The sequence below is a fragment of the Bacteroidales bacterium genome, from assembly GCA_029210725.1.
Classification (GTDB): Bacteria; Bacteroidota; Bacteroidia; order Bacteroidales.
Genome location: JARGFM010000003.1, coordinates 57,672 through 173,014, shown reverse-complemented (window position 1 = coordinate 173,014; position 115,343 = coordinate 57,672). Strand labels below are relative to the sequence as shown.

At 49.5% G+C, this 115,343-nt stretch carries 99 protein-coding genes, 1 tRNA gene and 1 pseudogene (2 of these 101 cut by a window edge); 47 read left to right on the top strand and 54 right to left on the bottom strand.

The genetic code is table 11. The features are described 5' to 3' along the window. The 9 genes from P1P86_02975 to P1P86_02935 all read right to left on the bottom strand — a co-directional run. Positions 1-439: the 5' end (the start) of a dihydroorotate dehydrogenase-like protein gene (locus P1P86_02975; GenBank protein MDF1574139.1), read on the bottom strand. Its footprint begins 539 nt before the window's first position; only the first 439 of its 978 coding nucleotides appear in the window; the start codon lies at positions 437-439; its stop codon lies beyond the left edge, outside the window. An 11-nt stretch (positions 440-450) separates the two neighbouring features. Then, positions 451-1,119: a YggS family pyridoxal phosphate-dependent enzyme gene (locus P1P86_02970; protein ID MDF1574138.1), complete on the bottom strand. Its 669-nt coding sequence runs from the start codon at positions 1,117-1,119 to the stop codon at positions 451-453. Positions 1,120-1,130: 11 nt separating this feature from the next. Then, positions 1,131-2,378 carry a DUF1015 family protein gene (locus P1P86_02965; GenBank protein ID MDF1574137.1) on the bottom strand — a complete coding sequence of 416 codons (1,248 nt, stop codon included), beginning with the start codon at positions 2,376-2,378 and terminating at the stop codon, positions 1,131-1,133. 3 nt (positions 2,379-2,381) lie between these two features. Continuing rightward, positions 2,382-3,302: a 3-phosphoglycerate dehydrogenase gene (locus P1P86_02960; GenBank protein MDF1574136.1), complete on the bottom strand. Its 921-nt coding sequence runs from the start codon at positions 3,300-3,302 to the stop codon at positions 2,382-2,384. 18 nt (positions 3,303-3,320) lie between these two features. After that, positions 3,321-4,391 carry a 3-phosphoserine/phosphohydroxythreonine transaminase gene (gene serC, locus P1P86_02955; GenBank protein ID MDF1574135.1) on the bottom strand — a complete coding sequence of 357 codons (1,071 nt, stop codon included), beginning with the start codon at positions 4,389-4,391 and terminating at the stop codon, positions 3,321-3,323. A gap of 152 nt (positions 4,392-4,543) precedes the next feature. After that, on the bottom strand, positions 4,544-5,260 hold the full coding sequence (locus P1P86_02950; protein MDF1574134.1) for a 2-phosphosulfolactate phosphatase: 717 nt from the start codon (positions 5,258-5,260) through the stop codon (positions 4,544-4,546). Between the two features lie 10 nt (positions 5,261-5,270). After that, complete coding sequence (gene gcvT, locus P1P86_02945) at positions 5,271-6,365, bottom strand: glycine cleavage system aminomethyltransferase GcvT (GenBank protein ID MDF1574133.1); 1,095 nt, start codon at positions 6,363-6,365, stop codon at positions 5,271-5,273. A gap of 52 nt (positions 6,366-6,417) precedes the next feature. Beyond that, complete coding sequence (locus P1P86_02940; GenBank protein ID MDF1574132.1) at positions 6,418-8,469, bottom strand: OmpA family protein; 2,052 nt, start codon at positions 8,467-8,469, stop codon at positions 6,418-6,420. A 28-nt stretch (positions 8,470-8,497) separates the two neighbouring features. After that, complete coding sequence (locus P1P86_02935) at positions 8,498-9,541, bottom strand: tetratricopeptide repeat protein (GenBank protein MDF1574131.1); 1,044 nt, start codon at positions 9,539-9,541, stop codon at positions 8,498-8,500. Positions 9,542-9,637: 96 nt separating this feature from the next. On the opposite strand from P1P86_02935, the gene P1P86_02930 reads away from it, so the two are divergent. The 5 genes from P1P86_02930 (at position 9,638) to P1P86_02910 (ending at position 14,556) form a co-directional block, all read left to right on the top strand. Then, complete coding sequence (locus P1P86_02930; protein MDF1574130.1) at positions 9,638-9,994, top strand: Hpt domain-containing protein; 357 nt, start codon at positions 9,638-9,640, stop codon at positions 9,992-9,994. Beyond that, positions 9,981-10,322 (top strand): STAS domain-containing protein, encoded by a 342-nt coding sequence (locus P1P86_02925; GenBank protein MDF1574129.1) that lies wholly within the window; start codon positions 9,981-9,983, stop codon positions 10,320-10,322. Before P1P86_02930 ends, P1P86_02925 begins: the two co-directional genes overlap by 14 nt. 38 nt (positions 10,323-10,360) lie before the next feature. Continuing rightward, complete coding sequence (locus P1P86_02920; protein ID MDF1574128.1) at positions 10,361-10,834, top strand: OB-fold nucleic acid binding domain-containing protein; 474 nt, start codon at positions 10,361-10,363, stop codon at positions 10,832-10,834. Positions 10,835-10,839: 5 nt separating this feature from the next. Then, positions 10,840-11,406, top strand: coding sequence for a PepSY-associated TM helix domain-containing protein (locus P1P86_02915; GenBank protein ID MDF1574127.1), 567 nt, complete (start codon positions 10,840-10,842; stop codon positions 11,404-11,406). A 63-nt stretch (positions 11,407-11,469) separates the two neighbouring features. Beyond that, positions 11,470-14,556, top strand: a complete 3,087-nt coding sequence (locus tag P1P86_02910; GenBank protein MDF1574126.1) for an ATP-binding cassette domain-containing protein — start codon at positions 11,470-11,472, stop codon at positions 14,554-14,556. A gap of 72 nt (positions 14,557-14,628) precedes the next feature. Here the strand turns inward: P1P86_02910 and P1P86_02905 are convergent, their stop codons facing one another. From P1P86_02905 to rpsA, 8 genes are all read right to left on the bottom strand, one after another. Further along, positions 14,629-15,009: a DUF1987 domain-containing protein gene (locus P1P86_02905; GenBank protein ID MDF1574125.1), complete on the bottom strand. Its 381-nt coding sequence runs from the start codon at positions 15,007-15,009 to the stop codon at positions 14,629-14,631. 26 nt (positions 15,010-15,035) lie between these two features. Then, positions 15,036-15,587 carry a SiaB family protein kinase gene (locus tag P1P86_02900; GenBank protein MDF1574124.1) on the bottom strand — a complete coding sequence of 184 codons (552 nt, stop codon included), beginning with the start codon at positions 15,585-15,587 and terminating at the stop codon, positions 15,036-15,038. 119 nt (positions 15,588-15,706) lie between these two features. Next, positions 15,707-16,885 (bottom strand): THUMP domain-containing protein, encoded by a 1,179-nt coding sequence (locus tag P1P86_02895; protein ID MDF1574123.1) that lies wholly within the window; start codon positions 16,883-16,885, stop codon positions 15,707-15,709. A 15-nt stretch (positions 16,886-16,900) separates the two neighbouring features. Beyond that, positions 16,901-18,496, bottom strand: a complete 1,596-nt coding sequence (locus P1P86_02890) for a S41 family peptidase (GenBank protein ID MDF1574122.1) — start codon at positions 18,494-18,496, stop codon at positions 16,901-16,903. A gap of 71 nt (positions 18,497-18,567) precedes the next feature. Further along, the gene (gene guaA, locus P1P86_02885; GenBank protein ID MDF1574121.1) at positions 18,568-20,097 is read right to left on the bottom strand and encodes a glutamine-hydrolyzing GMP synthase; all 1,530 of its coding nucleotides are present in this window, start codon (positions 20,095-20,097) and stop codon (positions 18,568-18,570) included. A 42-nt stretch (positions 20,098-20,139) separates the two neighbouring features. Continuing rightward, positions 20,140-21,069, bottom strand: coding sequence for a ribonuclease Z (locus tag P1P86_02880; GenBank protein ID MDF1574120.1), 930 nt, complete (start codon positions 21,067-21,069; stop codon positions 20,140-20,142). Between the two features lie 11 nt (positions 21,070-21,080). Beyond that, positions 21,081-21,428 carry an STAS domain-containing protein gene (locus tag P1P86_02875; protein MDF1574119.1) on the bottom strand — a complete coding sequence of 116 codons (348 nt, stop codon included), beginning with the start codon at positions 21,426-21,428 and terminating at the stop codon, positions 21,081-21,083. Between the two features lie 33 nt (positions 21,429-21,461). Next, the gene (gene rpsA, locus P1P86_02870) at positions 21,462-23,312 is read right to left on the bottom strand and encodes a 30S ribosomal protein S1 (GenBank protein ID MDF1574118.1); all 1,851 of its coding nucleotides are present in this window, start codon (positions 23,310-23,312) and stop codon (positions 21,462-21,464) included. Positions 23,313-23,783: 471 nt separating this feature from the next. Between rpsA and P1P86_02865 the strand changes: the two genes are divergently transcribed. Genes P1P86_02865 through P1P86_02835 form a run of 7 tightly spaced genes read left to right on the top strand, consistent with a single transcriptional unit; the run spans position 23,784 to position 30,554 of the window. Beyond that, positions 23,784-25,112 (top strand): UDP-glucose/GDP-mannose dehydrogenase family protein, encoded by a 1,329-nt coding sequence (locus P1P86_02865; GenBank protein ID MDF1574117.1) that lies wholly within the window; start codon positions 23,784-23,786, stop codon positions 25,110-25,112. A 5-nt stretch (positions 25,113-25,117) separates the two neighbouring features. Beyond that, complete coding sequence (locus P1P86_02860; GenBank protein ID MDF1574116.1) at positions 25,118-26,065, top strand: SDR family oxidoreductase; 948 nt, start codon at positions 25,118-25,120, stop codon at positions 26,063-26,065. Beyond that, complete coding sequence (gene rfbA, locus P1P86_02855) at positions 26,062-26,949, top strand: glucose-1-phosphate thymidylyltransferase RfbA (protein MDF1574115.1); 888 nt, start codon at positions 26,062-26,064, stop codon at positions 26,947-26,949. Before P1P86_02860 ends, rfbA begins: the two co-directional genes overlap by 4 nt. A gap of 4 nt (positions 26,950-26,953) precedes the next feature. Further along, the gene (gene rfbC / locus P1P86_02850; protein MDF1574114.1) at positions 26,954-27,490 is read left to right on the top strand and encodes a dTDP-4-dehydrorhamnose 3,5-epimerase; all 537 of its coding nucleotides are present in this window, start codon (positions 26,954-26,956) and stop codon (positions 27,488-27,490) included. A gap of 10 nt (positions 27,491-27,500) precedes the next feature. Further along, positions 27,501-28,367 (top strand): dTDP-4-dehydrorhamnose reductase, encoded by an 867-nt coding sequence (rfbD, locus tag P1P86_02845; protein ID MDF1574113.1) that lies wholly within the window; start codon positions 27,501-27,503, stop codon positions 28,365-28,367. A gap of 14 nt (positions 28,368-28,381) precedes the next feature. Then, a complete protein-coding gene (locus P1P86_02840; GenBank protein MDF1574112.1) occupies positions 28,382-30,127 on the top strand; it encodes a phospho-sugar mutase in 1,746 nt (581 codons plus the stop codon). Between the two features lie 10 nt (positions 30,128-30,137). Further along, positions 30,138-30,554 carry a secondary thiamine-phosphate synthase enzyme YjbQ gene (locus P1P86_02835; protein MDF1574111.1) on the top strand — a complete coding sequence of 139 codons (417 nt, stop codon included), beginning with the start codon at positions 30,138-30,140 and terminating at the stop codon, positions 30,552-30,554. On the opposite strand, the gene P1P86_02830 is transcribed toward P1P86_02835, so the two are convergent. Next, on the bottom strand, positions 30,541-31,956 hold the full coding sequence (locus tag P1P86_02830) for an AAA family ATPase (GenBank protein MDF1574110.1): 1,416 nt from the start codon (positions 31,954-31,956) through the stop codon (positions 30,541-30,543). The genes P1P86_02835 and P1P86_02830 overlap by 14 nt on opposite strands. Before the next feature lie 81 nt (positions 31,957-32,037). On the opposite strand from P1P86_02830, the gene P1P86_02825 reads away from it, so the two are divergent. The 16 genes from P1P86_02825 (at position 32,038) to P1P86_02750 (ending at position 45,881) form a co-directional block, all read left to right on the top strand. Next, on the top strand, positions 32,038-32,673 hold the full coding sequence (locus P1P86_02825; GenBank protein ID MDF1574109.1) for a hypothetical protein: 636 nt from the start codon (positions 32,038-32,040) through the stop codon (positions 32,671-32,673). Positions 32,674-32,687: 14 nt separating this feature from the next. Further along, entirely contained in the window at positions 32,688-33,521 is an 834-nt protein-coding gene (locus P1P86_02820) for a DUF3822 family protein (GenBank protein ID MDF1574108.1), read from the top strand. Then, complete coding sequence (locus P1P86_02815; protein MDF1574107.1) at positions 33,512-34,042, top strand: RsmD family RNA methyltransferase; 531 nt, start codon at positions 33,512-33,514, stop codon at positions 34,040-34,042. Before P1P86_02820 ends, P1P86_02815 begins: the two co-directional genes overlap by 10 nt. Before the next feature lie 129 nt (positions 34,043-34,171). Next, a complete protein-coding gene (locus P1P86_02810) occupies positions 34,172-34,945 on the top strand; it encodes a hypothetical protein (GenBank protein ID MDF1574106.1) in 774 nt (257 codons plus the stop codon). A 9-nt stretch (positions 34,946-34,954) separates the two neighbouring features. Further along, positions 34,955-35,326, top strand: a complete 372-nt coding sequence (locus P1P86_02805; GenBank protein ID MDF1574105.1) for a DUF1987 domain-containing protein — start codon at positions 34,955-34,957, stop codon at positions 35,324-35,326. Positions 35,327-35,387: 61 nt separating this feature from the next. Continuing rightward, on the top strand, positions 35,388-36,791 hold the full coding sequence (locus P1P86_02800; GenBank protein ID MDF1574104.1) for a Gfo/Idh/MocA family oxidoreductase: 1,404 nt from the start codon (positions 35,388-35,390) through the stop codon (positions 36,789-36,791). Between the two features lie 73 nt (positions 36,792-36,864). Further along, on the top strand, positions 36,865-37,821 hold the full coding sequence (locus tag P1P86_02795) for a sugar phosphate isomerase/epimerase (GenBank protein ID MDF1574103.1): 957 nt from the start codon (positions 36,865-36,867) through the stop codon (positions 37,819-37,821). Positions 37,822-37,835: 14 nt separating this feature from the next. Then, positions 37,836-38,513: a flavin reductase gene (locus P1P86_02790; protein ID MDF1574102.1), complete on the top strand. Its 678-nt coding sequence runs from the start codon at positions 37,836-37,838 to the stop codon at positions 38,511-38,513. A 12-nt stretch (positions 38,514-38,525) separates the two neighbouring features. After that, positions 38,526-39,104, top strand: coding sequence for a ferritin family protein (locus tag P1P86_02785; protein MDF1574101.1), 579 nt, complete (start codon positions 38,526-38,528; stop codon positions 39,102-39,104). Positions 39,105-39,179: 75 nt separating this feature from the next. Next, complete coding sequence (locus P1P86_02780; protein ID MDF1574100.1) at positions 39,180-39,470, top strand: hypothetical protein; 291 nt, start codon at positions 39,180-39,182, stop codon at positions 39,468-39,470. A 25-nt stretch (positions 39,471-39,495) separates the two neighbouring features. Then, the gene (locus P1P86_02775; protein ID MDF1574099.1) at positions 39,496-39,756 is read left to right on the top strand and encodes a hypothetical protein; all 261 of its coding nucleotides are present in this window, start codon (positions 39,496-39,498) and stop codon (positions 39,754-39,756) included. Between the two features lie 101 nt (positions 39,757-39,857). After that, on the top strand, positions 39,858-41,798 hold the full coding sequence (locus tag P1P86_02770) for a DUF4914 family protein (protein MDF1574098.1): 1,941 nt from the start codon (positions 39,858-39,860) through the stop codon (positions 41,796-41,798). A 62-nt stretch (positions 41,799-41,860) separates the two neighbouring features. Then, positions 41,861-43,177 carry a gluconate:H+ symporter gene (locus tag P1P86_02765; protein MDF1574097.1) on the top strand — a complete coding sequence of 439 codons (1,317 nt, stop codon included), beginning with the start codon at positions 41,861-41,863 and terminating at the stop codon, positions 43,175-43,177. 17 nt (positions 43,178-43,194) lie between these two features. Beyond that, positions 43,195-43,656 carry a RidA family protein gene (locus tag P1P86_02760; protein MDF1574096.1) on the top strand — a complete coding sequence of 154 codons (462 nt, stop codon included), beginning with the start codon at positions 43,195-43,197 and terminating at the stop codon, positions 43,654-43,656. A 19-nt stretch (positions 43,657-43,675) separates the two neighbouring features. Continuing rightward, positions 43,676-44,779 (top strand): D-TA family PLP-dependent enzyme, encoded by a 1,104-nt coding sequence (locus P1P86_02755; protein MDF1574095.1) that lies wholly within the window; start codon positions 43,676-43,678, stop codon positions 44,777-44,779. A gap of 1 nt (position 44,780) precedes the next feature. Next, positions 44,781-45,881: a membrane dipeptidase gene (locus tag P1P86_02750; protein ID MDF1574094.1), complete on the top strand. Its 1,101-nt coding sequence runs from the start codon at positions 44,781-44,783 to the stop codon at positions 45,879-45,881. Here P1P86_02750 and P1P86_02745 read toward each other — a convergent pair. Next, positions 45,862-47,157, bottom strand: a complete 1,296-nt coding sequence (locus tag P1P86_02745; GenBank protein ID MDF1574093.1) for a PQQ-binding-like beta-propeller repeat protein — start codon at positions 47,155-47,157, stop codon at positions 45,862-45,864. The genes P1P86_02750 and P1P86_02745 overlap by 20 nt on opposite strands. Positions 47,158-47,331: 174 nt before the next feature. On the opposite strand from P1P86_02745, the gene P1P86_02740 reads away from it, so the two are divergent. Then, the gene (locus P1P86_02740) at positions 47,332-50,184 is read left to right on the top strand and encodes a PKD domain-containing protein (protein ID MDF1574092.1); all 2,853 of its coding nucleotides are present in this window, start codon (positions 47,332-47,334) and stop codon (positions 50,182-50,184) included. Between the two features lie 66 nt (positions 50,185-50,250). Beyond that, positions 50,251-51,285 carry an aspartate--ammonia ligase gene (gene asnA / locus P1P86_02735; protein MDF1574091.1) on the top strand — a complete coding sequence of 345 codons (1,035 nt, stop codon included), beginning with the start codon at positions 50,251-50,253 and terminating at the stop codon, positions 51,283-51,285. A gap of 5 nt (positions 51,286-51,290) precedes the next feature. Here the strand turns inward: asnA and P1P86_02730 are convergent, their stop codons facing one another. Together P1P86_02730 and P1P86_02725 are read right to left on the bottom strand one after the other, a co-directional pair. Beyond that, positions 51,291-52,445 (bottom strand): aldo/keto reductase, encoded by a 1,155-nt coding sequence (locus P1P86_02730; GenBank protein MDF1574090.1) that lies wholly within the window; start codon positions 52,443-52,445, stop codon positions 51,291-51,293. Between the two features lie 5 nt (positions 52,446-52,450). After that, positions 52,451-53,941: a hypothetical protein gene (locus P1P86_02725; protein MDF1574089.1), complete on the bottom strand. Its 1,491-nt coding sequence runs from the start codon at positions 53,939-53,941 to the stop codon at positions 52,451-52,453. A gap of 222 nt (positions 53,942-54,163) precedes the next feature. Here P1P86_02725 and P1P86_02720 point away from each other — a divergent pair, with 222 nt between their 5' ends. The 4 genes from P1P86_02720 to P1P86_02705 all read left to right on the top strand — a co-directional run bounded on the left by P1P86_02720 (position 54,164) and on the right by P1P86_02705 (position 61,842). Further along, a complete protein-coding gene (locus P1P86_02720; protein ID MDF1574088.1) occupies positions 54,164-55,669 on the top strand; it encodes a NapC/NirT family cytochrome c in 1,506 nt (501 codons plus the stop codon). 148 nt (positions 55,670-55,817) lie between these two features. Then, on the top strand, positions 55,818-58,442 hold the full coding sequence (gene clpB, locus P1P86_02715) for an ATP-dependent chaperone ClpB (protein ID MDF1574087.1): 2,625 nt from the start codon (positions 55,818-55,820) through the stop codon (positions 58,440-58,442). A gap of 66 nt (positions 58,443-58,508) precedes the next feature. Then, positions 58,509-59,423: a sugar phosphate isomerase/epimerase gene (locus P1P86_02710; GenBank protein ID MDF1574086.1), complete on the top strand. Its 915-nt coding sequence runs from the start codon at positions 58,509-58,511 to the stop codon at positions 59,421-59,423. 247 nt (positions 59,424-59,670) lie between these two features. After that, positions 59,671-61,842 (top strand): DUF5916 domain-containing protein, encoded by a 2,172-nt coding sequence (locus P1P86_02705; protein MDF1574085.1) that lies wholly within the window; start codon positions 59,671-59,673, stop codon positions 61,840-61,842. A gap of 52 nt (positions 61,843-61,894) precedes the next feature. Here P1P86_02705 and P1P86_02700 read toward each other — a convergent pair whose 3' ends face one another. The 4 genes and pseudogenes from P1P86_02700 to P1P86_02685 form a co-directional block, all read right to left on the bottom strand. Then, on the bottom strand, positions 61,895-63,397 hold the full coding sequence (locus tag P1P86_02700; protein MDF1574084.1) for a Gfo/Idh/MocA family oxidoreductase: 1,503 nt from the start codon (positions 63,395-63,397) through the stop codon (positions 61,895-61,897). 32 nt (positions 63,398-63,429) lie between these two features. Then, positions 63,430-64,137, bottom strand: a complete 708-nt coding sequence (locus P1P86_02695; protein MDF1574083.1) for a DUF1080 domain-containing protein — start codon at positions 64,135-64,137, stop codon at positions 63,430-63,432. 112 nt (positions 64,138-64,249) lie between these two features. Continuing rightward, positions 64,250-65,299 (bottom strand): annotated as a pseudogene (locus P1P86_02690) (TerC/Alx family metal homeostasis membrane protein). Positions 65,300-65,321: 22 nt separating this feature from the next. Beyond that, entirely contained in the window at positions 65,322-65,891 is a 570-nt protein-coding gene (locus P1P86_02685; protein MDF1574082.1) for a DUF502 domain-containing protein, read from the bottom strand. A 240-nt stretch (positions 65,892-66,131) separates the two neighbouring features. Between P1P86_02685 and P1P86_02680 the strand changes: the two genes are divergently transcribed. The 5 genes from P1P86_02680 to P1P86_02660 all read left to right on the top strand — a co-directional run bounded on the left by P1P86_02680 (position 66,132) and on the right by P1P86_02660 (position 71,888). Beyond that, positions 66,132-67,652: a bifunctional GNAT family N-acetyltransferase/carbon-nitrogen hydrolase family protein gene (locus tag P1P86_02680; GenBank protein ID MDF1574081.1), complete on the top strand. Its 1,521-nt coding sequence runs from the start codon at positions 66,132-66,134 to the stop codon at positions 67,650-67,652. 18 nt (positions 67,653-67,670) lie between these two features. Beyond that, positions 67,671-69,077: an arginine decarboxylase gene (locus P1P86_02675; protein ID MDF1574080.1), complete on the top strand. Its 1,407-nt coding sequence runs from the start codon at positions 67,671-67,673 to the stop codon at positions 69,075-69,077. Further along, positions 69,070-69,924 carry an agmatinase gene (speB, locus tag P1P86_02670; protein ID MDF1574079.1) on the top strand — a complete coding sequence of 285 codons (855 nt, stop codon included), beginning with the start codon at positions 69,070-69,072 and terminating at the stop codon, positions 69,922-69,924. The genes P1P86_02675 and speB overlap by 8 nt, the downstream gene beginning before the upstream one ends. Positions 69,925-69,935: 11 nt before the next feature. Then, positions 69,936-70,916, top strand: coding sequence for a deoxyhypusine synthase family protein (locus tag P1P86_02665; protein MDF1574078.1), 981 nt, complete (start codon positions 69,936-69,938; stop codon positions 70,914-70,916). Between the two features lie 69 nt (positions 70,917-70,985). Continuing rightward, positions 70,986-71,888 carry a sulfurtransferase gene (locus P1P86_02660; GenBank protein ID MDF1574077.1) on the top strand — a complete coding sequence of 301 codons (903 nt, stop codon included), beginning with the start codon at positions 70,986-70,988 and terminating at the stop codon, positions 71,886-71,888. 84 nt (positions 71,889-71,972) lie between these two features. On the opposite strand, the gene P1P86_02655 is transcribed toward P1P86_02660, so the two are convergent. Both P1P86_02655 and P1P86_02650 read right to left on the bottom strand, forming a co-directional pair. Further along, entirely contained in the window at positions 71,973-73,316 is a 1,344-nt protein-coding gene (locus P1P86_02655) for a M56 family metallopeptidase (protein ID MDF1574076.1), read from the bottom strand. A 68-nt stretch (positions 73,317-73,384) separates the two neighbouring features. Further along, positions 73,385-73,744, bottom strand: a complete 360-nt coding sequence (locus P1P86_02650; protein MDF1574075.1) for a BlaI/MecI/CopY family transcriptional regulator — start codon at positions 73,742-73,744, stop codon at positions 73,385-73,387. A gap of 341 nt (positions 73,745-74,085) precedes the next feature. Between P1P86_02650 and P1P86_02645 the strand changes: the two genes are divergently transcribed. Beyond that, positions 74,086-74,274 carry a hypothetical protein gene (locus P1P86_02645; protein ID MDF1574074.1) on the top strand — a complete coding sequence of 63 codons (189 nt, stop codon included), beginning with the start codon at positions 74,086-74,088 and terminating at the stop codon, positions 74,272-74,274. A 322-nt stretch (positions 74,275-74,596) separates the two neighbouring features. Here the strand turns inward: P1P86_02645 and P1P86_02640 are convergent. The 15 genes from P1P86_02640 to P1P86_02570 all read right to left on the bottom strand — a co-directional run bounded on the left by P1P86_02640 (position 74,597) and on the right by P1P86_02570 (position 92,894). Continuing rightward, a tRNA-Asp gene (locus P1P86_02640) sits at positions 74,597-74,670 on the bottom strand. Between the two features lie 124 nt (positions 74,671-74,794). Next, positions 74,795-75,583 carry an alpha/beta hydrolase gene (locus tag P1P86_02635; protein MDF1574073.1) on the bottom strand — a complete coding sequence of 263 codons (789 nt, stop codon included), beginning with the start codon at positions 75,581-75,583 and terminating at the stop codon, positions 74,795-74,797. A gap of 16 nt (positions 75,584-75,599) precedes the next feature. Beyond that, entirely contained in the window at positions 75,600-76,991 is a 1,392-nt protein-coding gene (locus P1P86_02630; protein MDF1574072.1) for a hypothetical protein, read from the bottom strand. A gap of 212 nt (positions 76,992-77,203) precedes the next feature. Continuing rightward, a complete protein-coding gene (locus P1P86_02625) occupies positions 77,204-77,413 on the bottom strand; it encodes a hypothetical protein (protein ID MDF1574071.1) in 210 nt (69 codons plus the stop codon). A gap of 16 nt (positions 77,414-77,429) precedes the next feature. Then, a complete protein-coding gene (locus P1P86_02620; protein MDF1574070.1) occupies positions 77,430-78,203 on the bottom strand; it encodes a hypothetical protein in 774 nt (257 codons plus the stop codon). Between the two features lie 116 nt (positions 78,204-78,319). Continuing rightward, positions 78,320-79,726, bottom strand: coding sequence for a sulfatase (locus tag P1P86_02615; GenBank protein MDF1574069.1), 1,407 nt, complete (start codon positions 79,724-79,726; stop codon positions 78,320-78,322). Positions 79,727-79,736: 10 nt separating this feature from the next. Beyond that, positions 79,737-82,448: a glycoside hydrolase family 78 protein gene (locus tag P1P86_02610; GenBank protein ID MDF1574068.1), complete on the bottom strand. Its 2,712-nt coding sequence runs from the start codon at positions 82,446-82,448 to the stop codon at positions 79,737-79,739. A 192-nt stretch (positions 82,449-82,640) separates the two neighbouring features. Next, the gene (locus P1P86_02605; GenBank protein MDF1574067.1) at positions 82,641-84,077 is read right to left on the bottom strand and encodes a glycoside hydrolase family 140 protein; all 1,437 of its coding nucleotides are present in this window, start codon (positions 84,075-84,077) and stop codon (positions 82,641-82,643) included. Between the two features lie 76 nt (positions 84,078-84,153). Continuing rightward, positions 84,154-85,665, bottom strand: a complete 1,512-nt coding sequence (locus tag P1P86_02600) for an ADP-ribosylglycohydrolase family protein (protein MDF1574066.1) — start codon at positions 85,663-85,665, stop codon at positions 84,154-84,156. Between the two features lie 92 nt (positions 85,666-85,757). Next, positions 85,758-86,690: a ribokinase gene (rbsK, locus tag P1P86_02595; protein MDF1574065.1), complete on the bottom strand. Its 933-nt coding sequence runs from the start codon at positions 86,688-86,690 to the stop codon at positions 85,758-85,760. Beyond that, positions 86,687-87,688, bottom strand: coding sequence for a GRP family sugar transporter (locus tag P1P86_02590; protein ID MDF1574064.1), 1,002 nt, complete (start codon positions 87,686-87,688; stop codon positions 86,687-86,689). The genes rbsK and P1P86_02590 overlap by 4 nt, the downstream gene beginning before the upstream one ends. A 41-nt stretch (positions 87,689-87,729) precedes the next feature. Next, on the bottom strand, positions 87,730-89,463 hold the full coding sequence (locus P1P86_02585) for an acetylxylan esterase (protein MDF1574063.1): 1,734 nt from the start codon (positions 89,461-89,463) through the stop codon (positions 87,730-87,732). 28 nt (positions 89,464-89,491) lie between these two features. After that, a complete protein-coding gene (locus P1P86_02580) occupies positions 89,492-91,084 on the bottom strand; it encodes a sulfatase (GenBank protein ID MDF1574062.1) in 1,593 nt (530 codons plus the stop codon). Positions 91,085-91,117: 33 nt separating this feature from the next. Beyond that, positions 91,118-91,855 (bottom strand): deoxyribose-phosphate aldolase, encoded by a 738-nt coding sequence (gene deoC, locus P1P86_02575; protein MDF1574061.1) that lies wholly within the window; start codon positions 91,853-91,855, stop codon positions 91,118-91,120. Continuing rightward, entirely contained in the window at positions 91,842-92,894 is a 1,053-nt protein-coding gene (locus P1P86_02570; protein ID MDF1574060.1) for a Gfo/Idh/MocA family oxidoreductase, read from the bottom strand. The genes deoC and P1P86_02570 overlap by 14 nt, the downstream gene beginning before the upstream one ends. A 177-nt stretch (positions 92,895-93,071) precedes the next feature. On the opposite strand from P1P86_02570, the gene P1P86_02565 reads away from it, so the two are divergent. Further along, a complete protein-coding gene (locus tag P1P86_02565) occupies positions 93,072-94,265 on the top strand; it encodes a nucleoside permease (protein MDF1574059.1) in 1,194 nt (397 codons plus the stop codon). 15 nt (positions 94,266-94,280) lie between these two features. On the opposite strand, the gene P1P86_02560 is transcribed toward P1P86_02565, so the two are convergent. The 4 genes from P1P86_02560 to P1P86_02545 form a co-directional block, all read right to left on the bottom strand. Then, on the bottom strand, positions 94,281-95,477 hold the full coding sequence (locus tag P1P86_02560) for a Gfo/Idh/MocA family oxidoreductase (protein ID MDF1574058.1): 1,197 nt from the start codon (positions 95,475-95,477) through the stop codon (positions 94,281-94,283). A 68-nt stretch (positions 95,478-95,545) separates the two neighbouring features. Continuing rightward, positions 95,546-96,544: a VOC family protein gene (locus tag P1P86_02555; GenBank protein MDF1574057.1), complete on the bottom strand. Its 999-nt coding sequence runs from the start codon at positions 96,542-96,544 to the stop codon at positions 95,546-95,548. Between the two features lie 84 nt (positions 96,545-96,628). Next, positions 96,629-97,717 (bottom strand): glycoside hydrolase family 88 protein, encoded by a 1,089-nt coding sequence (locus P1P86_02550; protein ID MDF1574056.1) that lies wholly within the window; start codon positions 97,715-97,717, stop codon positions 96,629-96,631. A 14-nt stretch (positions 97,718-97,731) separates the two neighbouring features. Further along, positions 97,732-99,246, bottom strand: a complete 1,515-nt coding sequence (locus P1P86_02545; GenBank protein ID MDF1574055.1) for a sulfatase — start codon at positions 99,244-99,246, stop codon at positions 97,732-97,734. 110 nt (positions 99,247-99,356) lie between these two features. Here P1P86_02545 and P1P86_02540 point away from each other — a divergent pair, with 110 nt between their 5' ends. Together P1P86_02540 and P1P86_02535 are read left to right on the top strand one after the other, a co-directional pair. After that, on the top strand, positions 99,357-99,944 hold the full coding sequence (locus P1P86_02540) for an RbsD/FucU domain-containing protein (GenBank protein ID MDF1574054.1): 588 nt from the start codon (positions 99,357-99,359) through the stop codon (positions 99,942-99,944). A gap of 94 nt (positions 99,945-100,038) precedes the next feature. Next, positions 100,039-101,400 carry a gluconate:H+ symporter gene (locus P1P86_02535; GenBank protein ID MDF1574053.1) on the top strand — a complete coding sequence of 454 codons (1,362 nt, stop codon included), beginning with the start codon at positions 100,039-100,041 and terminating at the stop codon, positions 101,398-101,400. 3 nt (positions 101,401-101,403) lie between these two features. On the opposite strand, the gene P1P86_02530 is transcribed toward P1P86_02535, so the two are convergent. Further along, positions 101,404-102,369: a nitrilase family protein gene (locus P1P86_02530; protein ID MDF1574052.1), complete on the bottom strand. Its 966-nt coding sequence runs from the start codon at positions 102,367-102,369 to the stop codon at positions 101,404-101,406. 84 nt (positions 102,370-102,453) lie between these two features. Between P1P86_02530 and P1P86_02525 the strand changes: the two genes are divergently transcribed. Together P1P86_02525 and P1P86_02520 are read left to right on the top strand one after the other, a co-directional pair. Further along, positions 102,454-102,834: a hypothetical protein gene (locus P1P86_02525; GenBank protein MDF1574051.1), complete on the top strand. Its 381-nt coding sequence runs from the start codon at positions 102,454-102,456 to the stop codon at positions 102,832-102,834. Further along, positions 102,831-104,699: an alpha-amylase family protein gene (locus P1P86_02520; GenBank protein ID MDF1574050.1), complete on the top strand. Its 1,869-nt coding sequence runs from the start codon at positions 102,831-102,833 to the stop codon at positions 104,697-104,699. Before P1P86_02525 ends, P1P86_02520 begins: the two co-directional genes overlap by 4 nt. 17 nt (positions 104,700-104,716) lie before the next feature. Here the strand turns inward: P1P86_02520 and P1P86_02515 are convergent, their stop codons facing one another. Both P1P86_02515 and P1P86_02510 read right to left on the bottom strand, forming a co-directional pair. Further along, a complete protein-coding gene (locus P1P86_02515) occupies positions 104,717-106,846 on the bottom strand; it encodes a family 20 glycosylhydrolase (protein MDF1574049.1) in 2,130 nt (709 codons plus the stop codon). Next, positions 106,843-107,574, bottom strand: coding sequence for a DNA alkylation repair protein (locus P1P86_02510; GenBank protein ID MDF1574048.1), 732 nt, complete (start codon positions 107,572-107,574; stop codon positions 106,843-106,845). The genes P1P86_02515 and P1P86_02510 overlap by 4 nt, the downstream gene beginning before the upstream one ends. A 191-nt stretch (positions 107,575-107,765) precedes the next feature. On the opposite strand from P1P86_02510, the gene P1P86_02505 reads away from it, so the two are divergent. Next, positions 107,766-108,152 (top strand): hypothetical protein, encoded by a 387-nt coding sequence (locus tag P1P86_02505; protein MDF1574047.1) that lies wholly within the window; start codon positions 107,766-107,768, stop codon positions 108,150-108,152. A gap of 8 nt (positions 108,153-108,160) precedes the next feature. Beyond that, positions 108,161-109,129, top strand: coding sequence for a sugar phosphate isomerase/epimerase (locus P1P86_02500; protein MDF1574046.1), 969 nt, complete (start codon positions 108,161-108,163; stop codon positions 109,127-109,129). A gap of 25 nt (positions 109,130-109,154) precedes the next feature. On the opposite strand, the gene kynU is transcribed toward P1P86_02500, so the two are convergent. The 5 genes in view from kynU to P1P86_02475 are tightly spaced (at most 4 nt apart) and all read right to left on the bottom strand, a layout consistent with a single transcriptional unit that may run on beyond the window. Then, complete coding sequence (gene kynU, locus P1P86_02495; protein ID MDF1574045.1) at positions 109,155-110,435, bottom strand: kynureninase; 1,281 nt, start codon at positions 110,433-110,435, stop codon at positions 109,155-109,157. 2 nt (positions 110,436-110,437) lie between these two features. Further along, positions 110,438-111,166, bottom strand: a complete 729-nt coding sequence (gene pgl, locus P1P86_02490) for a 6-phosphogluconolactonase (protein ID MDF1574044.1) — start codon at positions 111,164-111,166, stop codon at positions 110,438-110,440. Further along, positions 111,166-112,665, bottom strand: a complete 1,500-nt coding sequence (gene zwf / locus P1P86_02485; GenBank protein ID MDF1574043.1) for a glucose-6-phosphate dehydrogenase — start codon at positions 112,663-112,665, stop codon at positions 111,166-111,168. The genes pgl and zwf overlap by 1 nt, the downstream gene beginning before the upstream one ends. Before the next feature lie 3 nt (positions 112,666-112,668). Continuing rightward, positions 112,669-113,646: an SMP-30/gluconolactonase/LRE family protein gene (locus P1P86_02480; protein ID MDF1574042.1), complete on the bottom strand. Its 978-nt coding sequence runs from the start codon at positions 113,644-113,646 to the stop codon at positions 112,669-112,671. Between the two features lie 4 nt (positions 113,647-113,650). Beyond that, positions 113,651-115,343 carry the 3' portion of a cytochrome ubiquinol oxidase subunit I gene (locus P1P86_02475; protein MDF1574041.1) on the bottom strand. Its footprint extends 959 nt past the window's final position, so the window shows 1,693 of its 2,652 coding nt (coding positions 960-2,652); the start codon falls outside the window, past its right edge; the stop codon is at positions 113,651-113,653.

Below are 115,343 nucleotides of genomic sequence, written 5' to 3'. Positions count from 1 at the left end.
CCTTCTCATATTCCCTGGAATCTTTATCCTTGTTGATGGGAAGAAAATAGATATTCAACTCCAGGGCATCGGCCCCGGCCTTTTCAATTCTCCCTGCAAAATCGATCCACTCGGAAGCACTTACGCAATTGATGCTTGCCATAACCGGAATATCCACCGCCTCTTTAGCCGACCTGATCAGGGTCAGGTACTCTTCCAGGGAGTTCTCCCGGGCATAGGTCCGGATATAATCGCCTGCCTCCGGGTAATCGCTTTCGGCCGACAGTTTGCCTATCTCGTAGTTGATCTGTTCTTCGAATAAAGATTTGATCACCACTGCTCCTGCACCGGCAGCAGCCACTTTTTTTATACGGTCAACCGAGGAGGTCAGGCCACTGCTGCTCACTATAATAGGACTCTTCATGGAGAGACCTGCAAAGGTGGTGGAAAGATCAATCATAGGTGTTTATTTCAATAGTTTCTTGGACCAAATATAAGGTTTCCGATACGCACCAGGGTACTCCCTTCCTCAATGGCCAGCCGGAAGTCGCCCGACATTCCACAGGAGATTTGATCGAAGGAGTCCTGGTTTTTAAACGAAGAACTCTTCAGCCTCTCAAATATACGTTTTAGATGGCGAAACTCCTCCCTGATCTGATTTGAATTTTCCGTAAAGGTGGCCATACCCATCACCCCCCGGATCCGGACATGTTCCATCCTCTGAAAAGCTTCGGAGCCCAGCAGGTGCATCAGATCCTCCTCGGTCAGTCCGAATTTGTTCTCCTCCAGAGCGATACGTATCTGAAGAAGGCAATCGATCGTCCGCTCATTCTTTTCCGCCTCCCGGTCAATGACCGAAAGCAGCTTCAGACTGTCTACTCCGTGGAGCATATGAACGAAGGGGGCCAGGTATTTCACCTTATTGGATTGCAGGTGACCGATCATGTGCCAGCGGATTTCGGCGGGAAGCTTCTCCTGCCTGGCAAGCAGGTCCTGTACCTTGTTTTCGCCAAAATCGAGTTGTCCGGCATCATAGGCTTTCAGGATCTCCTCATCGGGCTTTGTTTTTGAGACCGCAACCAGGGTCACATGTGCCGGTATCTGCTCCTTAATTTTCAGAAGGTTCTCTGCAACTCCCATGGCTGTAAAAATTAATCCAGAGAATGAATCACCAGTCCGCTGCGCAGTTTTGGTTCAAACCAGGTGGTTTTGGGTGGCATGATCATCCCACTGTCGGCAATATTCATCAACTGCTTCATGCTCACAGGATAAAGAGCAAATGCTGCGGCCATTTCCCCACTATCGACCCTCCTGCTCAGCTCTTCAAGTCCCCGGATCCCTCCCACAAAATCGATGCGTCCGGATTTCCGCAGATCCGTAATATTCAGAAGTGGTCCCAGGATTTGTTCAGAAAGCACGGTGACATCCAGACAGGCTATGGGATCCATGTCATTGTAAGTTCCCGGCCGGGCCTTCAGCTCATACCAGAGTCCTTCGAGGTACATGCTGAGGGTATGCAGTTGTCCGGGCTTGAAGATCTCCGGTCCTTTCCCGGTAACAACAAATCCCTCCTCCAACTCTTCCAGGAATTCAGCGGCAGACATCCCGTTGAGATCCTTTACCACCCGGTTGTAATCAATGATGGTCAGCTGGGAAGCGGGGAAGTGAACGGCCAGGAAGAAGTTATACTCCTCATGTCCGGTATGATCCGGGTTATTCTTTCGACGCTCCTGCCCTACCAGTGCGGCTGCAGCGGTCCGGTGATGTCCGTCGGCCACATAGGTGTGGCTGATATCCTGTTCAAACAGCTCAACGACCCTGGCGATCACAGTCTGATTCTGGATCACCCAGAAATGGTGTCCCACCCCGTCTTCGGTGGTGAAATCGTATTCCGGTTCTCCGGCAATAACGTCCTCCACGATGGTATCCAGTTCGTTATGATCGGGATAAGCAAAAAATACAGGTTCGGCATTGAAGTTGGTCACCCGGATATGATTCATCCTGTCCTCCTCCTTATCCGGCCTGGTCAGTTCATGTTTTTTAATAACATCATCCAGGTAGTCATCCACGGCTGCACAGGCCACGATCCCGTACTGGGTATGCCCGGACATGGTCTGTCCGTAAATATACAGGCTCTCCGACTCATCCTGGACGAAAAAACCTTCGGAAATAAGCCTTTGAAGATTATCTCTTCCTATGTTGTAAACCAGATCCGAATGAAGGTCGGTTTCTTCGGGCAAATCCACTTCAGGTTTCACCACATGAAGAAAGGACCAGGGATTGCCTTTGACCTCTTCCCTCGCTTCCCCGGAATTCAAAACATCATAAGGCCTGGAAGCCACTTTCTTCACATTCTCTTTTCCGGGCCTGAAACCTTTGAAGGCATGTATCTTAGTCATACGTTAGTTTACTTTAAAAGTGCGGTCCCCCTTTTCCAGGAAATTGACGATTTGCCTGGCAGCAGCAACCCCGGCATTCAGATTGGCCTCAGCGGTCTGAGCTCCCATCTTCTTGGGGGTAAAGAATACCCGACCCTTATATTGCTCCTCCAGCTCTTCCCTGCAGTCCGGGGCGATATCTGAGATATACCTGAAATCATCTCTCTCCGCGAACACCTTCTTCAAGCCCGACTCATCAATGACCTCTTTGCGGGCGGTATTGACCAGAGTGGCTCCTTCGGGCATGCGGCTGAGAAGATCATACCCAATGGATCCAAGAGTCTCTGCATTTGCGGGAATATGCAGGGAGATATACTGGCATTTGCTATACAGACTTTCGGCCGATTCCTCGCGTGCCACCCCATCGTTGGTAATCACAACAGAATCCACAAAGGGGTCGAAAGCATAAACCTTCATGCCAAATCCTTTGGCGATCAGACCAACAATTCTACCAACGGCACCATAGGCATGAATCCCCAGTTTCTTTCCCCTCAATTCACTTCCTGTTACCGGAGTAAAACCGGCACGGTTCAGATATACCATCATCCCCAGAGCCAGTTCAGCCACTGCATTCGAGTTTTGTCCCGGGGTGTTCATAACCACCACGCCTTTTTCAGTGGCAGCATCCAGGTCCACATTGTCATAACCGGCACCGGCACGTACTACAATCTTCAGCTTTTCCGCTGCCTGAATCACCTCCCTGTCCACCTGGTCGCTGCGGATAATCAGGGCATCCTTGTCCTTCACAGCGGCTATCAGATCTGATTTCCCGGGATATTTGGAGAGTAGCTCCACCTCATACCCTGCATCTTTGAATACACCCTTCACCTCTTCCACTGTCTGGGCAGAAAAAGGTTTTTCTGTTGCTATCAATACTTTCGCCATGTTTCTGTTCTTATGCTGTTAAATACTCTTTTCAAATGCTTTCATGGCATCGATCAATGCCTCCACCGAAGAGATCGGCATGGCATTGTAAATAGATGCCCTGAAACCTCCAACAGACCGGTGACCCTTTAATCCCGACATTCCCCTTTCGGTGGCAAAGGCAAGAAAATCAGCCTCCTTATCCTTGTACTCTTCGCTCATCACAAAGGTCACATTCATGATGGAGCGGTCATCTTCATGATCTATCCCCGACACAAAGAGAGGATTCCGGTCAATCTCATTATAAAGAATTCTTGCCTTCTCCAGATTCAGTTTGTGCATGGCCTCAACTCCGCCCTGCTCCTTATACCAGCGCAGGGTATGCATGGCTGCATAGATGGCGACACAGGGGGGGGTATTGAACATGGATTCTTTTTCAATATGGATACGGTAGTCCAGCATGGTGGGAATGGCCCTGTCCACTTTTCCCAGGATCTCATCCTTAATGATCACAAAGGTGACACCAGCAGGAGCCAGGTTTTTCTGAGCCCCCCCGTAAATGATGGCATATTTGGAAACATCCAGGGGCCTGCTGAAAATATCGGACGACATATCCGCCACCAGATTTACGGCACAATCCATATCCTCCTTGATTTCAGTTCCATATATAGTGTTATTAGTAGTAATATGGAAGTAATCGACATCGGAGGGTACCTGAAAGACTCTGGGGATATAGGAGTAGGTGGTATCTTTGGAAGAAGCTACCACATCCACCTCTCCAAACAGCCTGGCCTCCTTAATGGCTTTGCTCGCCCATGCTCCGGTATCCAGGTAAGCCGCCTTGGTTTGCAGAAGGTTATAGGGGACCATGCAGAACTGCAGGCTGGCCCCTCCCTGCAGCAGCAATACACTGTATCCCGACGGGATATCCAGCAGATCCTTAAAGAGCTGCCGGGTTTCGTCCATGATGGCGATAAAATCCTTGCTTCGATGGGAGATCTCCATCAGGGACAGACCAGACTGGTTCAGGTCCAGGATGCCTTCTGCAGTTTGCTTGATGGTATAAGGCGAAAGAATGGAAGGACCAGCCGAAAAATTATGCTTTTTCATAATGATAGGAGTTAGAATGTAAAAGTTACAGAATTAAGCGTAGAAAACAGTTGTTATTTGGATAACAATAAAAGTACATGTAATTAAAATTTCCACCAAACATTGTGAATAACTTTCAATCTATAGTTATTTATTCGTTTTTACTTGATATTTCAAAGTGCGATCAGATGATCCCCCTTCAGTGCCGGGATCAGATCTGTCAGATCCTCATCATGGCAGTATCCGATGACATCGTCCAGATTATTCTTCTTTAAGCGGTGACGCTGTGCCACCTTCTCGATATACCCCATCATATCTCCCTGAGCAGCCTCATAGAGGTCCATGGCCCCCAGGGTGGCATCACAAATCGTATAAAACCGCTCGTCCTTCAGCACCAGCCCTGAAAGGGCCCCTGCGAACAGGGTGTCTTCCAGGTTAAACTTGTTTTTCCATCCGGCACAAAGAACCAGGAGATCTCTTCCCGTTCTCCGGATATGAGCGGCAAGGGCCGAAATATTGAGATAGGCTCCGATAAGCACCTGGCTCCCGCTGGAAGCCAGATGGATGGCATTGGTACCGTTGGTGGTGCTGTAGACAATTTGCTTCCCTTTTACACGCCCGGGAGAAAAATTGTAAGGGGAATTTCCAAAATCCGCAAAATCCCGGACAATGCCATCCCGTTCTGCCGCGACCATGAATCCCCTCTCTTTATAGGCCCTGGCCTCCTGGAGGGTTCCCACGGGAATGATCCGTTCCACTCCATTCATAAACGCAGTCACAATGGCCGAACTGGCCCTCAGGATATCCGTTACTACCACCACAGCATCCACATTTTCATAATAGGGAAAGAGTGCAGGTGAATAACAGACCTCTATTTTGCGTTTTTCCATATCCAGCAAACTATACTTCCGGCCTGTAAAAGGGAGGTTTGACCACTCTGGCCGCAAGCTGCTTGTTCCGGACACCTATTCGGATCTCACTATCCTTCTTTGCATGACCAATTTCCACATAAGCCATTCCAATTCCTTTCTTCAGCATCGGGGACATGGTTCCTGAAGTAACCTCTCCGATAGTCCGGCCTTCACTGTCAAATACGGGATAATGCTGCCTGGGGATTCCCCTTTCCAGAAGCTCGAAACCTACCAGTTGCCTGCGGACTCCCTCAGCTTTCTGTTGCTCAAGCTCAGGACGGTGTATAAAATTGTTCCCTTCACTGAATTTGGTAATCCAGCCCAAACCAGCCTCCAGCGGGGAAGTTGTGTCATTGATGTCATTTCCGTAGAGACAGAATCCCATCTCCAGCCTCAGGGTATCCCTGGCTGCCAGACCGGCTGGCTGCACATTCATCTCCTTCCCAGTTTCGAATAGTTGTTCCCAGACCTGAGCAGCATCCTTATCAGGCATATAAAGTTCAAAGCCACCCGCGCCTGTATAACCGGTATGGCTGATAATCACCTCCTGAACCCCGGCCAGTTCACCGGTGACGAAATGGTAATAAGGGACCTTCGACAGGTCCGTCCCGGTCAACTTCTGAAGCAGTTCAGCAGCCCATGGCCCCTGAACTGCCAGTTGTGAAATCTGGTCAGAGGCATTCTCCACCATGGCTCCCCTGGTATTTTGCTCCAGGATCCATTGATAGTCCTTTTCCACGTTGGAAGCATTCACCACCAGGAGGAACTTTTCATCCTCGTACTTATAGACCAGCAGATCATCCACGATACCCCCCCGCTTATTCGGGAAACAGCTGTACTGAATCCTCCCCGGTTCAAGCAGGGCTACATCATTGGAGCTCAGTCTCTGCACCAGTTCGTAAGCTTCCGGACCCTTTATCCAGATTTCTCCCATATGAGACACATCAAAGATCCCCACGTTCTTCCTCACATTGATATGCTCCTGACTTACCCCGGTATATTCCACCGGCATCTGGAAACCGGCAAAGGGAACCATCTTTGCTCCAAGCAACAAATGATACTTATAAAATTGTGTCTGTTTCATAGGGACAAAAGTAATACTTTCCCACAGGAAAGAAATTGTTAAACAACAGGAACTACTTGGAAAGTACCTTGAATTCGACCCGCCTGTTCTGTTCTCTTCCCTGTGGAGTGTTGTTCCCGGCAACCGGCTGTGTATCAGCATATCCCTGAGATACAAGCATCTCCTCCGGGATTCCGTTCCGGACCAGGTAACTGACCACTGCCCCGGCCCGTTCTTTGGATAACTTCTGGTTGATCCTCAGGGAGCCGGTGTTATCCGTGTGTCCCGAAATCTCCAGCTTCAGGGATGGATTATTCTGAAGGAACCGGAGCACCTGGTTCAGTGCATCGTAAGACTCTGGTCTCAGGATGGCCTTACCCGTTTCAAAGTAGATGTTTTCAAGGACCACCTTGACACCCACCTCCACTCTGCTGAGGAAGAAATCCTGGTGCAGTTTTACATCGCCCGTCGCTCTTGAATAATCAAGAATATCCAGAAAATACAGGTAGCCGGAGGCATTTATCTCCACCGCATAAGCTTTGGGCTCGGGCAGGTTTACTGTATAGGAACCCGTTTTATCCGATATCACAAAAGCATTCCTCTCTCCCGTTGCCGGATCGAAAAATGCCATTTTGGCCACGATAGGCTCTACCCCATCGGTGGTATCAGCCACCACCCCGTAGAGGACCAGCGTAGTATCCAGATCCTTCCGTTGGGGCATGGTCAGGAAGCCGGTCCGCTCCGGACCGGGACCTGCCACAAGCCGGTCCTCCGTAAGCATAAGCAACTCCTTTTCAGATCCGAGGAAGACCACCTTACAAATATCACTGGCACCTGAGCCACCCTCCCTGATGGCCGAATAATAGCCATGACTTCCGGTTCGATCCGTTATATAGAAGAGCTCATCGTCCGGAGTATTGATTGGATATCCCAGATTCACAGGATCTGACCAGCCACCGGTTTCCCTTCTCTCTGAGCGGAATATATCAAACCCGCCCATGCTGTTGTGTCCTTCTGAAGCAAAATAGAGGTAGTTGTTATCGGGCGAAATAAATACCCCTTCCTCATCATAAGGTGTATTGATGGCCGGACCGAGGTTCCGGGGTTTTTCCCATTTCCCTTTGCTGTTCATCCTGGAAAATAGTATATCTTTTCCTCCCAGGGTGAGCTGGCTGTTTCTGGAAATATAATAGAATTCCTTCCCATCGGGCGAAATGCATGCCGAGGTTTCGCCATCTTTGCTTGTGAGCCTGCCGGAAAGACCTTTGGGACGTGTCCACTTACCTTTACCGGATTTAAAGGAGGACATCTGGATAGCACCACCCTGGACGGCTCCCCGGTAAAGAAGCAGCGAGTTCCCGTCGGCGGTCACACTCACGACCGCATCATTGTTATCCGAATTAAAGGGCTTATCCAGCCGGACACTCTCCTGGAACACACCATCAACGAGAGAAGACCTGTAGATATCTTCATTGAACTTATTATCTATAGGGTTTCGTTTCGCCTTGCCATAGGGACGTCGTGATGTGAACAGCAGAGCAGTGTCGTTGAAGGCAAACAGGGGATTATAATCATCGTAACTGGAATTTACCTCTTCACCCAGGGGCTGGATGATCACCCGGACAGGATCACGGGTCAGGCTCTTGCCATACATGCACTCATCGAGCCGCTTTATATGTGTTTTGGCATAGGCCTGTTTTTCTTTCGCATCCAGCTGACTGCTGTACAAATTATACTGTTCCATGGCCTTGTCAAATTCCAGGACAAGCTGATAAGCCATTCCAAGCATCCGGTGAATATCTCCACTTACCCGGGGATCGATGGTATAGGCCTTCAGGAGGTAATCGATCGCTTCGTACTTGTTATCGGTAAAGAGATAGCAAACTCCTAGTTTGTAGTTGAGCGCCGCGTTCTCCGAATTGTACTGATGTGCATAGAGATAATGGTCCCGGGCCATCTGGTAGGTCCCCAGTCCCTCTTTGAAATTCCGGTTTCCCTCCTTCACACTTTCCCAGGCCTCCCTGAACCCGGTTTCAATTCCCGTTTTGAATGATTTACGGCTTATTTTCACATCCTCCTGCGACCAGGCATTCCCTGTTGAAGCAATCAGGAAAAACCCTGTCAACAACCATGTATATGTAAAAGATCTCATATTAGTGGCCACATTCATTAATAAATTCCCTGGCTTCCTCAGCCCCGAGCTCAATGGCCCGGTGCCAGTCTTCGCAGGCACCGTTCAGGTCACCTGTCAGTTCCCTGATCAGACCTCTGTTCAGGTAAAGCAGGGCCTCACCGGGAAGCTCCGCAATGGTCTCATCCAGCAGGCGGAGAGCCGGGACAGGCTGGTTCTCCCCTGCCATTAGTGAAGCCTTGTTAAGCTTTGCTGCAGTCATCCGGGGCCCGTTGGTAATGGCTGCATTGAAATCCATCAGGGCGCCTTGCTTATCTTCTGTAAAAAAACGGGCATATCCCCTGTTATTCAGAGCAATAGCAAGCCCGGGATCCAGTTCAAGTGCGGTGGTATAATCCTCAATCGCCCCCTGGTAATCGCCCATCAGTATCTTCACGGACCCCATATTGTTATATGCCAGTGCAAAATCATTCTTATGGGCAATTGCCTGCTGATAGTCGAAATGTGATCCCTGGTAATCTCCCGCCCTTCTCCGGATCCCGGCACGCTCATGATAGGCCAGGGCAAAGTCTCTCTTCAATTCAATGGCCCGGTCCAGGTCTGCCCTGGCCAACTCATCAGATCCGTCTCTGATTTCGGTTAAGGCCCTGAAATAATAGGCCCACGGCACCTGGTATCCCTTACTGAGGGCCATGTCAAAAAACCTTCGGTCTTCGCCTGTTGTATCCGTGCCAAACAGGAGGTACCCCTGATAAAAGTAGGCTTCCCCCAGGTTGGGATCGTAATGAAGGGCGGTTTCAAGAGCCGTCCGGGCATCCTTCAGGACCCCCCATTCAATTAAAAGCTGAGCCCTTAACAGCCATGCCGGTGCATAAGTACTATCCAGGCTGAGACAGATCGAAACGCTGGCCGCAGCCTGATCGTAATCCCCTTGTTGCACATAGGAAATACTCTCATTCAGAGATTTATCTCTCAGTCTCTTATCTGCGAAAGATGGCTGACCGTACACCTGCTGGCAGGCAAATAAAGCGGCCACAATAAACAACAAATTTCTTTTCATATTCATTCCCTCCGGACAAAATATTCAGAAAGGTTTTATTTCTAAAAATAAATTAAATATTTTTAGTGATCCAAAGTAGTTTTCAACCTATACAGGGCTATCATGATAACAGACTTGAATTATCTAAAAACCATGTCAGGCGGCGATTCGAAGTTTATCAGGGAAATGATAGACCTTTTCAGGGAGCAGATTGATGAGTATAAGAGCATTATGCCTGATCTACTTTCTAATAAAGATTACAATGGCCTCTCAAAGGTTGCACATAAAGCAAAATCTTCCGTGGCTGTAATGGGTATGACGGAGGTGGCAGAACTTTTAAAAGAACTGGAGCTAATTGCCCATGACGAAATAGAAATGGAGCGTTATGAGGGTTTAATTACCCATTTTCTGGAACAGAGTGATCTGGCGATTTCTGAGCTGGATGCCATGTATGAAGGGGAAGCTGATGCTGGAAACTAAAAAAACAGAGGATGTTCTGGTAGTGAGCCTGAAAGATTCACAGCGTTTAAATGCCATGATCGCCGAGCCTGTGAAAGAGCATTTACTGCAATTCTTTAATAAACCAAAAGCAAAAGTGATATTTGATCTTCATAACATCACTTTTATAGATAGCACAGGATTTGGGGTTTTTCTTTCAGCCATGAAAGCCGCAAACAACAATTACGGTCAGTTTAAAATCTGCCATGTAAAAAGCGAAGTGATGGAACTGTTCAAATTATTGCAATTACATCATGTCTTTGAAATTTATGATGAACTGGATCCCTGCCTGAAGAGCTTCAATCAATAATATTTCTTATTTTAGCCGTCCAAACTAAAATTTTTCATATGCAACGACCCGTTTTATTGATAGTTATTGCTCTGCTCGCATGTTCATGCAATCAGAGTGCTAAAAAAGAGGCAAGTACTCCTGAAACTGTTCAAGCAGAGAAAATAATCTCTGCTACCCTGACAGAATTACTGGCTGCTCCGGCTGACTATCAGGATAAAGAGGTAGCCGTATCAGGTATGGTTACTCATGTTTGCAGGCATGGTGGTCAGAAGTGTTTCATCGTGGCTGAAGACGGAGAGACCCAGATTAGAATTGTTCCGGGGGGCGGGATTGACGAATTTAAAATAGAGATGGAGGGTTCAACGGTCGCTTTTAAAGGGACCTTCAGGATACTGAATGCCGAATTGGCAGCAGAGCACGTGGAGGACCATGAATCCAAGGAACATCATGCCGAGGAGCAGTCTCACAGCAGCGCAGAAAAAGCAGAGTATTATATAGAGGCCGTGGAATTCAAAGAAGTCGCGCTGTAACAGGCATGGGCTGGCGAAAATGGAACCGGTGGATCCACCGGGAACTGGGATTCCTGTTTTTTGGAATGACCATTATATATGGTATTTCCGGTATCGCTTTAAATCATCATGCGGCCAGGCACTGGGACCCGGGCCTGATTACCCTGGCCAGAACCATCCAGTATCCGGGTATCCTCCAAAAATCCGAAGTGGACCGGAATACCATCGAAGAGATTCTGGAGATGACCGGGGAGAAGGAGAATTACAAGCAGTTCTATTTCCCGGACCAGGATCATCTGATGATCTATCTGACAGGAGGGCATATCACTATGGATCTGCCGTCGGGCGAAATAAAGCTTACAAAAATCCGCAACCGTCCCGTTTTCAGTGAGCTCAATTACCTGCACTATAACAAGCCAAAGAAACTCTGGACCTGGTTTTCCGATCTTTATGCGTTTGGTCTGATCCTGATCTCCATATCGGGACTGTTGCTATTAAAGGGAAGAAAAGGCATCACCGGGCGCGGAGGAATTCTCACCATGGTGGGGATCCTGATTCCGCTGGCCTTCCTTATTATTTATCTCTGGTTATAATTTAGGCAACTTCTGCTTTCGATATTTCGTATATTCGAAAGGACTGCTTAATATACCTGCACCATGAGTGAAGAGATCCTGAAAGCTTTAATGCAACTGTTTGCCATTGTTTCAAGGCCCGGGAGTGAAGCCTCAGAACGAAAGCAAATGGTGGAGTCTTTCCTGGTCAGGCAGCTCAACCAGGAGCTGGTTGCGGTGTATCTGGACATTTTTAGCGTCTACTTCAGACAGGTGATGGAGGAGGACGCCAAGGTAACCAAAAAAGAGAGGCTGCTTTCCAGGCGATCGGTCCGGGTACTGAAGATCTGTACCGTGATCAATGAGGCGCTGGCCCAGCCACAGAAGATCGTGGTATTGTTCCAGCTGCTGGAATTTATCAAATCGGACAAGCTGCGGGCCTCGAGCCAGGAAATGGAGTTTATTTCCACCGTCTCGGATACCTTCAACATTCCCGATGAAGATTTTGAGCTGATCCGGAATTTTGTACTATCAGACGGAAACCTGGATGACAAAACAGAGTACCTGGTGGTGGATGGCAGGCAGGAGCATGGAGCAGGAAAACAGATCAAACATATCTGCCGGGAAAATCTCATCGGCCAGATATATCTTATCCATATCAACTCTTCGAATCTCTATTTTGTAAAATATGCAGGTCAGGCAGAGTTGTATATGAACGGACAGCTGCTGGAACCCTACAAGACCTATCCGCTCAATGCAGGATCGTCCCTCAGGAATCAGCAAATAGCACCGGTTTACTACAGCGATATTGTATCTCCTTTTGTCGGAGATATGGTGAAATCCAGAATAAATTTTGAAGCCAGGAACATCACCTACAGGTTTAAGTCGGGAGATGTGGGCCTTCACAATTTAAGTTTTGGCGAGCAGTCGGGACGCCTGGTAGGAATCATGGGGGCCAGTGGCGCGGGTAAATCCACCCTGCTGCAGGTGCTCAACGGAACCTCCATACCCTCTGAAGGAGAGGTGCTGATCAATGGCATAAACATCCATAGCGGAGATCCAGGTATAGAAGGGATCATTGGCTTTGTTTCGCAGGATGACCTCCTTATTGAAGAGCTTTCTGTCTATCAGAATCTCTATTACAATGCCAAACTCTGTTTCGACAATTACACAGAAGAGCAACTGGTGGAGACCGTTCACCGGGTTTTAGTGAATCTGGGTCTCTTCGAAATAAAGGATTTCCAGGTAGGATCCCCTTTGAATAAAAAGATCAGTGGCGGACAGCGCAAAAGACTCAATATTGCACTGGAACTGATCCGGGAACCGGCGGTACTATTTCTGGACGAGCCTACTTCCGGGCTATCGAGCCGTGATAGCGAGAACATTCTGGACTTGCTCAAAGAACTTACCTTTAAAGGCAAGCTGGTGTTTGTGGTGATTCATCAGCCCTCCTCAGACATCTTTAAAATGTTTGACCGTCTGTTGATACTGGATACTGGCGGATACCTGATTTACAACGGAAATCCCGTTGATTCTATCATGTATTTTAAATCCAGGGTTCAGGCTGCCGACTGGAACGAAAGCGAATGCCCTACCTGCGGAAACGTTAATCCTGAACAGGTCTTCAACATTGTGGAAACCAGTGTGCTGGATGAATTCGGGAATCTGACCCATACCCGGAAAATATCTCCGAAAGAATGGAGCAAACATTTCAGGGAGAAATACAAAGAAGTAAAACTTAAGCAAGCCACCAAAAAAGACCTTCCGGATATCTCTTTCCGTATACCCGGTAAATTGAAACAGTTTAGTGTCTTTTTCAAACGGGATGTTATGAAAAAGCTGAGCGATACCCAGTACCTGGTGATCAATTTCCTGGAAGCACCCTTGCTGGCCTTTCTGCTTGCCTTTATCGTACGCTATTTCGATTCCGGTGTATCCGGCGATCCCCGATACAGATTACTGGATAACGATAACCTGCCCGTCTACATTTTTATGTCGGTGATCGTGGCCATTTTTATGGGACTTACCGTTAGTGCGGAGGAGATAATCAAAGACCGGAAGATCCTGAAGAGGGAGGCCTTTCTGAACCTGAGCAGGTCCAGCTATCTGCTTTCCAAAGTGATGGTCCAATTTCTCTTATCGGCCATACAGGCTTTTACCTTTGTAATGATCGGGAATACCGTGTTAGGAATACAGGGCATGTATTTTGAATACTGGCTGGTACTTTTCTCCTCCTGGTCCATGGCCAATATGATGGGGCTTCTGATCTCCGACAGCTTTAAAACGGTGGTGACGATCTATATCCTCATCCCCTTCCTGGTTATTCCCCAGATCATTCTCAGCGGAATTATTGTTAAGTATGAAAACCTCAACCCGCAGATCTCCTCACCCAAAAGGATCCCGTTTTACGGGGAGATCATTGCTGCCCGTTGGGCCTATGAGGGACTTGCCACCTACCAGTTTATGAATAACGAATACCAGAAAAGATTCTACGCCTGGGATAAACTGAAAAGCACGGCGGGTCTTAAATATAATTTCCACCTGAAGGAATTATTGAATAAACTGAAATACATTGAAAGGAACCTTAATGATCCGGCGGCAGCAGAAAAAATCGCATACAATCTGAAATCGCTCCGAATAGAAATTCATGATGAACTGAAGGAACGCCTGATCATGCATGAATACTATGAGGACACCCCTGCATTTACCATGAAATATGTGGAACAGCTTAGCCCTGAAACCATCAACGAAGAAATCCTGGCCTATACCAGGGAATATCTGGAGGCTTTGAATAGTTTTTACAAAAAAATATACAAAGCTGCCGGTAACAAGCTCGAGGAAATTACCAGATCCTTCAACCCGGATGAGTTACAAAAGCTTCAGCAGAAACATGCCAACAGGAATTTGGAAGAATTTGTAACCAATAAGAAGACCTTTGACTATTTTATTGAACATAAAGGTGATATGATCCAGGTAAGAGATCCGATATACCGGGATCCGACCCACAGGTTTATCAAAGCCCATTTCTATTCGCCCCGCAAAATGATAGCAGGGACCTTCATACCCACCCTGTGGGTTAATGTAATGGTGATCTGGTTCATGACCCTGTTCCTGTATATGATGCTCTATTACAGGGTGCTCAAAAAGTTTCTGGATTATATGGAACGAATTAACCAAAAAAACAGCTATTAGGGATCCCCCCCAAAAAAAAAGGCTGCCCCCGGGGGAAAGCCTCCTTTTTTCTCAGTTATTGACGGGAGCCCGCTACTCGACGATCTCAATCATCTTGAAGGGAACTCTGATGATGGATTCATAGTCCTCGCCAGCCTCAAGCATATCTTCATCATCCTCCTCGTAATACCAGTTAATGATCACTTCACTTTTGCCTTTGTGAATGGACTCAAGCTTCTTAAAAACATCTAAAATGCACTTTGATGAACTGGTGTTAAAATATTCAAGCTGAACATTAACCTGGGTCAGATCCAGAGGTGATGTACTGTACTTCTCCAACCAGTCAACAAGCGGCTTATAAAACTCAATGGAGTTCTCAGGTATAGATCTTCCTTTAATTTCGATTACACCCTCCTGTCCGTCAAACTTTACACTGGGTGTTTTTGCAGTTCCTTGTATCGAAAGCGCTTCCATATTTAATCATTTAACAGTTATAATACCTATAAATCGATAAAGACATCCAGATTAAAAAAATAATAGGTATCGTCGTATTTCTCAAATGTATATTCCAACAGGTTCGCGGTTTTGCGGGCAATGTCTACCAGCCCAAGGCCGCCGCCGCCCTTTTCTGAAAGTCTCTGATGATTCAGAATAAACTTGTACATATCCTTAAGTTCCTCCCTGCTCATGGAATTGATCTTGTCAATCTTATTCCTTAACACATCCACCTTATCCTGGGAAATAAAGTTTCCGGTTGATATTTTGTACTTATCATCCTGACGGCTGACCACAAGAATCCCGAATTTGTCATCAAATTCTTTCTGCATCTTATCGGGTAAAACTTCAATATGATGATAGAGATTCTGGAGACTTTCGACCAGTACGTTATAAACCTTCTTCCGGATCTTTGAAGTTTCACTGAACTCATCCATCCTGGACTCGACGACTTCAAGTACATTGCTTATAAGCTCACTGGTGATACTCCCTTTGAAAGCCATTAGTACATCGCCACCATTCAGTCTGGAGTAATACTCGTTGATATCAAAGCTCATTTAGGCTTCTTTTTATGGACTTGGTATTTACTGATCTGGTCAGCAAATATAAAAAAAAGTTTCGTTAACTAATATAGATAAAAAAACCCTCTTATGGCAACGAAATTTTATCAAATCCGCTATTTTTTTTGATTCCCTGCAGATTGTGCTTTATGATCCTTCCAGTTGCCCGGGAAGGTAAGATAATTCACATAAGAACACTCCAGTGAACCATTGAAAAGAACTCTTTTACCAGCTGGTTTCAGGCCTACCCTGCCCAGTGCTTTTTTGCTTGAGGACAGAATCCATGCATCGGACCCCGGATATTTATGTTTTAAGGTGCTCCCGATCATAGAATATAAGGACTCTATATCATCCGGCTTCAATCGCTCACCGTATGGAGGATTCATGATCAGGGTAGCTCCCTCCATTCCATCCCTTTGGGAAAAGTCGCCCTGTTCCACATTTATTATGTGCTGCAAATCCATCTGTTTTACCTGGCGCCGGGTCAGTTCGACGGCCTCAGGGTCCGCGTCCCTGGCTAAGATCGGTACTGTCACCTCCCTTTCATCAGACAGATTGCGGACCACATGTTCCATCAAGTCCCTGTCAAAATCTTTCCAGTTCTCAAATCCATAATGCTTCCTGAAGATTCCCGGAGGTATATTGGCAGCTATCAATGCCGCCTCTATGGCCAGCGTACCGGAACCACACATGGGGTCCAGAAAAGGTGTTAGACCTTTCCATCCGGAGATCATTACCATGCCCGCAGCCAACACCTCATTGAGAGGTGCCTCAAAATACCCGTGACCAGTGCGATATCCGCGCCTGTGGAGCGATCCCCCGGAACTATCCAGGGAGATAGTAACCCAATTGCCGGAAATATGAACATTAATAAGCAGATCCGGTTGCTCCTTGTTCACCGAGGGTCTGAGGCTGGTAGCCTCCCTGAAGCGATCCACGATGGCATCCTTTACCTTCTGGGAAACATACTGGCTGTTGTTGAAGTGGGGAGAATGAACAACGGAGTCGATAAAGAAAGTCATCCGGTTGTCCAGGTAGCGTGACCAGTCGAAGCGCCTGACCATTCTGTAGAGCGAATCCGGATCGCTTGCCTCAAAGTGCAGGATCGGGAGTAAGACCCGCAATGCCAGCCTGGAGGCCAGATTCGCCCGGTACAGGAGTGCCCTCCCTCCAAAAAAGGTAACTCCCCTGTTTCCAATCACTGTCCGGCTCGCTCCCAGGGAACTTAACTCTTCAGCCAGTAAAGGCTCCAGGCCTTTCAGGGTTTTCGCATGAAATTTCTCGTCACCGGTCATCGGCTCTCTTTAAGCTTAGTCTGCTCTGGCCAGCTTTTGCTGCAGCAGGGAGGGATTTTCCAATATTTCAACGGCCTTTCTAAACACATCATCGGCAGGATTAAATACTTCATAAAAGTATTCCATTCCCCACAGATCCCTGGCCATGTAACTTTTGAACAGTAGGGAGATCTGAGCGGATGAAACGCTCCATTCCTCTTCATTGAATTCCAGTCCCTCCCCGGTGGCAAATGAAATCAGCTCATCGAGGGCCGGTTTCGGTGTGGTATATCCGGCGTTAAATGAGTTGAAATCCATGAATTTGCTTTTCAATTCCTTTCTGTTTTCATCCACATACTGAAGAGCGAAGCGGTTAAAAATCCCCCTTCCTATCAAATGACGGTAGTAGGTGGAATAGTTGGAAGTGTCCACAGGTACAAAGTAGTCGGGCATGATTCCCCCTCCGCCATATACGGTTCTGTTCAGTAAAAGGGTTTTGTATTTCTGCGATTCAGGGAACTCAATGCTATCGGCACTGGAAAGCTCTCCCTGGTTATAGCGATTGATCAGATCCTGGGCATACTCCTCATACCCGTTTTCGTAAGGCTTTTGTATCAACCTGCCCGTCGGGGTGTAATACCTGGCCACGGTGAGCCGGATCAATGAACCGTCGTTTAACATAAATGGCTGCTGGACCAGGCCTTTCCCAAAGGAGCGCCTGCCCACGATCACGCCCCGGTCCCAATCCTGCACGGCCCCGCTGACAATTTCACTGGCGGAGGCTGAATTGCCATCGATCATCACCACCAGATTTCCTTTTTCAAAGAGCCCCGGACTCCTTGCCCGGTAATTGCGGTCGGGTACCTTGGAGCCTTCTGTCCGCACGATTTCCTTGTTCCCCGAGAGAAAATGATCGGATAGTTCCACAGCAACGGGAAGCCAGCCGCCTCCATTCCCCGACAGGTCCAGGATCAGATCCTCCATCCCCTGTTCCTTTAACGTTTTCATGGCCCTTTCAAATTCATCAATGGTCGTATGGGAGAACCGGGCCAGCTTCACATATCCAATCCGGCTGTTCACCATATATGCAGCATCCAGGCTGTTTACCGGGATCTTATCTCTGGTAATGGAGAAATCCAGAAGCTCATTTACTTGCCGCCGTCTTACAGTAAGCTCCACGGTACTCCCCTTTTCACCTTTCAGCAGCCCCTGTACCTCCCGGGTTGTTATCCCGGTACCTGCCACATTTTCACCCTCTACCCTTAAAATCCTGTCCCCGGCCATGATCCCCACACGTTCGGAGGGACCTCCGGAAATTGCCCTGATAATATATATGGTATCGTCCAGCACATTAAAACTCACTCCAATCCCCTCAAATTCACCTTCCAGCTGTTCATTCAGCTCCTCCATATCCTCCTTGCTCAGGTATGAAGAATGCGGGTCCAGTTCGTGAAGCATTTGTACAATGGTACGTTCCGCCACATCACTTTCATCAATGGAGTCCACATAAAAATGGCTGACCTTCTCCATCACCTGGGCCAGCTTGATGGCTTCCACATTCCACTGAGCCCGTATCATCTGCGGTGCAAATGCCAGCAAAGCAAGCACCATGATCCTGTATATGCGATTCATGTTTTTCTCCTTTTGTTCCCTGTTTAAACCCTTAACTCCTTAGAAAGTTGGGTAGATCAGTTGCGGAACCCTTATTCCCATTCAATAGTTGCAGGTGGCTTTGAACTGATATCGTAAACCACCCTGTTGATTCCGCGTACTTTGTTAATAATATCATTGGATACCTGGCTGAGCACTTCACAGGGCAGATGTCCCCAATCGGCGGTCATTCCGTCGGTAGAGGTGACCGCCCTTAAAGCCACCACATATTCATAGGTACGCTCATCACCCATCACACCAACCGACTGGACCGGTAGTAAAATGGCCCCTGCCTGCCATATGCGGTCATACAGTCCATACCTGTGCAGTGCTTTAATATAGATATCATCGGCCTCCTGCACCAGGCGGATTTTTTCCCGGTTTATCTCTCCCAGAATGCGGATGCCCAGACCGGGTCCAGGAAAGGGGTGCCTCTTCAGAAAAGAGGATGGTATTCCCAGCGCCTTCCCGACCCTTCTGACCTCATCCTTGAAAAGTAACCTGAGAGGTTCAACCACTTTCAGGTGCATCCTCTCGGGTAAACCACCCACGTTGTGATGCGACTTGATGGTCACCGAAGGCCCGTTCACGGAAACCGATTCAATAACATCCGGATAGATGGTGCCCTGTGCAAGCCACTTTACCTCCTCCAGTTTCTTTGCTTCCTGATCGAATACCTCGATGAAATTCCTGCCAATGCTTTTTCTCTTTGCTTCCGGATCGCTTATTCCCTCCAGGTCATCAATGAACTTATCCCTGGCATTCACCCCGATCACATTCAATCCCAACTCCTTATATGACTCCAGCACCTCAGAAAACTCATTTTTCCTGAGCAGGCCGTTATCCACAAAAATACAGGTCAGCCTGGACCCGATGGCCCGGTGCAGCAATATGGACGCCACCGTGGAATCGACTCCACCTGAAAGTCCCAGCACCACCCTGTCATTCTCCAGTTTCTTCTTCAGTTCATCTACCGTACTCTCCACAAAAATCTCAGGAGTCCAGTCCATGGCACACCTGCAAATATCTTTTAGGAAATTATGGAGTATGGTCTTCCCTTCCGTGGTGTGATATACCTCCGGATGAAACTGTAATCCAAAAGTGGGCTCATTTACAGAGGCATAGGCGCCTACCTTCACCTCTCCCGTACTGGCTATTATCTCATAATCGACGGGAAGCGTATTGATGGTATCCCCGTGGGACATCCAGACCTGGGTATTGTGTTTCAGATTCTTCATCAGGGGGTGGGCTTCTCTGATATAGCTTAATCGCGCCCTGCCATATTCCCTGGAATCGGACTGCTTCACTTCACCCCCGTAATGATGAGAAAGGTACTGCGCCCCGTAACAAATGCCCAGCAAAGGATACTTTCCCTTAATGGCTTTCAGATCGGGAATGGGAGCATGTTCATCCCGCACAGAGAAAGGACTTCCGGAAAGAATCACCCCCTTCACAGATTCGTCAGGCTCCGGATACCTGCTGAAAGGATGTATCTCGCAATATACATTATGCTCCCTTACCTTCCTGGCTATTAGTTGCGTATACTGTGATCCGAAATCAAGGATCAGAATTTTTTCATTCACCTGTTCACTGGTTTTAATGGCACAATAGCTGCAAAATTACTATTATTCTCCGGATAGCCGCTCCGCAGGAACGGAATAGATATCCCCATCCTTCACGGCATGGGAATCCACAAATACCTCCCTGGCCTCATTCTCCAGCAGGGCAGGATCCTTGTATCTGCTGGAGAAATGGCCGATAAGCAATTTCCGGACACCGGCCAACCCGGCCACGGTTGCAGCCTCCCTGGCCGTGGAGTGCCGGGTCTGGGCAGCAAGCTTTTTATCTTTCTCCGAAAAGGTGGCTTCATGAAACAGCAGATCGACCCCCTTAACCTGCTCTGCCAGTTCCGGACAAAACGATGTATCTGAAAGATAGGCATAGGATCGTTGCCGAAAGGGGGGCAGCGTCAGTTGATGCACGGGGATCACCTCCCCCGAACTGCTTACAAAATCCTCCCCCCGCTTTATTCGATGCACATCGGCAATCCCGAGGCCATATGCTTCGATCTGCTCTTTTTTTACATTCAGGAGCCTGGGCTTCTCCCTGAACAGGTAACCGTAAGCCGGGGTCCTGTGTTTCAGGGATATGGCCCTGATGCTTAGTTGATCACTTTCAAAAATGAAGCCGGTTTCCTCCTGAGGGCTCTGGATTTTCACTTCATAAGGTAATGATCCGAAAAAACTGAAATAGGATTGCATATACTCTTCCAGAATCTGGGGACCGTAAAGGAAAAGGGGGAGCTTGCGCCCCATCATCCCAAGGGATGAAAGAAGACCGAAGAGACCGAACACATGATCTCCATGCAGATGGGAGATGAATATATGGTGGATCTTCGACGGATTAATTCCGAATTGCCGGAGCCGGATCTGGGTTCCCTCTCCGCAATCAATTAAAAAAAAACGCCCACCTGCATGAAGTAGATGAGCGCTTGGAAATCGTTTGGATGTAGGCAGTGCGGCACTGCTACCCAGTATTGTCAGCTCAAATGACACCCGGAAATCTTTTATTCAGCCTCCTTAATCAGAGAGACTGCTTCTTCCAGGGAATTTGAAATGTTCAGTACCGTGTCAAGCTGGGAAATGGTAATCAGTCTTTCAACTGCATCATTCAAACCGGTCAATACAAAGGTGCCATTGGCATTTTTGCACAGCCGGTTGGCAACCAGAATCGCACTTAGTCCTGAAGAATCACAATACCTGCAATTGCCCAGGTCAAGAACAATATTCTTCTCACCATTTCCTGATACAAGTACCAGTTCTGACTTCAAAGTCGGGGCAATATGAGTATCCAGCTTCTCCTCCAAAACTTTTATCAAAGTGTGGTTTTCAAATTTGTCAATCTTGAATTCCATAGCTGAATAAATTGGTTTTAAAAAGGTTATATTTTACTCTTTTTTGTCACCTTCCTCTTTTTTCTTAGCGCTCTTCTGGTTCTCTTCCATTTCAGACTTCAGGGCTGCAAGTTCGGAAATATCACCCAGGGTGGTTTTCTCCAGGTTGGTTTTCAGCTTCCTGGTTGCCTTCCTGACTTCTGCACCCTCACTCTGACTGGTAGAACGGCCAGAAGACTTCTTCTCGTCTTCATGGATGCGACTATGAGACAAGATAATCTTTTTTGCTGACTTATTAAACTCAATCACCTTAAAATCTAATTTCTCATCCATTTTTACAGGAGATCCATCTTCTTTTACCAGGTGTTTGGGAGTAACAAATCCTTCAACTCCGTAAGGAAGAGCAACTACAGCACCCTTGTCCATCAATTCGATAATGGTTCCTTCATGGATCGAATCTACACCAAACACACTCTCAAAGACATCCCATGGGTTCTCTTCCAGCTGCTTGTGCCCAAGACTCAGGCGACGGTTATCCTTGTCAATCTCAAGAACCACCACATCGATATCGGCAGCAATGGAAGTAAATTCGGCCGGATGCTTGATCTTCTTGGTCCAGGACAGGTCTGAAATATGAATCAGTCCATCCACTCCCTCTTCTATCTCCACAAATACCCCGAAATTGGTAAAGTTCCGAACCTTGGCTGTGTGCTTGGTTCCAACTCCGTAAAGCTCATCAATCTTCTCCCAGGGATCGGTTTTCAGTTGCTTCATACCCAGCGACATTTTACGGTCTTCACGGTCGAGGGTCAGGATAACGGCATCCACTTCGTCACCCACCTTCATAAATTCCTGGGCACTACGAAGATGTTGCGACCAGGACATCTCACTCACGTGAATCAGACCTTCAACACCGGGAGCAATTTCGACAAAGGCTCCGTAATCGGCCATAACAACAACCCGGCCTTTCACCTGGTCGCCCACTTTCATAGCCTCGTCCAACGAATCCCACGGATGCGGGGTCAGCTGTTTCAGACCCAGGGCAATCCTTTTCTTGTCATCATCAAAATCAAGGATAACCACATTCAGTTTCTGGTCCAGTTCGACAATCTCCTCGGGATGATTCACCCGGCCCCAGGAGAGGTCCGTGATATGGATCAGTCCGTCTACTCCGCCCAGGTCAATAAATACACCATAAGAGGTAATATTCTTCACGGTTCCTTCCAGAACCTGTCCTTTCTCCAGTTTTGCAATGATCTCTTTTTTCTGCTGCTCCAGCTCCTCTTCGATCAGTGCTTTATGCGATACGACAACGTTTTTGAATTCGTGGTTGATTTTCACCACCTTAAAGTCCATATTCTTACCCACATAGGCATCGTAATCCCGGATGGGTTTTACATCAATCTGAGAGCCGGGCAGGAAGGCTTCAATTCCGAACACATCTACAATCATACCACCCTTGGTCCGGCACTTAATGTATCCCTTGATTACCTCATCCTGATCCAGTGACTGGTTCACACGGTCCCAGGACCGTATGGCCCTGGCTTTTTTATGGGAAAGTACCAGTTGACCCTTTTTGTCTTCCTGGCTGTCCACGTACACCTCCACCTTATCTCCCACCTTCAGATCGGGATCATAGCGGAACTCGCTAATGGAGATAACTCCCTCTGATTTGTACCCGATATTAATAACCACTTCACGCTTATCCAAGGAGATCACTGTACCGTCGATCACCTCGTTTTCGGCAATAGTGGAGAGGGTGTCCGAGTATAATTTCTCATACTCAGCCTTATTTCCGGATGTTTCCATATCATCGGCCGAAAACTCTTCCCAGTTAAAATCTTCCACACCGGTATCGGTGGATGCAAGTACCTTAGAGTCATTATTGGTACTCTTTGGGGGCATTTCATCAGCTGCAGGCTCTTCAGCTACAGGCTCTTCAGCTACAGGTTCTTCAGCTGCAGGTTCTTCAGCTGCAGGTTCTTCAGCTGCAGGTTCTTCAGTTACAGGCTCAGCCGCTTCGGCAGCAGAATTCTCTTCGCTTACCACAGGGCTTGTCTCTTTAGGTTCACTGGCGGTCGTCTCAACTTCGTTGGGATCCACTTTTTTACTCTCGTTAGACTTAGACATTAGATAATTCTCTTAAAATTAATAAGTTAGACATTATAATTGCTTAAACAAGCCGCAAAGTTAACAAAATGAGTGTAAATGCCCAAATAAAGGAAGGCTTAAAGCGCCGAAGAACTATCATCTGCAATCAGATAGACCGCCTCTGGCCGAAAAGCACGCTCAGGGTATTGAAAACTGGCAAAACATCTGTCGTGGGTATCTATTAAAAAAATTAACTTTACCATCAATAAATCAATTTTTCAGTATATGAAGATAGCAGTTATTGGAACAGGATATGTCGGCCTGGTATCAGGCACCTGTTTTGCAGAAACAGGTATTACGGTCACCTGCGTAGATATTGATAAAAAAAAGATTGAAAACCTGCAGCAGGGAATCATTCCCATTTATGAGCCGGGACTGGAAAACATGGTCAGTAACAATGTGGAAAACGGCCGTCTTTTTTTCAGCACAAGCCTGAAAGAGAGCCTGTTGGATTGTGAAGCGGTTTTCATCGCTGTCGGAACCCCACCCGATGAAGACGGACGTGCCGATCTTCAATATGTGCTCAATGTTGCCGGGGAAATCGGAAAGTATATGCAGGACTACCTGGTCATTGCCACGAAAAGTACAGTTCCCATCAAGACCGCTGAAAAGGTCCGGATGAAGGTTGCTGAAGCACTGAAGCAAAGAGGCCTTAACTTGGAGTTTGACGTGGCATCCAATCCTGAATTCCTGAAAGAGGGTGACGCCATTAATGACTTTCTGAAACCCGACAGGATTGTTATCGGCAGAGATTCGGATCGTGCCGAAAAGCTGATGCGCCGGCTTTATAAACCCTTCCTGCTCAATGGTCATCCGATCATCTTCATGGATATCACCTCGGCCGAAATGACCAAATATGCTGCCAATTCCATGCTCGCAACGAAGATCAGTTTTATGAACGATATTGCCAATTTGTGTGAAGTGGTTGGCGCAGATGTGAATATGGTCAGAAAAGGAATTGGCAGTGATTCACGTATTGGTAACAAGTTTATATATCCCGGAGCCGGTTATGGAGGAAGCTGTTTCCCAAAAGACGTGAAAGCCCTGATCCGCACGGGTGATGAATATAAGCGCTCCCTGGAAATCCTGAAAGCGGTGGAACTGGTTAATGAGAATCAAAAGCTGGTGATTCCCGAGAAATTGAAAGCGCATTTCGGCGGCTCCCTGAGAGGTAAAAAAATAGGACTCTGGGGCCTCTCTTTCAAACCTCACACAGATGATATGAGAGAAGCCCCCTCCATCCGGATTATTGAGGAACTTTCCGGGGAAGGAGTTGAGATCAGGGCTTATGACCCGGTTGCCATGGAGGAGGCCAAACGGGTACTGGGAGATAAGCTGGATTTTTGCAGTGACAAATATGAGACTCTGATCGATTCGGACGGACTGATTCTGGTCACAGAATGGCCGGAGTTTCGCGTACTGAACTTTGGTGTACTGAAGAAACTAATGCGGGAGAAAGTGATCTTTGATGGTCGTAATATTTATGATGCCGAGGAGATGCTAGAGCATGGTTTTACTTATTACAGCATTGGAAGACAAGCTGTTAAACCCTGATTAAGATGAAAAGAATTCTCGTAACCGGTGGAGCTGGTTTTATCGGATCACAGCTGTGTGAACGTTTGCTGGGGGAAGGTCATGAAGTTCTCTGCCTGGACAACTATTTCACCGGGTCCAAAAAAAACATTGCTCACCTGCTCGGGAATCCCTATTTTGAACTGATCCGCCACGATATCACCAGTCCCTATTTTGCAGAAGTGGACGAGATTTATAACCTGGCCTGTCCGGCCTCCCCCATTCATTACCAGTATAATCCCATAAAAACTGTAAAAACCTCTGTGATGGGGGCAATCAATATGCTTGGACTGGCCAAAAGGATCAGGTCCAAAGTGTTACAGGCCTCCACCAGTGAGGTGTACGGAGATCCCAAGGTACATCCCCAGCCCGAGTCCTACTGGGGCCATGTAAATCCCATTGGAGTCCGCTCCTGCTATGACGAAGGAAAAAGGTGTGCCGAGACCCTTTTCATGGACTATCATCAGCAAAATCAGGTGAGAATCAAGATTATCCGGATTTTTAACACCTATGGTCCCAAAATGCATCCCAACGATGGCAGGGTGGTTTCCAATTTTATTGTACAGGCACTTCAGAACCGGGACATAAGCGTCTATGGGGATGGATCCCAGAAAAGAAGCTTCCAGTATGTGGATGATCTGCTTACTGGCATGATCCGGATGATGGAAACGGGCGATCAGATTACGGGTCCGGTCAATATCGGAAATCCTGCAGAATTTTCCATCCTGGAGCTGGCAAAGAAGATTATTGACATGACCGGCTCTGCTTCGAAGATTACCTACCTTCCTCTGCCCCAGGATGACCCGGTTCAGCGCCAACCCGATATCAGTCTTGCAATAAAGCTCCTGGACGGCTGGAACCCGGTGGTGGATCTGGAGACCGGACTTGAGAAAACAATCAGCTATTTTGATCATCTTCTAAAAAGTTCAATATGAAAGGTATTATTCTGGCCGGAGGTGCCGGGACACGGCTTCACCCGATTACAAAGTCCATTTCAAAACAGATCATTCCGGTTTATGATAAACCCATGATCTATTACCCCCTCTCTGTTCTGATGCTCGCAGGAATCACGGAAATTCTCATTATCTCCACCTCCGAAGACCTGCATCTGTATCAAAATCTACTGGATGACGGCAGTCAGATCGGACTCTCTCTGAGTTACACCGTACAGCCTTCACCGGACGGGCTGGCTCAGGCCTTCCTTATAGGGGAAGATTTTATAGGGCATGAGCCGGTTTGTCTGATCCTGGGTGATAATATTTTCTATGGACACGGTTTTGGAAATACACTAAAAGAAGCAGCAGCCCTTGAAAACGGTGCGGTGGTGTTTGGTTACTACGTCTCCGATCCCAATCGGTACGGGGTGGTTGAGTTTAATCCCAAAGGGGAGGTACTAAGCCTGGAAGAGAAACCCGAACATCCCAAATCCAATTATGCAGTGACCGGGCTTTATTTTTACGGGAATGATGTGATCGCAAAGGCAAAAACACTCAGGCCGTCCAAACGGGGCGAGCTGGAGATCACCGATCTGAACAGGCTCTACCTGGAAGAGAAGCGCCTGAGGGTCCGGATCATGGGAAGGGGGATGGCCTGGCTGGATACGGGCACCCAGGACAGCCTTTTGCAGGCTGCCAACTACATACATACCATTGAAAAACGACAGGGACTGAAAATCTCCTGCATAGAAGAAATTGCCTATCAGATGAAATTCATTGATAAAGCACAATTGCTGGTACTTGCCCGCCAGATGCAAAACAGCTCTTACGGGCAATACCTCCTGAACTTAGCCAAAGAAAAACTTCATAGCTCAGGTATTTAGAATGATGAAGATAATAGAAACCGGTATTGAAGGACTCCTGGTACTGGAACCAAAGGTGATTCATGATCCCAGGGGATATTTTTATGAAAGCTATCACAAGCAGGGTCTGGAACAGTCAGGACTTAGATATGATTTTATCCAGGACAACCAAAGTCGCTCTGTTTACGGGGTAATCCGGGGCTTGCACTATCAGAAAGTTCCATTTGCCCAGGCCAAGCTCGTCCGGGTAAGTGAAGGTGCTGTTCTGGATGTTGCCCTGGATATAAGACCCGGGTCGCCCAGCTATGGAAAGTGGTTCGCCGTAGAACTCAGTGCGGAAAACTTTTTGCAATTGATCATACCTGAAGGATTTGCACATGGTTATTCGGTGCTTTCGGACCGGGCCATCCTTCAGTACAAGTGCACTGAGTACTATCATCCGGAGTCCGAAGCAGGAATCCGATTTGATGATCCCACTTTGAATATAGACTGGAAAATCGATCCTGAAAAGGCAATCATTTCGGAGAAGGACAGGAAGCTGCCCTATTTTGTACAACCTTAAATTCATTGTTATGAGTCATGTTCTGGTAACCGGTGCAAATGGTCAACTTGGAAGAGAAATAAAAAAAATGAGAAACAGGTTCCGTCAGACCTATTCATTTACAGATGTGGAGGAACTGGATGCCACCGATCTGACAGCTTTAAAATCATACCTGGCAGCAAAACCGGCGGATTTTATTATAAACTGTGCCGCATACACAGACGTGGAAGGTGCCGAGAAGGAGCCGGAGCAGGCCAGGAAACTCAATCACGATATCCTGGTTAATTTCAGAGACTGCCTGGAAGAATTCCGGACTGTCCGCATCATCCATATCTCAACCGATTATGTTTACCGGGGCGAACAACCCCGGCCCATCAGGGAGGACGACCCAACGGGCCCCCGTGGTGTATACGCCAGGACCAAACTGGAGGGGGAAAATGTATTGCGGGGGCATCCCAGGGCCCTGATCATAAGAACCTCCTGGCTCTATAGTGTTTTTGGAAAAAACTTTGTAAAAAACATAATCAACCGGATGGATCAGAAAAGCGACCTGAGGGTAGTCTACGATCAGGTGGGCACTCCCACCTATGCGGAGGACCTGGCAAGAGCGATTATGCAGATTATCTCTGATGTGGATTCTGATATGATCCAGTTTGTTCCGGGCATATTCAATTATTCAAACAGCGGGGTTTGCAGCTGGTACGACATGACCATGGAAATATGCCGGCTGATTGGTTGCAAAGCCAAAGTGGTGCCACTGGAAAGCCACGAATTCCCGGGAGCAGTCAAACGTCCGGCTTACACCGTGCTCAACAAAACCAGGATCCAGGAAGTTTATGGTGTCGACGTCCCCTACTGGAGAACAAGCCTGGAGAGGTGTATACAAGATTTGTTATAAATAGTGAAGAACCCATGGAAAACCAAAACATGCTGAAAGAAGTCAGTCGAAAGGCAGAACAATGGCTGAACAGTCCCATCGATGAAGATTCCAAAGCCGCCATTCGCGAAATGATCGACCACCATGAAGCCGAGTTAAGCGAAAGCTTTTATCGCGATCTGGAATTCGGGACCGGTGGATTGCGCGGAATTATGGGAGTGGGAACCAACCGTATGAATATCTATACCGTTGGTATGGCCACCCAGGGACTCTGCAACTACCTCCTTAAACAGTTCAGCGACAGAGAGGTAATCAGTGTGGCCGTAGCATATGATTGCCGGAATAACAGCCCTCTGTTTGCAGAGATCACGGCACAGATCTGTGTGGCCAATGGAATCAAAGCCTATCTCTTTGACGGCTTAAGGCCCACTCCGGAGCTCAGTTTTGCCATCAGGCAATTGGGTTGCCAGAGCGGTGTGGTGATCACTGCTTCGCATAATCCAAAGGAGTATAACGGGTATAAAGCATACTGGGAAGACGGGGCTCAGATTATTCATCCTCACGATGTGAATATCATTCGGGAAGTGCAGAAGATAAAATCCATCGGAGATGTAAAGTTCGGTGGGGACAGGGGGAAAATCATTTCCCTGGGTGAAGAGATGGATGCTCTGTATATAGATAAGGTGGTAAAACTATCCATCAACCCGGAGCTGATTGCAGCTCACCATGATATAAAAATCGTATATACTCCTATCCACGGAACCGGGGTCTTACTGATACCCAGGGCCTTAAAGAAACTGGGGTTCACCCGGATCTATCATGTTCCCGAGCAGGATGTGGTAGATGGAAATTTCCCTACAGTGGTATCTCCCAATCCCGAAGAACCGGCCGCCCTGGACATGGCCCTGAAAAAAGCCGATGCTGTGGGGGCAGATCTCGTCATGGCCACCGATCCGGATGCCGACCGCGTGGGGATCGCTATCCGGGACGACCGTGGTAAACTGATCCTGGTAAATGGTCACCAGACTGCCTCCCTGCTATCCTATTACCTGCTGTCGCAATGGTCCGACCGGGGCAGGCTCAGCGGCAAGGAGTATATTGTAAAGACCATTGTAACTACCGAACTGATTGCCGATATGGCCAGGCACTATCAGGTTCCCTACTGGGACGTACTGACCGGCTTCAAATTCATTGCTGATATCATCCGGAAGAATGAGGATCAAATGACCTTTATAGGTGGAGGTGAGGAGAGCTATGGTTTTATGATCGGCGATTTCGTAAGGGACAAAGATGCGGTAGCCTCCTGTTCCATGCTGGCTGAGCTCGCTGCCTGGGCACGAAGCCGGAGCCTCAGTATCTATGATATTCTGCTGGAAATGTACCTGAAATTCTCCTGCTACCAGGAATCCCTGATCAATGTGGTCAGGAAAGGAAAATCGGGAGCAGAAGAGATCCAGCAGATGATGGCCGGTTTCAGGAATAATCCTCCTGAAGAACTGAGCGGCTCCAGGGTCATTACCATACACGACTACCTGGAGAAGCAGAGCACAAACTGCCTCACCGGGACTAAGACTCCTCTCGAATTTCCTGAATCCAATGTGCTCCAGTTTATCCTTGAAGACGGGAGTAAGATTTCAGTAAGGCCTTCGGGTACTGAACCCAAGATCAAATTCTATTTCAGCGTCTCCGCCAAACTGGAAAAAAGGGAAGACTACAAGATGGTAAAAGCGAAACTGGAAAACAAAATTCTTGATATTCAGCAGGAACTGAAGTTAATCTAAAACAAATCCCATGAAATCATTTCGGAAAGAACTCTGGTTCGAAATTAAAAAGCGCAGGGAATTGATCAATATCACTTCCCAGGTGGAAGAGTGTCTGCGGGAGAGCGGTGTAAAGGAAGGACTGGCCCTTGTAAATGCCATGCACATTACCTCTTCGGTTTTTATCAATGATGATGAAGCCGGGTTGCACCACGACTTCGAAGTATGGCTGGAGAAACTGGCTCCGGAAAAACCTTACAGCCAATACAGACACAATGGTTTTGAAGATAATGCGGATGCACACATTAAACGGACACTGATGGGTAGAGAGGTCGTGGTGGCCATTACAGACGGTCGTCTCGATTTTGGGCCCTGGGAACAGATTTTTTACGGAGAATTCGACGGCAAGCGACGCAAACGTGCGCTTGTGAAGATTATCGGGGAGTAAACTGTTTGGCAAGATTGACCAGATAAAGCTTTTCCGAGGCCCGGGTAAAGGCCGTATACAACCAGCGCAGATAATCCAGGGTAAGCATTTCATCGGTAAAATAGCCCTGATCCAGAAAAACCGATTTCCACTGACCACCCTGGGCCTTGTGACAGGTAACCGCATAGGCAAATTTCACCTGAAGAGCGTTGTAAAAAGGATCCGCCGATATCTTTTCGGCTACTCCCTTTTTACCGGAAACATAAGGATAATCTTCTGCTACAGATAGATAAAGAGTTTTTTGCTGGTCGTAGCTCAGGGACGGAGCCTCCAGGTCGATGACATCCAGAAGCACTTTCACCTCCAACTCCAAATCCTGATAATCGGGCAGGGTGATCCGTATATTGGCAAACCTGTGCCCGTGAACCTCTTCAGTGGCAATGACCTTCTCCACCCGGATGATATCTCCATTGGCAATGAAATCGATGCGCTTATCCACATCTTTCCAGAAATAGTTATTTTTTACAACCATCAAAAGATCCCCCTGGGATAACTGTTCTTCCCTCCACAGAATCTGGTTCCTGATAGCGGCATTAAATTGATTGGCCCTTTTATTGGAGCGAGTCACCACAATGGTATCCGAAGCCCCGTAGTGTTCATAACTTGAAGAAATCGATTCCAGCACCTCAGACCCATTCACTAAAGAAATATCGGGGTATGAATCGAAATGAAAACTCGGGTATTCTTCCAGCCCGTCCGTAATCAGGTTCCGGATGGAGGTGGCATTAAACAGAATTCCCGAACCTTCTGCCTGACGCACCACGTCGGTCAGTTCAATTTCTCTGACACGGTATCCAAAACCCTCCAGGCGTCCTCGGTTCAGGGCCGGACTAATATCCAGTCCCACCGGCGGCAGCTGAGCTGTATCCCCTACCAGGATCAAGGTGCATTCCGAGCCTGCCTCCACATAATCAAGCAAGTCGCGGAGCAGATCGCCTGAACCGAAAAAAGTGTCTGGTGAACGGTCGCCGATCATGGACGCTTCATCCACGATGAAACAGGTCTTCTTATGAAGATTCCGATCCAGTACAAAGTCTCCCAATCCGTCCTTCCCCGCTTTCTGCCGGTAAATCTTCTTATGAATGGTCCATGCCGGATGACCCGAATAGGCAGTCAGTACCTTGGCGGCTCTTCCCGTTGGAGCCAGCAGAACACTCCTTTGTTTTAATTCAGCCAGCGTATTTACCAGGCTTTTCACCAGAGTGGTTTTTCCCGTTCCTGCATAGCCTTTCACCAGCATGATCTCCCCGCTCTCCTCAGATGCCAGAAAGCCCCCCAGCTCACGGACCAGATCCTCCTGACTCAAAGTGGGCTTAAACTCGAGATTCTCTAACAATCTGTCAATTATGAATTTTCTAAGCATCCCTTTCAATTATTGCGCGATTAAAAATATATAATTTATTTTTTTTGTTAAATTTGTGTGCAAACGCTAAAAAAATACCCCATGAGAAGAGTAATCCAGATTCTGTTCGTATTAATAATCATTGTGTTAGGGTATCTGATTGTTGATAGTATCATAGAACCGATCAGGTTTAATCAGGAAGTTGAAACCCGCGAGCTGGCGACCATCGACCGGCTTATTGACATCAGGGAAGCACAAAAAGCATACAAAGATGTCTACAGGAAATATACAGGCAGTTTTGATACGCTGATTGCTTTCGTTGATACAGCATCATTTACCGTTGTAAAGGCGATAGGTGATATTCCTGAAGAGTGGCTCGATGAGCTGGGCTTTGAGAAGGCCAGGGAAAAAGCGCTGAATGAGGGAGTGATTACTCGTGAGAATACTTTTGTTCCGGTTCTGGATTCACTGTTCCACCAGGGATTCGCCACCGATTCATTGCGCTATGTACCTTATACGACCGGAATTACTTTCACCATGACCTCAGGGGAGTTGCTGACCAGTTCAAACCTGACCGTACAGGTGGTGGAGGCTTATTGCTATTATGACGACTTGCTTAACGGGATGGACCCGCAACTGATCGCAAACTACAAGGACGAGCGTATGAAGATTGTTGGATTTGAAGGATTAAAATTCGGATCCATGGAAGAAGGAACGCTCACAGGCAATTGGGAGTAAGTTCCCTGTCACTGATGCAGGCAGACAGTGTAATATCGAATAGTATTACGCAAGATATCAGGCTAAAAGGCCATCAATCCATCCGCTTCACTCCGGATGGATTTTCTGTTTTAGTGTCTGATGCCAGTTTTACACCGGTCTATCTGAAAAATTTTCATCTGGGACCCGACACCGGCTCAGATGAATTGCTCGCTGCCTGTGGACGTATTCTGGATGAAGAGGAGCTTCTTAGCATGGAAGGAGAGACCGTTCTGATTACAGATTCAATGGCAGTGACCTTGATCCCCACGCAGTTCCACCATCCGGAAAGAAACCGGGAGATCCTGGAAAGGATTTGTACCATAGAGGATGGCAGCCAGCTGCAGGAGCAGTATTTGAAGGCCAGAAAATCATACCTGATTTACGCGGTCCCGGAAAAGATCATGGAACTGAGCAGGCGTGTTGCCGGGGAGGTAAAGATCCTTCACAGCTCCGAGTGCCTTATATCTCTTTCGGACCAGGTCAGATCCAGCGATCATCAGCGAGGTTTTGTCATGGCTGAGGTGCAGGCTTATTCGCTTGATATACTTGTAATCATTCAAGACCGGATCCAATTATTGAACCGCTATTCTCTGACAGACCCTTCCGATTTTATTTATTTTACCCTGAATACCATGAAGCAACTTAATCTGGATCATGAATCTATCCCGGTCTACATTTCGGGCATTGTTCATGAAGAACACCCGCTTCATGGCCTGCTGCGAAAATACATCAGGAATGTGGTCCATACGCCTTATTACCTGGAGAATTTAAGCAAAGCCGAGACCCTCCGTTACATGATCCTTTCAGAAGGCAGCAAGTGCGCATAATCAGTGGTATATTCAGGGGAAAAAGAATTCATCCCCCGGGGAATTTCAAAGCCAGGCCCACCACCGATTTTGCAAAAGAGAATCTGTTTAATATCCTGATTCACCAGTATGATCTGGAAGAGATGGATGTCCTGGACCTTTTTTCCGGTACGGGCAGTATCTCCTATGAATTTGCTTCCAGGGGTGCACGCTCTGTACTTGCTGTTGAAATGGCCCCTTCCCATTTCAGGTTTATTCAGGAAACCGGCAGATCCATGAAGATGGAACAGCTGAGCGTGATCATGGCAGATGTATTCAAATTCCTCAGGAAACCGGTTCTGTCCTTCGATATCATATTTGCAGATCCGCCCTATGACCACCCCGGACTAGCCGGGCTCCCCGACCTGGTTTTATCCACCAAAATTCTGAATAAAGAAGGCCTTTTTATACTCGAACATCCTGGAAACTTCTCATTCACAGCCCATCCGCGTTTTCAGCAGCACCGAAAATACGGAGGGGTGAATTTCTCCTTTTTTTCCTGACACCGGATCTTGATCATTCCACATGAACTGTATGGATTTTACAATAAAAAAGTCTAAATTCGGTAACTGCATAATTTGCACAATTGCACTAAAATGAATAAGGAGTCTTCAAAATATTCTAAGGCAGAAATGGAGGAATTATGCCTGAAGCAGAATATTATCATAGAAAGGCAGGATCCTTTCAATGAAAGCAAAATATACCTCCCTAACATTGAAAAGATCAATAAGATGATCCGCGAGTTCGACTTCCTGGTAGATGGTTCATCCCGGGGAAAAGCCGTGAACGAGATCAGCAGGATTGAGCGCTTTCTTTTTGAAAACGAAAATAGCCCGGACAAAAAGAGTAAGTTTTTGGCCACCTTTTACTCCAATGCCTCGGTGTACATTGAGAAGCACCGGAGCCTGCTTGAGGATAAACGGTCGGAAAACTGGAAGTACCTGTTTGTTAACTACTTCAAACTGGAAGATATTTATAACTATTTCAACAAGAAGACCAGTGCTTCCACTTTCTTTAAAGAGTACGCCATATATAACGAGATGGTTGACCTCACCTACTACGTAAAGCTGATGGAGTATCTGAGAGCCCAGGTGGAGCTGGAGATCCCCGTGGAGGATGACAAGGATATGCCGGGAAAAATTGAGGAGATTAACCTGAAAATAACCATTCTTCACGAACTGGGAGTTATTGAGAAACTCAGGGAGCTGATTCCCCATAACACCATGCCGAATATGGCCAAGTTCATTACGGTCCTCTGCAGCGAGGATCCTGCCACCTGGAGAGACGTTCTGAATAAGCTGAAGCACCTGAATCTGCAGAACGACAAAGATCTGCTTACGGAGCTGAACCTGAATAAAGCACACGAAATTATGACGGTGTTTGGTATTGAAATCGAAAAGAATTAATATTGTTATATGGAAAATATCAGTATCGAACCTACCAAAAAGTCCCTTGAGGTAGAGTGTTCAACAGGCTACTTCAAACTTTCAGGGAACTCCATTCTCTCTGATCCCCGGAAGTTTTTTCAACCCATTGTGGAGTGGGTAGAGGATTATATCAAGAATCCCGTCGATAAGACCACCGTGGACCTGAAACTGGAATACGTGGATACCGCTTCCGTACAGAGCGTGTTTGATATCATGAGAATGTTTAAACCCCTTCAGGACCTGGATAAAGAGGTAAGCGTCAATTTTTACTTTGAATTTGACGATCCCGAACTACTGGAGCTTGGTGAAATTATGGAGGGTCGACTGGGAATCAAATTCAATTTTATTGAATACCAGTAACTTTCTTCCCATATAGAAGTATGGCAGGAATTCTTTTATCGTTTTTAAAATCTGTAACATCATGAGTAATAATCTGAACCGGCGCGCATTTCTGGGCACCACCGGTACTTTCGTGGCAGGCTCCCTGCTGGCCAGTCCACTCGCCAGTCATGCTATTTCCAAAGGAGAAAAAATCAAGGCGGTCCTGGTCGGCACTGGGGTGCGCGGAACCTCTTTCTGGGGAAAAACCCTGGTTCAGGATTTTCCGGAGATCCTCGAGTTTGTGGGACTTCACGATATTAATCCGGGCCGACTCGAATACGCCCGTGCCTACATGGGAGTAGGGTGTCCTGTATATTCCGATTTCGAAAAGATGATCCGGGAAACTAAACCCGACCTGGTCATCGTCACTACCAAGGATTCCACGCACCACGAATACATCATAAAGGGGCTCGATATGGGCTGTGATGTTCTTACCGAAAAGCCTCTGACCACCGATGAGCTGAAGTGCCAGGCCATCCTGGATGCTGAACGCCGCTCCAATAACAAGCTTATTGTCGGTTTCAATTACCGGTGGGGGCCTTATATGACCAAGATTAAAGAGCTTTTGCAATCCGGAGCTATCGGGAAAATAAGTTCGGTGGATTTCCACTGGTACCTGAATACCTATCACGGTGCCTCCTATTTCAGAAGGTGGCATGGACTCAGGCAATCGGGAGGCTCCCTCTGGGTTCACAAGGCCACTCACCATTTTGATCTGCTTAACTGGTGGCTCGACAGCGATCCGGCAGAAGTCTTCGCCTATGGCGACCTGGAGCACTATGGTTCCAACGGTCCTTTCAGGGGAGATAAGTGCCGTACCTGTGCTCACAAATCCGAATGCAAATATTACTGGGATATAAGCCAGGACAAACGTGCCATGGATCTCTACGTGAATAATGAAAAGTATGACGGCTACATCCGCGACAACTGCCTGTTCCGGCATGAAATAAATATCTACGACAAGATGTCGGCACAGATAAAATACCGCGACAACACCTATGTGAATTATTCTCTGACCACCTACTCCCCCTATGAAGGATGGAAAATAGCTTTCAATGGAATGAATGGCCGTATCGATGCCTGGCTTGATATTCCGTTTATGAACAACGAGAATATCAGTCAGTCCGACATGCACGAACTCGAAATGTCACAGGGAGATGAGAAGCTTCTCAGGGACCCGGTGATCCTGCACAAGTTATGGAACGATTATGAGGTACACCACGTGGACTACCAGAAGGGGGGACATGGCGGAGGAGACAGACTGCTTCACAAACAAATATTTGAAACACCGGGAAAGAAAGACCCATTCGACCGGCCTGCCGGAGTCAGAGATGGAGCCATGTCCATCCTGATCGGTATTGCAGCCCGGAAAAGTATTGAATCGGGACACCCGGTCCGCATTGCTGAATTAACCGATCTGGAACCAAGGGTAAGGCGGATATGATGCCGGCCGGGCCCGCATTTCACCCTGTATCTGATTGATATTAGGGCGCTTATAAACCAACTAATAATAGCACATGATTAACAGACGAAATTTTTTACAGGCCGGAGCTCTTGCTGCCGCAGGAACAGCACTGGCAGGATGCACCACCGAAACATCCACACCGGCTGAGGAGCCTGAGAAAAACATCCGGCACAACCCCATCGGGGTATCCACCTACTCCTTCTGGCAGTTTAACCGGCCTGCGGGGGATCCCCCTCTGGAGGATATCATCGACCACGCAGCAGCCATGGGATTTGATGGAGTGGAGCTTCTGCTGGTCCAGATGGCCTCGGAGGAAAGGTCCTATCTGAACAGTCTGAAAAAAAGAGCCTTTCACAGCGGACTTGACCTCATGGGTTTTTCCACCCACCAGAGTTTTGTATTTCCGGATGTGGAGAAAAGGCAGGAGAATATTGATCTGACCATTCACCAGATTGAGCTGGCCTACCAGCTGGGCATCCCCACCATGCGCATCAATACCGGGCGCTGGGGAACCAGCAAGGACTTCGATGAACTGATGGCCAACCGGGGCATTGAACCAAGCCTGGAAGGATATACCGATGAAGACGGTTTTAAGTGGGTCATTGATTCGCTGGAGAAGATCATGCCCACTGCAGAAAAATGCGGGGTGGTCCTGGGACTGGAGAATCACTGGGGCCTGGGTCGCACTGCAGAGGGAGTGAAACGCATTGTGGATGCCATCGATTCGCCCTGGCTAAAGGTCACCCTGGATACGGGTAATTTCCTGGAAGATCCCTACGACAGGCTGGAACAACTGGCCCCCGATACTTACCTGATGCAGGCCAAGACCTATTATGGAGAAGGCAAGTGGTATACCCTGGATCTGGATTATCCACGCATTGGGGAGATCATGCGAAAGCACAGCTTCAAAGGGTATATCTCGCTGGAAATGGAAGGAAAGGCCGATCCCATGGAAGCTGTTCCAAAAAGCCTGGAGGTCCTGCGGGATGCCTTCTGGTACGAACTATAAATGCAGTGCCCAACATGATCGATTACAATGCACTTTTCAAAGTCTCCTATGGTCTTTACATAGTCTGCTCGGGATCCAGGGAGTATGGAAATGCTTATATCTCCAACACCGTTTTCCAGGTCACAGCCGAACCTCCCCGCTTTGCCACCTGCTGCAACAAGGAGAACCATACAGCCGGCCTGATTCAGTCCACGGGTCTGTTTTCGGTATCCGTACTTCAGGAAGAGGCAGGAGCTGGCATTATTGGCACCTTTGGCTTTAAGAGCGGAAATAGTACGGATAAGCTGAAGGGAATGAAACTCCAATACGGAGAGACCGGAGTCCCCATTGTCCTCAACGATACGATCGCCTATCTGGAGTTCAGGGTCTGCGAAACCGTAGATGTAGGCACTCACCTGATGTTCATCGGAGAGCTGGTCCACTCCAGAGTACTGGACGACAAAAAAGATCCCCTTACCTATCTCCATTACCGGAAGGTGAAGAAGGGGATGGCTCCAAAAAATGCACCCACCTATATCGATAAAGCTAAACTGGAGAAAAGTCCGGGACAGGAGAGCCCTGCCAGGTATGAATGCCCTGCCTGCGGGTATATCTACGACGAGAAGGCGGAAGGAGTGAAGTTTGATGATTTGCCCGACAACTGGGTGTGCCCGGTATGCGGGGAAGAAAAATCCGAATTCATTAAAGTGTAAACTAATTTTCATATGGAAAACTCATTGAAGGGTACAAGAACAGAACAGAACCTCTTAAAGTCTTTTGCAGGAGAATCACAGGCCAAAAACCGCTATGAATTCTTCGCTAAACAGGCCAAAAAAGAGGGATTCGAACATATCGCTGCCATTTTTATGCAAACAGCCAGGGAAGAGCAGGCTCATGCCAAGCGCTTCTTTAAATTCCTGGAGGGTGGCATGGTAGAGATCACTGCCAGTTATCCTGCCGGCATCATCGGAAACACTGCTGAAAATCTGAAAGCAGCTGCTGAAGGTGAAAATGAGGAGTGGACAGAGCTCTACCCTGCTTTTGCGGAAATCGCCAAAGAAGAGGGCTTCCCCAAAGTGGCTTCCGCTTTTAAAATGATCGCCAGGGTGGAGGCCGAACATGAGAAACGCTACCTGAAGTTGCTCCAGAATGTCTCCGAAGACAGGGTATTTATGAAAGAGGGAAAAGTCTGGTGGAAGTGCATGGTATGCGGTTATGTATATGAATCACAAAAGGCACTCGAAAACTGCCCGGCCTGTCTCCATCCCCAATCATACATGAAACTGAAGGAGGAGGACTATTAGAGGATCCGGAGTGGAGAAAAAGCCGGGTGACGATCTGTTTTCTTTCTGGAAGTTCATTCTCCGATGCAGGCATCTTTGAGAAATATATATGCTTTTATGCTGTTGTTGGGTCTGTCTGCTTGCGACAGTGGCACACCGGATCCTGCGGTTCACATCCCCGATGCCACTTTTTTGGATCGACTGATTGCGGAGGGTGCCGACCTGAACCTTTCCAATAATTCGTTGCTGACAAAGATCGGGGTTGACAATATGCCCATGCTCACCGGGATATGCGTCTGGACCCTCCCCTTCCCACCCGAGGGCGTTGTTGTATTGCAGGGCTACAGCCCCAATATTAATTTCACCACCGCATGCCTGGCTCATTAGTAACAGTTTTACGTATCTTTAGAGTATGATTAATGTGAAAGAGGCCACCGAAAAAGCAAAGGAGCACCTGCTATCCTTCTTCCCTGATGCTGAGCAGGTACAGCTCGAAGAGGTGGAACTAAGCCCGGATAAGGCACATTGGCTTATCACTTTGAGTTACGAAGGGATCAGCAGTTCTGTGGCAAGCTCGCTGCTTGTGGGAAAATCACTCCTGTACAAACTATTCAAGCTGGATGCTGATAACGGTGAAGTGATTTCCATGAAAATCAGGGATGTGCGGTCCTGAAGTTCTCCGCACAAGAGCTCCTGGATAATATAAAGGCTGTTATGAAGACAAAGTACATACTATGACTAATTGTGTTATTTTTGTCTTAAATTAAATGAAGCATGACAAATCTGATTAAGCTGCTGGATGAGAAGAAAATCACCCTTCCTGATAACCTGACCGGCCTTTTTGAAAGTTGTAAGAAACTTACGGTATTCGAAACCACCAGTGAACTTGCCATCGCGGCCTGCAATGGAGAGTCCAATGTGGAGTTTGAAGTAAAGTATGATATCCCGGGAAAAGGAGAATATACCGAAGCCATTGTCCACCGGGTAAGGAATGGCATTTCCGCAAACTACACAGAGGCCTATATGCGTCGGCGCGACCCCGATACCATGGTTATTGCCGATGATCTTCCGACGGATAAGCAACGGTTCTCGGACAAGTATGGCTATGATTTTTCAAGCCTGCAAAAGGAGACTTTTGAATGGCTGAAACAGCAGGAACTCTCCATGTTCTTCTATTTCGCAGGCAGAGCAGGCATAGGCTCCCTGGGAGTGGCTGTGGCCCCTTCCAATGCAGCATTTTTTGCCATGGGCCTGTCCATGCTTCAGGAGATCATTCCGGTTGACCGTTTGGAGGAAGGGGCTAAAATAGCCTCCTCCATCGTGGTAGCTCCGGTGTTCAGGCATACCCATTTCAATGGCAAACAGGTGGTGGTGCATAACCGCACCAAAGAAGTACATGAACTCTATGCCTACAACCTTTACCCCGGGCCAAGTGCAAAAAAAGGTCTTTATGGCGTGATCCTCACCCAGGGAGAAAAAGAGGGCTGGATTACCGCGCATTGTTCTGCTGTTCAATCCATCAGTCCCTATGACAACGTCACCACTTTCATGCATGAGGGGGCCAGTGGAGGCGGAAAAAGTGAAATGCACCAGAACATTGTAAGAGAGCCCGACGGACGCGTTTCCCTGGGTAAAAACCTGTTGAACGGGGAGGAACGCTATATTACCATCCCCCGCTTCTGCCTCTTTAAGCCCGTGGCAGATGATATGGCCTTCTGTCATCCTTCGGTACAGCGGAACGATGGCAAGCTCAGAATTGTGGATGCAGAAAACGCCTGGTTTGTTCGTGTGGATAGTGTAAACGAATACGGAGACGATCCCAAGCTTGAAAAAGCCACCATCAGTTCATGCTGTCCATTGGTCTTCCTGAATATTGAAACCACTCCCGAATCCACGGCACTGATCTGGGACCATATTGAAGATGAACCGGGAAAGAGATGTCCCAATCCCCGGGTTATCCTGCCCAGAAATTCTGTTGAGAATGTGATTGATAAAGCTGTATCGATCGATGTTCGAAGCTTTGGACTGCGTACACCGGCCTGTTCCGCAGAGGAACCCAATTATGGCATCCTGGGCTTGTTTCATATACTCCCCCCAACACTGGCCTGGCTCTGGAGGCTGGTCTCTCCCCGCGGTTTCAATAATCCAAGTATCACGGGAACAGGTAATATGGGCAGTGAAGGTGTCGGATCCTACTGGCCCTTTGCCACAGGTAAAAAGATCGATCACGCCAATATGTTGCTGAAACAAATCATCGAAACCCCCAGAACCACGTTTACCCTGGTACCCAACCAGCATATCGGCGTCTGGAAGGTTGGCTTCAAACCTCAGCTTCTGATGCGGGAATATCTTACCCGGAGGGGAGTGGCCAAATTCAGATCAGATCAGTACCAGTCCGCCCGCTGCTCCTTGCTGGGCTATGAACTGAATTACCTGACCATTGAAGGTTCCAAGATTCCCTCCCGGTTTCTGAAGGTTTATAACCAGACGGAGGTGGGAATTGAGGGTTATGATGCCGGAGCCGGAATGCTGGAGGACTTTTTTAAGAAAGAACTTCAGAATTATTTGCATGGGAACCTGTTACAAACAGGCAAGCGCATTATAGATGCCTGTCTGTCAGGAGCCAATATTGACGATTACAACGAGATTGTGCCCAACAGTTACAGTTATGACTTCAGCAACATGGAGGATTACGAACAGAACAACAGCCATTAAAAAGAGTCCATAGTTCTTCAAACAGAATTGACTACCTTTAATTTTTCATCAAGGAAGTCCGTATGCCAATCCTGATTATAATTCTGGGAGTTCTTCTTCTTTTACTGCTTATCACGGCGGGAAAAATCAATGCCTTTATCTCTTTTGTAATTGTCTCGCTCTTTGTGGGGCTTTGCATGGGACTCTCCCTGGACGATACCGTGGAAGCTCTGAAACAGGGAATTGGAGACACCCTGGGACTGCTGGTCCTGATCCTGGGATTTGGAGCCATGCTGGGCCGGATCATTGCCGATAGTGGAGCAGCTCAGCGAATCACCAAAGCTCTGATTGCAGCTTTTGGCCTGAAAAGTATTCACTGGGCTCTGATGCTTGCAGGCTTCATTGTGGGAATCCCCATGTTTTATTCGGTGGGCTTTGTGATCCTGATCCCCATCGTATTTACCATGGCAGCTGCCACCGGACTGCCCCTGATCTTCATCGGGCTGCCCATGCTGGCATCGCTTTCAGTGACCCATGGCTTTTTGCCGCCTCATCCTGCACCAACAGCTATGGTGGATATGTTCAGTGCAGATATGGGGCGCACCATGATGCTTGGTATCCTGGTGGCCATCCCCACCATCCTGGTGGCCGGTCCCCTGCTCTCTCCCCGCTTCAAAAAGATTAAGGCAATTCCGCTGAAAGACTTTACCGGCGAAAAAAAGATAGCGGATCATGAACTGCCCTCCACCCTGCTCAGCCTGCTTGCGGCACTGATGCCCGTGATCCTGATAGGCTGCTCAGAAATAATATCCCACTTTCTGGAGTCAACGGGTACGGCCTATGCGGTAGTGAAAGGGATGGGCAACCCGGTGATAGCTATGTTGCTTTCCCTGCTTTTTGCCCTTTTTACACTTTCCCTGCGAAATGGTCATAAAATGGCGGATGTGATGATAGACCTCGCCCACTCCGTCTCCAGCATCGCTATGATCCTGCTGATCATAGCCGGAGCAGGAGCGCTGAAAGCAGTCCTGGTAGCCAGCGGGATCAGTGAGTATCTGGGCGATATGCTTCGTGAATCGGGTGCATCGCCCCTTCTTCTTGCCTGGCTGATCGCAGCCGTCATACGCGTATCAGTCGGATCGGCCACCGTGGCAGCCATGACAGCTGCCGGCATTGTCCTTCCCCTGGTATCAGACCCTTCGGTATCGCCCGAATTAATGGTACTGGCCATCGGTTCGGGAAGCCTGGTACTCTCTCATGTCAATGATACCGGATTCTGGCTGTTCAAAGAGTACTTCAACCTCAGCCTGAAGGAGACCCTGGCCACCTGGACCGTCATGGAGACCATTATCGGAGTGGTCGGATTTGCAGGCGTGCTCTTACTGGATATATTTATATAAAACCAAAATTCTGCAAAATGAGTCAAGTCGAAAAAAAACTGGAGGCATTGGGACTAGAACTTCCCCCGGCCCCGCCTTCCCTTGGAATTTATTATCCCGTGGTTATTACAGGCAAGCATCTCTATGTTTCCGGGCAAGGCCCCGTAGAGAGCAACGGAGAACTGATCCGGGGTAAGGTGGGTAAGGACCTGAGCCTGGAAGAAGGGCAACTGGCGGCGCGACAGGTCGGACTAACCATGCTCTCCACCATCAAAGCCCAGATTGGCGACCTGGATAAGATCAAGCGCCTGATCAAAACCCTGGGGATGGTCAACTGCTATCCCGAATTCGAACAGCATCCCCAGACCATTAATGGGTTCAGCCAGCTGATGGTGGATGCATTTGGTGAAGAGTCTGGCAAAGGGGCCCGCAGTGCAGTGGGAATGAGCCTCCCCGGCAATATCGCTGTGGAAGTAGAAGCTGTATTTGAGTTACACTAAACCTGGAAAACCGGATCCGATGTGGTACAAACCAGAGAACGAATCAACAATTGCCACACCCTCCCTGCTCCTTTTTCCCGACCGGATTGAGGAAAATATCCGCAGGATGATCGCTCTTGCAGGAAGTGCGGAACGGCTGCGGCCACATGTAAAATCACACAAAATTCCTGAGATTATCCAGCTCCAGAGGCAGCAGGGAATCACTCGGTTCAAATGTGCCACACTCTCTGAAGTTACCATGGTAGCAGAGGCCGGGGGCGAAGATATTCTGCTGGCCTATCCCCTGCTGGGGCCCTCTGTGGATTTGTGGTTCGAGCTGGTGGAGCAATACACGAAAAGCAGGCTATCGGTGACCGTTGATTCAGAAACGGCCCTTATACTCCTGGAAAGCCAGGCTTGTCAAAGGGAAAAACAGCTGGATATTTTTGTGGATATTGATAACGGGATGCACCGCACCGGCATCCATCCGGAAGAGGCTCCTTCACTGATTTATGCCATTGAAAATAGCAAAAATCTGATCTTTAAGGGACTACATATCTATGACGGACATATTCATGAGTCCGGTCCGGCAGAAAGGAAAGCGCATTGCGACCACGATTTTGAAGCGGTACACCGATTACAGAAGCAACTGTCGGAGGAGGATATAGAGATCGGAGAACTGGCCTGCGGAGGGACCCCTACCTTCCCCATTCATGCCTCTCATCCTTCCAGAACCCTTTGTCCCGGCACTACCCTGCTCTGGGATGCCGGTTATGGCAGCAGCTTTCCGGATCTCGATTTTCTTCCGGCTGCCGTGATAGCCGGAAGAGTGATCAGCAAACCCAATCAGGGGCTCTGCCTGGACCTGGGACATAAATCCATTGCCTCTGAAATGGCACATCCAAGGCTGCATTTCCTGGAACTGGAAGCAGAGGAGGTAATCCATCACAGTGAAGAGCACCTGGCACTCTCCACCAGTAAGGCCGGGCAGCTTTCTGTGGGGGACCTGGTCTATGCTCTTCCTGTCCATATTTGTCCGACCACGGCCCTTCATGAGCAGGTCTATGTGGTACGTAACCAGCAGGTTACGGAAACCTGGAGGGTAGTTGCCAGGAAACGAGACTATCCGTACAAAGATCATTGATATGAGTTCAGGCAAAGCAAAAAAGACCCTGATATTCGATTCCCATCTGGATATCTCCATGAATGCCATGGAGTGGAACCGCGATCAAAGATGGAGCGTGGAGAAGATCCGGAAGAGTGAGGAAGGGATGAACGACAAACCAGACCGGGGCCGCAATACAGTCTCCTTCCCTGCATTAAGAGAAGGGAGAGTCGGACTGGTGGTGGCCACCCAGATTGCCCGGGTGGTTAAACCCGGCAGTCCCATTCCAGGCTGGTATTCACAGGAGCAGGCCTGGGCCCATACCCAGGGTCAGCTTCAATGGTACAGGGCCATGGAGCAGGCCGGTGAGATGAAACAAATAAGAGGTGCAGACTCATTGAAGGAAAGTCTGGCCCTGTGGGAAAATCCGGATGATCATACTCCCATCGCTTATGTTTTGAGCCTGGAAGGAGCCGATTCTATCATATCCATGAACCATCTGGAAAGAGCGTATGGAGACGGGCTCAGGGCCATAGGTCCTGCCCATTACGGCCCCGGGGTTTATGCCAATGGAACCGATTCCGGCGGCAGACTTAATGCCAGGGGGGTGGAACTTCTCCGGACCATGGAGCAGCTGGATATGATCCTCGATATGACCCACCTGAACGATGATGCCTTCTGGCATGCGCTGGATATCTATAAAGGAACTATCTGGGCCAGCCATAATAACTGCCGCAGCATTGTGAACCACAACCGGCAGTTCAGTGACCGGATGATCCTGGAACTGATCAGCAGAAAGGCGGTTATCGGAACTGCTCTGGATGCCTGGATGATGGTGAGCAACTGGATACGCGGAGAATCAGATCCCTTAGACAGAAAGGTAAGCCTGGAAACCATGGTCAATCATATGGACCATATCTGCCAGCTGGCCGGCAACTCCCTTCATGTGGGGATTGGAAGCGACCTGGACGGCGGATACGGCAAGGAACAGTGCCCGCATGACCTCGATACCATAGCCGACCTTCAGAAGGTACCCGCTATACTCCGGGACAGAGGATATTCGGAGGAAGATATACAGAACATCATGTACCTGAATTTTGTGCGTTTCCTGCAGGACTATTTCAAAGAGCAGGCTGACTGAGGTCGACACAGACCATCTTTTCCAGATCCCTGATAATCAGCTTTCCCTGACTAAAAGCCAGGGGGCCCCATGCCTGGGTTTTCTTAGAATCAAAAAAAGAAGCCTTTCCCAGTTCCGTATAAGCCTCCGGAGAGGGTTTTATCAGGTGGATATCACCATTTTTCCCATTCTGGTTCAGGATAAGTCCATTTACCAGGATCATAGCCCCCAGTTCAAAGCCGGGAGCCGAATCCTTTTCCCAGAGCAGCTCACCGTCCAGGCTCAGGCACATCATCTGGTTCGGGTTCCCGGTATGGTTCAGGTAGAGGTGATCCTCGAAGAGCACCGCCGGGTGCATCTTGCTTCCGGCATCTTCAGTGAGGAACAGCTCTTTCACGGCAAACTCTTCCCCTTCCCTGCTCACCTCCAGCATGATGGATACCGGGTCGTAACTGCCATCATAGGAACAATCGGTCAGGAATACCCGTTTATCGTCAATAACTGTAGCGGGTGTAATCGTGGCAAAGGAGCGCAAACCCTCATATTGCCACAGTTCCTCTCCCGTACCGGCGTCAAAGGATACCACCTCCTGGATCAGGGTAGAATCGCTGCGGTCGTAGGGACTGATCATAATCACCTGGTCTCTTCCTCCTAAAGTGGCCAGTGTGGGGGACACATGAAAATTATGACCGTTCAGGGGCCGGCTCTCCCATACCAGCTCCCCCGTTCGCTTATCAAAGGCCACCACCCCGGCTCTGTCTCCGCCGGGTGCAACGATCACCAGATCTTTATACAAAAGGGGTGATTGGGAAAAGCCCCAGTTTGGGAGCTTCCCGTCAAACTCCTGCAGGAGATTATGGCTCCAGAGGGGCTGACCGCTCTTTTTATCGAAACAGTAGAAATGGCCGTGGGGCCCTACGCTCCATACACCTTCCTGGTCCACGGTGGGAACGGCCCTGGATCCCGGATAGGGCAACTCACCCGGAGCCTGGTACACGTATTTCCACTTCTCCGATCCGGAATCCAGGTCAATGCACCTCATGATATCCGATTTGCCCGGATCCCTGTCCAGGACAAAAACCTCCTTATCGAAAATACTGGCACCTCCATACCCAACTCCCAGGGGAAAGGACCACAACTCCTTTGGCCCCTGTCCGGACCAAAACTCCTGGATCTCCACACCTTCAATACTTGCATTTCGGTGAGGCCCCAGGTACTGGTTCCAGTTAGTATGACTGGTAGTACACCCTGTTGACAGTGCCAAAGCTGTCAGTAGAAAAACCATTTTCTCTTTCATAATCATATTTTGGTGAATTTTGGCGAACAAAATAGCAAATAAACTTAAATCAAAAAAAAAATACTTTTTACCATAGCTCATGCAACGTTTATCTGCAATATTCGTTCTTTCATGTAAACAGGTATTTTGAGGATTAGTGTGAAAATGAAACCAACCTGGATATACCACCTTTGCATGCTGTGGATATTCCCGGCTTTCGGGTACGGACAGGATTGTAATATTATATCCAAAGCCAATGATATCAATCCGGATCAATTCTGCTCCCCTGTGGAAGTGGTGAGCTGGGAAGTGAGTTATGTGGGTGTAAACCATGCAGGGACCTCCGTTGAGATCCTCTTTGACTGGGATGATGGAAATACCGAAACAGTCACCGCCCTTGAAATTGATGCAGCCTCCGGCGAATGGGGAGCCATTGCCACACATGTCTATGTGTCTGACGATGACAGGTGTAATCACAGGCCCGTGGCCTCGTTGGTCGTAAACGGAGTCATATGTACTTCCTCCTCCCAGGAGCAGATTGTCACTGTTTGGGACGATGACAATACCAACGGGGGAAGGGTCCAGGCAGCGCCCGATGTGTATCCCATTTGTGTGGGAAACGGGGCGACCATGCAATTCGATGATGCCACCCTGTTTAATTGCGTTCCTCCCCAGGAAGAAGATGTGCCAAATACCAGAACAAGATGGATACAGTGGATCTATGGTACGAGTATAAGCATGACCGGAGCACCTGTAATGGTGGATGGAGCAGTCAGAGCCTATCCTTTCGAGGGCCCTGTTATTGAGCTGACCGGACCGGTAACAGGATCCAACGAAAGAAGCCTGCCCATCACCGTTGCGGATGATAAACTCGTGGGACAGGAATTCGAGGTGGAATTGCGCTACTGGAATTATTGCAACCCTTATCCCACCTCGGATCCTGTAACGGACCGGTCTGTCATCCGGATCGTGGACATCCCCGACGCGACCATTACTCCGGTGGACACCCTTTGCGAGTATGAGAGCAACATTTTTCTCACGGCTGCAACGGAAGGGGGCACCTGGAGCGGAACAGGTATCGTGGATGAATTCACAGGCGAATTCTCTCCACAGGTAGCCGGTACCGGGACGCATCTGATCACCTATTTTGTGACCTCCGGAAATAACTGCTCATCGACAGACAGCGAATATATTGCGGTCAGACCGGGGCCGGATGGCACCATCACCCCGGCGGGTCCTTTCTGTACCTACGACCCGCCTTTTGATCTTGAAGCAGCATCAGCTCCGGGCACATGGACCGGTGAGGGCATCACCAACAGCAGCACCGGATTGTTCGATCCCACGGTTGCCGGACCCGGAACTTTTATCATTGCTTTTGAAAGTGTTCCGGATGCCAATGGTTGTGTGGGTGCCGATACGCTTGAACTGGTGGTTATGGAACCGCCTTTTGCCGGGTTCCTGACCCCCGACTCGGCCTGGTGCGAGACCGGTAACAACCAGACCGTCGGGAGGATTCTGATCCGTGGTTCCGGGGGGTCCACTTTCGATCTGGTCCTGGATATCCGGGGGATCAGAGATACCCTGTCAGATCTTTCAAAGGACACGATTTTAGTCTTTTTAAATAATGAAAGCGGGCTGAATCAGTATAATCTGGTGAAAATCATAGAGTATCATGGCCAATTGAGTTGCGAAACAGAGCTTTTCGACACCCTGAACATGGAGGTCCATCCCATGCCGGAAATGGAGTTGGAAATGGAGTATGAGAACCTGTGCAGTCCTGTTGAAGTGGAATTTGAAAGTGCGGAAGGCTACGAAAGGTACACCTGGGACTTTGGCGATGGCAGCCTGCAGATGACGCCCGGCAATCAGGTTAGCCATACCTACGATTATGACTATAGCCAGGCTCATCAGGGAACGGATACCACATTTAGTATCCGCTTAATTATAGAGACCGCTTTTGGGTGCAGGGATTCATTGAGCGATAGCATAAATATATATCCGACACCGGTGGCGGACTTTTTCGTGAATCCTCTGATTCAGAATTTTCCGGATTCAGAGATCTCCCTGGTTAATCTGAGTTCACCCGGAAACTGGTCCTATCTCTGGGATTTTGGGGATGGGAACTCGGATTCACAAAAAGATCCGGAACAACATGTATATGGGGACTGGGGTCGTTTCGATGTGCAGCTGCTTACCTACAGTCCTTTTTGCCGGGACAGCATTGTCAGGCAAATCCAGATTATGCCACCTCCCCCACGGGCCATGTTTCAGCCCGATACCTCAGGCTGTCCACCCCTGGACATCACCTTCAGAAATCAAAGCCTCTATGCAGATGCCTATGTTTGGGATTTTGACGACGGCTCCTTTTCGACGGAAGCTTCACCCACACACAGGTTCTGGGAAAGCAAGGTTCATGAGGTAAAACTGATAGCCTATGGTCTGTCCGGCACCGATACCGCCCGGCAGATCATACAGATTCACCCGTCTCCCACAGCGCTTTTCGAGGTCTACCCCAGGGAGGCCAAGAATCTGAAACAGCTGTTCAAGTTTCTTAATAACTCCATGGACGCCAGTGAATACCTGTGGGACTTTGGCGATGGGAACACTTCCACGGATGAAAATCCCTCCCATGTCTATAAGGAACCTGGAATCTTCACTGTTTCTCTCTATGTCTGGAGCGATCACTCCTGTCCGGATACACTGGTCAGGGAAAAATGGATCCACATAATGGAAGGGGAAGGGAATACGGTATTCCCCAATGCCTTTGTTTGGAACGGGAGCGGACCAACGGGAGGAAACTGGGGGGAGAATGCCATTGATAATACGGTGTTCCATCCCCATATGGAGAATGCGATCGCCTTGCATATGATCATATATACCCGGTGGGGAGAGATGATCTGGGAAAGCAACGACGTATATATTGGTTGGGATGGCTACCTGAAATCGGGAGAGCTGGTCCCCCCGGGAGTGTATATCTACAAAGCCTGGGTAACCTACAGAGACGGCCTTCAGGAGCTTCTGGCAGGCGATGTGACCTTCCTGCATTAAGATCCTTTTGGAAATATGGTTTATAAGTCCTTTATTTGACGCTCAACACGTCAAATCGCAGGCTCTATGAAACTTTACATACCCCGTAATTACCGTTCCGTTCTCACTCTGAAGGAAACCGAGCGCGCCATAAAAATGGTGAAGGATTTCTTTGAGCTGAACCTGGCAGCGGAACTGAAACTGAGAAGGGTCACCGCACCCCTCTTTGTCCAGAGAGGAACAGGAATCAATGATGACCTGAATGGTACCGAGCGACCGGTATCTTTCGAAGTGAAGGATATGGACGGAATCACTGCTGAAATCGTCCACTCGCTGGCCAAATGGAAGCGGATGATGCTTGCCGATTACGAGATCGCCAACAACTATGGTCTCTATACGGATATGAATGCCCTGCGTCCCGATGAAGAGCTGGACAATATACACTCCATCTATGTGGACCAGTGGGACTGGGAAAAGATCATCTCAGCGGAAAAGCGGAATATTGCACACCTGAAGGCCGTTGTGAATCAGATTTATTCGGTCATAAAACGTACCGAATTTATTGTATATGAAAACCATCCTGAAATAGTGCCCCTTCTGCCCGACGCCATCCATTTCATCCACGCCGAAGAGTTACTGGAGCGTTATCCTGACCGGAATCCGAAGGAACGCGAATTTGAAATTGCCAAAGAGTACGGGGCTGTCTTTATCATCGGGATCGGAGCCGAGCTGGCCAACGGAGAACCCCACGACGGACGGGCGCCCGATTACGACGACTGGTCCACTCCCACAGAAAACGCTTACCGGGGACTGAACGGGGATATTGTGGTCTGGAACCCCATCCTGGAAAATGCCTTCGAGCTTTCCTCCATGGGAATCCGGGTCGACAAAGCAGCCCTGATCCGGCAACTGGATATCCAGGGGAAGTCGGAACGCAAAGACCTGTTATTCCACAAGAGACTGCTGGCAGGAGAATTCCCGGAATCGATAGGTGGTGGAATCGGCCAATCGAGGCTCTGTATGTATTTTCTACGGAAAGCGCATATCGGAGAGGTTCAGGCCAGCCTCTGGCCGGGACAGATGCATGACCACTGCCGCAAATCCGGCATCATCCTTATGTAAAATCCCTACTCGCTGCCGAAGAGCTCAGCCACATGCTCCAGCTCGGCACGAATGGGAATTCCCTGCGGACACTGTGGTTCACAAAGACCGCACTGAATACAGTTGGAGGCTTTTGCCGTATCACTCAACAGTCGGGTGTACCGGAGTCTGGCCGCCGGATCATGCAACATATGAAAATCATTGTACAGGGCGAAGTTCCGGGGGATATTGACCCCTTCGGGACAGGGCATGCAGTAAGAACAGGCCGTACAGTCGACCCGTTTGAGGCCTCTGATCAGGCCGACGGCCCGTTGGAGGGCCTCATCATCCCGGGAGGTCCATTCTTTCTGTGTAAATTCGTCGGAGAGCTGCAGATTTTCTTTCAGCTGATCCAGATGCGACATTCCACTCAGTACCACGCTTACTTCGGGCTGCTTCCATAACCAGTGCAGGGCCCACTCCACCGGGCTTCGTCCCGGAGCGGCCTTTTCAAATTCCTTCCTGGCTGCGATCGGAAGTCCGCTTACCAGGGTCCCTCCCCGGAGGGGTTCCATAACAACCACCGCCAGGCCCCGTTCCGCAGCATATTTCAAACCCTCGGCCCCTGCCTGGTACTCCTCATCCATGTAGTTATACTGGATCTGGCAGAAGGTCCAGTCGTAGGCGTCCACAATCTCCTTAAACAGACCAGCTTCATCGTGATAGGAGAATCCGGCGTAACGTATCTTACCGGCCTCCAGGGCACTGTTCAGGAACTCCAGGACCCCCAGGGAAAGCAGCTTCCTCCAGTAGCTCTCATCCAGCCCGTGCAAGAGATAAAAATCGATGTAAGCCGTCTCCAGCCTCTCCAGTTGTTCATCCAGGTAACGGTCCATATCCTCCCTGGTCTGAACCAGCCAGGATGGAAGCTTCGTGGCTACATATACCTTCTCGCGGTACCCGTTTCCCAGGGCTTTGGCCAGGAAAGGTTCACTGGCCCCCCCTTTGGAGAAATCGAAGGCATGATAGGGATAGGCTGTATCAAAATAGTTGACCCCCCGGTCAATGGCACAATGGATCATCTCCATGGCTTGCTCTTCATCAATCCGGGAATTATCCTGGTCGATAACCGGAAGGCGCATGCATCCAAAGCCCAGGGTGGAGACCTGCAAACCGGTATTTCCAAAGGCGCTTACCCTCATAGACTCTAATTCAAACGATAACTTACAAATGCCACCTGCTTACTGTCGGGCGACCACGAGGGCACGTTGATGGTTCCCTGTCCGCCGAACAGCTCCGCCATGACCCGGACCTCCCTGGTCTCCAGGTTCATGATGCGCAGCATTACATCCTTGTTGGGCGGATGGGAGCCGGCGGGTACATCGGTTCCGAAGGTGACATAAACGATCCACTTTCCATCCGGAGAGGGATGCGCGAACCAGTCGTTGTACTTATCCGAGGTAATCTGCTCCTGTTCACTGCCATCGGGTTTCATCCTCCAGATCTGCATGGTCCCTGTGCGCACGGAATTAAAATAGATGTACTTCCCGTCCGGCGAATACTCGGGTCCGTCGTCCAGTCCATCCGCAGTGGTTAAACGCTTCTCCCTGCCCCCTGTAACCGGAATGGTGTACACGTCGTAATTCCCATTCCGCTCGGCACAATAGGTCAGGGTTTCGCCATCGGGCGACCAGCCGTGCCAGTACGACGGGCCAAGGGCTGTCACCCTCTTCGGATCACCACCTTCAACCGGAAGAGTATAGATCAAAGAACGACCCGTTTCAGTCCCGTCGCTGATGACCAGCTCTGTGCCATCCGGCGAGATCCCGTGATCGTTATTGATCCTTTGTGCAAAACCGGCAGGGATCTGCTCAGGGGTGCCGCCCTCCACAGGAATCCGGTAAAGCAGACCCTTGCTGTTGAAGATCAGGGTCTGGCCATCGGGGGTCCAGTTTGGAGCCTCTATATGGCTATCGGTATGGTATACGACCCTTCTGTCGAAAGATTCTATCGAGATGGTTTCCAGCGTGCTTTCAAGAGTCTTCAGCGAATCTGGTTTCTCGGTGACAGACTCCAGGCGGACCTTGGAGAACACAGCTGTTTCCAGTTGATCGTTGTTATGCGCACAGACTCCAAGACCGATATAAAAAGGTTCTGAAAACCGGAGCTTAAAGCTTCCCCCGGAGAATTCAAGGGCTCCGTCACCGCTTGCCACCGACATGGCTATATAGTCGCCCGTCTTCTCTATTCGCACCCTCCGGGGGTAGCTGATATTGGCCCGGACCTCCCGGGTGATATCCCCGGGCGCTCCCCTGTACTGGATGGAGGTAAGTCCGTCTCCATGAACGGCCACATCCGCATATACCGAGGAGGTATCCAGATTCTGACGGATAATCAGGCAGGCTTTTCTATGAGGGTCGACACCCTCTCCCGCCCACTCGATATCTGCAGCCAGGGAGACGTTGCCCGTTACTTTTTTCCATACATAATGCAGTTCATCCTTCTCGAACCACATGTTGGTACCGCTCCCCGAAACCATATAGCTGCTGTCGACAGGGTCAAAAACCACAGATCCTTCATATCCCACATTTCCAATATCACCGTTCCCTTCAAAGATGCCCAGACCGGGTTCGCTGTTACATCCGTATACAACCAGGATCAGAGTGATCCAGGCAAATTGGGTCCTTAAGCTTTTCATAATTCCAGTTTCTTTTTTTGGGTTAAAAGGGGAACACTTCACGCCCCTCCTTTTGCCTGAATATACAAATGTTTTTTTTACTGCAACCCACAGACCTATAATCTCCTTTATTCTGTTTAAATATAAATATGGAATTGCTATTTGCTAAATTAGTGAATAGATGTAACTTAGCCAATGAAGGAGTGCAAAGTCTTATTAACTTATTAATATAAAGAACTTCCCATGAAATTACCCAGAACCTATTATAATCCGGTCTCCCTGGCCGGAACCATTCTTTCCAGTGTAAGTGCCCTGATCATTGTTTTTTTTATGATTGCCATGACCTTCTTCGAAAATAAGGAGTCGGGATCCTACGTGGGCATTTTTATATACATCATTCTACCCGTCTTTCTGATTATAGGACTAATTCTGATTCCCATCGGGATGTCCAGGAGAGCCAGACGGATCAAGAGGGAGGGAGAAGGAAGTGTCGTATCAAAAATAATCCTCGATCTCAGCAATCAGAGTCACTGGAATGCGGTCGGGCTGTTTATTCTGGTAAGCATCCTCTTCCTGCTGTTAACCGGGATCGGCAGTTATAAAGCCTTTCATTATACCGAATCCAATAAATTCTGCGGCACGCTCTGTCACAGCGTTATGGAGCCGGAGTACACTGCTTACCAGAAATCGGCACATTCCAGGGTCACCTGCGTGGAGTGTCATGTGGGGGAAGGTGCACAATGGTATGTGAGAAGCAAACTCTCGGGTTTGTACCAGGTCTACTCGGTTGTATTTAACAAGTACCCCACCCCCATTGAAACCCCGATTCACAGCCTGAGGCCGGCCCGTGAAACCTGTGAGGAGTGCCATTGGCCCGAAAAATTCTACGCCCACAATCTGCGAAATGAAAAAAACTATCTGGCCGATTCTGCCAATACAGAATGGAATATCACGCTTAAAATGAAAATCGGATCTGAGCATAGTGCACACGGACTGATGGAGGGTGTCCACTGGCACATCAACTCCGATGTAAAAGTGGAATATATAGCAGCGTCGGGAAAAAGGGAGTCCCTGCCCTGGGTAAGGTATGTGAACCGGGCCACGGGCGATACCATTGTCTACCAGGACATCTATGAGACTCTGGACCAGGAGGCAATGGATACCCTGGAAATGAGAGAGATGGATTGCCTGGATTGCCACAACCGTCCTTCTCACCAGTTTCTGCCTCCACAGAAGTTTACAGACGATCTGATTGCTGCCGGAACCATTCCGGTGGAATTACCCGAAGTAAAGTCCATGGCCATGCAGGTGTTTAACCATACGTTTACCGATCGGGATTCGGGCAGCATGTTTATCAGGGAGTATGTAAGCGATTTTTATAACACCAGCTACCCGGGGATAGCTGCTGAAAACCCGCAACTGATCGAAAGGGCCACAGAAGGTTTACTGGCAGGGTATAACAAGAATATCTTCCCGGAGATGAAAGCCAACTGGAACGCCTACCCGAACCATATCGGCCATAGCGAATACAACGGATGTTTTCGATGTCATAATGGAAATCATGAAAGTGAGGATGGTCAGCTTATATCCAGAGACTGCAATCTGTGCCATACGATCCTGGCACAGGGTAATGCGGAAAACTTCCAGACCTCCTCTGTGGATCAACCACTGGAGTTCCTGCATCCTGTGGACATTGATGAAGCCTGGAAAGAGATGGCCTGCGCCGATTGCCACCGCTACCTGTATTAATCACTCTTCTTCACAGGAAACACCCTGCCATTTTGACATCTAAACAGATGAAAGTCATGCCGTTATGGCATTAGCATATGCCTGTCTTCCGTATGGCGCAGATTTTGATCAAAGGCAGATTAGTAAATCTGAAAAAGAGGATTAACAAATGGACCTGAATAAATATACCATCAAAGCCCAGGAAGCCGTGCAAAGAGCACAGCAGCTGGCATTGGAAAATGAGAACCAATCGATTGAATGCGGACACCTGCTCAAAGGGGTCCTGCTGGTGGATGAGAGTGTGATTCCTCATCTGTTTCAAAAGTTGTCGGCCGACCTGAACAGCTTCAGCCTTGCCCTGGACGAGCTCCTGAGAGGCTATCCTCACGTGAGCGGAGGGCAGCAATATCTTTCTGAAGGTGCCGGAAAAGCCTTAAATCATGCTCTTTCGGCCCGGAAAGATTTCGACGACGAATATGTAACCCTGGAGCATTTATTGCTGGGGATCCTTCAGACCAGGGATAAGGCCAGTGAGATCCTGAAGGATGCAGGAGTAAATGAAAAGGATCTGAAATCGGCCATCAGGGAATTTCGGAAGGGTTCCAGGGCTCAAAGCCAGTCAGCCGAAGAAACCTACCATGCCCTGGACCGGTATGCCATTCATCTGAACAAGCAGGCAGAAAACGGGAAGCTCGATCCGGTAATAGGACGGGATGAAGAGATCCGGCGCGTGCTTCAGATACTTTCCCGGAGAACCAAGAATAATCCCATTCTGGTGGGCGAGCCGGGGGTGGGTAAAACAGCCATAGCCGAAGGCATTGCCCTCCGGATCGCCAGCGGAGATGTCCCCGAGGACCTGCTAAGCAAGGAGATCTACTCGCTGGATATGGGGGCCCTGATTGCCGGCGCCAAATATAAGGGAGAGTTTGAAGAGAGGCTCAAGGCCGTGGTCAATGAGGTCATCGGCTCGGATGGCCGGATCATTATGTTTATTGACGAGATCCACACCCTGGTGGGTGCCGGTGGTGGCGGAGAAGGAGCCATGGACGCGGCCAATATCCTGAAACCTGCCCTGTCACGCGGTGATCTGCGTGCCATCGGAGCCACTACACTCAATGAATACCAGAAATACTTCGAAAAAGACAAGGCCCTGGAAAGGCGCTTCCAGAGGGTGATGGTGGATGAGCCCAGTGAAGAGGATGCCATCTCCATTTTGCGTGGTATTAAAGAGAGATACGAAAACTACCACAAGATCAGGATCCGCGATGAGGCCATCATCAGCGCCGTACAGTATTCCATCCGCTACATCAACGACCGCTTCCTGCCGGATAAAGCCATCGACCTGATCGATGAGGCAGCAGCCCACCTGCGGCTGGAAATGAATTCGAAACCCGAAGTCATAGATGCCCTCGACAGGAAAATACAGCAACTGGAGATCGAACGAGAGGCCTTTAAACGTGAAAAGGACAAAGCCAGGGTGGAACAAATAGGAAAACAACTGTCCGAACTGGAAGAAGAGCAAAAACAGCTCTCGGCCCAGTGGCAGATGGAAAAAAATGTGGTTTCGGAGATTCAGAAGACCAAACAGGCCCTGGAAGACTTGAAATATCAGGCTGAAAAAGCCGAAAGGGAAGGCGACCTGGGCCGTGTGGCAGAGATCCGCTACGGCCAGTTGCCCCAGCAGGAAGAGAACCTGAAGAAGTATGTCGGTCAGTTGAATGAAAACAATGAAAACGGAAACCGGCTTGTGAGAGAAGAGATTACTTCCGAAGACATTGCTGCTGTGGTTTCCAAATGGACAGGTATCCCGGTAAGTAAGATGCTTCAGAACGACCGGGAAAAACTATTAAAGATTGAAGAAGAGTTACATCACCGGGTGGTGGGCCAGGAGGAGGCCATTGAAGCGGTTGCCAACTCGATCCGGAGAAGCAGGGCCGGGCTCTCCGACGAAAAAAGACCTGTCGGATCCTTCCTTTTTCTGGGGACCACCGGGGTGGGAAAAACCGAGCTTGCCAGAGCCCTGGCAGAATACCTGTTCAACGATGAGTCCTTAATAACCCGCATCGATATGAGCGAATACCAGGAAAAGCACTCTGTCTCCAGGCTGGTGGGAGCCCCTCCGGGATACGTGGGTTATGAAGAAGGTGGCCAGCTCACGGAAGCGGTCAGAAGAAAACCCTATTCTGTCATTTTGCTGGATGAAATTGAAAAGGCCCATCCGGATACCTTCAACATCCTGCTCCAGGTGCTTGAAGATGGCAGGCTCACGGACAACAAAGGCCGGATGGCCAACTTCAAGAATACCATTATTATTATGACCTCCAATCTGGGATCCGACCTCATCATGGAGAATTTTGAGAACATGGATGAATCCAATCTGGACCAGATCATTGAAAGAACCAAAAACCAGGTATTTGAGCTGCTGAAACGCAGTGTCCGTCCGGAGTTTCTGAACCGTATCGATGAATTGGTGATGTTCAAACCCCTTACCAGGGATCATATGGAAGGGATCCTGGAGATCCAGATCGGACATCTGGGAAAGCAGCTTGCCAGGCAGAATATCTCCATGGAGCTTACCGGCCAATGCGTGAAATACCTGATAAGTGAGGGATTTGACATGCAGTTCGGTGCCAGGCCGCTAAAACGGCTTATTCAGAAAAAGATCCTCGACGCTTTGTCCATCGCCATGCTGGAAGGGAAAGTCACCCCGGGGATGCATGTGGTAGTGGATGTTGAGAACAAATCTATTCTGTTTCGTTGCGAAAAACAGGAAGAAATCACGGATGCAGAATAGCGTTCCCGGAGCTATTGTATGAAGCACAAAAAATCTGTAATTTCGAGACGTTCAAAACCAAACATTATGAAAGTTAAGCAAAACAGAAGAGGGTTTATAAAAACCTCGGCAGCCGGCGCCCTGGGAGTGATGGCGCTGGGCCCTTTAGGTTGCACCTCGGTTGCAGCAGATGACAAAAAAAGCTACGGGGTCGGACTTCAGCTCTACAGCATTCGTGACGCCGTGGCAGAAGATGTGCCCGGTTCCTTGCAGAAAGTCTCCGACATGGGTTATAAATACCTGGAACTGGCCGGGTATACAGATGGGAAATTCTATGGGTATGCACCCGCAGAATTTAAAAAGATGGTCAACGACCTGGGTATGGAGATCCTGAGCAGCCATACCATGGTGGAAGCAGCAGGGATCACCCTGGACAATGCCAGGATCATGGCCGATGCACATGCAGCCCTGGATGCGAAATACTGTATTCAGCCCTGGGTAGAGGAAGTCGATCGCAACATTGAATCCTATAAAAGGATGATCGCTGACTGGAATCAGGTGGGACAGATCATGAAGGAAACAGGCATCCAGTTTGGTTACCACAATCACAATTTTGAGTTTCTGAACATCGACGGGATTGTTCCCTATTATGACCTTTTCATGACGGAAATGGATGCTGACCTGATCACCATGGAGATCGACCTGTACTGGGTTACCAAGGCCGGACAGGATCCCGTGGAGATGTTTAAGAAATATCCCGGCCGTTTCCAGCTCTTTCACCTGAAGGATATGTATGAGGAAACTCCGCCATATTTCGATGTCATCAAGGATGATATTTCACCGGTTGGAGCAGGCAAAATTGATTTTAAGAGAATCATGGCAGAAAAGGAACTAGCCGGAATGAAGCACTTTTTTGTGGAAGACGACAACCAGGGTAACGGGAAACCTTTTGAAGGCATAGAAACCAGTATCAACAATATCACCGGGGATATCCTGGCCTGAATCGGACAATTACTATAATACAAAAATCCCCTGTGATCAAATTGTTTACAGGGGATTTTTTTGAAAGTGAAGAAACCTGAAATTTTAGTATTTCTGTTAAACTTTTAAGCGCGCAGCGTATCTAAGCAATGATCCAGGAGACTGTAAACAGCCTCTTCCAAAAACTAACTGATCCTTTATGAGTACTGCCCCATCCTGCAATTCTGTTTTTTTCCTCCCAGTAATAGCTCTGTTGCTACTTAATCCGGTGAGCCTTTTTTCCCAGGAACCGGTCCGGATCGGTCAGATTTCCGGCCCGGTGAATTTCGACGGATATCCGGATGAGGAGGTCTGGGAAGGGGCCAGCAAGTTTCCCCTGGTGGTCAGTTCTCCGAATTTTGGGGCAGAACCCTCGGAGAGAAGCGAGGTCATGATCGGATATGACCAGGAGTACCTATGGGTTGGGGCCAGGCTGTACAGCAGGGATCCGGACAACATTACCTCCACCAGCAAAAGAAGGGATGAAGAATCGAGGAATTCCGACTCCTTCGGGATCATCCTGGACTCCTATGACGACAATGAAAATGCCCTGGCATTTATGACCATGCCCTCGGGGGCCCGGATCGATTATACCGTATCAAACGATGCAGAAGGTGGCGCCGGTGGAGTAGGTTCCATCAACCGGAGCTGGAACACCTTCTGGGATGTGGAAACCACCAGAGATGAACAGGGCTGGTACGTGGAGATGCGGATCCCCTTCTCGAGCCTCCGCTTTCAGACCGAACTCGGGATCACGCGAATGGGATTGATCGTGGATCGCAGGATCAGCTATAAGAATGAAATGGCCACTTACCCGCCCATAGATCCCAGATATGGGTTTAGTGCCTATATGAAACCCTCCCAGGCACAAAGCATTGAATTTGAAAAGATACAATCCCGCAATCCCCTCTATATATCCCCTTATGTACTGGGCGGTTATTCCGGCACCAATGAATTAAATGAAGAGGAAACGGTATATCTCCATGAAGCTAAACCAAAATTGGAAGCCGGTCTGGATGTAAAATACAGCCTGACCAGCAACCTGACCCTGGATCTCACAGCCAATACTGATTTTGCCCAGGTGGAAGCGGACGATCAGCAGATCAACCTGACCAGGTATTCCATGTTTTTTCCGGAGAAGCGCCTCTTCTTCCAGGAGCGGTCAGGGATATTCAATTTCAGCCTGGGCGGACGCTCGGATAATCTATTTTACAGCAGGAGAATCGGCCTGGTGGACGATGAGCAGGTACGCATCTACGGAGGGGCCAGGATGACGGGACGGATCAACAAATGGGATGTGGGGATCCTGGATATGCAGACGGCAGGATACCTGGAAAATCCCTCTGAAAACTTTGGAGTGGCCCGCCTGAGAAGACAGGTCATCAATCCCAATTCGTACGTGGGTGGCATCATGACTTCCCGGATCGGCACCAATGGCGACTACAACATGGCTTATGGCCTGGATGGGATCTTCCGGCTGTTCGGGGATGATTACCTGGATGTGAGGTTTGCCCAGACCTTTGAAACAGGTGCCGAAAACAACGTTTTTTCGTCCGATCCCACTTTTGCCGGAATAAAATGGGAAAGACGCACCGATGAGGGCTTTGCCTATGATCTCTCCTATAACTTCACCGGGGAACAAATGAATCCCGACATGGGATTCCTAAGGCGGAACGACATCCAGGGTTTCAATACCAGGCTCCAGTATGGGTGGATGTATGGGGAAAACTCGAAAATATTCAGTTCCAGGCCCATGTTCCAGGTTCAGAGGTATTCCAGGATATCGGACGGCGGACTGGAGGCCATGGAAATTTCTCCCGGATGGTTTCTTAACACGAAAAAAGGATTTGGCACCTTTATCGAGTTAAAATATTTGAAAGAGGGGGTCGATGAAGACTTTGAGCTTTCCGACGAGGCCCTGGTTCCTGCCGGGGAATATGCCTTTATAAATGCACAGGCCAGGATATTTACCCCCTCCTCTCAGCCAGTTTCTGCCATGTTCAGTATGGAAGCCGGAGAATTCTTCGACGGGAACATCCTTTCTGTGGAAGCATCGCCCATTCTGAATCTTTCGTCGAGCTTTCAGCTTTCCGGTGCCTATCAGATTAATGCCATCAGTTTCCCTGATAGGAACCAGCAACTGAGAAGCCATATAGCACGGATCAATGTCCTTTACATGTACAGCACCCGCTTATCCATAAGCACCTTCGTACAATTGAATAACGGGAACAATGCCTTTATCGGGAACTTCCGTATCAGGTACAATCCCCGGGAAGGAAATGACTTTTACCTGGTATATAATGAATACCGTGGTTTCATGCAGCCGGGTTCCATCCCGGAACCACCGTCCTGTTACAGCCGGGCCCTCCTGCTGAAGTATACCCACACTTTCCGCATGTAGGACCGGATACTCCGGCTGGATTTTCGCCCCAATCTTGCTTATACCGGTTAGATCAGAGTTCCAGGGAACCCCAGCCTTTCCGGTATTCTCTTCTGACAAACTGGTTGGCCTGTTCAAAATTGGTGATCCTCATATTCTCCCCGTCCCATTTATAGTTGATATAACGTCCGGGAAAGACATAGCCTTCCATTTCTCCGTACACCGGATCCTGCCGCAGCACCTTCTCCCGGATATTAAAGCTCCTTAAAAGCAGGTTACCCATCAGTACGGTTTCGGTTAAGGGGCCTGCGTAACCCGCAAAGGGAGAATCCACCTCGGCATTTCCGTATCCGGCAATGCAGGCATCAATGAACTGCCAGTAATGGCCATCCATCCCTCCTTCGATCCGGGGGTACCTGGGGGCTATTTTTACCTTTTCGTTCCTGCTCAGGGGAAGCAATATGGGATTCCGGCCGCCCCAGCCGCAGGCCGCCTTCCCTTTACTCCCGATAAAGAGAGTGGCCCCTTCATAATCGCCCACACCCGGCCAGTCGCCCAGAATCTCATTCATATTCTGATCGGGATCAAGCTCCCCGGGAAACTCGGGGGTAATCCCCCCGTCCATCCAATAGAGATCCAGGTTTTTCCCGTTTTTCATCCGGTATTTGAACTTGATGGAACTGGCCACAGGTCCGCTTTCGGGATAGATGGCCTCCTCGAAGATCCCTTTGTAAGTCGTGCTGGCACTGCAGGACACCTCGGTGGGATAATCCAGTTCCAGCAATTTGAAGGGCGGACCAATGATGTGGCACCCCATATCCCCCAGGGCACCGGTTCCGAAACGCCACCAGCCCCTCCAGTTAAAGGGCACCAGGTTCTCTATGTAATCGGTCTCCTGAGCCGTGCCCAGCCACAGGTCCCAGTGGAGTTCCCCGGGAACCGGGGACCCGGAGGCAGGCCATTTGATCCCCTGGGGCCAGACCGGCCGGTCCGTCCAGCAATAGACTTTCTCTATATCCCCCAGCACGTCTGCCTCTATCCATTCGCGCAGGGTCCGCATCCCGTCGCCGGAATTGCCCTGATCGCCCATCTGGGTCACCACACGGTATTTCTCAGAAGCCTCCGTAAGAACCCGGGCCTCATAAATATCATGGGTCAGCGGCTTCTGAAGATAGAGGTGCTTGCGAAGCTGCATGGCGGCCAGACCCACCACTGCATGATTATGGTCCGGAATGGCCACAGTTACCGCATCAAAATTCTTATGCTCTTTCTCAAACATTTCTCTCCAGTCGTGGTAATAGGGGGCTTTGGGAAATTTTTTCCTGCCGGAAGCGGACTGCCTGTCGTCCACATCACACAGGCAGGAGATCACCGCATTTTCTTTGGGAGCGCTTGCAAAACGGTCCAGGTCGAAGGCGCCCTGTCCCCCCACTCCCACCGCCGCAATATGCAGTTTATCGCTGGGAAGCACATGCCCCAGGCCGCTGACGGTGTGATTGGGAAGAATGGTAAATGCAGCCGATCCGGCGGCCGCCACCTTTACAAATTTTCTTCGGGAAATATCACTTGCTTTCATCCTTTGTTTAATTAAGGGTTACACATCTGCAATCAACGGAGTGGTTTTACGGCCACCTCCTTAAAATACACCACATCCTCTTCGCCGTGGTTCTGGACGCCTATATATCCATAATCGGGCCGGGGCCCCCGGTAGGGCTCGAAGTCCCACACTCTGTCAGGTACCGGATCCCCATCCGTATAATCGGTCACCTTCACCCCATTCAGATAGACCATGGTGTGTGGTCCGTCCAGGGTGATCTCAAGGGTGTTCCATTCAGGTCCCGGTTTCCCCATATGGGGAACCAGAGGTTTGGTAAGCGAGTAGATCATCCCGGTGGAATGGTACTCGGTCTCGTTGGATAGCTCCGGCATGTTATCGATCTGAATCTCGTGCCCGTAAAATACCGGCATCCACTCCTCGTAGGGCTCGATGGGGATTCTTACAAAAACCCCGGAGTTGCTGTTTGTTTTCTCCATCTTAAATACCACCCGGATCCTGCAGTTGCCGAACTTTTCCCCGGCCCAGTAAAGCAGGCCCATTCCGCCATGCCCTCTGATCATTCCGTTCTCTACCGACATATGGCCCTGTCCCGCATGTTTCCACCCGCTCAGGTCCTTTCCGTTAAACAGCTGCCTCCACTGCGTCGTATCACCCTCCTGAATGACAGAGGCCTTCAGGTCTAAGGAAGTAAGTATGAACAGGACGGATGCAATTGTCCAGATGCAGGGCAGAAAGCTAAATCTGAATGATTTTTTCATAGGTATTTGAATTTAAAGTGGAGTTGGAATATATCTGGTTCCTAAAGTTAGTTCCTAAGTTTGAAAAGGCATAAGCCCAGGCAATTAATTTTATAACGATCTACGGACTTGTTCACCCGACAGGTCCGGTTTTTTTAGGAAAGAGTATGGAAAGCAGGATACTTAGACCAAGGGTCCCGGCAATTATGTACAGGGAAATTACGGGCCTGTATCCGATATGAGTCAGCCATTCATGTGCAATCAGTTTCATTCCCACAAAAAGCAATAGCAGGGATACAGCCACTTTCAGAAGATAGAACTTTTCGACCACCTTAATTAGCAGGAAGAACATGGAGCGCAATCCCAGAATGGCAAAAACATTGGAAAAAAACACAATATAGGGATCACGTGTAATACCGAAGATGGCCGGAATGGAATCCATCGCGAAGATAAGGTCCGAGATCTCAATCAAAACCAATACAATAAACAGCGGAGTGATGTAGATCAGGCTGCCTTTCCTGATGAAAAAACGGCCATTGACATAGCGGGGGAAAACTCTGAATTTTTTTGACAGGAACTTCACCACAGGATGATCCTGGGGTTGAACCTGTGTTTCCTTGTTTCTGTTCAGGAACATCTTGATGCCCGCATACAAAAGATAGGCTCCAAACAGATATAACAACCACTCAAACCGGCTTATCAGGGCCGAACCTGCAAATATGAAAAACATGCGCATGACAATCGCTCCCAGGATTCCCCAAAAGAGCACCCGTTTATAACTGCTTTTCCTCACCGAGAAGGCTTTCAGGATTGCCATCATAACAAAAAGATTATCAATCGACAGGGACTCTTCGATCAGATATCCGGAAATAAAATTAATGGAAAGGCTTTTCCTTAACAGGTCAATCCCCTCCTCATAACCACCCTCAAACGGGGTGAGATACGGGTAATATTTATGCAATACCTGTAGAAGCTCATCCATGGAACCGATCCCATGAATAAAATCGCCTGAAATCCGAAGAAAAAGGGAAAAAATAAAAGCCAGGGAGATTCAAATCCCTGTCCAGATGGCGGCTTCCCTGGTTGTAACTTCATGGCTCTTCCTTCCGATCACCAGCAGGTCCAACATCAGGATACCCACAATGACAACAATAAACAATGTAAAAAACAGTGTATTATCCATCCTTATCTTGTTTTAAGAAAGCCTAATCCCAGTCAGCCACACCGGCGGACACGATAAATTTCATCACTTCAGCGGGAGGTACATCAATAGGCTTGACCAGTTCTGCCGGGACAAGAAAAAGTTCTCCCGACCAGTTGTAGGAATGAGGAAAATAAACGGCCACTTTTTTCTTTCTGCCAATCAGAGACAGGTCCTCTTCAGTAAGAAATCCAAGCTTTTCAAGATCAAGGGACTTATTCACTTTTACCAGTACGGGCCGGTTAAATTTTCTCTCTTTACCCACAAAGGCAGAAAACAGATCATTTAATGCCGAGTAGATGACTTTTAGTAAGGGGACCTTTTTCAATAACTTGTTAAACAGCGACTTAAAGGGCCTCGCGATAAAAGTCTGACCCAGCATCCCGATTAAAATCAGCAAGACCACGGTAAGGATAAGTCCCAGTCCCGGAATGGTAAAACCCAGCAGAGTTCCCAGCCATTCCTTCAGTAATCCATCTACAAAACTGAATATGATGTAGAGGATATACACCGTAATGGCTATGGGCGCTAAATAAAGCAGCCCATGTAATAAGTAGCGAAATAGTTTTCTCATAAGACCGGTTTTTTTCCCTGTTCAAAGGTTCCATAAATAAAAAGCACTCTGGTAAAGATACACCCTAATCAGCTAGCTAAAAAATACGGCGGCCGGCCCTGATACCAGATTAGCGGTTCTCAAAAGGAAAGAGATGCTTTTTCATCTCAATTTATTACTATTGCAAAGATTTTGAGTTATTTTTCAGAAGAAGTCACTTGTGAAACTTTCATGACCATTAAATAAATCAACTATTTACCAGTGAATGAAATAGAAAATATTGAATTGGCGTTCCTCAGTCTGAACGATTACGAAGGTTTAAAAGAGACCATGATCGAGTCCTACAGCAACATGCCCAACTCCTACTGGAAGGAACACCATATTGCCACGCTGATAAAACTGTTCCCGGAGGGACAGGTAGTCATCAAGGTCAATGGCCAGATCGCCGGCTGTGCCTTATCCCTTATCGTAGACTACGATCAGTTTGATGAAACTCATACTTACCGGGAAGTTACCGGAAATTATACCTTCAATACGCACACCCCCGGGGGCGATGTCCTCTATGGGGTAGATATATTTATCAAACCGGAATTCAGGGGCCTGAGGCTTGGCAGGAGGCTATATGATTACAGAAAAGAACTTTGCGAAAGAATGAACCTGAAAGGGGTCGCATTCGGGGGAAGGATTCCCAATTATCACAAATACGCCGGGGAGCTCTCTCCCAAAGAATACATTGCCGCCGTGAGGCGAAAGGAGATTACCGATCCCGTGCTGAATTTTCAGATCTCCAATGATTTTCACCCCTCCAAGATCCTGAAAAACTATCTGGAAGGTGATGAGGCATCCAATGAATACGCGGTTCTGCTGGAATGGGACAACATCTATTATGAGAAGAAAAGCAAAAAGGCAAGCATTACAAAAAAGTTAATCCGGCTCGGACTGATTCAATGGCAGATGCGCCCGTACAAAAGCCTGGATGAGTTGCTGCAGCAGGCCGAATTTTTTGTCGATGCGGTATCCGGTTACCGGTCCGATTTTTCACTGTTTCCGGAGTTTTTCAATGCTCCTCTGATGGCCGAAAATAATCATCTGACAGAACCGGAAGCCATCCGGGAGCTGGCAGTGCATACGAAGAGTATCGTTCAGCGCTTTTCAGAATTAGCCATCTCCTATAACATCAATATTATCTCCGGCAGTTTACCGGAAATTGTACACGATAATCTCTACAATGTCGGATATTTGTGCAAAAGAGACGGAAGCACGGAAAGGTATGAAAAACTGCACGTGACCCCGGATGAAATAAAAGTCTGGGGGATGCAGAAAGGTAAAAATCTTAAGGTTTTTGACACGGATTGCGGTAAGATAGGAATCCTTATTTGCTATGACGTAGAATTTCCGGAGCTAAGCCGGCTGCTGGCCGATGAAGGAATGGATCTATTATTTGTGCCCTTTCTGACCGATACCCAGAATGGCTATTCGAGGATCAGAAACTGTGCCCAGGCCAGAGCCATCGAAAACGAGTGTTATGTGGCTATTGCCGGATGTGTCGGAAATCTGCCCAAGGTACACAACATGGATATTCAATACGCCCAGTCCATGGTTTTCACGCCCTGCGATTTTGCCTTTCCTGCCAATGGCATCAAGGCGGAAGCTACCCCGAATACCGAGATGATCCTGATCGCCGACTGTGATATCGATTTGTTAAGGGACCTGAACCAGTTTGGAAGTGTTCGAAATCTCAGGGACCGGCGTAAAGACATCTACGAATTAAAAAAAGTTTAATCCATACAGCCCTATCGAATGAAAAATACCTATTTCGACTTAATTGAGCAAACCTACTACTTTCCACAGGAAGGATTTGACCTGAGAGATGGCAGCCTGACTTTCCATGGCGTATCCCTGAAACACCTGATTGAAAAGCACGGAACCCCGTTCAGGTTTATCTATCTGCCAAAAATTGGCGATCAGATCAAAAAGGCCAGGAACCTGTTTAACAGAGCCATTAAGAACAATGCTTATCAGGGAAATTATCATTTCTGCTATTGTACCAAGTGTAATCACTTTTACCACGTGATCAATGAGGCCTTAAAACACAAGGTCGATCTCGAGACTTCCTCCTCCTTCGATATCGACCTGATCATGAACCTGCACCAGAAGAAAAAGATAAGCAAGGAGCGGCTTATTGTTCACAATGGTTTTAAAACCGAGGATTACCTCAGGAAGATCATCAGTCTGCAGGAAGCGGGTTTTACAAATTCCATTATCATCCTGGACAGCGAGAAGGAACTCGAGCGCCTGCTGCAGATTGAAAGCAGCGTGACCTTCAAAGTAGGGCTCAGAATGGCCATCAACGAGGAGGCCCAGTCGGCCTATTATACCTCACGCCTGGGCATTCCGCCGGACAGGATCATAGGCATCTTCAAGGATCACATCCGGAACAATGACAAGATTGAGCTGAAGATGCTTCATTTTTTTGTGGATTCAGGGATCAAGGATACCCTCTACTTCTGGGGGGAGTTCCAGAAAGCCCTGCAACTCTATGTCACCTTGAAAAAGGAGAGTGAGAAGCTGGAGGCCTTCAATATCGGAGGCGGATTTCCTGTCCGCAATCACCTGGGCTTTGAGTATAGTTATGAATACATGATCAGCGAGATCATCAAAAACATCAAGGAGGCCTGTACCAAGGAGCAGGTGAAAGAACCCGATATTTTTACGGAATTCGGCCGCTACACAGTCGGTGAGGCGGGAGCAATCATCTTTGAGGTCCTGGAGCAGAAGATACAGAACGACACGGAAACCTGGTACATTATCAACAACAGCCTGATGAACACCATCCCCGATGCCTGGTCCATCCATGAGAAATTCATCCTGCTTCCGGTCAACAAATGGGACCATGAATACGGCCGGGTGAACATTGGGGGAATCTCGTGTGACCATTCGGACTATTACAACTCGGAGGACCTCAACCAGGAGGTATTGCTCCCTAAATATAAAGACCAGGAAAAGGAGCCACTCTACCTGGGATTCTTCCATACCGGTGCCTACCAGGATTCCATAAGCGGTTACGGGGGTATCAAACACTGCCTGATTCCCTCCCCGAAACACGTAATCATCGACCGCGATTCCAAGGGAAATATCATTGATCATGTTTACCGGGAGGAGCAATCTGTTAAGGAAATGTTCAATATACTGGGATACAATGAGTGAATGGAAAACCTTCGGGGGCATCCCGGAAAAGTATGCGGAATTTGACCGTTCTGAGATTCTTCTGCAGTCGATCCCTTACGATGGCACCAGCACCTGGGGAAAAGGAGCCGACCGGGGATTTGAGGCCTTCCTGGAAGCTGCCGGAAATATGGAGCTCTATGACATCGAGACCGATTCGGAAGTCTATAAACAAGGGATCCATCTCCTTCCGGAAATCAAAGAAAAGGCCTCTCCGGAATCGGTATACCAGGTGGTCAGAAAGCAAACACAACATCTTCTTTCCAGCGATAAGTTCCTGACCTTCTTCGGAGGGGAGCACTCCATCAGCATCGGAATCATGGAGGCCTACTGGCAGGCTTTCCCCGGTCTGACCGTTCTTCAGCTGGATGCCCATGCCGATTTAAGGGAGCAGTACCTGGGTTCTCCCTACAATCACGCCTGTGCCATGCACAAAGCAAGTAAAGAGTCCAACCTGATTCAGGTGGGGATCCGGAGCATGGACAGCTGTGAGAAACAATTTATGGATCCAGCGAAGTGCTTCTTTGCCCGGGATATGCAATCCGGTAAAAACTGGGAGGAGGCATCTCTGGCACTGATGGGTGAGCAGGTTTATCTGAGCATCGACCTGGACGTGCTGGACCCCTCTGTGATGCCTTCGACCGGAACCCCTGAGCCCGGCGGAATGCACTGGTATGAGATGCTGGGATACCTGAAAAAGGTGTTTTCAACCAAAGATATTGTTGGATTTGATATTGTGGAATTTTCTCCAATCAGGGACCTGAAGGCTCCCGATTTCCTGGTGGCCAAACTCTATTACAAACTGCTGTCCTATAAATTCCATCTTTAAGATTGAAGGAAATGAAAGAACAAAAAGCCAATATCAGCAAGTTCATGCTGGAGCATTTCAGGCATTTTAACGCGGCCGCCCTGATGGACGCCGCTGAAGGGTACCGAAAACAGCTTGAGACGGGCAATAAGATGATGATCACTCTTGCCGGAGCCATGAGTACGGCCGAACTGGGGAAATCGCTGGCCGAAATGATCCGCCAGGATAAGGTACATATCATCTCCTGTACCGGGGCAAACCTGGAAGAGGACCTGATGAATCTGGTGGCCCACAAGCACTACAAACGAATTCCCGGATACCGCGATTTAACTCCGGCCCAGGAGAGGGAACTGCTGGACCAGGGGCTCAACCGTGTAACCGATACCTGCATCCCTGAAGAGGAAGCCTTCAGGCGCCTGCAAAAGCATATCTTCCGGATCTGGAAAGAGGCAGAAAGCAAAGAGGAAAGATATTTTCCCCACGAATATATGTATCGGATGCTGAATTCGGGCGTGCTCGAACCCTATTATGAAATCGACCCCGCCGACAGCTGGATGATGGCCGCTGCCGAAAAGAACCTTCCCATTGTGGTCCCGGGATGGGAAGACTCCACCATGGGCAATATCTTTGCTTCCTATTGCATCAAAGGAGAGCTGCAGGCCCGGACGGTAAAATCCGGAATCGAATATATGATGTGGCTGGCGGACTGGTATACGGAACAAACCAGGGAGAAGGGCCTTGGATTTTTCCAGGTGGGCGGAGGCATAGCCGGGGATTTTCCAATCTGTGTGGTCCCCATGCTCTACCAGGACCTGGAGCGAACCCAAACCCCCTTCTGGAGTTATTTCTGCCAGATTTCCGATTCAACCACCAGCTACGGTTCCTACTCCGGTGCAGTTCCCAATGAAAAAATCACCTGGGGAAAGCTGGATGCAGATACCCCGAAGTACATTGTCGAATCGGATGCGACCATTGTGGTGCCACTGATTTTTGCCTATCTGCTGGACTGGTAGCTCAGTGATGATTCTTTTAATTTGTATGTTGAAAAGCGATACTTCGAGATGTTCCGAAAGGCACCTAAAATGAAAATTTCAAAAGTACAGTTGCTGCTCATCTGCCTGGTCCTGATCCCTTTTTCTGCTTTGTTCTCACAAATACAGCAAAAAGACCGGGATTTTCTTGTTTCGACAGACTGGCTGGAGGAGAATCTGACCGACAGTTCACTGGTAGTTCTGCATTACGGTCTGAAGACCGGATTTGACGAGGAACATATCCCCGGGGCCAGATATGCTTCCATCTGGGATGTTCTGGTTAATAAGGAGAATGGCCTGCGACATGAACTGCCCGCTGAAGAGAACTTGGAAAAGGTTTTGAGATCATGGGGAATCAATAATAACTCCAGAATTATCATCTGCTATCAGGATGGGAACGCAATACCCATGGCCTCCCGCCTCTTTTACACCCTGGATTACGCCGGCCTGGGCCATCAGACAGCCATGCTGCAGGGAGGCCTGAAGGCCTGGAAGGAAGAAGGAAAAAGGGTGAGCCGGGAGCTAAGTTCCTTCAGTGAGGGAAAGGTCGATATAAAGATCAAGGCTGAAGTCAGGATAAGCAAAGAGGAAGTATTTGCCAGCCTGGACGACGGGAATGCAAGACTGGTGGATGCCAGAACCGGTGAAAGATATTCGGGCATGGGTGAGGAAGATCATTCAACTCGTCCCGGACATATTAAAGGGGCAGTCAACCTTCCTTTTTTTGAAGTCACCCGGCAGGATTCGTCCCATTTGTTTAAAACCAGGGAAGAGCTGCACCGGCTGTTTGAAGATAAAAAGCTTCCCGGCGGGGTCGCCCTTATCACCTACTGCGGAACCGGAATATGGGCCTCTCCCCTCTATTTTACGGCCAGAATGCTGGGTTATTCGGTGCGCCTCTATGACGCCTCCTACCAGGAATGGGGAACTGACGATTCGCTGCCCATCGACTGATTGGAAGAGCTCTGAACATTATTGTTAAGTAAAACCGCTTACCAAACCGAGAACCATATTCAGATTAGAAACTGGAGATTGTGATTATTTATTTGGATTTTGATGCATATCTTTATCTGGCTTCAATCCATAGATTTTAAACGGAATAAGTTTATCAATAGCCTGGTTTTCGGAATTGGTCAGAGAACCATAATCTGCATCAAATAGTTTATTTGAATACTTTTCACGGAGTTTAAACAATGCGGTACTGATAGCATTGCACATTTTCTGATATTCGTCAATACTGGCCTTTATATCTTTAGAAACTGCAATTTTGACGCCGAAGTCTGTGCCTTCCGGATAATTGCCAGTATTATAGTCACCAATTTGCTCTATTCTACGACTATATACAGATATGATTTTCTCCTCAACATCTGCTAACAGCAATTCTTCACGATCTATCATGATGTCAGAGTTTCTATTCATAAGTACTACTATTACGCCTTCCTGGAGCCAGACCACATCCTTTCCTTCAGGTCCCTGAAATGGGTCAATAAACTCAACTTCGAGTTTGAGAGTGTCGTCCTGACTGATGTTTGTTAAGGCATTTGATTGAATATCAACAGTTTTAGGTTCAATATTGGCGAAGCATATAACAGTGAAGAGAATAGCCATGATTGGAAGCAGGACGTATAATCTCCATTTACCTTTTTTGATATGAATGTTATTAATCATTTGTAATCTTGTTTTTGTGTTTGTGTTTGATAATCCATTAGCAAGCGAATACAATTTGTGTCCTACACTATATTTAATGAGAGACAGCTTGTACGACACCGGATCAACTCCGGTTGAGAGAATCAGATCATCAACCTGGAATTCATGATAGAGTTGCTGGGCATTTCTTAACAGTAGATAAAATGGATTGAACCAAAAGATTGCATGAAACAGTGAGAATAACACATTGTCTAAATAATGTGATTTTTGATAATGCGTGATTTCATGACTTATAACCTGCGAAAGATCTTTGTCATCGATGTTGCTGGGGATAACAATTCTTTTGAAATAAATGAAAGGTATAGTCATTTCATCAGACATCACTACATCAAGACCATTTTCGAGCTGTAAGTATCCTGTTGATCTTCTTAATAGCGACTTGATCTTTATATGTTTATACATATATATCAAAAACGTAATGGTACTACCTGTTAAGGGCAATGCGGTTACAATAACAGTCCAGTCAAGTGAAAAGGAGCTTGTTTCCAAGGGTACATTTCCAGTTTGATAATTATAAATTATTCCAATAACTGGAAGATCCTGACTGATATTTACAATGTTTGTGTTACTTAATAAATCAGTGAGTCCCAGTTGTAATAGCGGTAAAATAGAGGACAGTATTACAGAAGAGTTTAAAAAGATCCTTGCGGATCTGAAGTAGATCGTGTTCTTCAACCAGATCCTATAGCATATCCAGCTGGCAAGGATATAAACATTAGCATATAAATAATACTGAAGCAATGTCATTGTTTCCTTTTTTTGGCTAATTCAATCAACTCCTTTATTTCTTTTAAAGTCAGGTCATCAGACTCCACCAGAGAAGACACCAGGGATTTATAGGAATTTCCAAAGTACTTTTTCACGTCACGTTTCAGGTTGCCCTTTACGAATTCTTCCTTGGAGATAAGCGCAAAATACCTGTAGGTCGTTCCAAAATCTTCATGGTCCACCATTTTCTTTTGTTCAAGATTTCTAACCATTGTTGAAACCGTATTATAATGAGGTTGTGGATCCTTGAAGGAGGCTTTTATGTCCTTTACAAAAGAGGTCCCATGCTCCCACAGGTAATCCATGATTTGTTCTTCTCTGCTGGTTAGTTTCATAACATCTGTATTTCAATAACAAATATAAACTATATTTTATAGTTATACAACTATATTTAATAGTTTTATCTGATTCACGCATCTTAAACATGTGCACTGCCCTGCCATACCAATCAACAGGCGACTGAATCTTATCTACGGCAATTTTATGCGATCTGACAATCGTCTTATGACAATCTACATACAACTTTTGTCAGTTTACATGCATCAAATAGCAACCTACATTAATCTCAAGCCATTTAAATCACATCACAAGCCTTTTTACAGGAGCCAGAAGCCTTCTGCGGGATCTTCTAAATAACTTGAAAACTGGTAAATTACTAAAAGCGCTTCTCCCAAATATGGGAAAAGACATCGAGGTTACATATCCAAACAATGTAACAATCTCCGGCTTTATTCAGGATGTTACAACTAACCCAGATGTTGTCGTTATCGGCAAGTATAACGCTCCCCCAGGAGTGGATCCCACTCATGTTTTAGATATAGATAAGGCCATAAAGATTGTTATTGGCTCAGAAACCTTCAAATAAAAACCCCGACTGGTTTGCCCGCTAATGAAAATAGCTAAATGCCTCTAAATACAGCACCCTTGACAACACTCCTAAAAATAAATCCCCTGTAAGTCTTTATTTTAAAGGGGATTTGTGAATTAAGAAGCGGTCTGGACGGGACTCTTTTCTACGAAAAGTTCCCTGCCCCTGCCGGGGGCTACCTTGCATAATACCTATCAAAACCCCAGGGCGAATGCTCGCCCTGGTTATTTTTATGGCCACCTGCTCATTCAAGCAAGCTTGATTCGCATATGACCATAAAAAAACCCGAAGATTACTCTTCGGGTTTTGATCGTTTAAGCGGTCTGGACGGGACTCGAACCCGCGACCCTCGGCGTGACAGGCCGATATTCTAACCAACTGAACTACCAGACCTTAAACTATTGATGGCTATGGGTATTCTTTCACAGAACGTGCATTACTTAAATTCGTGGCAAAAATAGATGAATTTTTTGATTAGCCAAACAAAAAACTCCAAAATTTTACAAGGGGTCTCAGCTTATGGATACAGGTAACGGATCCATTCGATGACCCGGTCGGGCCAGGTGGCCAGATGCCCCTGCCCAATGGCCAGGGAATATCCGTGGCCACCGTAAGGATAGATGTGCAATTCCGAGGATATCTTATTGGACCGGAGCGCCTTATAATAGGCGATACTATTTTCAGCCGGAACGGCGGTATCATCATCTGAATGGATCAGGATGGCCGGCGGGGTATCTTCCGTTACCTGCAGTTCATTGGAGTAGTACCGGATCAGTTCTTCACCGGCATCTCCCCCGTCATAATGGGTGGAGAGCGTGGATGCCAGGTGTCCCCCGGCAGAAAATCCCATCACACCGATCCTGGATGGATCGATGTTCCACTTTGCCGCGTTGAAACGGACCAGCCTCATGGCACGCTGTGCATCCATCAGGGGGGACTTATGGGGAACAATATTGCTTTTGGAACCGGGCAGCCGGTATTTCAGCACAAATGCGGCTATGCCCCGGGAATTGAGCCAGCGTGCAATATCACTTCCCTCCCAGTCGTAGGCCAGGATTTCGTAACCCCCTCCCGGGCAGATCACCACCGCTTCGCCTGTGGAATTCTTTTTGGAAGGCAGGAACACGGCAATATCGGGTTTCTGCACATTCCTGACCCGGACAATGTCGGAGGTATCCCAGATGGTCACTTCACCCGTCTCCCGGTAGTTGGGCGGATCTCCTTCCCAGAGGGGAATTACCTGGTTCTGTGCCACCAGGGGAGTGAGGATGGAGCATGCTAGCAAAGTGATCAGTAGTTTTTTCATAGGGTTTCAATTATGTTTATTGGGATTGCTGAATCATAAAGATAAAATGTTTCCCCGGACTCTGAAGAATAAGAAGGGTCTCGCTCGCTTTCACTTCCGGTTTCTTCCACTTTCCGCTCAGGATCTCCAGCTGCTGAACCTCCCATCCGCTTTCCGACTTCCCCGGATCCAGTTCAACAATTCCGCTTTCAGGAAAATAGACCAGGTATTCCTTCCCGGGTACCGCCCGGCAATAGGCTTCATTTTCCTCTCTTTGCAGGAGGAGTTCATTGTGAGGCTCTGCATGAAAGAAATCAATACGCGAGGTGGCCATACGCATGCTGTGAATGACCGCCCGGGCAGTATCGCCCAGTCCGAGCCCCGATGTTGGCCGGTGAAAGCGCACCGCAGCCGAACCAAAGAGGGTACTCCGGATAAAACTCTGGATCCCGTTCTGGGTGCCACCCCCGTGTGTCCCCAGGTCATTGCCATAAGTCTTCACATTGTTGACCGGCCTCAGATTTCCGGCATTTTTCAGCTTCCGGATCTGCCGCAGGCCATTGTCCCACTGATTTTGTCCCCGCTGGTGGTTGTTCTGGGAAATCTCCACAAAGGAATAAGTTTCCGGGTGGTCAAAAGTCTCCCGGTGTGAAATATGATCCAGGTCCCAGGGATCCCACATCTCGGTTACATGAATGCTTCTCCCCTGCTCTGCTGCCTTTTTCCGGATGTAATCCGACCAGAACCGCCCCCATTCCGAAGTAACCGAGGTCTCGTTGTCGATGCAGTACAGCACGTGGTCATATTCCAGGGACAGGGAGAGTATCTTATCGATAAAGCGCTGCTGGTAGTTTAACAGGGGCATGTTATTCTGACAAGCGGGCACGGACCAGAAAAACGGATTATCGCAGAAGGTGGGATGCGTGCTTACCTCCAGGGGCAGTTTTGTACGCTCCGCGGTATAATTGGTATTGTTTTTCGGATTGAAGGGATTTTTGTCCCAGTTCTCCCTGTAAAAATCAAAGGTGGCCCAGAGTTCCACCTGTACCACGATCCCTCTTTCTGAAGAAAGTTTAAGCAGTTCCCCAAAGCGTCTCCAGTATTCGGGATTCCATCGGTTCAGGTCATATTTTCCCTTTTCCGCATCGAAGTAAAAGGCCCAGACATTGCCGCTGTCCCGGCTCGACATGGTGTTGCGTACGTAGTTTCCCCCTGCCGAAAGCAACAGATCCAGCTGTTCTTCCAGACCCGGCAACTGGAACAGGTTATCTTCGTCCGATCCACCCAGAAGCAGAACCGGTTCACCATGATATTCCCAGTACTGGGGAAATTCCCGGCTTACCTGCAAGCCCGTTGGTTCCTGTGCGTTTATAACACTCCAGGAGCAGAAGTAGCCCAGGATCGATAACAGAAGTAAAAATTTATGCATTTCCTTCTCAAATATTTTGTGCTACTAAATTTAAGCACTGAATTTGATTTGGAGCCAGCCTGACTCAGGAAATGAGCATAAATTTGAATGTTGCCTGCGGGAATCTGTCTTTTGAAACACGGATCTGCCCTGGGATCCGGAAACAGTAGCCCGGATTACGTGCCGGTTGAGAACTACCTGGCTAAAATCCGGGCTGCTGTTGATTTCAGGACTTAAGCTTTCTTAGCTTCCCTGTTTTTCCGGCGAACCCAGAAGAAAAGAAGCACGGCAAATATAACTATCTGCCCCAGCCCGGCAAGAAGAAAAAAATCAGCATAGACCCTCTTTTCGGGGCCATACGGATATAAAAAGCCTCCGATAAGAATACACACGATCCCTACGACCGGGAGACTCCAGAATTTAACTTTTGTGTAACGATTCATACGGATAATATTTGGTTTAACATCTGCTATCCGGTCCGGCACCGATACAGGACGCAGCAAAAGCTGCAACAAGTTCAACCGGTGCTATAAGAGATGTAGCCTTACATAACCAACTGCTGCTGCAGTCATCAAGCGTGCAGTTCATACAGGCTTTCCAGCTACTCTCCTTTCTGCAGCATTCGGCTTCTGCACCTTTCAGGCTTTTCTCCTGGCTTTCGTCCATGTAAGTTAAGGAATAAACCGCACTATTGAAACTTTTTATCTTTTCGTTTTCAAAAACTTTCAACTCTCCCATTCGCATCTGATCATCCAGTTTCAGGGAAAAATAGTTGTGATCATCCATGGTTTTCAGCTCAAAATACATGAGTCCCCTCTCTGCCGGCCGGTAATGGGCCATACTGACCTGGTAGAGTCCACCTGTTTCATAGAGGATCAGGGTTTGCTCGGGATCCAGGGTTGGGATGGAATACATGATCACAGCGGTATGGTTGAAGAAGTACTTCTGGGCCTGATCGATCATCAGGAACTCCTCTTCTACCCCGTTTTCGAGAGCCTCACGGACAATCTGCTCCCGTTCCTGGTTTGCTCCCAGCAGTTCGATCCGGTAAATATGATTGTCATAGAAATAGGGGCTGACCTGGTCCAAAAGGGTCTCATCCTCATATACCAGGGAGTTGGAGCTCTCACTCTTAGAACTTTCACTTTCTTCATCCTTGTTGCATCCATAGTGGAAAAAAAGGAATAAACCTGCCAGGGGCAGGAGAATTAGGCACTTTCTGTTCATTTTCATTACAAGCAATTTTTTGTTAGACGATAGTATGCAGGCCTGAATGCACATATATGTGTCCAGTGCCCTGCAGATCGCCTGAAAGCCTGTAAAAAGAAAATTTTTAAGATGAGAATTGGCTATTTGAAATACTCCGGAGCCCTGCTGCGCCTCATTTCCTGACTTAATGCTTTGATGGTTTCCGCATTTTCCGGAGCTTCGGAAATATTAAAGTTCTCCTCCGGGTCGACCCTGTGATCATAAAGCATCCGGGCGTATGAGCTGTCGGAATCATTCACCCACTCGGTATAGAACCAGTGTTCCCGGATGGTCGTGATCCCGACATACCACTGGCAAACAGCTACCCCATCACTGTTTGCCCGGGGATCGTAAAGCAGCTCCCTGAAACTGCTGCCCTGCAGGTGACCCGGAAGCTCCAGTCCGGCCAGTTCACAAAGGGTGGGATAGATATCCACATACTCCACGATCTCTGAACTTACGCCTACCTGTTTGGTCCCCGGAACCCTGACGATTAAAGGGGTGTGAAGCGAGGTCTCGTAGTTGCAATGTTTGCACCACAATCCGTGTTCCCTCAGGTTCCAGCCATGATCGCCCCAGAGGATCACAATCGTGCTCCTGTCCAGCTCCAGCTGTTTCAGCTCCTCCAGGATCTTCCCGATCAGGGCGTCGGTATAGCTGACGCAGGCATAGTAGCCATGGATCAGTTCCCTGGCAAACTCATCCGGTACAGGTCCCTCCGGGGGAACTCCGGCATAAGCCCTGAGCTCTCCGAAGTTGTGCAGCGACTCCGCAGGGGCATTGGCGGGTGGATGGTTATTTTCTGGAAGGCTCACCTTTCCGTCATACATCTTCCAGTACTTTTCCGGAGCATTAAAGGGGAGATGGGGTTTGAGGAACCCGGTGGCCAGAAAGAAAGGTTTCTCCTGTTTTTTCAGTTTCCGAAGATCCCGGATGGTCTTTTCAGCAGTTTTACCATCCTTATAAACCGTGTCCGAAACCTCGGCCCGTTCAAAGGGCGGACCCCGGAACCGGTCAGAGGTGTCCCGCTCGATATTTTCCGGGAGGGCATAGTCTCTCCAGGAACGGCTGTTGGATCCGGGGTGCCAGATCTCATCCCAGCTGTCCATGGCATCATCGTCGTGGTGAAAAATCTTGCCGTTGCTGATGGTATAGTACCCGTGCTTCCTGAAATGACCGGGCAGTGTGGTGATCCCCGGGGCCTCTTCGTCGGCCCGGGTCAGATAAGTCAGGAAGCGGTTCCGCGCCGGTCTCAATCCCGTCATCAGACTGGCCCTGGAAGCGCCGCAAACCGGGATGTTGCAGTACGAACGGTCGAACCTGGTCCCTTCCGCAGCCAGGCGGTCGATATGGGGAGAATGGATCCATTCCCTGCCATAGCAGCCGAGTTCGGGTCGAAGATCATCCACCGCAATGAACAATACATTTGGTCTTTCCGGCGGCCTGTTGCTTTCGGAAGTACAGCTCCACGCGAACAGAATCAGAAGCAGGTACAAAAGCTGTCTCACGCCAGGAATTTTACAACGTTGTGACAATGGTAAAAGTCCCTGATCCGGTATTTGCAAGCACCTCACCCTCCAGCTCTTTAATTTCCATTCCCGAGTCCTCCGGGCTGCTTCCATTGATGGTGATCCCTGTGGTCTCCCCTGGTATATGGATGGTGGCACTGGTATTGGCAGGAATGACCACCTCCATGGTCAGTTGCTCTCCATCGAGCTTCCACCCCGAGATAATTTCACCGTACATGGATTGATGGGTGGCCCTTGCCGAACTGAGCCCTCCACCCGGACGAGGCCGGATGATGATATGCTTGTAGGCGGGATTGTTTTCATCTCTTCCAATTCCTGCAACTACCTGGTACATCCATTTCCCGATGGCCCCGTAAGCATAATGGTTAAAGGAATTCATCCCGGGATCCTGGAAGGTGGAATCGGGCTTCTGTCCGTCCCAGCGTTCCCAGATGGTGGTGGCACCCATGGTTACCGGATAGAGCCAGGAAGGATACTCCTGGCGGTTCAGCAACTGATAGGCCAGATCGTTCCTGCCAATTTCCGTAAGTGTCATTGAAATCAGGGGGGTACCCAGGAAGCCGGTCGTTATATGTCCGAATTGTTCCACATCCCCGGCCAGATAGGCTGCACTTTTTTCAGCAGTCTCCTCGTCCAGCATGTCAAAGGCCAGGGCCAGGGTGTAGGCCGTCTGGGTATTAGCCACCAGGCGGCCGTTTGGGGTAACAAATTCCCTGTTAAATGCGTCTTTGATTTGTTCGGAAAGCTGGCTGTAATACCGGGCCTCTTCCTCATGTCCCAGAATCGCTGCGGTTTTCGCCACTATGGAAGAGGAGTAGGAATAATAGGCGGTGGCAATCAGGTCCTTGAGGGTATAGGCCCCCATGTAATCGGATCTGTTGGAGGCAAAGGCAAGCCAGTCGCCAAAATGAAAATCTCCCGTCCAGATGAGATCCTCCCCGGCACGCTCCTTCATAAATTCAATCCAGGCCTTCATGCTCTCATACTGGTTCTCCAGAACCGTCAGGTCGCCGTAATCCAGATACACGACCCAGGGGATAATAACCCCTGCATCGGCCCAGCCGGTAGCTCCCGCACCTCCCAGGATATCCGGTACCACGTGTGGAATGGATCCATCCTCTTTCTGATCAGCAGCCAGGTCCTTCAACCATTTTCGATAGAATGTTGCTGCATTCGTATTAAAGCAGGCAGTAGGTGCAAATACCTGTGCATCGCCGGTCCAACCAAGTCGTTCATCCCGTTGGGGACAATCGGTGGGCACATCCAGAAAATTTCCTTTCAATCCCCATACAATATTATGCTGCAGCTGGTTTAGCAGGGGTTCCGAGCACTCAAAGGTGCCTGAAGGCTCCATGGCAGAGTGAATCACCATGCCCCGGATCTTATCGGCAGTCAGCTCGCCCGGATAACCGGATACCATTACATAGCGGAATCCCTGAAAGGTGAAGTGGGGCTCAAAGCTTTCCTCGGTTCCGCCTTTAAGCTTATAGGTGTTGGTGCATTTGGCAGCGCGCAGGTTCTCATAATACATATTTCCCTCCTTATCCAGCACTTCGGCATGCCGGAGGGTAAGCACATCCCCGCTGTTACCAGAAGCCCTGATCCGGATCCATCCCACCATGTTCTGACCCATATCAACCAGCCAGCCTTCCTCCCTCTTTTCAATGGAAACAGGCTCCAGGGTGTTTACAATCTTCACGGGAGGCCCTTCCGGAGCAATCAGTTTCTCCTTTGAAATTTCCATCCTGGCTGTTCCTTTCCATTGACTGTCGTCATAAGCCACCGTGCTCCAGCCAGTCAGTTCTCTGCCCGCATCATAGACCTCTCCATTGTAAATATCCGATTCCAGAATCGGACCGGTGCTGGCTTTCCAGCTATCATCGGTGGAGATTGTAGCACTGGTCCCATCCGCATATTCAATGATAATCTCTGCAAGGGCTGCCAGCTTTTCTCCCCAGTTGTTTCTTCCGTCAATCCATCCCAGGTTGCCCCTGAACCAGCCATCGCCCAGAACAATCCCCACGGCATTCCGGCTCTGAACCAGCAGGGAGGTGATATCGTAGGTCTGGTATTGCAGCCGGGTATCGTAGCTGGTCCATCCGGGAGTAAACTCCTGGTCCCCTACTCTTTTCCCGTTAATCTCAACCTGATAAAGCCCCTGGCTACTGATATATAGCCTGGCCTGTTTAATGCGCTTATTCAAGGCAAACTCCTTCCTCAGGTAGGGCGAAGGCTCCGATTTTTTCGGATCCTCTTCCCAGGCCGGAGTGATCCAGTCGGCCACCCAGTCGGCACTCTTCAGCTTTCCCATCTCAAAGAAAGCCGGTTCGCTCCATTTACTCTTCTTCCCGTGATTGTCCGCCACCCGAACCTGCCAGTATACACGCTGGTAAGACTTGAGCGCCTGACCCTGATACCGGATATGAATGCTCCGGGAGGAAACCACAGTTCCCGTATTCCAGACCTGCTTTCCCTTCTTTGCCAGATCCGCCGGATCCAGGGCAGCATGGATTTCATAGGATTCCTGCATGGTGTTGTTCTGGTCCGATTGAATGATCCAGCTAAGCTGGGGAGCGGGATTATCCATACCAATGGGATTGGTCTTGTAATCGGTGGTCGGGGAAGTGACCTGTAGTTGTGCCGATACAGCAGGCGCTGCCATTAAAAACAGGCTGCTCAAAAGAAAGTTGCGGAATTTCATGGAAGAATCAGTTTGAGGTTATGTACCCTAAATATAGCTCAAATCTGCCAAGGAACCACATCTTCAATTATGATCTTTTCATAATATATGGCAGGCCGGCAGCTGCCTGTAGTGCAAACAAATGACCTGGCACGGGTCAAGAATAAGTTTAAGACAGAAGGACTAAGCTGGTATGCCCGGATGCTGAAGTCCTTAAGGACCACTCCTCTTTTTGCCGGGAATAATCTGGCGTCCGGGCGCTTCATATCCGGCCGAAGCATCATCGATCACCACCACCCAGTCGGGCCCCCCCATGCCTTCTTTGATCATACCATCCCAGTTGGAAAACTCAAACTCCCCCCGGTTATCCAAATAAGCCTGCAAGTAGGCATGGCCCGTTTGAGGGTTGTACCACCATACTTTTAGCCTGGTGCCGGGGATCACCTTAGTATTGATCTTAAAACTTTTGTAATAAGGCAGGTAAGCCATGATATATGTGGCATCACTTTCACCAGCTGAGCCATCGCGTGTGACCCGGATATGATCGGAGGCATGGGATGGATTATCACCAAATAATAGGCTCTGATCCGGGATCCTTGAAAGAAATGGTCTCGACTCCATCAATCTCCGAAGGTGTATCAGTTGTCCGGCACCCGGACTCTCCAGAGCTTTGTCCCAGGACCGGTTGGGCCATATCCGGCTGCTCTCATCCCCCCGGTTGATCTGCCAGATATTGTTGTTGCCGTAAGTGTGGCCAAAGGCTCCTGCAAAAACCGACCAGTAGGCCTGTTTCCTGACCTCATAGGCATCGTGCCTGGGATTGGCCGGATTAAACCAGATGCTAATTTCTTCATAGGAGGGTTCTCCATTAAGCACCGGTTTGGGCGGAGTCAGGTAATAATCGTTGCTGATCCAGTCGTAAACATTGAAAGAGGGTGCCTGATGCCCGGTCTGCACCATATTAAAATCGAGCCATTCCCTGTTGTGTAACCAGGTGGAGCTGGTCTGCTGCCCGCGGGGATGATAGCTAAGCAGGTGGACGCCCGAATCTCCCTCGCCAAGGCCCGCGGCCATGGCGTCCCAGATCCCGATCTGGGGACCGGCGGGCCAGTCCCCTCCCAGGACCCATACGATATTGGGGGCATCCTTATAGCGTTCTCCCAGGAACTTTCCATAAGCATAGGCATTCTCAGAATTAAACACAGCCTCTTCATTAAGCAGCGGATGGGAGCCAGGCAATACATAACTGTGCCAGGTAGGCAGCATTGCCAGAACAAGTCCATATTCCCGGGCCTTCATCACTGCATAGTCAACCATAGTAAAATAACCCTCGGTGGGTCGCGCCGGATCAAAATCCTTGAAGGGCAGATGGCCCTCCATATTGGGAAATGCCAGTCCGTCAATCTCTCCGACGATCACCGTCTGGATTACTGTAAATCCTTTCCCGGCGCGGTTTCGCATATATTGGTCCATTTCCTGCCGATCGAGCCGGTGAAGCATTTCCCAGCCGGTATCACCCAGCCAGAAGAAGGGCGCACCCTCTGAAGTCACCAGGAATCGCTGGTTGTCCGAAACCTTTAAAAACTGGGCTGTAACACTTGCCTGAACGAGTATGGCAGCAAGTACAAGCAGGAACATTTTTCGCTTCATAGCAGAATATATTAGGTGCGGTTCTGTTTAAAAACTATCCGGCAAAGCGTAAAAAGAATTTCTTACAGCTTCACTGTCAGACTTCAGGTTCGGGCCCGTAGACAATCACATCGCCCAGCTCAACCCTGTAGCCTCTGGAAGGATTGAGCCAAACCACCCTCACCTGGTGGTCCCCTTCTTCCAGATTGTATTTCCATGTCACTTCATGTCTTCTGCCCTGATATCCGGTGGGAAGGATTGCCAGCTCGTGCAATTCTCCGTCCACGTACACCTCAACTTCCAGCTTCCTGTCTTCTTCAACTCCGGGAAGCTTGCCGGCACCGCCCCTTAACACAAATCCCTTTCCGTTGAAATCGAAACTGTGTTCTGTTTCTCCGCCTGCTGTCAGGGTATTCCCTCCCCGGGATGCACGGATTTTTTGTACCGGGTAGTGTCCCTCGAAAGCCTTTTCAAATTTGACGGCTACCGGCTCTTCAAACTTGATCTTCAATCCATCTTCCAACTCCTCTCCCCCCTTGCGTTTCACCATCTCCACGGCCTGGCGGTAACCCATCTCATAGATGTCGTTCAGCGAAACGGTGGTGTATTTGAAATCCATGTCCTCGACCTTGTCCAGTCCCTGCTTCCAGTACTCCGGAATGGCATCATAGCCCAGGATGGTCCCCAGTATCCCTCCCGAGCTGGCCGGGTTGCAATCCGAATCCTGGCCGCACCGGGTGCTGATATCAATGGTCTTCCCAAAATCGCCTTCCCCGTATAATAATCCGATCACGATATAGGCCGCATTGATCTTAGCATCGATATTAAAAGGAACAAACACTCCATCGGGACAACCCATATCCGACGACCACTTACGCTCCGCCTCGAACCAGGTTTGTTTCCAGTCCTCCGGATTCGTTTCATACCAGGCAATAACATCATTGATGCACTGATAGAACTCACTTTGCTCAGGAATGCTTTTCAGGGCCTCCCTGACAATGAATTCCACATCGTCCGACCAGAAGGAAAGGGAATACATGGCTGCCACATAAACACCTCCGTACCAGCCATCTCCGTAATTCATAATATGACCCACCCGGTCGCAAACCTCCGAGGAGGAGTTGACCATTCCGGGATTCATCAAGCCTGCAAAATCGGCTTCGATCTGGAAGTCGATATCATCGGCATGGGGATTGTTCTCCCAGTGTCCCGATGCAGGGGGCTCCATTCCGTTCATGATATTGTAACGGGCAGCCTGGTTGGCATGCCACAACATATAGTCCGCATAGGCAAAGGCACGTGCGTGGGAAGAGGCCGGAGCATCCAGGCCCTCCTTTTCAAAAACCTCCACAAAGGTCAGATCCATGTAGATGTCATCGTACAGTCCCGGGGCGTTTTTATAGTACCACTCCATCCGGCTCTCATCCCAGGAAAGAGGAACGTAGTCCTGGATCATGGTCCCGTTGTACTGAAATTCAGTAGGTCCCCCATAAGTGCATCCGATGACCTGACCGGCCCATCCTCCCCTGATCTTATCCCTGAGAGCAGCCTTTGACAGAGTGAACTCCGCAGGATAATCCACCTCGGCAGAAACAGTTTCCTTTTCCATCGTTGTGCAGGAGCCCAGGAAAAATCCGGCCACCAGCAATAGGGCAGATACGATGCCTCTGGTTTTCAATTTTGTGTTCATAGCATTAAATATTATCTGGATTGGTCTCTGAGGTAATCACGTGTTTCTTCCCATCGGGGAATGGAACTCTGGGCTCCCAGTTTCTGAACGGAAAGGGCGGCGGCTCCATGAGCCTCCAATACCGCTCTTTCAAGTCCCCTTCCTTCAGCCAGAGAGACGGCAAGCTGTCCGTTGAATACATCCCCCGCAGCGGTGGTATCAACAGCCTGTACTGAAAAGCCAGGCACGATCTTCCGGATTCCGGAGCCGGGACCGGACAGATAAGCACCCCTGGCACCCAGGGTAATAATCACTGTTTCAATACCCCGCTTATGAAGTGCATCGGCAACCTCGGCTGCACTTTGCTCATTTGTTACAGGTATCCCTGTTAAGCTTTCTGCTTCTGTCTCATTGGGAGTGATGATGGAGACATGCTTAAGTATTGCATCGCTTAGCTTTGCAGCAGGAGCAGGATTCAGAATCACCCGCGTATCTAATTCACTGCACAGCTCTACCGCTTTCTGAACCGTTTCAAGGGGTATTTCCAGCTGGATCAGCATATAATCCGCTTCCCGGAAGGGTTCTTCCGTTTCCTCCAGGTCATCCGGGCTTAGCAAGGCATTGGCTCCGGAAGCAACGGTAATGGCATTTTCTCCCCTCTCAGAAATGGTGATCATGGCAATGCCTGAAGGGACGCCTTTACAGATTTTTATATCCGCTGTATTGATATTATCCAGTTTATACCCTTTTATGGCCTCTTCCCCGTAAGGATCGTCCCCGACAGAAGCAATAAATACCACATCCCCTCCTGCACGCGCGGCAGCCACCGCCTGATTGGCTCCTTTCCCCCCGGGGAACATAAAAAATTCGCCGCCGAGTAATGTTTCACCCGGTCGGGGTATTTCACTTACCCTGATGATCAGGTCCGTATTGGAGCTTCCGACAACAACAATTTTTTTTCTCATATGAGTCTGGCTGCAATGATCATTCCCAGTCCGACCAGAAAGAAAAGGAACATGGCCGCAATCAGTCCCTTCAAACCTTCTGCCTTGCCAAATTCTTTCCAGATAAATACCCCCCAGAGGGCCGCGATCAGCGTGGCTCCCTGTCCCAGGCCATAGGAAATAGCAAAGCCTGCCTGCTCTGCTGCAATGATGCTAAAGGTCATGCCCAGGCTCCAGATAACTCCCCCAAGGATGCCGATCAGGTGCAGTCCGGTATCCCCCTTTTTGAAATAGTCCCTGTAGCTGGCCTTTTCTCCAGTAACCGGTTTGTACATAAAAAAGGTATTCCAGAAAAAGTTGGAAAGCAGAAGTCCCACGGCAAAAATTACCGAAGCGGTATAGGGAGTCAGTTTTCCGGCTTCCGGCATGGCAAAATCAGTGGCCATGGATGCTGCTACAAAACGGTAGAAGAATCCCATCAGGATTCCACCCAGGATGGAGATCACAATGCCTTTCGTGGTTCCTGAGGCTGTTCCCCCGCTGTGTTTCCGGTAAGCCAGGGCATCCAGTACAATGGCCAGTACAACCAGGATCACCCCGATAAACAGGACCACCGGGTTTCCGAGGGGGGTGGCCACATAGTTGACCACCACACCTATAACCAGTGCCAGTCCGATCCCAATGGGAAAGGCTACGGCCATCCCGGCAATATGAATGGCCACCACAATCAGGAGGTTGGCGATATTAAAAACAGCCCCTCCCAGCAGGGCCGACCCGATCGCCTGCCCATCGGCCTGGGCCAGGTCGGCCAGAAATCCCCGGCCCTCTTCTCCCGTGCTGCCCATGGTAAAAGCCAGGATCAGGGAGAGGATCAGTACGCCCAGGGAGTAATCCCAGTAAAAGAGCTGAAAGGCCCATTTTTTGGAAGCCATTTTCTGGGTATTGGCCCAGGAACCCCAGCAAAGCATCGTGATCACACAAAGCAGCACTGCCACAAAATAAGATTGAATGATGACCATAATGATTGGATTTAAAAATTTATTACCGGTGGCTTATTTGCTTAATCCATTCCAAATTGTTTCCTGATATAATTCACCATCACCGGATAGTTCTCAGCGGGAAGACTGTGTCCGGCATCGGGGTAAACCACATACTCCCTGGGGACCTGTAACTGATTATAGGCGGCAAAATTAATATGGGGCGGACAGGTCTGATCCATCAATCCGACAGACATCAGAACCGGAGCCTTGATCCAGGGGGCCAGATTCTTGATATCTATATAGCTCAGGTTCTTGTAAATCTCATCCTCTGAAATCTCCGGATGTTCCTCGAAATACTGCTCAAATTCTCCTCCCGGCCAGGCGACCAGCTTGAAATAGTCTCTGAAGTCGGACAGAAAAGGAACCTGGGGCACACAGAGGTCGATTCGCCTATTATCCAGTGCGGCCGTAGCAAAGCTAAGGGCTCCCCCCTGGCTGCCTCCCTCGACCGCTACACGCGAGGTATCCACTTCGCTGCGTGAATAGAGAAAATCCACAGCCCGCACACAGTCCATGTAGGCACCCCGGTATATGTAAAGTTCCCGGTCATCCGCCCGGTGCTGCAGGTAAACGGGGAAGCCCGGATTTACATGGTCCCTGCTGTTTCCGTGTCCACGTATGTTCAGGGCAAGGGAAACCATATCATCGCCCTGATAAAGGGTTTGGGGAGTCTTTTCGCTGCTATAACCCTGCACATGCAAAATGGCCGGGTAGACACCCTCTTTGACTGGCCTTTTATACCATCCCCGGATCAGAATATTTCCCAGGGAGCGCATCTCCACCAGGAAAATTTCACGCGTCTCCGTACAGAGCTTGTCCTGACGGATCAGCCTGAACTGGGGATCCACCGCATCCAGTTCACGCCGGGCCCTCATCCAGTAGTTCTCAAAGTCACCGGGACGATCCAGGGGGGAAACTATCTCTTCGGGCCGGACCCCGATGGCAAATTCTACCCGCTTGTTACCGCTTTCGCTCTCAAATGTCAGAGTGATCTTATAGAAGCCCGGTGAAAGCTGTCCCAGCTCCAGAGCTACTTCTTTCACTCCCTGCGCCCCGACTTTAAGTTCCTTTATAAGATCTGCAACAACTTCTCCGAAATCGGAGCTTGCAGTCATATGAAGAACGCCGGATACCCGCTGCTTCATTTTGTTCTCTACCAGGATTTGGATCCCTACAGGGCCTTCCTCCAGGAACAAATGATCCTGCCGGTCCATCAGGGGAACCATCTCCAGAAGTTCCTCCATCCCGATGACCGCCAGGCTCACCGGGTTCCCCACAATTCCACCGCCCCCGCCGCCATCATACACTCTGATGGCAATCGTGTTCTGCGCGCCCCAGGAGACCCGGTCCGCCGGAACCGTATAAACACGGGGATCGCCATAGCCACTTTGATAATCGGGCGGTAGTCCACCGGTCGCTCCCAGGATCTGACCATTAAAATAGGTCACGTCCGAATCGTCGATCCTGGCCAGCCGGAGCATCAGTCCCCCGTTATCAATCGCCTGTTTTTTTAAGTGCTCAGGAATAAACACCTCCTGCCTGTACCAGGCAAATCCGTCGTAGGTGCTGTATCCCTGTTTCTCCCAGTCGGTACCCGCTTCAATTATCTCCCAGGCGGAATCATCAAAAGCCGGCCAGGCCCAGGCGGAATTGTCGCCGGTTTTAAACTTCCATTCCGATCTGAGCAGGTTTTGTGCATGCAGGGAGGGAATCAATCCGGCAATCAGCACTAGGGTGATCAGATCTCTTCTCATAAGCAATACTTTTTGACTGTGTCAATATCTATTCGGTATACAGGTCGATAAACTTCTGGTCCAGTTCCTCCGAATCTCCGTATTTCACCCGTAAGTCGGCCAGCTTCTCCTTCAGCTCCTCCACTACTTCGGCATACTCCGGGTTGTCATATTCATTCTGCATCTCCATGGGATCATTCCTGCGGTCGTACAGCTCCCACTCATCCACATCGTAATAGAAATGCGCCAGTTTATACTCGCGGGTCACAATGCCGTAGTGCCGCTTCACCATATGCACGGCCGGATACTCATAGTAGTGGTAGTAGACCGCATCCCGGTCCCATCCCCTGATATCCCCCTTCAGCAGCGGAACAATGCTCTCCCCCTGCATATCGGAGGGCGCCTCAATACCAGCGATCTCCAGGAAGGTCTGGGCAAAGTCCAGATTCTGAACCATCTCGTCACTTACGCTCCCGGGCTTCACACTTCCGGGCCATCTGACCAGCAGGGGTGTCTTGAAGGATTCGTCGTAAATAAAACGCTTGTCGAACCATCCGTGCTCGCCCAGGTAAAAACCCTGGTCCGAGGTATAAACCACGATGGTGTTCTCTGTAAGTCCCGCTTCGTCCAGATAATCGAGCAAGGTACCAACCCCTTCGTCCACCGCGGCGATGCTGCCCAGGTAATCCTGCATATAGCGCTGGAATTTCCATTGCATCTTTTCCTTTTCAGTCATGGTGGGATAGCGCATTTTAAAATCTTCATTGATGGGATCATAAACCGCATTCCAGGCCGCCAGTTGCTCCTCCGTAAAGCGATCATACTTATTCTGCATGGCCTGCTTGTCCCAATCGGAGCTGGGAGCTATTCCCAGTTCGTCCAGAACCTCCGGGCGCAACTTCGAGTCCCCTGCCCAGTTCTGGTGCAGGAGAATATTCATCTCAGCCTCTTTTGCAGCCGATCCCCGTCCCTCATAATCGTCAAACAGGTTTGGTGGCTCGGGGAAGGTCTTTTTTGTAAACTCTTTGTAGTGCCTTTCAGCCGGCAACCATTCCCGGTGCGGGGCCTTGTGCAGGAAGAACAGAAGGAAAGGTAAGTCCGGATCCCTTCGGTTCTTCATCCAGTCCATGGTCAGATCGGTAATCACATCGGTGGTATATCCTTCTATCCGGATTTTACCCTCGTTGGTATTAAAATCCGGGTTATAATATGCTCCCTGACCCGGAAGAATCTTAAACTCATCAATTCCTTTGGGGTTATTTCCGAAATGGAGCTTCCCGAACATGGCCGTCTGATAGCCTGCTGCCTGAAAAAGTTGCGGGAAAGTGACCTGGGTGGTATCAAAGATAAAATGGTTATCGATCTTCCCGTGCAGGTGACAGTGCTTCCCGGTGAGGATGGTAGCCCTGGAGGGAGCGCAGATGGAATTGCTTACACAGGCGTTGCTGAACAGCATCCCCTCGTTGGCGATCCGGTCGATGTTGGGGGTTTGAATCAGATGATCGCTGTAGGCGCTGATGGCCTGATAGGCGTGATCGTCCGACATGATAAACACAATGTTGGGTCTTTGCTTCTCTTCGCTTTGTTCCGAACAGGAAAAGAAAGCAGGAACCAGCACAAGCAAGGGCACTAATAACTTCATTCTCATGATCTTTCTTATTTAGGTTCAGTGTCTTTAGTATCCTTCCGGGAACGGCCTTCCATTTTTACCATCCACTGCCAGGACGATGGCCTCGGTGGCTGTGGCCCCAATACGGGTTACTCCCAGTTCCCGCACCTTCAAAACATCCTCCAGGGTCCGTATACCACCGGCTGCCTTTACCTCCACCCGGGGATCACTGTGCTTGCGCATCAGTATCAGGTCCTCAGGTGTGGCCCCCTTGTAATTATAGCTGCCATCCGTCTGCTTTACAAAGCCATAACCGGTGGAAGTCTTTACAAACTCCACCTTCAGATCGCTGCAGATCCTGCATAATTTAATCTTATACTTCGCCTCGGGCAGAAAATCATTCTCAAAAATAACTTTCAGAGCGGCCCCGTGCAGCCTGGTCACCGATTCGATGGCTGCAATTTCCTCCCTCACATACTCCCAGTCCTCCGACAGCACTTTCCCCGTATTGACCACCATGTCGATCTCCACAGCTCCGTCATCAATGGCCCTCTCCGTCTCAAAGATCTTTACATCCACCCGGCTGTTTCCATGTGGAAATCCGACCACGGTACAAACCATCACATCCGAGCCCTTCAACATATCTGCCGCCATCTTCACCGCATAGGGTTTGATGCAGACGGAGGCTACATGGTACTTTCTGGCCAGTTCGATCCCTTCCTTCAGCGTCCGGTCATCCATGGTTGGATGCAGGAGGGAGTGATCGATCATTTTTGCTATTTCGAGTTTGTTAATTGCTTTCATTTATTTTAAAAATTATCTCCATATGTTTTTTTGCAGTCTCCAGAGGGACAAGCGGCTGAGCCTTCCCGTCGAGCACATCAATGAGGTGCCTGGTCAGATAATAACCATCTTCCCTTTCAGGACACGCAGAGCTGTACCGGGTCTCGCGCGCCTTTCCCGTTTCATCCAGGTCATAGTAAATGACCTCCGGATCATCCCAGGTGCAGTAGGCCAGCTTCAGTCCTCCCCGGGTCCCATAGATCCTGGTTTCATTCGGCACAAGCATATGCGCATGGACTCCGCGCTCCCAGTAATAGCTGATCCCGCCACTCAGCTGCATGTTCACCAGCAGGTGCTCCTCCACATCGTAGACCTCGGTTTCCGGGTCCACCTGATCCAGCCCGGATTTCAGCACGACACGCTCCACGGTCTCGAGTTGAGACCTGTCGTCCAGAACACCCAGGTGAAAAGAGAGGTCGTAGACCCCCCAGTCGTAAAGCGGCCCGCCCCCTGCCCTGGATTTGTCGAGAAACCATTTTGCCACGGGATGAAATTCAATGCCAGGTCTACGCTGCCTGCTAACACTCTGGTGGTGAATATGGTAAATATCTCCCAGAGCTCCGGAAGCGATCAGCTCCTTCACCAGGGTAAATTTGGGGTTTAAGCGGGAGTGCCGCCCGGAACAATCCATGGCAATTAGTTCGGGGTACTGTGCCTTCACCCTCATCATCTCCTCCAGTTCTTCCCTGTTCAGGGCCATGGGCTTCTCCAGCAACACATGCTTTCCTGCCTTCAGGGCCTCCACGAACATCTCCCGGTGGGTGTCCGGGGGGGTGGCTATAAGCACCACATCCACACCGGGGTCCTTCAGGATATCGCGGTAATCGCGGGTCTTGTTTGGAACATGAAACGACCTTCTGACCTGTTCCAGGTTTTCAGGATTCCTGGCAGCAATCCAGGTGATGCCGGCTCTTCCGCTTTCCTGCAGGAAGCCCATATGGGCCCTGGCTATCCAGCCTGCCCCAATGACACCAATATGGTAGCTCTTTGGATTGTTCATCAGCAGAGACTAAATGTAGGGAAGATTAATCAAAAAAATAAGCCCCGGACCAAGAACATATCTATTACTTTTAAGCAAGCCGTCTCAGGGAGGCATATTCATCTGAGAAAGGATCTGGATGAACGAAGCATATGGAAGATAAAAGATTTATTACTATTTTCAGACAAAAGTAAAACTATGGGCCTTAAGACCAGACTGCAACTCTCCACCATGATGTTCCTCCAGTATTTCATCTGGGGAACCTGGTATGTAACCCTGAATACCTACCTGGGACAAACCCTGGGTTTTACCGCCACGCAAATCGGGCTTTGCTACGGCACCTTTGCCATCTCGGCCATGATCTCGCCCTTCTTTGTGGGCCTGATTGCCGATAAATATTTTGCAACGGAAAAAGTCCTGGGATCGATGCATATCCTGGGGGCCGTTCTGCTGATCGTGGCCTCCAGGGCCACCACTTTTCAGTTTTTCTATCCGGCTCTCCTGTTGTATACACTCACTTATGCCCCAACCATGGCGCTATCCAACTCTCTCTCCTTCCATCAGATGGATAATCCGGGAAAGCAGTTTCCGGGAGTACGCGTACTGGGTACCATCGGTTGGATCGTGGCCAATAATGTGATTGGCTGGCTGGGATATACCCTTACCGTCGAGCAGCTCTACGTGGGGGCTGCCGCCTCGCTCATGCTGGGATTCTACAGTTTCACCCTGCCTCATGTGCCCCCGAAGAAAGAGAAGAAGGCCAATTTGAAAGAACTTATCGGACTGGATGCCCTCAGCCTGTTTAAATCCCGCGCCTTCGCCACCATCATGATTGCCTCGGTATTGATCTTTATTCCGGTCTCCTTCTATTTTGGATTCACCGCCTCCTTTATGTCCGACATCGGGATCCCGACAGATATCATCCCCAACCGGATCAGCATGGGCCAGATGGCCGAGATCCTCTTTATCCTGATCCTGCCCTTCTTTATCACCCGTTTCGGAGTAAAACGGGTTCTCTTTATCGGTATCACCGCCTGGCTGGTGCGCTTTCTGCTCTTTGCCAACGGGGATGCGGAAAGCGGTGTATGGATGATCTATACCGCCATCATCCTGCACGGGGTCTGCTATGACTTCTTCGTGGTTACCGGGCAGATCTTCGTGGATGAAAAGGCCCCGGACAACCTGAAGAGTTCGGCGCAGGGACTGATCACCTTTGCCACTTACGGACTGGGTATGTTTATCGGGACCTGGTTTGCCGGACGAACCATCGACTCCCTTACCGTGGGCGGAGTGGCCGACTGGGAAAAAATCTGGTATGTCCCCACCGTGATTGCCGCCGTGATACTGGTGATCTTTATCTTTCTGTTCAGAGAAAAAAAGAAGGCCGTGTAAGCCTGGATCTGTCTTCTATTTGATTTTCTGGATGATCTCTCCTGAAGACTTGTCCTTCAGGATGAGCTTCACCGTTCCATCGGGGATTATTTCCTCTTTGATCAGGTAATACCCTTCGTCATAGTCCTTGTATTTGGGACCCCTGGCAAGCTCTTCGCTGCCCCGCCAGTCCTCCAGTTCCACGGGCTCCCACTTTTTCGAAGCAGAAGATTTGTAGCAGGCATCCATTATGGCATTGACCACATACCCGTCATAAAAGGTCTCCATCGCCTGGGTACCCGCATCCATGGCATTGAACATATCGGTGAACATAAAATCGTAGCCCAGGGCATTGACCTCGTCTCCCACCGGGAATAGCCAGCCGGTGGCCGATTCGGCTTTTTCGGCCACATAGTCGCCTTCACCTACTGCCGTATACATTTCAAAACCGGTACGTAAAAAATGGTTAAGGAATATGGTTCCCTCCACTCCCATTACTTCGTCCCGCAGATCCATCCCTCCCCGGAAACACCAGCTTACCTCGAACTGGGCAATGGCCCCTGAAGCGTACTTAACCAGAGCAATGGCATGGTCCTCTGCTTCGATGGGTTTTACCTGGGTATCGGCCCAGCACATCACCTCCACCGGCCTGACCTCCTTGCCTATATAGTTCCTGGCAATTTCAATGCAGTGGCAACCCAGGTCAATGATGGCACCACCCCCCGAAAGCTCGGGGTTCCAGAACCAGTCGCTGTGCGGACCCGGATGGGTTTCCCGGGCACGTACCCAGAGAATATCTCCCAGGGCCCCGTTTTTCACCGATTCCACTGCCTTCAGCGTTTTGGGGGTATAGCACAAATCTTCCAGGTACCCGTGGAAAACACCGTGTTTCTCCACCAGATCCAGCATCTCTTTGGCCTCGGCGGCATTGCGCCCCAGGGGCTTGGTGACCAGAATGGCCTTGCCGGCTTCAGCTGCCATCCTCACCGCCTCCAGATGCAGAAAATTAGGGAGTGCTACAACGACGGTATCAATACCGGGATGCTGAACGGCTTCCTTTATATCTGTGGTCCAGTTTGAAATACCATGCCTTTCGGCCACTTTCTTTGCACTGGATTCGCTCCTGGAATATACCATCTGAACCCGGTCGTTTCGGCGCTGACCGTGCAGGGCATGCACATAAAAATCCCCGATAAATCCGCCACCCAGCATGGCAATATTTTTAAATTTCATAAATGTTAGAGTTTAAATGCTTGTTATTTAATCCTCGTGTGTAACTGATGGTGGCTTTTTCTGGCAAATTACTCCGGATAATTCCACAAAAGCTCCATGGTCAGTCCACCGGCCTGCTCCAGGTCCATGTACTCATAGCGGCCAGAACCGGGTTTATCTTTTTCACCCCAGGTTCCTCCCATGGAGACCACAAATCCTTTTGAGGTGAAGTCTTCCAGGACCACATCCATATCCTTGACAGAGAAGGCCAGGTGGTGGATCCCTTCCCCGTGCAGTTTTATATGATCCTCATAGACGATGGGGGGTTTTACAGGAATGCACCACTCATAAGCGATTTCACCGTGGCGCTGCCAGCCCTGGATCAGTTCATGCCCGGCCGGTTTTCCATAATACATGGGCTCGCCCAGCTCCGGATGCCTGATCTCCAGCTCTGGCAGTCCGATCCGCTTCCAGAATGCGGATACCGGTTTTGGATCTTTAATGGCAAAGGCATATTGATTTAGCCTCAGCTCCAGCTGGTTATCATCGCATAAGGCTGTGTGAACGGCCAGTCCATGGTCTTCATAGGTAAAGCCAAGAACATATTTGCCATCCGCCTCCGTATTCATCAGCACATAGGCCAGTTCCCCCTCGCTGGTCTTCATGCTTATCTGATCAAGAACTCCGGTTCCGAGTTCTTCCAGGCGTCCAATCTCCTCTTTCAGCTCATTGACATCCGGGAACCTGTGAACCAGGCTCATGGCTGCATCGCCGTGGGCGATAAGAAAATCATTGAATACAGATTCCCCTTCCAGGGGCTGGATCCAGTTCACATGGGCACCACCCAGGTTGGCACAAATGAGCCTGGCCATGCTTACACTCTCCGTCTTCCATGATTTCACTTCCACCGTGCCCAGGTCCCTGAACTGGTCGAAACCCAGTTCCCGGTACTTGACCATGGTGTTTTCCGCATCCGACACCACCCAGAGTACCTGATCCACATATTGGTAGGCTCCCGGAAGATCCGCAGCACTGATTTGTCCGGCCAGAGAGATCAAGGCAGAAGCCAGCAGGAAAGTCTTTTTCATAGGATTGGTTTTTTTTAATCAACAAGTTCTAAAGCACCAATATCGCAATTATTTTTTTGAGGGGATGGCCGTGCCCCACACATCCTACTCTCCTTTATCCAGATTCTTTTTCCGGAGCAGCGCCTCCAGGTAATAGTAGTCGGCATAGTTCAAAGGGACATCCACCTCCGAAGCGGCAGGTTTCGAACCCACCGAATGCCCGAGTATAAATCCGTAATTCTCACCCGGCTTTGAAGCATAGGTGGTTCCCAGGCTCTCCATGATCCTGTCTGCCTGCTCCTTGTAGTAGGCCCCTTTTTCCGAATACCTGCATAATTCGTACAGGGCAGACGCCATGATGGCCGCGGCCGATACATCCCTGGGTTCTTCAGGGATCCCCGGGGCATCATAATCCCAGTAAGGGACCAGGTCGTCCGGCATGCGGGGATGCCCGAGCAGAAAACCGGCAATGCGTTCTGCCTGCTTCAGGAACTCGATATGATCCGTCAGCCGGTAGGTCATGGTATAGCCATAGAGTCCCCAGGCCTGGCCCCTGGACCAGGCCGACTGGTCGGAATAACCCTGGTGCGTGTTCTTTTGTCGCACCGCTCCCGTAAGGGTGTCGTAATCGACCACATGAACAGAACTGTTATCGGGACGGAAATGGTTTTCCATGGTGGTAAGCGCATGACGGATGGCCATGTCCCGGTACACCGGATCACCACTCTGCCCGGATGCCCAGAAAAGCAGCTCCAGGTTCATCATATTGTCAATGATCACGGGACACTGCCAGTTCTCCTGGTTAAAATCCCACGACCGGATACACCCCACATTCTCATAGAAGCGGCCGATCAGGGTCTTTGCCGACTGTTCCAGCACCGGGATAAAAGAGGTATCTCCCGTCAGGCGGAGCGCATTCCCGTAACTGCAGAACATCCTGAAGCCCACATCGTGATTGGAACCATTAAACTGCTGCTCTTCCAGTTCAGCGGTATATTTAAGGGCTTTCTCCTTCCACTGGGATTCTCCGGTCAGTGCAGCCTCAGACTGCGCCCTCTGGATGTTCTGATCCAGCAGCTCCAGCTGCCGGCCGATTTGTTCCAGGGTAAGTTCTTTTGTCTCCCCGGAAGGACTTTTGCAGGAGCTTAATACTACAAGTACTGTTGATAAAGAAATTAGACAGCTTATTCTCATGGGAAGTTTATGAATTAGGGTTTATTCAGATAATTTTCTCTTAAGTAAGCCGGATCATAATCAGGATTGGGGTCCATGCCCCCGGCTCCCACCTCCTTTTGCCAGGAGTGGAGAAGCTGAAGCAGCTCCCCGGCTTTCTCCGGCATCTCCTTTGCCAGGTTCCTGGCCTCTCCCGGATCGCCGGCCAGGTGGTAAAGCTCCACCAGGCCCGGATCGAAAAACTCAATGAGTTTGTAGTCGCCCAGGCGAACAGCGGCTGCCGGTTTCCCGCCCTGATTGCTGTAGTGCGGATAATGCCAGAAAAGGGGTCGTTCCGCCAGTCCGCCTTTCCATGTAAAAAGCGGGACCAGACTTAGCCCGTCCATATGCTGGGCAGGCATCAGTTCTAAACCGGCCATTTCCAGGATCGTGGGATAAAAGTCTGTGCTGGTGACCGGAACATCCGACAGGGTTCCCTGCGAACCGGTACCGGGCCACCTGATAAACATGGGCTCCCGTATTCCTCCTTCATACATCCAGCCCTTCCCGGCCCTGAGGGGAGAATTGGAGGTGGGAGAACCCTCCGCGGTCGAAAGTCCGCCGTTATCGGACATAAAGAATACAATGGTGTTTTTATCCAGCTCCAGCTCTTCCAGTTTCTTCAGCAATCTGCCCACATTGGTATCCAGGGTCTCAATCATGGCTGCGTAGGCGGGGTGTCCCTGTTGCACCCGCTCCACGAACCTGCCATCCGGAGGTGCATACCTGATCCATTCCCTGTCCGTGGTCTCCATGGCATCAGGATTCAGACCTTCGGATATTATCTTTTTCTTATACTTTTCAATAAGTGCGGGCTTCCCTTGCTGTGGATTATGAACCGTATAATAGGAGAGATAAAGAAAGAAAGGTTCGGAAGCATGATCCTCCATAAACCGGATCGATTCATCGGTGAGCCTGTCCGTGAGGCACTCCCCTTCCGGGCCGCTCTCCAGCCTGGGATTGATATAGGGGCTGAAATAGCCCCCTCTGGGGGACCCAACGCTCCAACCCCCTTTATTGATTTCAAATCCCTGGTGTTCCGGCCAGTAAACAGAATCCTCACCCAGGTGCCACTTGCCTGCAAAAAAGGTCCGGTATCCCGCCTGCTTCATGGCTTCGGCAAGGGTAATTTCCTCCAGTTTTACTTCATGTTCAAAAGCCCGGGAAAGCAACATATCGCAGGGCAACCCGGCACTATAGCTTTGCCGGCCTGTAATCCAGTCGGTCACACCAATCCTGGCCGGATATTTCCCGGTCATTATACTGGCCCGGGTAGGAGAACAGACCGGACAGGCTGCATAGGCACTGGTGAACCGCATGGATTCCGCGGCCAGCCGGTCTATGTTGGGGGTTTCATGAAAGGTGCTTCCGTAGCATCCAAGGTCGGCCCATCCCAGATCGTCCACAAGGATGAATACGACATTGGGCTTCAGGGCTGATTGCGTTGGTCCCGAGCATGAAAAGAGGGTCAGAAAAAGGAGCCAGATAAGATGAAAACTGCACAACTTCATAAGTCAGGTTCGTCAGAGTCAATTGATCAAGCTCTAAGTTAGGAATATCTTTTCTTAATTGATCCGAAGAAATCATTTTCGGTATATTTGAACAACTCAAACTTTTTAAGATGAATTTCGCCCTCCGAATCCTGCTTTTAACCGGATTGTTATCCGGGCTGCTTCTCTCCTGCAAAAATCCGGGCCAGCCGCCCGAACAATCAGACACAACTTGGACGCAGGTACTGGAAGAGGACCTGAACCTGCTTGGCCACCGTAACTGGATCCTGGTGGTGGATAAAGCCTTTCCGGAACAATCCTCACCCGGTATGAAATACCTCTATGTGGAACAGGATCTGCTTCCCACCCTGGAACATGTCCTGCAGGAGATAGATGAAAGCACCCATGTGAAAGCCATCATTTACCAGGATCAGGAACTCGCTTTCATCACCGAAGAACAGGTGGCGGGCATCGCAGACTTCCGGACCTCAGCAGCGAAGCTTCTGGATGAACGTCCGGTCAACACCCTGCTTCACGAGGAGGCATTTAAGATGCTGGACGAAAGTTCCTCCCTGTTCAGGGTTCTGGTGGTCAAGACCAATTGTACGCTCCCCTATACCTCCGTGTTCCTTCAACTGGACTGCTCCTACTGGGGTCCGGAGAATGAAAAAACTCTCAGGGAGAATATGGAGATGCAACCTTTCCCGTTTTCGAATTGATGGAAAATTCAATATGTTTGCCCCTGATGTTTTCTAAAAGGAGCTTCCCGGAAGATGGAACCGGCTCTTAACGGCGCCCTAAAATAATCTGCTCATGTCAACTCCACATATCATCATTTTAGTCGTTGCAGCGGTCACTCTGCTCCTGTTGATGGTTCTGAAATTCAAGATCTCTGCCTTTATCTCCCTCCTGATCACTTCCATGTTTGTCGGTATTCTCTCCGGGATGCCCCTGAAAGACATTCTGGTAAGCATCCAGGAAGGAATGGGTGGAACCCTTGGTTTTGTCGCAGTTGTCGTGGGATTGGGGGCTATTTTCGGACAAATTCTTGAAAGTTCAGGAGGAGCCGAATCCCTGGCTCACTTTCTGGTGAAGAAGTTCGGCACTGACCGGGCATCCTGGGCCATGGTTCTCACGGGTTTTATTGTGGCCATCCCGGTATTCCTGGACGTGGGACTGGTTATCCTGGCTCCCATTATCTACGCCCTGTCGAGGGATACTAAAAAATCCCTCCTCTATTATGGGATTCCGCTGCTCGCCGGCCTGGCTGTCACTCACAGCTTTATGCCTCCGACACCGGGACCCATCGCTGTGGCAGATATCCTGGATGCACAGCTGGGGTGGGTTATCTTCTTTGGTTTCCTCCTGGGCATCCCCACCGCCATCATCGCGGGTCCGGTCTTTGGCAAATATATCTCCGGCAAAATCAATATTCAACCGCCTGAGGACATGATGGTGCACCATCCCTCCGGTAAGACTGACCCCTCTTTGCTGCCCTCTTTCCGGTCCATTGCCCTGTTAATAGCCGTGCCGCTTTTCCTGATCCTCGTAAATACCTTTACGTCAGTTCTGGTTGATAAGGGAGTATTTGCAAAGAATCTGGTGACTGATATCATGATCTTCCTGGGTCACCCCTTCAGCGCATTGATTATTGCTGCCTTGCTGGCTGTTTATTTCCTGGGGATCCGGAGAGGAAAATCGAAGCAGGAACTGCTCGATCTCAGCAACAAGGCACTGGGACCTGCCGGAATCATCATCCTGGTGACAGGCGCCGGAGGAGTTCTTAAGCAAATCCTGGTGGATAGCGGGATAGGAGAAATGATGGCCCAGTCCATTTCAGATTCTGCATTGCCTCCCATTCTCCTGGCCTGGATTCTGGCTGCTATAGTAAGAGTTACCCAGGGATCGGCCACAGTGGCCATGATCACTGCCGCGGGTATTATGGCCCCGGTGCTGAGCTTCCTGAATCCCGGAGCTCCTGAACTGGCCCTGATCGTGATTTCCATTGCATCGGGGGCTACCCTGCTTTCCCATGTAAACGACAGTGGCTTCTGGCTGGTGAGTAAATATTTTGGCATGAATGAAAGCCAGACACTCAGGTCCTGGACCGTTATGGAATCCATTATCGCTGTATGCGGACTGGCCTTTACAATGCTCGCCAGTCTGTTCGTCTAAACGCTAAGAGATTCTTTTTTCTCCGCCGGTTTTCATCCACTCAACCTGCAGGGAAGCATCATGGCCAGCGCCCAGTATATCCTTATATAATTCGGGCCTTCTGGCTTGTTTATAACGATGACCTCCAGCCAGCTCCAGCTTATCGGGGGTGCAGGCAGCCACCACCACCTCATCGCCCATGGAGCGGCACTCGGCCAGGATCTCCCCGTAAGGGTCCAGGATCATGGAATTGCCGTTTTTCAGCTGGTCATCGTCGGGACCGATGGGATTTGAGAATATGGCATAGATCCCGTTGTCGTAGGCCCGGGCCGGGAGCCAGTGCAGGAGCCAGCCCCTCCCCTTGGGGCCCTCAAACTCTGCCCTCAGGGCACCCGGGTCTTTTTCCCGCTCATCCCAGAATTTCCGGTCCACCCATCCCCTTCCGGGCATGGGAGACGGGGTACACCCGGTCACGTGCGGCATAAAAATGATCTCGGCGCCCAGCAGGGTGGTGGCCCTGACATTCTCTATCACATTGTTATCATAACAAATCAGGATTCCGCACCGGCAGCCGAACAGGTCAAAAACCACATACTCATTTCCGGCGGAAAGATGCTGGCTGATAAAGGGATGCAGTTTCCTGTATTTTGCGACAAAGCCCTCCCCGGTCACACAGACATAGGTATTATACAAACGGTCCCCCTCCTTCTCCACCAGACCTGCCAGCAGGGCTACCTGGTATTTTTCTGCGATACGGATCAGCTCCTGTACACTCTCCCCCGAAGGGACCTCCTCGGCCAGATCCATGATCTGATCCCTGGAAAGTCTGCTGAGAAAAGTATAAGAGGTGATGCATAATTCATGGAAACTGACCATCCTGGCTCCCTGAGCAGCTGCTTCTGCAGTAAGCACTTCGATGCGCGAGAGGTTATAGTTCTTATCCCCGTTCCTGGTTTGAAACTGTGCGGTGGCAATGTTGATCTCTTTCACTGATTATATTCTGATTAAAACCCTTAAATTTAAGCCATGATTCCGGAAAAACCAGAGATACATCGAAGCTAAATCACTCAGATAATGAAAAACCAGAACTTCCGGCTCCATATCATGAACTTTGTCAGAGTGCTCCCCGTCATTTTAGCCTTTGGATTGCTGGCGGCCCATTTCTCCAGATCCAACCTGTTTCCACTGGTTTTCGTCAGCCTGTTCCTTCCCTTTTTGCTCCTGATAAAACGGGCCTGGGTGGCCAGAAGCATTCAGCTCTTACTCTTGCTTGGAGCAGCGGAATGGATCCGTGCCATGTTCGGATATATAGAAATCCGCAGATCCCTTGGAGAAGACTGGGGAAGGCTGGCTATCATCCTGGTCACCGTGGCCATACTTACAGCCTGCGCGGGACTTGTCTTCCGTGGAAAAGCGCTGAAGAAGAGCTATCACCTGGATAAACAGAACGAATGAAAGGAAATATACTAACCGGGATGGCACTGGGAATCCTGCTCGCCGGCTGCACCGCCCCGGACAGTCCTCCCCCCGGCCCTAAAGAAGAAGCAATGAAGATTAATGTTTACCAGGTATTTACACGACTGTTCGGAAATACCAATACCAGCAACAAAGCCTGGGGAACCCTGGAGGAGAACGGGGTGGGAAAATTCAATGACTTTAGTGATGAAGCACTGGAAGCCATTAAGAGCCTGGGAATTACCCATATCTGGTATACCGGGGTGCTCCATCATGCCATGGTCACCGATTACAGTGCCTATGGACTCCCGGGCGATGACCCCGATGTGGTGAAAGGGCGGGCCGGCTCCCCCTATTCGGTAAAGGATTATTACAATGTAAATCCGGACCTGGCCACAGACCCGGCTAAGCGTCTGGAAGAGTTCGAAGCCCTGATTGAGCGCACCCACAATCACGAGATGAAGGTCATTATCGATATTGTACCCAACCATGTGGCCCGGGTTTATCACTCGGTGTCGAATCCGGAGAGGGAGGAGGACTTTGGAGCATCGGACGACCGCTCCAGGGAGTATCTCAGGGACAACAACTTCTACTATATCCCCGGTCAGCCTTTCAGGGTACCCCAGTGGAGGGAGGGCTACCGGGTGCTGGGAGGAGAGGATCACCCCCGGGCCGACACTTATTTCAAGGAAGATCCGGCCAGATGGACCGGCAACGGATCTCGAAGTCCCCAGCCGGATATGAACGACTGGTACGAAGCGGTGAAGATCAATTTCGGGGTGGACCCCGAAGGGAAACACGATTTCGAGGCTCTTCCTGCCGGCTATGAACATGAATCCTGCCAGGTTCATCACGACTTCTGGAAAGATAAGCAGGTCCCCGACTCCTGGAAGAAATTCAGGGCTATTGCACTCTACTGGCTGGATAAAGGGGTGGACGGATTCCGTTATGACATGGCCGAAATGGTTCCGGTGGAGTTCTGGAGTTATTTGAACAGTGCCATCAAAATCACCCATCCCGAAGCTTTCCTGCTGGCCGAAATCTACCAGCCGCATATCTACCGGGATTATATCGGAAAAGGAAAAATGGACTTTCTGTATGACAAGGTGCAGCTATACGACAGCCTGAAAAGCATCATGCAGGGGCACGGAAGTACCGACGCCATCGTCCAGATCCAGGAGGACCTGGCCGACATTGAGTACCACATGCTGCATTTCCTGGAAAACCATGACGAGCAGCGCATTGCCAGTCCTGAATTTGCAGGAGATGCCCTGAAAGGAATGCCCGCCATGGTCGTTTCAGCCACTATCGGCAGTTCCCCCACCATGCTCTACTTTGGTCAGCATGTGGGCGAACCTGGCGTTGAGGAACCCGGATTTGGGGCTCCCTCACGCACCTCGATCTACGACTATATGGGGGTACCCCACCACCAGCGCTGGATGAACCATGGGAAATTTGACGGGGCGCCCCTTTCAGAAAAAGAAAGCAAACTAAATGAGTTTTATGGCACTCTGCTGAACTTCACCAAAAACAGCCAGGCTCTCACAGGTAAATACAGGGAGATCCACCGCTATAACCGGAAGCATACCCCTTGGTACAACGATCGCGTATTCTCTTATGTACGCTGGAAGGAGGAAGAGCGCCTGATCATCGTCGCCAATTTTGATGCGGACAGCTCTTTTGGTTTTAAACTCAGGCTGCCCGGGGAGATCCTTTCCGAATGGAACCTGGGGGACGGGAACTATATCCTGAAGGACCAGTTGTCGGATCAGAAATTTGAACTGCTTGTGTCCGGGCAAAGTGCCGAAACCAGGATCGATCTGGAGCCTCTTCAGTCATTGATACTCCAGGTCGCCGCAGATTAAAGAACCAGAGGATTCTCTTATTTTGGCAGATTATTAATCTGAGATTCCAGTTTTTCCAGAAAATAGATCTCAGCCCAGAATTGCCAGTCAAAATTGATGCTCTGGTTGGCCAGGTGCAGGTGATGATCCTGATCCAGCAGGTAACCTTCGGGCTTATGGAGGATGCGGGTCCGTCCATAGACCTCTTCCAGATTTTCCCGAAGGGTTTTAAACTTATCCGGATACTCCTGAAGAGTTGTTATGGCCTCCTGTTCCTCCCGCCCGGGCTCGGCGATGGCATAGGCCTGCAGGTCAAACAGGGCATTTCCGGAAAATCGCACCAGGTTATTTACCTGTTCATACACTTCCAGCCGGTAATTATTGCGTACAGCCACGTTTTTCATGCTGTCCAGGATAGCAGCCACCCTGTTGCAATTCCTCAGGGCCATTGCCGCATTCTGAAGCTTCATGGAATATGAGCTGGTCCAATCGCTTTTATCACCCGAGAAAGGCAGATCAATGACCGCCTCAAGCGGATCATCCAGATTACGGAGCTTGTTGCGGTTGTCTGATTTCAAAAGAGCCGCATCCCACCAGGCCACCGCTTCTTCCAGAAGCTCCACAAAGGCAAATTCCTCACCGGCCAGGGCACTGCCATAGGCCCGGTGCCGGTAGGCGGCTTTGATCTCCTCCTTACTTCTCTGCTCGCCCGTCCAGGAATACTCGGCAAAAAAGGCAATACCCCTCCAGTAGAGCTCAAAATGCGGCGAATCATCATCCCAGAGGGTCAGTAAAAGCCCATCGACCCCAATATCTGCAATCTCACTCTCTTCGGTAGTATATTCCAGAGGACTAAGCTCTTTCATTTCAATGGCCGTACTGGCAAAGGACCGGATATTTTCCATATTACTCTCATTCCGGGGCATCAGCTTCCAGCGTGTCTGTCCGGCCGTTGCGCCCATCACCTCCAGATCGTTTTCAGTAAACCATTCCATGGCCTTGATATTCCCCTCCGCCTGAGGATGACTGTAGTTCCAGCGCATGTAGATACAATTCCTGGGAAACATATCCAGGTAGTCTTCCAGGATATGCTCGTTCTTCCTCCACATCCTGTCCACCTCGTTGCGGGAATAAGACGTGTTGAACATGGGACTGTAAAGATCTGCATATTTCAGGGGCATATCGTCCCAGAAAATGGGAATACGGCCATTTTCCTGTGCAAACTGGACGACTTTATTTAACCAGGTCAGCTGCAGTTCCAGTTCCGATTTACCACTTCCTCTGCCAGTGGTATGTACCTCATCACCTCCCACATGCAGGTAGTCGCCATGCGGCAGGGCCTCCAGGGCATCCCGGTAAAGATCAAACTGCACTTCATAAGTCTCCGGAAGCAGGGGATTGAAAGCCCAGTCGCTTTGGGGATCATCGCGTAAAAACCTGTACTTGTCATGCTTCAGAATATAGGAGGCGTGGCCCAGTCCCTGCACGAGAGGACTAATCTCAATAAAACGGTCCCTGGCATATTTGCTCAGTTTCTTCCACTCCTTCATGCTCAGGGCATCGGCGGAGGCCACCAGGGGCTGGCGCTTGTACCCCATCTTATCTTCCACCTCAGCAATGACCGCGTTGATTTTGTAACGGGCCAGCTGATCCATCAACTCGTAGTAATATTCTTTTTTTTCCATATGGTGCTTCATATCCAGATGGATGGCCCGGTAAAATAATTGGGGAGTGTCTTCGATATGGCAGAGGGGCAGCGGGACCCCCTGTTCCCTGGCATCGTCCATCAACTGCAGCAGGGTCATATATCCATAAAAGCGCCCTGCTTTCTTACTACCGACGATGATAATCCGGTCCTTGAAGATATCCAGCATATACCCTTCGTCTCCCATCACCACGGAATTATCCTCCTGGAACACAATTTGTGGATCGGAGATTTTAACGGTCTCCTCCATCCCAATCACATAGTCCCTGGGAACGGGGAGAGCGATGGCGTTAGCCAGCCGGTAGAATTTAATCGAATCCGGATACAGCTTACTATTCCCGTAAAACTCTGCGATCTCGGGTTGGGGAAGGAGCTTAAACTCCCCACTTGGTTTGTTCGTGGAGTTACAGGATGACAGGAGCGTCAGGAACATAAAAATCAAGGTACAGAAGGGAGCTCTCATGGTTTCTTCAGCTTTTGTCGGTAATACTTCAATGCATTTCTCTTCACCTCCCAGGTGGTGTGTTTCACGTGGCTGCTAAAAAACTCAAGTACAAACGCCTCATCCAACCTGGAGTATTCGCGCATCACCCATCCCACAGCCGTTTTAGCAAATCGCTCCTCCCGCCGGATCATAATATCGGCAAAACGCTTGATGGTTTTCGAATAAGCACCAAGGTTCTTTACCTGAGAAAAAGGGACCAGCGAGGCCCGGGCTTTCCAGAGATAGGGATCCCGGTTCCATCTCTTCAGGGTCCAGATGACCTGTTCATCGCCTGAGTCAATCAAACAGGTCAGCACCTTTAAACTAAGCCAGTCGGTGGTATTCCAGTCATGGATATATCTTTCATCAAACCAGTCGGAGATCAGGCTCAGGAGAAAGGAGTTCTTTTGCTTTCCCAGCCAGAAGAGCTGGATATAGAGGATTGCCGCCAGTTTATGCTCGCCCAGCTGGCTGCGCATCAAAGCGTTAACCATGCTGACCTGCTGATTCATGGGGAGCTGATCCAGCTTCTCCCTGCTGTTTTTCTCCAGAAGAAGTTTCCTGATTTCCGGAATGCTTGTTCCCACAAAGCGGATCTCCCCTTTCATATACCTGTTCCACCAGTCTGCTTTCAGTGGGACCGATCTTTCCTCAAGCTCCTGAACAAGGGTCTCGGTGTGCGGATTCATTACAAAAAGGATTCGCATCTAAAATAGCTTTTTTATCTTTAATATTCCTAATCTGAAAACGGATAAAGCCGGAAATAGTACCATTCATATGAGAAAGGCTGCCCCCTGCTGCTGATCCGGGAGGACCGGCGAATTTTGGAAAAACACTTGCTTTGAATAAGATTTATTGTGTATATTCAACACATTAAATAAACTAAACAAATAAGACTATGAAAAACAACGCTGTTAGAAATTTCGTTCTGCTGCTTTCCATCGTGCTCGCCTTCTCCTCCTGCGCTTCGACGAAAGTTCCCAAAGATCCTCATGCCGCCTACCTGGGAAACTGGGAATATGTGGTCGAAGAGCTTCCGGTAGATATTGACGGAACCTTTGTGATTTCGAAGGAGGAGGGGGTTCTGAAGGGAAAGCTGGTCAATCCCATGGGAGAAGTGGTTCTTGAAAAGATTGCCATCGAGGCAGGAGTTTTGAAAGCCGAAGTGGATGTGGAAGGCAATTTCATTGAGCTGGAAGGCACCTTTGAAGGAGATAATTACTCTGGCTTTCTCTTCGTTCAGGGTGGTGAATTCCCCATGAAGATGAACAGGAAGTCAGAATAAGATCGGAAATGAAAAGACGCACCTTCCTTATTGAAAGTGCTGCAGCTGCTGCGGGAGTCTCCCTGCTCCATTCGGGATTTATCTCCCGCAGAGCTGCTATTTTCAGGGATATTGGCATTCAGCTCTACACCCTGGCCAAACCCCTTTCCGATGATTTTACCGGAACCATCAGGAAGCTGGCACAATTTGGCTACAAAAATCTTGAATTTGCCGGACCCTACTATTTCAGTCCCGAAGAGGAACTTAAAAGCAACCCGCTGGTATCAGTTATGGGCCTGAGTGGCTACGGGTATCACGGGCATACTCCCAAAGAGATCCGCCTGATGCTGGATGACCTGGGCCTGGTTTCCTGTTCTGCGCATATCTCCGACAATTCTCTGAAACATAATATGAATGAGGCCATCGAAGCGGCCAATATCATTGGTCAGAAGTATATCCTGAGTCCCGCGTTCCATGGACAATCGGCAGATGAATTCAAAGCGGCGGCCGAACTCTACAATCGCTTTGGGGAGAAGTGCAGGGACGGAGGGATTCAATATGGGTATCACACCCACAACGGGGAGTTTGCAGATCTTCATGGAATCACGGCTTTCGATATCCTGGTAAATGAAACCGATCCGGAGCTGGTGACCTTTGAGCTGGATCTTTTCTGGGCCGCGGTAGCTGGAGTGGATGTAGTGAAATTGGTAAAGCAGTATCCGGGACGCGTCAAACTCCTTCATATTAAGGAGATGGCCCGGAAAATGGACAAGGCTTACACGACTTTCGATCCCTCCCGGAACATGGAGACGCTTATGCAGCTAATGAAAAACCAGGCCATCATAGGAGAAGGAGTGATCGACTTTCAATCCATTATCAGGAACCTGGACGATACCGGCATCGATCACCTGGTCATTGAAAGTGACTTCCCTGAAGAAGCGATGAACTTTGCCGAGCAAAGCGTGCTGAACCTGAAAAAGATCCTGGCCACCATCTGAATCCCGGCCACCATCTGAACAGAACTCAGGTCACCTGGTCCCTGCTCAGGGGGTAGTTTTCATACAATTTGCCGGTGATGATCTCTTTCATTTGCGTAATGGCCCGGAATATATCCTCGTACGAATTGTATAACGGACTGATTCCCAGTCTAATATTGTTTGGTTCCCGGAAATCCGGAATCACCACCCCGTCTCCAAGCTCCGGATCTGCCAGTGCTTTGCAGATGCGATAAGCCTCGGCATGTTTCAGTGAGACATGTGAGCCTCTCTTTTCACTGAGTTCGGGCGATCCCATTCGCAGCCCTTCACCCAGCAAGCACTTTTTTGCCAGGGTGAGCAGGTATTCACTCTGCGCCATACTCTTTTGCCGGATGTGGAAAATGCCGGCTTCCAGAATCATATCCAGGGCAGGCTCCAGGCCTGAAATGGAGATCACAGGCGGAGTTCCGGCCAGGAACTTTCTGATCCCCACGGACTTCCGGTAGTAGAGATGAAAATCAAAGGGATTTTGTTCCCCGAACCAGCCCTGAATGGGGTTCTCCAGTTGCTCCTGCAGCTCCCTTTTCACATAGAGAAAGGCCGGGGAACCAGGACCCCCGTTTAAATACTTATAGGTGCATCCCACGGCCAGATCGGCTGCGGCCCTGTTCAGGTTCAAGGGAACCGCTCCCACCGAATGACTCAGATCCCAGAGGACCAGGGCCCCATGCATATGGACAAGTTCGGTCACACGTTCCATATCATACATATAGGCGCTCTTATAGGCCACATGCGAAAGGCTCACCAAGGCTGTACTATGGCTGACCAGGCGCACCAGCTCGGTCATATCGGAAAGGACCCCGTCCGGCGACTTCAGCAGCCTCAGGGTATGCCGGTCGCCAAACTGCCTGACCAGACCCTGCAGAATATAAAGGTCGGAGGGAAAGTTCATATCGTCGGAGATAATTTCCGTTTTCCCTTCCCTGGCTTTTAATGCGCCGTAGGCCAGTTTATAGAGATTGACCGAGGTGGAGTCCGAGATTATCACCTCATCGGGGTGAGCGCCGATGAGCTGTGCCAACTTTTTACCCAGGCGGACCGGCTGATTATACCATCCCTCGTTCCAGCTTCTGATAAGCCGCTCTCCCCACTGCTCCCTGATGGCCTTATCCATATACTCCACCGTTAGCTCAGGCAGGCGGCCGAGGGAATTTCCATCGAGATAGACGACCGAGGGATCCCCGATCACAAACTCCTGCCTGAAGCGGGCCAGCGGATCCTCCCTGTCCAGTTGCCTGGCATATTCAATAGTAAACAGATGGTCCATGATTACAAAAGCCTGGAGGCCTCCTGATCCAGAAACCATTCCAGGTCGCCTCCAGGAGGATTGACGTAAAAGGCCGGGTACTCCGCATAGCGGCCCTCTTTCCGGAAAATATCCCTGATTACGGATGCTTTCTCACTCCCGGAAGCAATAAAAGATACGCGCCTGGCTACATTGATCACCCCCCCCGTCAGGGAGATCCTGGGCTGGTCCGTTTCGGGGTGACTGGAAACGATGCAGGGCGATCCGGCCGTCCATAACTCAATCTGCTGGGGAAAGATGGAAGCGGTATGTCCATCCATTCCCAGCCCCAGCCAGATCCAGTCAAATACCGGGAATCCGTTTTCGTTCGGCAGGAACTTAAGCAGCTCCTGTCCGTAGCGTTCAGCCTCTGCCGGGGGTGGCTCCTCACCCCGGATCCGGTGAATCCGGTCCTGATCCAGGTCCAGTGCTTCCAGCAGGGCCTCCCGGGCCCGGCCATAATTGCTTTCCGGATGATCCGGAGGGACACAACGCTCATCCCCCCAGTACAGGCTCACATGCGACCAGTCTTCCTGCTTGCTTTGTTCCGCCAGCTGTTTGAAAATGGCCAGCGGTGTTGAACCGCCCGAAAGGGCAATATGCAAATGCTTTCCCTCCTCTGTTTCCTCCTCGATGTAGCGTAAGAATTCGCAAACAAAGGCAGCTATCAGGGTATCCTGATCGGGGTAGATGTAGTTACTCTTTCTTTCCATTATAATTGACAATATTGGCCGTCTTCGGCCAGGTTTTTACAGGGATAACGCCAGGTGTATCCCTCTTCCTTAAACATCCCGTCGGCCTCCTCCGGTCCCCAGGTTCCGCAGGGATAGCCATAAAGGGGAATGCTTTTGTCGTCCTTCCAGGCAGCCAGAACCGGATCCAAAAAACGCCAGGCTGCCTCCACGGCATCACCACGGGTATACAGGGTGCTGTCGCCCTGCATACAATCCAGCAGCAAACGCTGATATGCCTCAGGGATCCTGCTGTCGCTCAGATTCTTATAATGAAAATCCAGATTGGCATCCTGCACCTTGAAGCCGGCCCCCTGTACTTTCATCCCGAATTTCAGCAGGATCCCTTCGTCGGGCTGAATCCTGATCACCAGCTGGTTTCCATCGGCAGTCACCCCCTCATGATCTGCAAAGAGCCGGTGGGGCGATGGTTTGAAATGGACCACGATTTCCGTTACCTTGGTGGGAAGCCTCTTGCCCGTTCGGATATAGAAGGGCACACCGCCCCAGCGCCAGTTATCGATGTACAACTTCATGGCCACAAAGCTTTCTGTCCGGCTCTCTTCCGGCACTTCCTCCTCGGACCTGTAGCCCTTCATGGCTTCTCCTCTCACATGAGAAGCCAGATACTGCCCCCTGATCACCTGCTCTGCCATGGCATCAGCGGTGAGGGGCCGGAAGGATTGAAAAACCTTCAGCACTTCGTTCCTGATTGCATCCGGACTGATTATCGTGGGTGGCTCCATGGCCACCAGTCCCACCAGCTGAAGCAGATGGTTCTGAAGCATATCTCTCAGGGCTCCCGACTGGTCGTAATACCCTCCCCGGGTTCCGACCCCCAGGCTTTCCGCAGAAGTTATCTCCACATGGTGAATATAGTTGCGGTTCCAGAGAGGTTCAAAAATTCCATTCGAAAAACGGCTTACCAGCACATTTTGCACGGTCTCCTTGCCCAGGTAATGGTCGATCCGGTAGATCTGATGCTCCTTCAGGTGTGAAAGCAATTTCCTGTTCAGTCTGACCGCCGACTCATAGTCCATTCCGAATGGTTTCTCCACAATTATCCTCCTGAACTGCCCCTTTTTTTCCCTGGTAAGTCCGGCCAGGGAAAGCTGCCGGGGTATGGTCTCATAGAGCGAGGGAGGCGTCGCCAGGTAAAACAGATAGCTGGGCTCCATGTTTCGCTCCGCGCTCATCTGCTCCAGTCTTTTTGCAAGGCCGGTGAAATCCTCTTCCGACTCGGAATCCATGGAATGATAATGAAGCAGCGGGATCATCCCCTCTGCCTCATCCAGGTGATTGGACATCATTTCCCGGAAGCTCTTATCATTAAATTTACTTCTCCCCACCCCCAGCACAGCAAAGCTCAAAGGCAGAAGTCCGAGCTTCTGAAGCTCCCCCAGGGCCGGAATCAGTTTCCTCCTGGTGAGATCGCCAGAAGCCCCGAATATGACCATGATATGATTGGAAGGCCGGTACATCTCTTACTCCATCTTTACCCGGTATACGGTGGACCTGGCCGTAATAAAAAGCTCTTTCTCCCTGGGCCCAAAGCACAGGTTGGTGGCCGGGACCGGCAGGGATAGGGTTCCCAGATGGGTCCCTGAACTATCCAGGACCAGGATCCCGCCCGGACCGGAAACAAAGAGATTTCCCTCACTATCCACGGTCATCCCGTCCGGTCCGCCCGGAAGGGTGGTATCGGTAGCCCTGAAAAAGATCTTCCTGTCGGCCGCATCCCCATTTTCATTCAGCGTGTATCGCATCCAGAACACATCGTAATGCTCCTCTCCATGCTCCCGGAGGATCTCCATATTCGCCACATAGAGATAGTTTTCACCGGGCGAAAGGGCAATGCCATTGGGCCATGAGAGCGTGCTGTCGATCAGGGTCATGGCCCCATTCTTCCACCGGTAGACCCCGTTAAAGCCGATCTCCTTCTCCGGATCATCGTTCAGCCCGGCCAGCCCCCAGGGCGGATCGGTGAAATAGATGGATCCGGATAATGAACGGCAAAGATCATTGGGGCTGTTCAGTCTCTTACCCTGGTAAGAATCCACCAGGGTGCTTAACTTTCCGGAGGGTGAGTAACGGGTGATGCTCCTCGACCCGTGCTCACAGGCCAGCAGGTCACCCCCGGTCATAAAAAGCAGGCCATTGGCCTGATTGGACGAGTCCCGGTAGACCAGGAACTTTTTGCCGGTCCACTGATAGATGGTGTTTCCGGGAATATCCGAGAATACCAGGAATCCGCCGGGGTGCCAGGCAGGTCCTTCTGTAAATTCAAAGTTAATTCCAATGCGCTCCACCACGGCCCCCCGGGGCACCACTTCCCAGAAGCGGTCGCTTTCAGGAAGGAATTCCCCTACGGGAAAAACCTCCTCTTTTGCCCGGCAGCCAGAGAAGAGTATTCCACCCAGGATTATACTGCACGAAATTCCGTATCGGATCTTATTCTTCATTTCCTTACTCTACTAACATCGCAGGCAGTTCTCTGTTCACCATATTCCGGTGATGACCATTAAATTCCATCTCCACGGTATGGCAAACCATACACTGTCCATGGGTGCCAATGGTGCCGGCCAGGCCCTGGTATTGCAGCGGCTGCTGGTTATCACGGTGTAATCCGTATTTGTTGTAGGCCCCGTATACGGCATGGGTCGATCCGTGACAGGCCGAGCACATCACCCCGTGATTATCGGTCCGGTTGCGGTAAAGAGCTTCAAAAGCGGGAACCCAGCGATTAAATGCCGTTCCATCAAAACCATCCCCGAAAATATTAAAATTGGTATGGCACGAACGGCAATCGGGTTCCATCACCCAGGGCATCCTGGGTTTGATCTCCTCCCGGGACCTAACAAACACCGGCTCCAGTTGCCTTGCCAGCCGTTCTGAAGCCTCCATATCAGGCTGAGCGGCCAGCAGGCTCAGGGCATGATCCTCCAGGGTCCCGTGACATATGGTACAGGTGACTCCCACATCACTGTGCCTGCCCCGGAAACAATTGGTGTTGCCCTCAGGATGACTCGGGTGACACAGGTTACAGGCCTCCTGGTCCATCCCCGACAGGTAGTTCGCATGGAAACCGTGCATGGCCGTGGAGAAGTTCAGTACCCCCGGCCTGCCGGGAGCCATCACTGCCGGATCGGCATGGCACGACTGGCAAAGCCTGGGTTTGCCCTGTTCAGCATCAGCCAGCAGGGTGGTCCCGTTATAACGGTCATGAACCTCCAGAATATTGATGGCTGTCAGATCGGCCATTCCCGAGACCTCGTTCCAGGCCCAGAGTCCTTCATGACAGTTCCGGCAGCCCATCTCGTTGGAAGTGGGGGCCACAACTTTGGTATAGGCCAGCATCTCACCGGTGGATTCACTAAAGGCCCTGATGGTAAAGAGCGGATAGGGATTATAGGTCTTGTCATCCCTGTAGGGTAATACAGGGATCAGCTGTGCGGCATAAACAGCGCCCTGCAGCTCCATGGTCCCGTTTACGCCCTTGCCCATCAGGCCTGTTCCCTCGGGAAGATCCGTTCCGAAAATCGCCTCATCGTATTCCCAGAACATGGAGTGATATTCCGGATGCTCATAGCCTTCCTCGACCGCATATTCTATCGTCACACCCGTTTTAACGAGCTCCGGGAGAGGCCCCCTTTTGAAAAGCTGTGCATTCAGCGTATTGGCAGGCGGAAGGAAGGAGAAATACTTTTCATTATCGGAAATGCAGTGCATCCCCAGGTCGTTCCAGACCAGCAAAACATAGTCGCTGGTATCGGGATCGAAAGGCAGAATCTCCAGGGGCAGGTCCGGCGCTTCACTGGCCACCTCTTTCTGGGTGGTCTTCCCCTGAAGCTCCCTGTAAATATAGGCTGCCAGGGCTTTCTTCTCCGGCCCGGTTCCGGCAAAAGGTGGCATATAGGAATTTACCTTGCCCATACCCGTCAGCAGGGCTTCCAGTCCGCGCTCGGTCAGGCGATCCGACTTATTCAATATGCCATTGTATCCATCCAGGGTGTGACAGGCCATACATTGCAGCCTGAAAATCTCTGCACCCGCCTCCAGCAAATTTTCTTCGTTAAGCTCCTTTACCCCGGTCCATTTCGCCAGTTTAAGGAAACCCTCGCTATTTACGGAATCCATCTGTGACAGGGTAATCCCGGTG

What these genes read in the sequence shown, in the direction of transcription:
- P1P86_02970 (MDF1574138.1), bottom strand. Translation starts at nt 1,119, where the DNA reads ATGGGAGTTGCAGAGAACCTTCTGAAAATTAAGGAGCAGATACCGGCA.
- P1P86_02965 (MDF1574137.1), bottom strand. Translation starts at nt 2,378, where the DNA reads ATGACTAAGATACATGCCTTCAAAGGTTTCAGGCCCGGAAAAGAGAAT.
- P1P86_02960 (MDF1574136.1), bottom strand. Translation starts at nt 3,302, where the DNA reads ATGGCGAAAGTATTGATAGCAACAGAAAAACCTTTTTCTGCCCAGACA.
- serC (MDF1574135.1), bottom strand. Translation starts at nt 4,391, where the DNA reads ATGAAAAAGCATAATTTTTCGGCTGGTCCTTCCATTCTTTCGCCTTAT.
- P1P86_02950 (MDF1574134.1), bottom strand. Translation starts at nt 5,260, where the DNA reads ATGGAAAAACGCAAAATAGAGGTCTGTTATTCACCTGCACTCTTTCCC.
- gcvT (MDF1574133.1), bottom strand. Translation starts at nt 6,365, where the DNA reads ATGAAACAGACACAATTTTATAAGTATCATTTGTTGCTTGGAGCAAAG.
- P1P86_02935 (MDF1574131.1), bottom strand. Translation starts at nt 9,541, where the DNA reads ATGAATATGAAAAGAAATTTGTTGTTTATTGTGGCCGCTTTATTTGCC.
- P1P86_02930 (MDF1574130.1), top strand. Translation starts at nt 9,638, where the DNA reads ATGATAACAGACTTGAATTATCTAAAAACCATGTCAGGCGGCGATTCG.
- P1P86_02925 (MDF1574129.1), top strand. Translation starts at nt 9,981, where the DNA reads ATGCTGGAAACTAAAAAAACAGAGGATGTTCTGGTAGTGAGCCTGAAA.
- P1P86_02920 (MDF1574128.1), top strand. Translation starts at nt 10,361, where the DNA reads ATGCAACGACCCGTTTTATTGATAGTTATTGCTCTGCTCGCATGTTCA.
- P1P86_02915 (MDF1574127.1), top strand. Translation starts at nt 10,840, where the DNA reads ATGGGCTGGCGAAAATGGAACCGGTGGATCCACCGGGAACTGGGATTC.
- P1P86_02910 (MDF1574126.1), top strand. Translation starts at nt 11,470, where the DNA reads ATGAGTGAAGAGATCCTGAAAGCTTTAATGCAACTGTTTGCCATTGTT.
- P1P86_02905 (MDF1574125.1), bottom strand. Translation starts at nt 15,009, where the DNA reads ATGGAAGCGCTTTCGATACAAGGAACTGCAAAAACACCCAGTGTAAAG.
- P1P86_02900 (MDF1574124.1), bottom strand. Translation starts at nt 15,587, where the DNA reads ATGAGCTTTGATATCAACGAGTATTACTCCAGACTGAATGGTGGCGAT.
- P1P86_02895 (MDF1574123.1), bottom strand. Translation starts at nt 16,885, where the DNA reads ATGACCGGTGACGAGAAATTTCATGCGAAAACCCTGAAAGGCCTGGAG.
- P1P86_02890 (MDF1574122.1), bottom strand. Translation starts at nt 18,496, where the DNA reads ATGAATCGCATATACAGGATCATGGTGCTTGCTTTGCTGGCATTTGCA.
- P1P86_02875 (MDF1574119.1), bottom strand. Translation starts at nt 21,428, where the DNA reads ATGGAATTCAAGATTGACAAATTTGAAAACCACACTTTGATAAAAGTT.
- rpsA (MDF1574118.1), bottom strand. Translation starts at nt 23,312, where the DNA reads ATGCCCCCAAAGAGTACCAATAATGACTCTAAGGTACTTGCATCCACC.
- P1P86_02865 (MDF1574117.1), top strand. Translation starts at nt 23,784, where the DNA reads ATGAAGATAGCAGTTATTGGAACAGGATATGTCGGCCTGGTATCAGGC.
- P1P86_02860 (MDF1574116.1), top strand. Translation starts at nt 25,118, where the DNA reads ATGAAAAGAATTCTCGTAACCGGTGGAGCTGGTTTTATCGGATCACAG.
- rfbA (MDF1574115.1), top strand. Translation starts at nt 26,062, where the DNA reads ATGAAAGGTATTATTCTGGCCGGAGGTGCCGGGACACGGCTTCACCCG.
- rfbC (MDF1574114.1), top strand. Translation starts at nt 26,954, where the DNA reads ATGAAGATAATAGAAACCGGTATTGAAGGACTCCTGGTACTGGAACCA.
- rfbD (MDF1574113.1), top strand. Translation starts at nt 27,501, where the DNA reads ATGAGTCATGTTCTGGTAACCGGTGCAAATGGTCAACTTGGAAGAGAA.
- P1P86_02840 (MDF1574112.1), top strand. Translation starts at nt 28,382, where the DNA reads ATGGAAAACCAAAACATGCTGAAAGAAGTCAGTCGAAAGGCAGAACAA.
- P1P86_02835 (MDF1574111.1), top strand. Translation starts at nt 30,138, where the DNA reads ATGAAATCATTTCGGAAAGAACTCTGGTTCGAAATTAAAAAGCGCAGG.
- P1P86_02830 (MDF1574110.1), bottom strand. Translation starts at nt 31,956, where the DNA reads ATGCTTAGAAAATTCATAATTGACAGATTGTTAGAGAATCTCGAGTTT.
- P1P86_02825 (MDF1574109.1), top strand. Translation starts at nt 32,038, where the DNA reads ATGAGAAGAGTAATCCAGATTCTGTTCGTATTAATAATCATTGTGTTA.
- P1P86_02820 (MDF1574108.1), top strand. Translation starts at nt 32,688, where the DNA reads ATGCAGGCAGACAGTGTAATATCGAATAGTATTACGCAAGATATCAGG.
- P1P86_02810 (MDF1574106.1), top strand. Translation starts at nt 34,172, where the DNA reads ATGGAGGAATTATGCCTGAAGCAGAATATTATCATAGAAAGGCAGGAT.
- P1P86_02805 (MDF1574105.1), top strand. Translation starts at nt 34,955, where the DNA reads ATGGAAAATATCAGTATCGAACCTACCAAAAAGTCCCTTGAGGTAGAG.
- P1P86_02800 (MDF1574104.1), top strand. Translation starts at nt 35,388, where the DNA reads ATGAGTAATAATCTGAACCGGCGCGCATTTCTGGGCACCACCGGTACT.
- P1P86_02795 (MDF1574103.1), top strand. Translation starts at nt 36,865, where the DNA reads ATGATTAACAGACGAAATTTTTTACAGGCCGGAGCTCTTGCTGCCGCA.
- P1P86_02790 (MDF1574102.1), top strand. Translation starts at nt 37,836, where the DNA reads ATGATCGATTACAATGCACTTTTCAAAGTCTCCTATGGTCTTTACATA.
- P1P86_02785 (MDF1574101.1), top strand. Translation starts at nt 38,526, where the DNA reads ATGGAAAACTCATTGAAGGGTACAAGAACAGAACAGAACCTCTTAAAG.
- P1P86_02775 (MDF1574099.1), top strand. Translation starts at nt 39,496, where the DNA reads ATGATTAATGTGAAAGAGGCCACCGAAAAAGCAAAGGAGCACCTGCTA.
- P1P86_02770 (MDF1574098.1), top strand. Translation starts at nt 39,858, where the DNA reads ATGACAAATCTGATTAAGCTGCTGGATGAGAAGAAAATCACCCTTCCT.
- P1P86_02765 (MDF1574097.1), top strand. Translation starts at nt 41,861, where the DNA reads ATGCCAATCCTGATTATAATTCTGGGAGTTCTTCTTCTTTTACTGCTT.
- P1P86_02760 (MDF1574096.1), top strand. Translation starts at nt 43,195, where the DNA reads ATGAGTCAAGTCGAAAAAAAACTGGAGGCATTGGGACTAGAACTTCCC.
- P1P86_02755 (MDF1574095.1), top strand. Translation starts at nt 43,676, where the DNA reads ATGTGGTACAAACCAGAGAACGAATCAACAATTGCCACACCCTCCCTG.
- P1P86_02750 (MDF1574094.1), top strand. Translation starts at nt 44,781, where the DNA reads ATGAGTTCAGGCAAAGCAAAAAAGACCCTGATATTCGATTCCCATCTG.
- P1P86_02745 (MDF1574093.1), bottom strand. Translation starts at nt 47,157, where the DNA reads ATGAAAGAGAAAATGGTTTTTCTACTGACAGCTTTGGCACTGTCAACA.
- P1P86_02740 (MDF1574092.1), top strand. Translation starts at nt 47,332, where the DNA reads ATGCTGTGGATATTCCCGGCTTTCGGGTACGGACAGGATTGTAATATT.
- asnA (MDF1574091.1), top strand. Translation starts at nt 50,251, where the DNA reads ATGAAACTTTACATACCCCGTAATTACCGTTCCGTTCTCACTCTGAAG.
- P1P86_02730 (MDF1574090.1), bottom strand. Translation starts at nt 52,445, where the DNA reads ATGAGGGTAAGCGCCTTTGGAAATACCGGTTTGCAGGTCTCCACCCTG.
- P1P86_02725 (MDF1574089.1), bottom strand. Translation starts at nt 53,941, where the DNA reads ATGAAAAGCTTAAGGACCCAATTTGCCTGGATCACTCTGATCCTGGTT.
- P1P86_02720 (MDF1574088.1), top strand. Translation starts at nt 54,164, where the DNA reads ATGAAATTACCCAGAACCTATTATAATCCGGTCTCCCTGGCCGGAACC.
- clpB (MDF1574087.1), top strand. Translation starts at nt 55,818, where the DNA reads ATGGACCTGAATAAATATACCATCAAAGCCCAGGAAGCCGTGCAAAGA.
- P1P86_02710 (MDF1574086.1), top strand. Translation starts at nt 58,509, where the DNA reads ATGAAAGTTAAGCAAAACAGAAGAGGGTTTATAAAAACCTCGGCAGCC.
- P1P86_02700 (MDF1574084.1), bottom strand. Translation starts at nt 63,397, where the DNA reads ATGAAAGCAAGTGATATTTCCCGAAGAAAATTTGTAAAGGTGGCGGCC.
- P1P86_02695 (MDF1574083.1), bottom strand. Translation starts at nt 64,137, where the DNA reads ATGAAAAAATCATTCAGATTTAGCTTTCTGCCCTGCATCTGGACAATT.
- P1P86_02685 (MDF1574082.1), bottom strand. Translation starts at nt 65,891, where the DNA reads ATGAGAAAACTATTTCGCTACTTATTACATGGGCTGCTTTATTTAGCG.
- P1P86_02675 (MDF1574080.1), top strand. Translation starts at nt 67,671, where the DNA reads ATGAAAAATACCTATTTCGACTTAATTGAGCAAACCTACTACTTTCCA.
- speB (MDF1574079.1), top strand. Translation starts at nt 69,070, where the DNA reads ATGAGTGAATGGAAAACCTTCGGGGGCATCCCGGAAAAGTATGCGGAA.
- P1P86_02665 (MDF1574078.1), top strand. Translation starts at nt 69,936, where the DNA reads ATGAAAGAACAAAAAGCCAATATCAGCAAGTTCATGCTGGAGCATTTC.
- P1P86_02660 (MDF1574077.1), top strand. Translation starts at nt 70,986, where the DNA reads ATGAAAATTTCAAAAGTACAGTTGCTGCTCATCTGCCTGGTCCTGATC.
- P1P86_02650 (MDF1574075.1), bottom strand. Translation starts at nt 73,744, where the DNA reads ATGAAACTAACCAGCAGAGAAGAACAAATCATGGATTACCTGTGGGAG.
- P1P86_02645 (MDF1574074.1), top strand. Translation starts at nt 74,086, where the DNA reads ATGGGAAAAGACATCGAGGTTACATATCCAAACAATGTAACAATCTCC.
- P1P86_02635 (MDF1574073.1), bottom strand. Translation starts at nt 75,583, where the DNA reads ATGAAAAAACTACTGATCACTTTGCTAGCATGCTCCATCCTCACTCCC.
- P1P86_02630 (MDF1574072.1), bottom strand. Translation starts at nt 76,991, where the DNA reads ATGCATAAATTTTTACTTCTGTTATCGATCCTGGGCTACTTCTGCTCC.
- P1P86_02625 (MDF1574071.1), bottom strand. Translation starts at nt 77,413, where the DNA reads ATGAATCGTTACACAAAAGTTAAATTCTGGAGTCTCCCGGTCGTAGGG.
- P1P86_02620 (MDF1574070.1), bottom strand. Translation starts at nt 78,203, where the DNA reads ATGAAAATGAACAGAAAGTGCCTAATTCTCCTGCCCCTGGCAGGTTTA.
- P1P86_02610 (MDF1574068.1), bottom strand. Translation starts at nt 82,448, where the DNA reads ATGAAATTCCGCAACTTTCTTTTGAGCAGCCTGTTTTTAATGGCAGCG.
- P1P86_02605 (MDF1574067.1), bottom strand. Translation starts at nt 84,077, where the DNA reads ATGAAGCGAAAAATGTTCCTGCTTGTACTTGCTGCCATACTCGTTCAG.
- P1P86_02600 (MDF1574066.1), bottom strand. Translation starts at nt 85,665, where the DNA reads ATGGAAAAGGAAACTGTTTCTGCCGAGGTGGATTATCCTGCGGAGTTC.
- rbsK (MDF1574065.1), bottom strand. Translation starts at nt 86,690, where the DNA reads ATGAGAAAAAAAATTGTTGTTGTCGGAAGCTCCAATACGGACCTGATC.
- P1P86_02590 (MDF1574064.1), bottom strand. Translation starts at nt 87,688, where the DNA reads ATGGTCATCATTCAATCTTATTTTGTGGCAGTGCTGCTTTGTGTGATC.
- P1P86_02585 (MDF1574063.1), bottom strand. Translation starts at nt 89,463, where the DNA reads ATGAGAAGAGATCTGATCACCCTAGTGCTGATTGCCGGATTGATTCCC.
- P1P86_02580 (MDF1574062.1), bottom strand. Translation starts at nt 91,084, where the DNA reads ATGAAGTTATTAGTGCCCTTGCTTGTGCTGGTTCCTGCTTTCTTTTCC.
- deoC (MDF1574061.1), bottom strand. Translation starts at nt 91,855, where the DNA reads ATGAAAGCAATTAACAAACTCGAAATAGCAAAAATGATCGATCACTCC.
- P1P86_02570 (MDF1574060.1), bottom strand. Translation starts at nt 92,894, where the DNA reads ATGAACAATCCAAAGAGCTACCATATTGGTGTCATTGGGGCAGGCTGG.
- P1P86_02565 (MDF1574059.1), top strand. Translation starts at nt 93,072, where the DNA reads ATGGGCCTTAAGACCAGACTGCAACTCTCCACCATGATGTTCCTCCAG.
- P1P86_02560 (MDF1574058.1), bottom strand. Translation starts at nt 95,477, where the DNA reads ATGAAATTTAAAAATATTGCCATGCTGGGTGGCGGATTTATCGGGGAT.
- P1P86_02555 (MDF1574057.1), bottom strand. Translation starts at nt 96,544, where the DNA reads ATGAAAAAGACTTTCCTGCTGGCTTCTGCCTTGATCTCTCTGGCCGGA.
- P1P86_02550 (MDF1574056.1), bottom strand. Translation starts at nt 97,717, where the DNA reads ATGAGAATAAGCTGTCTAATTTCTTTATCAACAGTACTTGTAGTATTA.
- P1P86_02545 (MDF1574055.1), bottom strand. Translation starts at nt 99,246, where the DNA reads ATGAAGTTGTGCAGTTTTCATCTTATCTGGCTCCTTTTTCTGACCCTC.
- P1P86_02540 (MDF1574054.1), top strand. Translation starts at nt 99,357, where the DNA reads ATGAATTTCGCCCTCCGAATCCTGCTTTTAACCGGATTGTTATCCGGG.
- P1P86_02535 (MDF1574053.1), top strand. Translation starts at nt 100,039, where the DNA reads ATGTCAACTCCACATATCATCATTTTAGTCGTTGCAGCGGTCACTCTG.
- P1P86_02525 (MDF1574051.1), top strand. Translation starts at nt 102,454, where the DNA reads ATGAAAAACCAGAACTTCCGGCTCCATATCATGAACTTTGTCAGAGTG.
- P1P86_02520 (MDF1574050.1), top strand. Translation starts at nt 102,831, where the DNA reads ATGAAAGGAAATATACTAACCGGGATGGCACTGGGAATCCTGCTCGCC.
- P1P86_02515 (MDF1574049.1), bottom strand. Translation starts at nt 106,846, where the DNA reads ATGAGAGCTCCCTTCTGTACCTTGATTTTTATGTTCCTGACGCTCCTG.
- P1P86_02510 (MDF1574048.1), bottom strand. Translation starts at nt 107,574, where the DNA reads ATGCGAATCCTTTTTGTAATGAATCCGCACACCGAGACCCTTGTTCAG.
- P1P86_02505 (MDF1574047.1), top strand. Translation starts at nt 107,766, where the DNA reads ATGAAAAACAACGCTGTTAGAAATTTCGTTCTGCTGCTTTCCATCGTG.
- P1P86_02500 (MDF1574046.1), top strand. Translation starts at nt 108,161, where the DNA reads ATGAAAAGACGCACCTTCCTTATTGAAAGTGCTGCAGCTGCTGCGGGA.
- kynU (MDF1574045.1), bottom strand. Translation starts at nt 110,435, where the DNA reads ATGGACCATCTGTTTACTATTGAATATGCCAGGCAACTGGACAGGGAG.
- pgl (MDF1574044.1), bottom strand. Translation starts at nt 111,166, where the DNA reads ATGGAAAGAAAGAGTAACTACATCTACCCCGATCAGGATACCCTGATA.
- zwf (MDF1574043.1), bottom strand. Translation starts at nt 112,665, where the DNA reads ATGTACCGGCCTTCCAATCATATCATGGTCATATTCGGGGCTTCTGGC.
- P1P86_02480 (MDF1574042.1), bottom strand. Translation starts at nt 113,646, where the DNA reads ATGAAGAATAAGATCCGATACGGAATTTCGTGCAGTATAATCCTGGGT.